Genomic DNA, 82,522 nt, shown 5'->3' with positions numbered 1-82,522 from the left:
GGCGATGCTCGCGATGCTCGCGCCGGGGTCGGCGGCGAGCATCCGCGCCCCCGTGGTCAGGACGGCTTCCAGGTTGCGTGCTGCGTCGGCTCTCATTCCCTAAAAGTACCTCCACTGAGGCTTCTGATTCCTTCACTAGTCACACCTATGCGCTTCTAACGACAAGAAGTGCTACAGTCTAGTGACAGATAAGCGATCGACCGCGGGATCACCGATCTCACGGGACCTGAAGGAGCGGATTGTGATGATCACGTACGACCGGCTGTTCGTGGCGGGTTCCTGGACCGAGCCGAGCGATCCGGAGCTGCTGGAGATCCTGTCGCCCCACGACCGGTCGGTGATCGGGCGGGCGGCGCAGGCGCGGCCGGCGGACGTGGACCGTGCGGTCGCGGCGGCCCGGGCCTCCTTCGACGCGGGTGTCTGGTCGACGGTGGCGCCCGCGGAGCGCGTGGCGGTGCTGCGCCGGTTCAACGCGCTGCGGGAGGAGAACGCGGAGCGGATCGCCGAGCTGATCTCCATGGAGAACGGATCGGCGCTGTGGTTCACCCGCGCGGGCCAGCCGGGCCTGACCCGGCAGGCGAACGCGTACCTGAAGGCGGCCGAGGAGTTCGGCTGGGAGGAGACGCTCACGCCGTCGGACCCGGCCTCCCCCTTCCGCAGCGTGGTGCGCAGGGAAGCGGTGGGCGTGGTGGCGGCGGTGATCCCCTGGAACTCACCGTTCTCCTCGGCCACCTCGAAGATCATCCCGGCGCTGCTTGCGGGCAACTCGGTGGTCCTGAAGGTGTCGCCCGAGAACTCCCTGAGCATGGGCTTCCTGGCCGAGCTGCTGGAACGGGTCGGGCTGCCGGAAGGCGTGGTCAGCGTGCTGCCCGCCGACCGGGAGACCAGCGAGTACCTCGTCTCGCACCCGGACGTCGACAAGATCGCGTTCACCGGCTCGACGCGGGCCGGGCGCCGGATCGCCTCCATCGCCGGTGAGCAGCTCAAGCGCGTCTCCCTGGAACTGGGCGGCAAGTCGGCCGCGGTGATCCTGCCGGACGCCGACATCGACAAGGCGGTCGCGGGCGTGAGGTTCGGCTCGCTGCTCAACAACGGCGAGTCCTGCATCGCGCAGACCCGCATCCTGGCCCCGCGTGAGAAGTACGAGGAGGTCGTGGCCGGCCTCAAGGAGCTGGTGGAGTCCCTCAAGGTGGGCGACCCGAACGACCCGGACACCTTCATCGGCCCGATGATCCGCCCCGACCAGCAGCAGCGGGTGCGCGACTACATCCGGATCGGCATCGAGGAGGGCGCCCGCCTGGTCACCGGCGGCCCGCAGGTCCCCGAGGGCCTGGAGAAGGGCAACTACGTCACCCCGACCCTCTTCGCCGACGTAGACAACTCCATGCGCATCGCGCAGGAGGAGGTCTTCGGCCCGGTCCTGGTCGTCATCGCCTACGACGACGAGGACGAGGCCGTCCGCATCGCCAACGACTCCGAGTACGGCCTGTCCGGCGGGGTGTGGTCCGCCGACGAGGCCCACGCCCTGGCCGTGGCACGGCGGATCCGGACCGGAACCGTCACCGTCAACGGCGCCTCGATCGGCTTCGACGGCCCCTTCGGCGGCTTCAAGGCCAGCGGCATCGGCCGCGAGTACGGCGCCGTCGGCCTCGGCACCTACACCGAGTACAAGACCGTCACCGTCTGACCCGTCCGGGACACCCGCGGCGCCCTCCCGGACACCCTGCGGCGCGCGGCCGGACCGGACGACACCTCCGGCCGCGCGCCCCCCACACCTTCCGGTCCCTCACCCCGTCCCTCACACCTTTCCGCTCCCTCCCCGAAAGATCCTCCGATGTCCAAGGCACAGCAGTCGCCCGCTCCGAGAACCCGCGGTGTCGCCGCGGCCATGAGCGCCCTCATCCTCGCGGTCCTCCTCGCCGCCCTCGACCAGACCATCGTCTCGACCGCACTGCCCCGGATAGCCGAGGACCTGTACGGGTTCGACGACATCGCGTGGGTGAGCGCCGCCTACCTGCTCGCGTCCACCGCGGTCACCCCGCTGTGGGGCAAGCTCGGCGACATGTTCGGGCGCAAGCGCCTGTACCTGGCCTCCACCTCCGTCTTCCTGATCGCCTCCGTGGCCTGCGGTCTGGCGCAGAACCTGCCCGAGCTGATCGCGGCGCGCGCACTGCAGGGCGTGGGCGGCGGCGGCATGATCGTGCTGACCTTCGCGCTCGTCGGCGACATCGTCGCACCCGGCGAACGCGGCCGGTACCAGGGCATGTTCGGCTCCGTCTACGGTGTGGCCAGCATCGTCGGTCCGCTGCTCGGCGGCATCTTCACCGACCAGCTGTCCTGGCGGTGGGCCTTCCTGATCAACCTGCCCATCGGTGTGGTCGCCCTGGTCATCGCGGCCCGCGTGCTGCCCGCCGGCGCCAGGGGGGCCAAGGCCCGTATCGACTACCTCGGTTCGCTGGTCCTGGCCGCCATCGCCACCGGCATCGTCCTCGTCACCTCCTTCGGTGAACGCTGGGGCTGGACCTCCCCGGCCATCCTCGGGCTGATCCTCGCCACGGTCGTCCTGGCCGCGGTCCTGGTCCCCGTCGAGCGGCGTGCCGCCGCCCCGGTCCTGCCGGTGACCATGCTCACCTCCCGTACCGTGGTGTTCTCCTCACTGATCGGTTTCGTGGCCAACGCCGCCATGTTCAGCGTGCTGGTCTACCTGCCTACCTACCTCCAGGTCGTCGACGGTGTCTCGGCCACCCTGTCGGGTGTGCACCTGCTGCCGCTCGTCGTCGGCCTGGTCGTCAGCCAGTCCCTCGCCGGCCGCTGGGCCGCCCACGCCGGGCGTCTGCGCCTGATCCTCGTCTCGGGTCTGCTGGTCAACCTCGCCGGGCTGCTCCTGCTGGGCACCATCGGCGCCGCGACCGGCACCGTCCTGCTCAGCGTCTACTTCCTGATCACCGGTGTCGGCATCGGCATGGTCCCGATGGTCGTCCTGACCACGGTGCAGAACACGGTCCCGGCCGCCGACCTCGGCGCGGCGAGCGCCGTCGTCACCTTCGCCCGGTCCATCGGCGCGGCCTTCGGCGTCGCCGTCTTCGGAACGCTGCTCTCCACCGGCTTCGCCCACGGCACCCGCGCCCTGCCCACCGGCGGCGGCTTCGACCCGTCCCGCCCGGACACCATCGCCCACCTCCCCGCCGGGCTCCGCGACACCGCCCTGGACGCCTTCGCCCACGCGACGAGCACCGGATTCCTGTGGATCGCGCCCACTCTCGCGGTCGGCACCGTCCTCGCGCTCGCGCTCAAGAGGTCCCGGGACACCACGGTCCAGGCGGACACCACGGTCCAAGCGGACACCGGGGGCCAGGCGGCCGGGAGCGCCCCCGCGGAGAGCGCCGACGACCGGGTGGCGGTCTCCTGACCGGGCACACGCCCGCCGACCGGGCACACACGCCACCTGACGACACGGCACAGCAAGCGGGACCGGACCCTCGGGTCCGGTCCCGCTTGCTGTGCGTGGGAGGGATCAGGACGCGGCGCCCTGGGACCGCCTGCCGGTGCGGGCGATCAGCCACATCAGATAGGGGGCTCCCACCGCGGCCGTCAGGACGCCGACGGGAAGCTCCACGGGATGGAAGAGGCGGCGGGCCAGCAGGTCGGCGACCACGACGACGAGCGCGCCCGTCAACGCCGAGGACACCAGCGGGATCTGGGAGGTCCGGGTGAGTCTGCGGGCGATCTGCGGGGCGAGCAGGGCCACGAAGTCGACGGGGCCGGTGGCCCCGGTCGCGACGGAGGTCAGGACCACGCCGAGCGCGGTGAGCCCGAGCCGGACCGCGTTCAGGCGGATGCCGAGCGCGCGGGCGGTGTCGTCGCTCAGCGCCGCGCCACGCTGGGCACGGGCCGCCCACACCACCGCCGGGACGGAGCAGAGCAGGACCAGGGCGAGCGGCGCGGCCTGGTCGTAGCCCCGGCTGTTGAGCGAACCCGTCAGCCAGACCTTCGCCTGCTGGGCCACCACGACATCGCCCTTGGTGAGCACCAGCTGGGTCAGCGAGCCGAGCGCCACCGACACCCCGATGCCGATGAGCACGAAGCGCGAGGCATGCAGCCCGCGCCGCCACGCGAAGACGTACACCAGCAGCGCGGCACCGAGCCCGCCCGCGACGGAGACGTAGGGCAGCGCGTCGTACCGGACGAGGCCGAAGCTCATCGCGGTCACCGTGGCCAGTCCCGCCCCGTGGGTGACGCCGATGACGTCGGGGCTGGCCAGCGGATTGCGCGCGACCGTCTGGATCGTCGCGCCCGCGATGCCGAACGCGGCGCCCGCGAGCAGGCCGACGACCAGGCGCGGCAGCCGCAGCGTGCCGACGACGAGTTCGTCGGGGCTGGGCTGCCCGAGCACCACGCGGATCACCTCGCGCGGCGCGGTGAACGACTCACCCGTGCACAGGTACGCCACCGCCGCGCACGCCAGCAGGACGGCGAGGCCGGCCGCGACGAGCGCCGCCCGGCGGTGCACGAGGACGCTGGCGCGCCGGGCGCGCAGCACGGTGTGTCCGGCCGGGGCGAAGGAGGCCGGTCGGGTGCGGTTCACGCGGCCACCGCCGCACGGCGTCGTACGAGGGCGATGAGGAACGGCACGCCGATCACCGCGGTCATGACGGCCACCGGGACCTCCGAAGGGGGGAAGACGACGCGGCCCAGCACGTCGGAGCAGAGCAGCATCACCGGCCCGAGCAGGGCCGACAGCGGCAGCACCCAGCGGTGCGAGCTGCCGACCAGCGCACGGGCCAGGTGCGGGACGGCGAGGCCGGTGAAGGCGATCGGGCCGACCGCCGCCACCGCGGCGCCGGTCAGCACGGTGGCCGCCAGTGCGCCCAGGGCGCGCACCCGGACCACGTGGTGGCCGAGCGCGCGGGCCGCCTCGTCTCCCAGGGCCAGGGCGTCCAGACCGCGGGCGAGCACGACCACCAGCACCGCACCGGCCAGCAGGAACGGCCAGACATCAAAGACGACCTCGCCGCCGCGCCCGTCGAGTGAACCGACCTGCCAGAAACGGAACTCGTCCATGACATGGGCCCGGGTGGTGGCGACCGCGGAGACCACGGAGGCGAGGAAGGCGTTCATCGCGGCGCCCGCGAGGGCCAGTTTGACGGGGCTCGCCCCGCCCCGGCCGCCGCTGGCGACGGCGTAGACGGCCACGGCCGCCACCACCGCGCCCGCGAACGCGAACCAGACGTAGCCGCCCGTGGTGTGCACGCCGAAGAAGGCGATCGCGCACACCACCCCGGCCGCGGCGCCCTGGCTGACGCCGAGGACGCCGGGTTCGGCGATAGGGTTGCGGGTGACGCCCTGCATCACCGTCCCGGCGAGGGCGAGCGCGACGCCCACCAGGACGCCGAGGACCGTGCGGGGCACCCGCAGCGCCCGGACCACCTGCGCGTCGTCGCCGGTGCCGCCGTGCAGCAGGGCCTGGAACACCGTGGCGGGGGCGATCTGCCGGCTGCCGACCGCGAGGCTCAGCAGGACGGCGCCCAGCAGCATGACCGTCCCGGCCAGCAGCCAGGCCGCTCGGCGGCGGTTGGGGGGCGACATGGGCCGCGCTCACTCTCTCTCGTCAGCGGTCTTTCACCGGCGGTCTCCCGTCGGCGGTCTCATGCCCGGTGGCCCCCGCCGCCGGTGGTGCCGCCGCCGGTGGCCGAGCCGGTGAGCCGGTCCGCGCCTTCGTCCGGCTCAGGCCGTCAGGTACTTCTGGAGGTCGTCCAGGACCGAGTCGGCGGCCGTGACCCCCAGTCCGAGGTACCAGGTCTCGTCCGGTACGTCGTAGGCGTGGCCCGCCTTGACCGCCTTGAGGTTCTTCCACAGCGGGTTGCCCCGGGCCTTGCTGCGGGAGGTGGCGTCCGGGTTGCCGTAGACCCCGCTGAAGATGCAGTCGGCGTCGGCCTTGTCGATGTTCTCGGCGCTGATCTCGGCGGCGAGGTCGGCGATGTCCTGGTTCTTCGGACGCGGAACGCCGACGTCCTTCAGGATCGTGCCGATGAACGAGTCGTTGCCGTACAGCCGGATCACCCCGTTGGGCATGTAACGCACCATGGACACGGTCGGCTTGTCGGCGCCGAGCTTCGCACCCAGGGCCTTGGCCCGCTTCTCGTAGGCGGCCAGCGCGGCCTTGGCCTGGGCGGTGCGGTCCAGGGCCGCGGCGTTCAGGAGGTAGTTCTGCTTCCAGGTGAAGCCGGGCCGGATGGAGAAGACGGTGGGCGCGATCTTCGACAGCTCGTCGTAGGAGTCGGCGGCACGCAGCCGGCTGCCCAGGATGAGGTCCGGCTTGAGGGCCGCGATGGCCTCCAGGTTGAGGCTGTTGATGGTGCCGACGCTCTTCGGCGAGCCCGCTCCCTTCAGGTACGAGGGCAGGTGCGGGGACCCTTCGGTGTACGCCACGCCGACCGGCTCGACGCCGAGGGAGACGACGTTGTCCAGCTCGCCGACGTCCAGGACGACCACCCGCTCGGGGCGCTTGGCGAGTTCGGTGGTGCCCATGGCGTGCTTGATGGTGCGCGGCCACTGACCGGGCTTGGCGTCCGTGCCCAGCGCGGCGGTCTGCTCGGCCGCGCTGCCGAAGTCCTTGCCGCCCTTGGCCACCGACTTCGATCCGCCGCCCCCGGTGCTCGAGGAGCTGGAGGAGGAGTTCTCGCCGCCGGCGGAGCCGCTGCCGCACGCGGAGACCGACAGTGCGGCGACGACAGCGAGGGCGACGGCGACGGGGGCGCGGCGGCGAAGGGACATGTGCACTCCGATGAGGACGGGTGAGCAATAAGTAAGGATAGGCTCACCTTACAGGACCTTCCGGGTCCGTCATGAGGAGCCTGTGCCCTCTCCTTCGCACTCCTGCCCTTCCCGCTGCCGTGATACGCCGTGCTTCCTCCAACTTCCCTCGCACCGGCCCAAGTTCAGGGTCGGCCGGCCCGGCCCGGCGGGCCCGGTGACATCGCGTCCGGGCCCACCGGGGCGTCCGGGACCCAGAGCTGCGGACAAAAGGAGCGCCCGGCTCGCGACGCCCGGCACGCACGCTCGCGGGCGTTGCCGAAAGGCTCTGACAGCTCCGCCACGAGGACCTTCCGGCGCCTTGCGATCGCACCACCGGACACCGCGAGCTGACCGGACTCCCCTTTTGCGCACAGCTCTCAGGCCTTGGCCGGTTCCGGCTGGGGCTGGGCCTGGGTCTGGGCCTTGACGGCCGGGGCCTGCTCGGCGGCGTCGTTGGCCGTGTAGAAGACCGACGTGCCCTGCTTGCTGCGGTGGGCGTGGTTCTTGGCCACCAGCCCTTCCAGCGTGGTGCGCACGACGGTGGTCTTGATGCCACGGTCGGGATGGGCCTGACCGAGGGCGGTGGCGACCTCCGCCGCCGAGCGCGGCTCCTTCTGCTCGCCGAGGTGACGGCGGACCAGTTCGACCAGCGTGGGCTGGCCGGCGGCGGACTTGGCACCGGCCGACTTGGCGGCCGTGGACTTCGCGGCCGCCGGCTTGCCGGCGGTGGTGGCCTTGGCCGCGGCCGGCTTCGCCGCGGCGGACTTCTCGGCCGTCGCGGACTTGGTGACCGCCGTGGACTTCTCGGCCGTCGCGGACTTGGTGACCGCCGTGGACTTGGCGGCTGTCGCGGGCTTCTCGGCCGCCGTGGACCTGGCGGTCGCCGTGGCCTTCTCGGCCGTCGCCGGCTTCTTGCTCTCGGTGGCGGTGCCGGCGGCGGCCTTCTTGCCCGCCGCGGCCTTGCCCGCCGCCGGCTTGGCGGCGGCGGACTTGGCCGAGCCCTTGGCCGTACCCGTCTTGGCGGTGCCGGTCTTGGCGGCGCTCGTCCTGGCCGCGCTGGACTTGGCCGTAGTGGCCTTGGCGGTGGCCGTCTTGGCCGTAGTGGCCTTGGCGGTGGCCGTCTTGGCGGTGGCGGCCTTCGGGGTGGCCGTCTTGGCGGCGGCGCCCGCCTTGGCCGTGGCCGGCTTGGCCGCGGCGGACTTGGCGGTGCTCTTGCGGCGGGGCGCGGGCACCGTGCCGGTGCTCGTGCCCGCGCTCGCCCCGGTGTTCGCGGCAGGCGCCACGGCGGGCGCCTGCTGGGCCGCGGACGTGCCGTTCTGGGCGAGCGCCTGCCGCATGTTGACCAGCACGTCGTGGTCGCGCCGCAGGATCGACAACTGCTCCTGCAGCGAGGCGATCTCGCCGCTGACGCGCTCCTGCTCCTTGAGGTTTCGCTCCAGGTCACCGGTCACCTGGGCGGTGTACTGCGATGCCAGATCGCGTGAAGCGGTGGGTTCAGGCATGGTGTCGGCCTCTTCTCGTGTTGCCCCGGTCGGCTGGGACGCCACTTGGCGTCGAATTGTGGATTATGGGCCATGTGGCTGGTGGCAGCGTAGTGGATGGTGCGAGGAGCGGGCTTTCACAGTTGACGGGTCGCCCTCCGCGGAAGGTGTCTCGACCGTTCCCCAGGACGTGGTCGACATGCCTTCCGGCGGCCCGGGGTCAGGACGGACCGGCGGTGTCCTGCCGGTGTTCCACCGCACCGCGCGGCGCCGGGACGGACGCCTTCGCGGTGTCCTGACGTGTGGGTTCCGCGGGCTCCTCCGGCTGCCGCGCGCGGATCAGGCGCAGCGCCAGCGGCTCGGTCCAACGGGCGGTCAGCGGGCCCATGATGACGAGGATCAGCACATACGCGGTGGCCAGCGGGCCGAGCGAGTCCTCGGTCCCCGCGGTGACGGCGAGCCCGGCGATGACGATGGAGAACTCACCGCGCGCGACCAGCGTGCCGCCCGCCCGCCAGCGGCCCTTCACCGAGACACCCGCCCGCCCGGCCGCCCAGTAACCGGTGGCGATCTTCGTCAGGGTGGTCACGGCCGCCAGCGCGAGGGCGGGCAGGAGGACCGGCGGGATGTCCGCCGGGTCGGTGTGCAGGCCGAAGAAGACGAAGAACACCGCGGCGAACAGGTCGCGCAGGGGTGCGAGCAGATGGTGTGCGCCCTCGGCGACCTCACCCGACAGGGCGATGCCGACCAGGAACGCCCCCACGGCGGCGGAGACCTGGAGCTGCTGGGCGACACCGGCGACCAGCAGGGTCAGGCCCAGCACGACCAGCAGGAGCTTCTCCGGGTCGTCACTGGAGACGAACCGGGAGATGTGCCGGCCGAAGCGCACCGCGAGCAGCAGCACCAGTCCGGCGACACCGAGGGCGATGGCCAGGGTGACACTGCCCGCCGCCAGACCGCTGCCCGCGAGCAGCGCCGTCACGATCGGCAGGTAGACGGCCATGGACAGGTCCTCGAGGACGAGGATGCTCAGCACCACGGGGGTCTCGCGGTTGCCGAGCCGGCCCAGGTCGCCCAGCACCTTGGCGATGACGCCGGAGGAACTGACCCAGGTGACACCGGCGAGCACCACGGCCGCCACGGGCCCCCAGCCCAGCAGCAGCGCCATGAGGGCACCGGGCAGCGCGTTGAGCGTGGCGTCGACGAGACCGGCCGGGTACTGGGTCTTCAGGTTGGAGACCAGGTCGCTGGCCGTGTACTCCAGGCCGAGCATGAGCAGCAGCAGGATGACGCCGATCTCGGCGCCGATCGCGACGAACTCCTCACTGGCCCCCAGCGGCAGCAGCCCGCCCTCCCCGAAGGCCAGCCCGGCCAGCAGGTACAGCGGGATGGGTGAGAAGCGCAGCCGCCCGGCGAACCGGCCGAGCAGTCCGAGTCCGAGGAGGATCGCGCCGAACTCGATGAGGAAGACAGCGGTCGAGTGCATGTGCTCACTCCCGCCCGAGTATTCCGGCGGCGGCGTCCACGCCTTCCAGGGTGCCGATGACGATCAGCACGTCACCGCCGGCGAGCCGGAAGTCGGGGCCGGGGGAGGGCACCGCCTCGGCCCGGCGCAGCACGGCCACGATGGACACCCCGGTCCGGGTGCGCATCTGCGTGTCGCCGAGCACCCTGCCGTTCCAGTACGAGGTGGCGGACAGGGTGATCCGCTCGGCCACCAGTCCCAGTTCGGTGGTCGACAGCAGGTTCGGACTGTGGTGCGCCGGCATCAGCGCGTCGATGAGGCTCTCCGACTCACCCGGTGTCAGCCGCACCGACAGCGCGCACGCGTCGGCGTCGTCCTCCCGGTACGCGCTGAGCGTCCGGGTGCCGTCCCGGTGGGCCACCACCGACAGGCGGCGTCGCTCGCGGGTCGTCAGGTCGTAGCGCATGCCGATGCCCGGCAGCGGTGTGTTGCTCATGCGTGCAGCTCCCACGCTTGTCTCCCTCACTGGTCCCATGCGGCTTGACCATTTCTTTGCCAACCGCCCGGGACACCCTAACGACCGCCTCCGCCGCGCGGCGAGGGCGGTCGCCGCGCGGCGGAGGGACGGACGGGGTGGGCGGGGGAGGGAAGTGTGGGAGCGGGGGCGAGGACGTGCCCCGGCCGGACTCTCAGGCGTTCGGGTCTAACGGGATGCCGGCGGGCATGGAGTGGGCGAGCGCGTACGCGAAGTCGCCGTCCCTGATCTTGATGGTGGCCGCGCCGAAGTCCGCGCCCATCAGCTTGTCGCGGAAGCCCGCGGGGTAGCCGTTCCACCCGACCAGCCGCGGGTAGAACCAGCCGCCCGTGACGTTCTCGGGGGGTTCGTCGTTGCTCCCGGCGAACCGGAAGCAGTGCGTGGAGATGCCGTCCTTGTGGTAGACGATCTTGGGGTGGGTGCCGTCGAACCGCACCGACGAGGCGGACGCCACCTGGTATCCGGAGTGCTGGGACACGGAGACGTACTTGACCTGGTTGCCGTTGATCCAGACCACGACGTGCTCCCAGTCGTGCGTGTGCCCGATCGCGGCAGGGCCGAGGGTGGCCTGGTCCTTCTCGAAGTAACTGGCGTACATGACCGCGCACCAGCCCTGGTCGCACTTCTCCCGCGAGTAGGTGTTGGCGTTGGCCAGCTGGACGTAGTCGTGGCAGTGGCCGTTGACGTCACCGCCCAGCCGCAGCCCCGGGTTGAGGGTGCCGTCGGCACCGATGGCGGCCGTGGCGTAGCAGCCGTCGCCGTCGTAGTCGTAGGCGGGCGAGAAGGTCTGTTCGAGGCCGTCGGCGTTCTGCGGCAGCAGCGTGAGGACGGCGGCGTCGGCGTGGGCGGGGAACACCAGGGAGACCAGGGTCAGCACACCGAGCAGGGAAAAAAGCGGGACGCACCGTCGGCGCATGGGGGGAGTCCTCCCAACTGGCTTGTGGGGCAGGTGAGTTGGTGCACCATCAAGCTGGCACAGGGCGGTGGGCGGTGCAAGGGTGCCCGGAAGTTCCGACCCGCCCGGCGGGACGCGGGCGCTTAAGGTTTCTCCTGAAGCATGTTTGTATGGCACATGTTTGTGTCAGGTGTCCGCGTACTCTCAGCAGAAGGAACATGCACATGACTTCGTCTCCCCCCGCCTTCCCGGCCGGCCGTACGGCCGGATGCCCCTTCGACCCGCCCGCGCTCTACACGGAACTGCGGCAGCGGGAGGCTCCCGCGCGGGTGCGCATCTGGGACGGGAGCACCCCGTGGCTGGTCACCCGCCACGACGACCAGCGCGCGGTGTTAGCCGATCCCCGTTTCAGTGCCGACCCCTCCCGGCCCGGCTTCCCCTCGCCGAGCGCGGGTTTCAAGGCCCAGGGGGCCGCGGAGATCCAGGCGTTCGTCACCCAGGACGACCCCGAGCACGCGCGTCAGCGACGGATGCTGGCCGGGCACTTCACCGTCCGGCGGGTGGCCGCGCTGGCCCCCCGGATCCAGGAGATCATCGACGGTCTGCTGGACCGCATGGAGGCCGCCGGCCCTCCGGCCGACCTGGTCGAGGACTTCGCGCTGCCGATGCCCTCCCTGGTCATCGGGGAACTGCTCGGGGTGCCCCGCGAGGACCAGCCGCTGTTCCAGGACGCGGCCCGCGCGATGATCGCCCGGGACAGCACCGTCGACGAGTTCACCGCCGCCCGCTCCCGACTCGCGTCGTACCTGCGCGAGTTGATCGCCTCCAAGGAACGGGCGCCCGGCGACGACCTGCTGAGTTCCCTGGTGGTGGAACGGGTGCGCGGCGGCGAACTCGACTCCGCCCTCCTCGTGGAGATCGCCGTGTCCCTGCTCGTCGCCGGGCACGAGACGACCGCCAACATGACGGCGCTCGGCACCCTCGTGCTCCTCGCCGACCCCGCCCGGCTCGCCGTCGTCCGCGACAGCCGCGACCCCGCCCGGGTGGCGTCCGCCGTCGAGGAGCTGCTGAGGTACCTCACCATCACGCACAGCGGACTGGCCCGTGTCGCCACCGAGGACGTGGAGGTCGGCGGCCGGCTGGTCCGTGCCGGTGAGGGAGTCATCCTGGCCAACGCCGCCGGCAACCGTGACGCGGCCGTCTTCACCGACCCCGACCGCTTCGACCCCGCCCGCGCCGACGTCCGCAGACACCTCGCCTTCGGACACGGCGTCCACCAGTGCCTCGGGCAGAACCTGGCCCGCACCGAACTGCAACTCGCCTACCCCGCACTGCTGCGCCGCTTCCCGGACCTGCGCGTCGCGGTCCCCCACGACGCCGTCGCGTTCAAACACGACATGCTCATCTACGGCGTCCACGAACTGCCGGTCACCTGGTGACGAGGCCCCCGCACGGAAAGGAACACATGCACCACCCCCGCACCCCCCACCAGGACCACTCCGCTCCCACCGGTCCGCCCGTCCCCTTCGACCCCGAGCTGGCGGCCTTCCTGGACGGCCCCGCCGTTCCCCCCGGCGCCGAGCCGTCCTCGCCCGCCGACGTCCCCCGCTGGCGGGCCCTGCTCGCCGCCACCTCCCCCGACCCCACGGACGAGGAACTGAGCGACGGCGGCGCCTTCGACGTGCACGAGCGGAGCGTGCCGGGCCCGGCGGCAGCCCCCGGCGTCCCGCTGCTCATCGCCCGCCCCGCCGCCCTGCGCGAGGGCGCCCCCGTCGTCTACCACCTGCACGGCGGCGGCATGATCGGCGGGACGCACCGCACCGGACTCGCGGGCGTGCTGCGCGAATGGGCGGCGCCGCTGGGCGCGGTGGTGGTCTCCGCCGGGTACCGTCTCGCGCCCGAGCACCCCTACCCCGCCGGCGTGGAGGACTGCTACGCGGGCCTGGAATGGGTGGCCGGGCACATCGACGGGTTCGGCGGCGACCCGCGGCGGATCGTGGTGGCCGGAGGCAGCGCGGGCGGCGGACTCGCCACCGCCGTCGCCCTCATGGCCCGTGACCGCGGCGGTCCCGCCCTCGCCGGTGTCCTCGCCATGTGCCCCATGCTCGACGACCGCAACGACACGCACTCCGCCCGCCAGATGACCGGCCGCGGCGTGTGGGACCGGCACGCCAACGACGTCGGCTGGACCTGTCTGCTGGGCGAGAGGCGGGGCACCCCCGGCGTCCCGCCCTACGCGGCGCCCGCCCGCGCCACCGATTTCGCAGGGCTGCCGCCCTTCTACATCGACGCGGGCGCGGCCGAGACCTACCGCGACGAGGACGTGGCCCTGGCGGCGTCCCTCTGGCAGGCCGGCGGCGACGCCGAACTGCACGTCTGGTCGGGCGGCTTCCACGGCTTCGACCAGATCGCCCCGGACACCGCCGTCTCCCGGGACGCCCGCGCGGCACGCGTGCGCTGGCTGCGCCGCGTCCTGGCACGCTGACCCGCCCCGGCAGCGTGCGCGGGGGGCGCGTGCCGGGGTCCCGTGGCCGGGCTCCGTGCGCGGGCCGCGCGCTCACGCTCCGTGCCGGGTCAGGCCTTCAGCGCGTAGAAGTGCATCGGGGAGTTCGCACGGAAACCGATGCGCGGGTAGACGGGCGCGCCGGCGGCCGTCGCGTGCAGGGTGGCGCGGGTCAGGCCGGTGGCCCGCGCCCCCTCGTGCAGCGCCTTGCGGGTCACCGCCTCGCCGTAACCGCGGCGCTGCCAGTGGGGGTCCGTGGCGACCAGCGCCACGAACAGCCGGCCGTCGGCCTCCAGCGCCGCCGCGCACGCCACCGGCACTCCGTCGCGCAGCGCCAGGTACGCGTACGCGTCGTCCTTCCACAGCGTGGAGCCGAGGAGCCCGTCGCGGCCGTCCTCCAGCGGGAAGCCGTAGGCACGCGAGTTGAGGTCCGCGTACGCCCGGAGCTGGTCGTCCGTGGTCACCCGTGCGAAGGTCAGGTCGGGGTGGACCGGATCGGGCAGCGGGAGGACGTCCCCGGCCATCCCGGTACCGGGGAAGGCGGGTGCGAGCCCCGCCCGCCCGGCCGCCGCCGGCAGCGCCTGACGGGCCCCCTCGTCGAGCAGGTCCTCGAAGACCCACAGGAAGCCCGGGTGCTCCTTGCCCCGCATGACGTCCGCCGCCCGGCCCAGCCGCTCGGCCAGGAGGTCCGCGTCCGCGCCGACGTCCGTCAGCGTGACGCAGTTCCAGAAGGCGAACCGGCAGTCCGCCCAGCGCACGGCGACACCGGGTAAGTCGCGTACGTCCGCCCCGGGATCGCGGTCGAGCACCATCATGCGCCACACGGCCGCGAGCTGCTCCATGGATTCGACCGACTCGGCGAGATCCGCCACTGTCCCACTCCCTTGCCTCGACGTGCGGGAATCGTCCGAGTACAACACGGCCACCGCCCGCGCCGCGGTTCACCACGACGCCCCCTTCGGTCCACCGGCAGGCCCCGATGTCAGTGGTGGCTGCGACCCTGTCGCGTATGGACGAGCAGGACTTCATGCGGGGCCGGGTCTACGGCGCCGACCACGAGGACGCGGCGCCCCGGCCCGGGCGCCGCTACGCGCAACTGGTGGCCGGGCCGCTGGACGGCCTGCTGCTGGACGTCACCGACCGGCCCGCGCACACCCGCGCGGACAGTGTCGTCCTGCCGACGGAGATAGGCAGGTACGGCCCCGGCGGCCGGACGGTGTACGCGCCCCGCCCCGCCGACCCCGGCCGCTTCGACTGGCGCGGTGACCTGCCCTGATCGGGCGCGGGCCGGCCGCCGGCGCACCCGACCGTCGCGGGCACGGAATGTCGGGTCCGCCACCGGGCCCGCCGCCTAGCGTGGTGGGCACAGGAAAGGAAGGAAGGGGACCGGGAGTGCTGGAGCGGCTCAACCAGGCCATGGAACACATCGAGGACCACCTGTCGGAGGCCGTCGACGTGGCCGCGCTGGCGCGGATCGCGACCACGTCGGAGTATCACCTGCGCCGGATGTTCTCCTCGCTCGCGGGCATACCGCTGTCGGAGTACGTACGGCGCAGACGGCTCACCGTCGCGGGCGCCGAGGTGCTCGCCGGACGCGACTCGCTGCTGGACATCGCGGTGCGCCACGGCTACGGCTCGGGAGAGGCGTTCGCCCGGGCGTTCCGCGCCATGCACGGCGTCGGGCCCGGCGAGGCCCGCCGTACGGGTGCCGCACTCGTCTCCCAGCCCCGGCTGTCCTTCCGTCTCACCGTCGAAGGAAGCAGCAGCATGCGATATCGCGTAGTGGACCGGCCGGACTTCGCCGTCGTCGGGTACAAGGCCCGGCTGCCCCTGGTGCACCAGGGGCCGAACCAGCCGATGATCGACTTCATCCGCGGACTGGGCCGGCCGGCCCTGGAGCGGCTGGAGAAGCTGTCGGACCAGGAACCGCACGGGGTGGTCGCCGTCTGCGACGGCCTCGACCCCTCGCGCGCCGAGGGCACCGAGTTCGACTACTACCAGGGGGCGATCACCTCCGCCGCCGTCCCCGAGGGCATGACGTCCCTGGCGGTCCCGGCCGGTACCTGGGCGGTGTTCACCACCTCCGGCCCGGCACCCGAGGCCATCCAGACGCTGTGGCGGGACGTGTTCACCCAGTGGTTCCCCTCCAACCCGTACCGCGGCCGCCCCGGCCCCGAGATCCTGCGCAGCCGCCCGCAGGAGGGCGGGAGCGGGGCGGACGCCGAACTGTGGCTGCCCGTGGAGCGGGAGGAGAGCTGAGCGGAGGCGGCGGCCGGGCGGGGGCGCGTCCGTCGCGGTGAGGCCCGTGCGGCCCAGAGCTGCGGACAAAAGGGGGCACGCCGCCCGCCGGGCCCGCTTCTGTCCGCGGTTCTCAGGGCAGCGGGGTGCCGCGGGCGGCCACCCACAGCTCGTACCACTCCTCGTGGGAGAGGCGCGTCTCGCCGCTCACCGCGTCGGCGCAGGCGCGGATGCGCTCCGGGCGGGTGGTGCCGACGACCGGGGCGATGCCCGCCGGGTGGCGCTGCAGCCACCACAGCAGGACGGTCTGCGGTGTCGTCCCCTTGCTCCTGGCCAGGTCGGCGACGAGCCGGCCGGCCGGGGTGTCGTCGCCCTCGGTGAACCGGCCCCGGGCCAGCGCGCCCCACGCCTGGAGCCGGATGCCGGCCGCCGCGCAGTGCTCGAGCGTCCCCGGCGGCCAGCCGGTCCCGGCCGCGGCCGGGGTGTTGAAGAGCACCCCGGCCTCCACCCAGTCCCGGTGGGCGAGGCTCATCTCCAGCTGGTCGACGACCAGCGGCACCTCCAGCCGGGCCTGGAGGGAGGCGATCTGCGGCCCGCTCATGTTGGACACGCCGAACTGCCGTACCAGGCCCTGGGAGTGCAGGGAGGTGAGGGCCCCGGCGATCTCGTCGGGGTCCGCGAGCGGGTCGGGCCGGTGCAGCAGCAGCACGTCCACCGTGTCCGTACGCAGCCGTGCCAGGCTCTCCTCCACCCGGCGCACGATGCTCGCGGCGCGCAGGTCGTAGTGGCCCACCCGGCCGCCCTCGGGCAGCCGGATACCGCACTTCGTCTGCACGGTGATCCGCTCGCGCAGCCCCGGCGCGCGGGCGAGCACCTCGCCGAAGACGGCCTCCGACTTGCCGAACCGGTAGATGTCGGCGTGGTCGAACGCCGTGATGCCCGCGGCCAGGGCCGCTTCGACGGCCGCCTCGGCCCGCCCCACGTCCTCGGCGGTGTACGGCAGGGTGTCCCAGCCGCCGCCCAGGCCCATGCAGCCGTACAGCAGCCGGTGCGCGCGGATGTCGGGGGGTGCGGTCATGGCGGTCTCCGTAGGGTGAGAGGAGGGGGAGGGGAGAGGGGGTGGGGGGTGGAGGGGGTGCGGCGGTCGCTGGGCCGGTCAGGCGCGCAGGGCGTCGGCGAGCATCTCGGCGGCGGCGAGCACCGGCAGCTGCGTGTTCGCCGCGGGCACCGTCGGCAGCACGGAGGCGTCGGCGATCCGCAGGTCCGCCACGCCCCGCACCCGGCCCTCGCCGTCGACCACGGCGAGCGGGTCGTCCTGCGGTCCCATGGCACAGGTCCCCACCGGATGCCAGTAGGTGCCCACCCGGTCGCGCAGGTCCGCGTCGGACAGTTCACGCACCGGCACGCCGCCGTCGGGGGGCCCGGCCAGGGAACCGAGGGCGGCGGCCAGTTCCGCCGCCTTCTCCAGCCCCGAGCGGAGCACGGCGAGGTCGTGGCCGTCCGGGTCGGTCAGGAACGCCGGGTCGATCTCGGGCGGTTCGGCGGGGTCGGCCGAACGCAGCCGGACCCGGCCGCGGGAGACCGGCTTCATGAGGAAGGCGGACACCCCGGCCTCGTACTCGCCCGGCGGCAGCTTCCCGAACAGCGGCGGCCCCGCCGTGGGGAGCAGGTGCAGGTCCCACGCCCCGTCGGGGCAGCGTTCGCTCGCCGCCCTGACCAGCATCCGGCTCACGTAGAGTTCCCCGGCGGCCTCCTTGGCGGCCAGCGCCGCGTTCAGCGCGGCCGTCGGGGACAGCGGCTGGAACACGCCGGGCTGGTCGGACAGGTTCGCGCCGACCCCGGGCAGGTCCGCCTCGCAGCGGATGCCGTTCTCCGCCAGGTGCGCGGCCGGGCCGAGGCCGCTGCGCAGCAGCACGGCGGGTGAGCCGAAGGTGCCGGCCGTGAGGACGTACGTACCGGCCGTCAGCGTCGTGGGCCCGCCGTCCGTGTGCACCCGCACGCCGTGCACGCGCCCGCCGCGCACGGTCAGCCGGTCCACCAGGGCGCCGCTGAGCACCGTCAGGTTGGTCCGGGCCCGCGTCGCCGGGTCAAGGTAGGCGAAGGCCGCGTTGCGGCGCAGGCCGTCCACGGCGTTCAGCAGGGGCCGGCCCCGGCCGGGGCCGCCCTCGGCCGAGCCCATGTCGACCTCGGCGTGACCGAGCCGGCGGGCCGCGTCGAGCGCCCCCTCGCTCCACGGGGACAGTTCGTGGTCCGGGACCGCGCGCAGCCCCATCCGCTCCACCGCCCTGCGCCGGTACGGGTCCATCGCCGGGGCCGACCAGCGCTCGCCGCCCGCGCGGACCCACTCGGCGTGGTCGGCCGGTGAACCCCAGGTGTTCCAGCAGCCGTTGATGCACGAGGAGCCGCCCAGTACGCGGGCGCGGATGCGGTAGAACGCGGTGTGCCGTTCCCACACGTCGTCGCGGGGCAGGGCGCGCGCGTTGCGCACCTTCTCCGGCCAGTCCCGCTCCCGGGGACCGTAGTCCGGGCCCGCCTCCACGAGACAGACCGAGCGGCCGGGGTCCTCGCTGAGCCGGGCCGCCAGCACGCAGCCCGCGACACCGCCGCCGAGGATGACGACGTCGTGGCCGGAGGGGATCGATGAGCTTGCCATGGCTGCTCCCATGAGGTGTCGTCGCCGGGTGAACGGCGGGGTGAAGGGCTGGAGGGAGGGCGGGGTGAGCGGCGGGCGGGACGGGCCGGCGGGTCGGCGGTCGGGCGGGACGGGCCGGTCGGAGGACCGGCCGGCCCGTCCCGCCCGCCGGGCCGCCACGGACGCGCCGTGGCCGCACGGACCACGGGCACGTCAGGGCCGCACGGGCCACGGGCGCGCTGCTGCTGCGCGGCGGCCCGGGGCGCGTGCTGCTGCGCAGTGGCCCGGGGCGCGCTGCGGCCGTGTGGTGACCGCAGGCGCCCTGCGGCCGGACGGGGACCGGGTGCTACGACCGCACAGGGGCCGTGCCCGCGTCCGCGTCCGTGCCCGTGCCCGTGTCTTTCGGCTGGGTGTCCCCGTCCGCGCCGCTGCCGGTGAACGCGGGCGCCAGCAGCCGGGCCCCCTCCGCCACGCCCCGCAGGGTGATCTTCTCCGTGGCCGGGAGGGCGGGCAGCACCTCACTGGTGAGGCAGGCGTTCGCCGGGCGGGAGGCGTAGCGCGTACGGGCCCGGGGCACCGGGACGACCAGACCGGCCGGTGCTCCCAGGGCCCCGGCGATCACCGTCGCCCACTGAGCGCGGGTGACCCGGTCCGGGCCGCCCAGGTGCAGCACCGCGGGCAGCGGGTCCGCGGTGCGCAGCAGGGCCGCCGTCACCTCGGCCACGTCGGGCAGGACCACCGGTGTCGTCCAGTGGTCGTCGGGGGCCTCCACGCGCTCGCCGCGCAGCAGCCGGTGGGCGCAGACGGCGAAGAAGTTGAGCCACTTGCCCGCGTCTGCGCCCTCGTGACCGTAGACCAGGCTGACGCGCAGCGCGACGGCGCCCGGGGACGCGGACAGCAGTGCCTGTTCGGTCGCGAGCTTGGCCCGGCCGTAGGCGTTGGCCGGGCTCACGGGCGTGCTCTCGGTGTTGTGCGCCGAGGTGCCGTCGAAGACGTTGTCGGTGGAGATCAGCACGATCCGCGCGTCCCGGGCCAGGGCGGCGAAGTTCTCCGCCACGGCGACGTGCGCCGCCCGCGCCTGCTCGGGGTGTTCCTCGCACCAGGTGGCGTCGGAGGGGCCGTGCACCAGGACCACGCGGTCGGGGCGGACCCGGGCCAGGAGCCGTTCGCAGGACCGCCGGTCGGTGGCGTCCAGCGCCTCCCAGCGCGCCCCGTACGACTCCGGGGCCGGGACGGGACGGCGACGCGAGGCGAGCGTCACCGCCTCCCCGGACGGGACCAGCCGACGGGCGAGGGCGGAGCCGATCAGCCCGCTGCCCACCACGAGCGTGCGCGCCGCGCCCGCGGCACCCGGCGCGCGGACGCCCGCGGTGCCCGGGCCGGGGATGCCCGCGGTGCCCGGGCCGGTGATGCCCGCGGTGCCCCGCGCCAGGCGGTCGTCGGACGCGCCCCCCGCGAGGCCGTTCACGGTGCCCCCTGCGAGGTGGGGACCGGTGTGCGCTCGGTCAGCAGGCGGCCCGCGCCGATCAGCCCGTGGTCGTCGTCGGCCACTCCCAGGGAGACCATCGCGTCGACCTGGCCCGCGTCCAGGCCGAAGCAGCCGAGCCGGGTCAACTCGCCCACCAGGAGCCGCCGGTAGGGCTCGCCGACGGCCAGCGCGAAGCCGCCCATCAGGATGTAGCGGCACACCCCGACCGACGTGAACACCGCCGAGACCGCCTGGGCGAGGTGGGTGAGGGTGCCGCGCAGCACCTCGGTGGCGAAGGCGTCGCCCTCGCGGACCGCGCGGGCCGTCGCCCGGTTGTCGATGTCCTCGGCCCGGCCGCCGCACAGCGCGGCGAGCCGCGAGCGGCCGAAACCGGCCGGATCGGCGGCGGCGGCCCGCCGCGTGGCGGCCAGCACGCCCCGGCCCGAGGCGATCGCGCCGAGGTGGCCGCGCCCCCCGCAGTCGCACGGCGGCGCGTCCGCGGAGACGTCGCACACCCAGTGGCCCAGCTCCCCGCCGTGGCCGTCGGCGTCGACGAGGACCTCACCGCCGCGGAACACCTTGTTGCCGATGCCCGAACTGACGGTCAGCAGGCAGAAGTCGCTCGGTTCGGTGGCCGCGTACCGCCAGGCCGCCGCCGTCAGGTCGTTGACGACGACCGCCGGTGCCCCGGTCCGTTCGGTGAGCAGGTCGCCCAGGGGCAGCGGGTCGCCGCGCCTGCCCCACACCGTCGGGGCGGCCACGACGAGGCCGCCCGCCGTGATGGGACCGGCGAAGGCCACCCCGAGCGCCCGGGGGACGCGCCCGCCGGTGTGTGCGCCGACCTCCCGCACGATCTGGTCCACCACCCGCCGCTGGAGCACCGGCACGGGCGCGCCGGGGTCGCGGTGCATGCCCTCGACGGGCATCCGGCGCACCCGGGACAGCGCGCCCGTCGCCGGGTCGTAGGCGCCGATCCGCAGCGTCGTGCCGCCCACGTCGAGCACGGTGAAGGTGCCCTCGTCACGCGTCATGGACACCGTCCGCCCCTTCCCCGTGCGCCGCCCCGCCGGGCCCGGCGCCCCGTTCCTCGCGCACCGCCACCTCGAAGACGAGCAGCCGCAGGTCCTCGTGGGCGGAGTCGTTGCGCAGGCCGTGCTCGCCGTACGGCTCGTTGACGACCACGTCGCCGGGGCCCACCCGGAACTCCCTGCCGTCCCGGTACATCAGCCCGCCGCCGTCGAGCACCACGTACGTCTCCCGGTCGGCGCCGTGCCGGTGCCGGCCGATCGAGGTGCCCGGCGGCAGCACCGCGAGGTCGACGAACTCCGCGCCGGGCGAGCCGGGCCGGCGCGCGAAGAGGCGGTGGGCGAGGATCGTGCCGACGCCGTCGTGGTCACGCTCCTTGCCCCTCAGCAGCTCCCGCAGATTGACCAGGTCCTCGTCAGGCATCACGCCGCTCCGCTCCCGCGCCCCCGCGCCCGGTGTCCGGCGTGCCCGCGTCCTCGGCCAGCGCACCGAGCGCGGCCACCAGCACGTCCCCGGGCACGTCCTCCAGTTCCTCCACGAACGCGGCCTTGCCGATCCCGGTCGGCACCACCAGCTGCAGCTTGCGGCCCCGCCGCTGCCAGGACGCCCGCAGCGCCTGCGTCATCAGCTCCGGCGTGCACGTCTCCGGGTCGAACACCGGCAGCCCGATCGCGCGCAGCAGCCGGACGATCCGCTCGCAGGTCTCCTCGTCCGCGAGGCCCAGCAGCCTCGCCACGTGCGCCGACAGCGCCATGTCGACGGCGACGGCCTCACCGTGGCGGAGCCGGTGCTCGCCCGCCGTCTCCACGACGGGGCTGAAGGTGTGGCCGAAGTCGACGAGCCGGGCGAGGTCGTGCTCGCGCAGGTTCGGGCACAGCTCCTCCATCATCAGCCGCATCGACGTGCGCAGGACGTACTCCTCCAGCTCGCCGTGCGGACGGTCCGCGCCGCTTTCGCCGGCCGGCCCGCGGAACACGTCCGGGTGCCGCTCCAGCGTCCGGAACAGGTCCTCGTCGAGGATCACGGCCATCTTCACGATCTCCGCGAGGCCGCAGCGGATCTCCCGGGACGGCAGCGTCGCAAGGAAGGCGGGGTCGTTCAGGGAGGCGTGCGCCGGGTGGTAGGCGCCGAACATGTTCTTCGTGTGCAGCGCGTTGACACCGGTCTTCACGCCCACGCCCACGTCGACCTGGCCGACGAGGGTGGTGTTGACCTTGATGTAGCGGATCCCGCGCGCGTAGATGGACGCGGCGAAACCGACGACGTCCGCGACGATGCCGCCGCCGACCGCGAGCATCACCCCGTGCCGGTCCAGGCCGTCCGCCTTGGCGACGGCACACACGTGCTCCACCGAGGCGAGCGTCTTGCGGTGCTCGCCGGTGGGCAGGACGTGCAGGCTCCACTGGCCCGGCCGCACATGGCGGTCCAGGTAGGCGCGTATCCGGGCGCCGTAGAGCCGCTCGACGGCCGGGCTGACGTAGGCCACCACACGGCGGCCGTCGACGGCGTCGGCGAGCAGGGTGTTGTCCGCATCGAGCACTCCACCGGAGAGGTCGACCCGGTAACGGGTGCCGTCCGGTGCCCTCAGATCGAAGCCGCCGGCGTCCTCGCGGACCCCCGCGAGCGGCTGGCCGACCCGGTCAAGAACCTGGCCTGACATCTGTCTCCTCAGTCTTCCTCGGTCTTCTCACACGTATTACTGGGTTCACAGGTCTCGCGGGATTCCGCGCCACGCTGACCGAGGGCCGCGAACACCCGGGTCAGGGCCGGTACGAGGGGCCGGCCGGGAAGCTCCTCCAGCGGGACCGGGCGGCCCCGGCCGTCGCTGACGGGCAGCCGCCAGTTGGGGTGCACCGACGACGTGCCGGGGATGTTCTGCGGGCGCAGGTCACCGGTGGCGTCCGGCAGCCACACGCCGAGCAGCCGGGCCGGGGTGCGGCACAGGAACCGGTGGAGCGCGACGACGTCGCCCTCCGGGTCCGGCAGCAGCCCGAGCCGCTCCAGCTCCGCCAGCCAGCCGTCGCGCTCGGCGGCGGCCTCGGCCTTCTCCTCGGCCTCCGGGCGGGTCAGCAGGCCCAGCCGGGAGCGGAGTTCGACGTGCTCGCCGCTCAGCCAGGCAGCCGTGGTGGGCAGGTCGTGCGTGGTGAGCGTGGCCAGGCAGTCGGCGCGCCACCGCTCGGGCGGCAGCGGTCCGTGCCGGCCCTCGGAACCCCCGAGGTACTCGAACCGCTGCACGGACGTGCCGAGGACGCCGCGCGCGTGCAGGAACTCCCGTACGCCGGCCTCCACGGTGCCCAGGTCCTCGCCGATCACCGAGGCCCCGGCCCGGTGCGCCTCCAGCATGACCGTGCCCAGCATCGCCTCCGCGTCGTAGCGGACGTACGTGCCCTGCGACGGCGGGCGGCCCTCGGGCACCCACCACAGCCGGAACAGGCCCATCACATGGTCGATGCGCAGCGCGCCCGCGTGCCGCAGGCCCGCGCGCAGCAGCCGCGCGGCCGGCAGCCAGCCGGTCGCCGCGAGCCCGTCGGGGCGCCACGGCGGCTGCCCCCAGTCCTGGCCGTGCGGGTTGAAGTCGTCCGGCGGCGCGCCGACGCTCATCCCGGCGGCCAGGCAGTCGGCCAGCGCCCAGGTGTCGGCGCCCTGCGGGGCCACCCCGACCGCGAGGTCGTGGATGAGCCCGATGCCCATGCCCGCGCCGGTCGCCGCGCTCTGCGCGGCGGCGAGCTGCTCGTCCGTGATCCACGCCAGCCAGCGGTGGAAGTCCACCTCGGCGGCCAGTTCCTCGCGGGCGCGGGCCACGGCGGGCGAGCGCGGGTGACGCAGCTCGGCCGGCCAGGACCGCCAGGCACCGCCGTGCACCTGGGCCAGCGCGCACCAGGTGGCGAAGTCCGTCAGGTCACTGCCCTCGCGCGCGGTGAAGGCGGCGAACGCGGCGGCCCGGCCGGGCGTCAGCGGCACCTCGTGCACCGCGCGCAGCGCCTCGTGCTTGAGCGACCGCACGCTCTCCCGGTCGATGAGCGCGTCACCGCGCAGCACGGCCTCGTTCAGCGCCCGCGCCCCCTGGGCGCACCGCTCGGCGCGGTGGCGGGCCTCGCCGGTGAGGTACGCGTACTCCGGCACCGCCTCCACCCGTACGTGCATCGGGTCGGGGAAGCGGCGGGTGCCGGGACGGTAGGGCGACGGGTCGGGCAGCGGTCCGGGCTCGACGGCGTGCAGCGGGCCGAGCTGGACGAAGTCCGCGCCCAGGGACCGGCCCGACCAGGACGCCAGTTCCGCGAGGTCACCGAGGTCGCCCATGCCCCAGGAGCGGCGCGAGAGCACCGAGTACAACTGGACGAGGAACCCCCAGTGGCGGCCCTCGGGCACGGGCAGCCGTTCCGGTACGACCAGCAGCGGCGCCGACGCCTCGCGTCCGCGTGCGCTCACCCGCAGGGTGTGCCGGCCGATCGGCAGCGGGCCGGACAGGGCGGCCCGGCCGCCGCCGTCCTCCAGCTCCACCTCGGCCACCGCCCCGTCGGGCAGCGCGGGCCGGGCCGCGTCCGGGCCGCGCAGCACGACGCAGTCGGGCAGCAGCCGGGCCGCGGCACGGGAGCGGTGGGCGGCCAGCGCGGCACCGGCCGCCGAGTCCGTCGAGGCGTCCACCCCGCAGGCGGCGAGCACGGCCACCAGCGTGTCCGGCGAGACGGCGACCTGCAGGCCCCGGTCGGTGGTGTACGCGGTGGAGATCCCGTGGGCACGGGCCAGTTCGCGCAGGGCCTCACTCATGCGCCACGCTCCGGCACCGGGCGCGGGCGCGACCGCGGCGCCTCGCCGGCCCCGCCGGTCGCACCGACGTCACCGGTCGACCCGACGTCACGGGAGTCACGGAGGTCACCGTTCGACCCGATGTCATGGGAGTCACGGAAGTCACCGGACGACCCGACGTCACTGGAGCCACGGAGGCCACCGGTCGGCCCCGTGTCACGGGTCTCACGAACGTCAGCGGTTTCACCGACGTCACCGGCCTCCTCCGCCGTGCCGAAGAGGCGTTCCAGGACGACGGCGACGCCGTCCTCGTCGTTGGCCGGGGCGATCTCGTCGGCCATCGCCCGCAGGGCCGGGTGGGCGTTGCCCACGGCCACCCCGTGCCCGGCCCAGGCCAGCAGGGGGATGTCGTTGGGCATGTCCCCGAAGGCGACCGTCTCGGCGGCGGTGAGCCCCAGCAGCTCCGCCGCCCGCGCCACCCCGGCGCCCTTGGTGGTGCCCGGCGGCAGCACCTCCACCATGCCGCGCACCGAGTGCACCACGGTGACCTCGTCCCCGCACAACCGCCGGGCCTCGGACTCCAGTTCGTCCTCCGGGACGCCCGGATGGTGCAGGACCAGCTTGTCGATCGGATCGGTCCACAGCAGCCCGCGGTCGGTGGTCACGTCCCAGCCGTGCCGCACCCGTTCCCCGAACCGCGGGGTCACCTTGAACCGGCTCTCCGGCGGGGCCGTCACCACGCCCAGCTCCAGCGTCCCGAGCGCGGCCTCCACCCGCTCGACCACACTGCGTGCCAGGTCCAGGTCGAGCGAGGCCGAGGTCAGCAGCCGGTCGGCACCGGCGTCGTAGAGCTGCGCGCCCTGCCCGCACACGGCGAGGCCGCGGTAGCCGAGCGCCGCCAGGTACTGCTTGCAGGCCGTGGCGGGCCTGCCGGTGACCACCAGGTGCCGCGCCCCCGTCTCCCGCACGCGCGCCAGGGCGCGCAGCGTCCGCGCGGACACCGTGAGGTCGTCGCGCAGCAGCGTGCCGTCGAGGTCGGTGGCCACGAGCCGGAACGCCGGCCGGGCCGTGCCGGCCGGCCCGCCGACGGGCGCGGTCACCCGGACGGCCGCCTCGGAGCCCTCGGAGGCCGTGGCGCCTTCGGAACCCTCGGAGGCCGTGCCTTCGGAGTCCTCAAAGACCGTGGACCCCTCGGAACTCTCGGAGTTCACCTCGGCGGTGTCCTCCGGTCCGCCGGCCGTGGCGGCCACCTCGATGCTGTCCCAGGTGACCCGGCCCGAGGCGAGGGTGAGCATGACGAGCAGGTGCCGGCCGACGGGCGGCCCGTCCAGGGTGCCCCGGAAGACACCGTCGCCGGCCGGGGCCAGCGGGGCCAGGACGACGCCGCTGCCCGCGGGCACCGCCTCGTCGGAGGCGGCGGCCTCGGCGCGGGACTCCAGATCCGAGGCCCGCGCCGTGCCGGTGACCGCCACGTCGACGTGGCGCGCGCCCGGGTGCGTGTACGTGACGTGCCAGCGGCCCGCAGCGTCCTGCCGTGTCCGGCACCGTCCGCGCAGCCGCGCCGCCCAGTCCGCACGGCCCGCCGCCCGCGCCACCCGCGCGCACCGGACGAAGTCCGCCCGCGCGTACGCGGCGGCGAACAGCCGCTCGCAGGCCGTCTCGTCGAGCGGCGCGCACCGCCCGTACGCGTCCACGTCGCCGAGCGCCGCCGCCGACCGGGCCACCAGTGCCCGGTGCTCCGTCCAGGCGGTGGCGGGCAGCGCGTCGAACCAGCCGTACCGTACGGCGTCCTGGACCGGGTACGGCCTGCGGCGGCCGCCCAGCAGGTCGGCGAAGGCCGCCAGCCGCAGGTCGGCGCTGTGCCGCCAGGTGAAGGACCGCGCGGTGGCGCGGGCCCGCTGGGACAGGCGGGCGTACGCGTCGCGGTCCGTGCGCCACAGCGCGGCGGCCTCGCGTATGCGCGCGGTGAGCGCGCCGGCCAGCGCCGGGTCGTCGTCGCGGAAGGAGCCCGGCAGCGCGAACCCCGTCGACGCCGGGTCCCCGGGCGGCAGGGCGTGCCCGAAGTGGGCGGTGACGGTCTGCGCGGTGGCCAGCGGCACCGCCCCGCACGCCATGGCCTCGGCCTGGGCGATGAGGAACCCGTCGAGTTCGTACTTGGAGGGGAACACGCAGAAGTCCGCGCAGGCGGCCTGCTCGAACAGGGTGTCCTCGCCGGCCAGCCGCCAGTCCAGGTGGACCCGGTCCGGATACCGGTCGGCGACGGCCTGGAAGCGGGCGTTGGCCGGACCGGGCGCCGCCGCCCCGCCCCCGCCGGTGGCGAACCGCAGCACGAAGCTCACCTCCGGATCGGCCGCCAGGACCTCCTCGACCGCGCGCATCAGCTCCAGCTGGCCCTTGTGGTGCACCGCGTACCGGGCGGCGTGGTAGAAGACCGGGCGCGCCGGGTCGAGGCCCAGCGAGCGCAGGACGGCCGCCCGGTCGACGGCGCCCGGGTCGCGGGCCAGCCAGCTGTCGGATATTCCGCAGCCCCCCATGAGCAGCTTGTCCGCCCGCTCGCGCACCATCCGCGCCAGCGGCAGCGTCGCGAACAGGCTCCCGAAGGGCGTGTCGCGGAAGGTGGCGCAGTGGTCGCGCTGGCCCGGCGAGACGAAGTCGACCAGATCGGCGTGGGCCATGATCAGCGGCAGGAAGGAGACGTGGTCGGGGCCGTACTCGACGTGCATCCGGGTCCCGGCCAGGGCCCGCGCCATCGTCGCCTGCGCACTGTCCTCGGCGGGCGGCCGCGCGTCCGGCGCGTCCAGGTCCGCGGCCACGCCGAACAGCGCGAGCAGCCGCTCCACCTGCGGCCGGTACACCTTCTGCGTCACCGGCGCGTTCGCCGCGACCGTGCTCACCGTGCGCAGCAGCGGGTCCTCGGCGAACAGCGGCGGCAGCAGGTAGTGGTAGTACGGCTCGAAACCGTGCACCACCGCCGGGCCGCCGCCGAGGTGGCGGCGGATGAAGTGGGCCCCGGCCACCTGGAAGACCAGCGACTTGAAGTGGGCCAGGTCCCGGCCCTCGGTGCCCGGCGGCGGGTACAGCCGGTCCGGCAGCAGGTCCAGGAAGGCGTCGGAGAGGAAGTAGACGTCCACGCCCTCCAGCCGCAGCCGGTGCGCCCGCGTGGTCAGCTCCAGGGTGATCTCCGGCGGGTGGTCCGGCCACACCTTGGGGTCCAGGACGAGCGGCACCCGGTGCTCGTGGACGTAGTCGAGTTCCTCGATCGCGTGGTCGCGGCGCAGCGCGCCGAGCAGCCCGTGGGCGGGTGTGACCAGCGAGACCCGGTGGCCGCGCGCCGCGTACTCGCGCGAGAGGTTCCACACCAGCGGCGACAGCCCGCCCCGCATGAGCCGGTTGTCGAACCCGCCGCACTCGAAGGCGAAGTGGATGATGTGCATCGCGTTCGCGGGCGCGTCGTGCGTCCGTGTCCCGTCCGTACGCCGCTCCCCGGGTGTCCGTGTCCCGGCCGGAGGCTGTGTGTCGGGTGTCCGTGTTTCGTGCATGCGCGTCCGCCTCATCCCAGTGCCGCGGCGGCGCGCGCGGCGGCGGCGCGCAGCCCGGGCAGGTCGATGAACTCGGTGTGGGTGCCGAGGCTGCCGCACACGAACGCGCCGGCCACCGAGCCCGCCAGCACGCACTCCTCCAGGTCACGCCCCTCGAAGAGGGTGTGCAGGAACGCCGTGACGAACGCGTCGCCCGCGCCGTTGGTGTCCACCACCGGCCGCTCCGGACGCACCGCGGGGAAGTGCCGCACCCGGTCCTCGCCGCGCACCAGCAGGTGGCAGCCGTCGGCGCCGTCCGTGGCGACGACGAACCGCGCCCGGCCCTCCTCGACGACCGACCGCAGCACCGCCTCCAGCCGGTCGTGGATCGCCGCCGCGCTCAGGAACACGTAGTCGGAGGCGAGGGCGTACGTACGGTGGTGCGGGTTGCGCCCGTCCCAGTCGTGCAGGTCCGTCGAACTGGTCACGCCCAGGCGGTGGATGTCCTCGTACATGTCCTGGTTGTGGCCGATGATCGACAGGTGGACGTGCGCGGAGCGCTCCAGGAACGGCAGGTAGAAGTCGCGCGGCAGCCTCAGCCCGGCGGGGTGCCGCCCGTCGTAGAAGGAGAACCGCCGCCCCTGCGGGTCGACGAGGTTGGCCGCGCGCGGGGTGCCGTGCGGGGAGACGACGTGAGCGAAGTCCAGGCCGTGGCGCGCGTAGTGGCCGAGCACCATGCGGCCCTGCGGATCGTCGCCGAGGAAGTCGATGAACTTGGTCCGCAGACCCAGCGTGTGCCAGCCCAGCGCCACCCCGTTGCCGGTGTGCCCCACGTAGTCCCGCAGCGGCTCCACGAACACCGAGTCGCCCGGCGGCACCCGCAGTTCGTCGACCCGCACGATGGTGTCCACGCCCACGCCGCCGACCACCAGCACGTCGTAGTCGCTCGTCCGCCGCTCGCCCGCGGCCCGTCCCGAGACGGTCATGCCCTCACTCCTTCGGTGACTTGCTGGACCTGGCCGTCCTCCAGGACGACCGCCCCGTCGATGTCCGCGCCCGGCGCCACCACGGCACCGGGCAGCACCACACTGCGCCGCACCCGCGCCCCCGCGCCGATCCGCACGCCCGGGAACAGCACGCTGTCCTCGACCAGACCCGCGTTGACCAGGTCGGCCGGGACCAGGCAGGAACGGACACCGGCGGCCTCGGCCACCCAGTGCCGGGCGGTGCCCGGGCGGACGGTCAGCGGCATCTCGGTCACCGGCAGCGGCGCGCGCGGCCCCGTGGCCAGCGCCAGGTGCGCCCGGTGGTAGCGCTCCACGGTGCCGATGTCCTCCCAGTGGCCGCGCACCTCGTGCCCGCGGATGTGCTCCCCGGCCGCGAGCATCGCGGGGATCACGTCCCGGCTGATGTCGTGCTGCCAGCCGGTGCCGTCCAGCGCGGTCAGGTAGCGGCGCAGCACGGCCGCGTCGAACACGCAGAACGCCGCGAACACCAGGTCGGAGGTGGGGTTCTCCGGCTTTTCCACGAACTCGGTGAGCCGGCCGCGGCCGTCGAAGCCGACCATGCCGAACAGGTGCACCCAGCGCGGGTCGATGCGCTGGTAGGCGACGGTCAGCGCGGCCCCGGACGCCCGGTGCGCCGCGACCAGCGGACCGTAGTCGTAGCGGTAGACGTGGTCGGCGTGCAGCACCAGGACGTGCTCGGTGCCCTCGGTGAAGACGTACTCCGCCTTGCGGATCAGCGCGTCCGCGGTGCCGCGCTCCAACGGCCAGGTCCGCGCGGGAAGTTCACGGGGAAGGCCGCCACCGGCGGGGACGGCCCGGTAGGCGCTGTCGTACGGCCCGAAGTGCACCCGGAAGCCCGGCCGGGCGTTCCACACCCGGTGCAGGTCGTCCATCAGCAGCCGCTCCTCGTACTGCGACAGCAGCAGCACCTCCGGCAGTCCCGAGGCGCGGGCGTTGGCCAGGCTGAAGTCGATGAGCCGGCAGGCGCCACCGAAGGGGACCAGCGGCTTGAGCCGGCCGGTGCCCAGCGGACCCATGCGCCGACCCTCGCCGCCGGCCAGCAGCACCGCGCGCACGCCGCGCAGACCGGTTCCGCGCGGCTCGTGCGCCCGAGGATCAGACATGACGCACCTCGTCCCAGGTGACGCGGCCGGAGGAGAGGGTGAGCAGGAGCTGGGCGCCGTCGGCCGGTACCTCGCCCGTGAAGACGCCCGGTGCGGTGCGCTCCAGGGTGGTCACCTCGGGCAGGGCCCGGTCCGAGTCCCGCCGCGCGCCGACCACTTCCACCCGTTCGGCGTGCGGCAGCCGGTACTCCAGACGGGTGCCGCTCACCCGCCGGCGCTCGCGCAGCGCGGTCACCTCCGCGGGCGGCACGGCGCCGGGGACGCGGGCGAGGACCCGCTCGCAGGCGGCGAAGTCGGCCCGCAGCCAGGCGGCGCGGAAGATCCGCCGGGCGGCGTCCGTGTCGAGCGGGGCGTGGCGCGCGTAGGCGTCGAGGTCGCCGTGGTCCACCGCGGCGTCGGCGGCGGCCTGCCGGTCGTACCCCAGGTCGTCGGGGAGCAGGTCGAACCAGCCGTGCCGCAGCGCGAGTTCGGGGGACAGGACCGGCGGCCGGCCCTCCCACAGATCCGTGAACGCCGCCAGGTGCAGGTCGGCGCAGTGGTCCCAGGTGAAGACCCGGGCGACCGCCGAGGCCCGCCGCGACAGCTCCCGGTAGCGGTCCGGCTCCTCGGACCACAGCGCCGCCGCCCGGCGGATGCGGTCGGCGAGCGCGGCGACCAGCAGTTCGTCGTCCTCCGCGAAGGAGCGGTTGACCGCGAAGCCCGTGGTGGTGTCCGGCCCGTCGGCGTGCCGGAAGTGCTCCATGCCGCGCTGGTCGGTGGCGATGGGCACCGCTCCGGCGGCCATCGCCTCGCCCTGCGCGATGAGGAAGGTGTCCATCTCGAACTTGGACGGGAAGAGCGCGAAGTCCGAGGCGGCGGCGTACGCGAACACCCGCTCCTCGGGCACCCGCTCCCACTCCAGGTGCAGCCGGCCCGCGTGCCGGGCGGCGACCTCGTGGAAGTACGGGTCGTCGATGCCGGCGCCGGAGATGCAGCGGATGACGAAGTTGGCCGCCAGGCCCTCGCCGAGCACCCGGTCCACGGCCCGCACCAGCTCCACCTGGCCCTTGTGGTGGACGGCGTAGCGGGCGTTGTGGAAGAACGTGGGCAGCTCCGCGTCCAGGCCCAGGCCGCCGAGCACCTCGGTCCGGTCGACTCCCTCGGGGTCCCAGGCCAGCCACTGGTCGGAGATCGCGCAGCCGCCGACGAACATCTTGTGCGCGTTGCGCCGCACCACGTCGGCGATCGGCAGCCGCCGGAACAGCGCCTCGAAGGGGGTGTCCCGGAAGGAGGCGTAGAAGTCGAGCTGGCCGGGGGAGAGGAAGTCGATCAGGTCGGCGTGCTCGGCGGTCAGCTCGTAGAGCGCCACGTGGTCCGGCGGGTAGGTGTAGTGCAGGTGGGTGCGCTGCTGGTACTGGACGACGGCCGCGGGCACGTCCGGCTCGGGGTCCGGACCGGGCAGCTTCACGTCCACGCCGAGCAGCTCGAACAGGCGCTCCACCTCGGGCGCGTACACCTTCTTCGCGATCGGCATGTTGCTCTGCACGTTGCTGACGACCAGCTTGGTGGGGTCCGCGCGCAGCGCGGCGGGCAGCAGGTGGTGGTAGTACGGCTCGTGCGCGTGCACGATCGCCCGCTCCTGGCCGAACCAGGCGCGCAGGAACCGCACGCAGTCCACCTGGAAGACCAGCGGCTTGAAGAAGACCAGGTCCCGTCCCTTGGCGGAGTAGGGCGGGTAGAAGGTGTCCGGCAGCCGGTCCAGGTACTCGTTGGACAGGAAGTACAGGTCCACGCCGTCGAGCCGGATGCGGTGGGCGGTGGTGCGCAGCGGCAGCCGCACCTCGGAGGGAAAGCCACGCCACACGCGGGTGTCCAGGGCCACCGGCAGTGTGTAGGCGTCGTCGTAGGGCAGGTCCTCCACGTCGTAGCGGCCGCGCAGGTCCTCGAGGCGGCCGTGCGCCGGGGTGACGATGGAGACCCGGTGGCCGCGGGCGGCGAAGGTCCTGGAGAGGTTCCACAGGTAGACGGAGGTGCCGCCCTGCAGGAAGGTGTGGTCGAAGCCGCAGCACTCGAAGTACGTCTCGATGACGTGCATCCGGGGCGCGGGGGAGGTGCGGGGCGGCCGGGGCGCGTTCACGGCGGTCATGTCCTCGCGGGGGTCGTCGGGGCGGGGGTCCTCGGGGCGGTGTCCGGCGCCGGCGCGAGCGCGTGGCGCAGGTCGATCGCTGCGTGGTAGGGGCGGGCGTGGTCGTGGTTGTAGCCCAGCTCGTGCAGCAGGCGGCGCAGGTAGAGCAGGCGCCGCAGCGGGCTGTCGGGGGCGGGGCCGAGCAGCAGGCGCAGCACGTGCGCGCGCCAGGTGTCGGCGGTGCGGAACACGGCGTCCACCACGGCCCGCCCGCCGGGCGGCAGGCCGTCGGCACCGTCCGGGGACGCCTCGCCGGAGACCTCCAGGGAGGCGTACATGGTCAGGGTGGAGTCGATGCCGAGCCGGCGGGCGCTCTCGAAGGCGGCCTCGTCGGCCGCGAAGTACTCCAGGGCGCGCTGGACGGCGACGAGGTCCTGGAGCGGCGACTGGGCGGCGTAGGCCGGGTCGTCGGGCGACACGGCGGGCGTGGACAGGTCGATGACGCTCATCCGCCAGGGGGCGCCGTCGGTGTCCTGCTCACCGCACAGCAGGTGCGACAGGTGCAGGTCGCCGTGGCACGGTCCGGCGCCCGGCGCCGTGTCCGCCCCGGCGAACTCCTCGCCCAGCAGGGCCACTTCGCGCTCCAGGGCGGCGAAGGCGGCACGGCGGGCGGCGGTCGGCAGGGGCGGTCCGTCCCCCGAGGCTCCGGCCGGAGGTTGTGCCGCGCCCGCCAGGCCGGCCAGCCGGCGCGCGGCACGCTCCAGCGCCTCGCCCACCGGATAGCCGGCCGAGGGCGCGCCCAGGAGCGCCGACAGGTCCCGGTGGAAGGCGCGCAGGAAACTCCCGGCGGCGCGCAGGTTCTCCTCCAGGGGGCGCAGATGGGCCCGGACGAGCCCTTCCGGTGCCGCCTCCCGCCCGGTCAGCCGCGGCCACAGGGAGCGCAGGTTCTCCCGCAGCGGTACGTCGATGCCCCGGCCCGGCGCGTGGCGGTACAGGACGCCCAGCGGGTGCCGGGTGCCGCGCACCGGGTCGGTGTACGTGTAGTCACCGGCCCACTCGGGGGTGTGCCCGGTGCCGCTCATCAGCCGCAGCAGCCCGGGTTCGCGGACGGTCTCGTCCAGCCGCCGGTAGGTCTTGTGGATGTGGGCGAGGCCGCCGATCTCCACCAGCGACAGGGCGTTGGAGGACCAGCCCTGGTCGAACGGCAGCCGCCGCACCTCGCCGGCCGGGAGGCCGGGCGCCCGCCGGAACTCCAGGACACCGCCGCGGGCGGTGCGCAGCGGTGTCCCGGCCAGCACCCTGCGCACGGCCGCGAGCCCGGCGGTGGCGTCCCCGCCCCCGTCCCCGTCCCCGCCGTCCGGCCCGCCGGTCCGTACCGGGACGAAGAACCGCTGCCCGGACGCGGGGCCGCCCACGGCGGCCACCACGAGCAGCAGGTCGTGCGGGCCCAGCACCGCGTGGTCGAGCCGCTCGAAGCGGTCGGCGGCGCGGGCGTCGTGGGACATCCACGGGGCGTCGCGCAGCAGCTCCCCGAGCCGCGCGTCACCCGGCACGGTCACGCTCGGCTCACTCGGCCCACTCGCCCGGCTCGGCTCATTCGACTCGCTCAACTCGCTCAACTCCCGGTCATCTCGTAGGCGTTGACGCCGCGCCGCCAGACGGTCAGGGCGACGGCCAGGGCTCCCGCCGTCACCACCGGCAGCCACACCACCAGTCCCGTGGCGCCGGTCAGCAGGTAGACGCACGGCACGTAGGAGGTGAAGGCGAAGGGCAGCACCCAGGTCAGCAGGGCGCGCAGCGAGGAGTGGTAGATGTCCAGCGGGTAGGCGGCGAACTCGGACACCTGGCTCGCCGCGTACATCGACGGCAGACTGGTCACGGTCCAGAAGGACAGCGAGGCGAAGAGCAGCTTCACGGCGGTGTGGATGAGCGCCCCGCACAGCACGAGCAGCGGTGCCACGGCCCACTGCAACGGCGTCAGGTGCAGGTCCAGTTCGCTGCCGGTCCAGCCCACCAGGGCGGCGCCGACGATCAGTTCGCCCAGGCCGTCGGGGTGGAAGAAGCGCTCCGACAGCAGCGAGAAGAGCGGGTTCACCGGGCGGATCAGATAGCGGTAGAACTCGCCGCGCTGCACGAGCTTGCGGCCCAGTTCCCACAGCTGGTCGGTGAAGAGGTGGTCCAGGCCGCGCGGCAGCAGGGAGAAGCCGAGCAGGAACAGCACCTCGTGGTAGGTCCAGCCGCCCACCGCCGGGACCTGGCGGAAGACCAGGCCCACCACCGCCGTCTGGAGTCCGACCCGCACCAGGAACGCACCCGCCCCCAGGGCGAAGTCCATCCGGTACGCGGTCAGCCGGTGCAGCCCGACACCGCCGAGGAAGAACGCCAGGCGCACGTGGCGCCACACCGTCCGGGTCATCCGCCGAGCACCTCCAGCCGGCTCAGCGAGGCCCGCCACAGCACGGTGGTGAGCACCGTCAGGGCGGCCACCCAGCCCAGTTGCCGGGCGAGCACGTCCGCCGCGCCCGTCCAGCCGTCGTAGCGGCCGAGCAGCAGGGTCAGCGGGGCGTCGACCATGCCGCGGAAGGGCAGCGCGGAGGCGAGCGCCGCGAGCGGGCCCGGCATGAGCGCGATCGGCACCAGCTGACCGGCGAAGAAGGCCACCACGCTCTGCTTCACCATCCGCACCCCCCAGGTGTTGGTGGTGAGGAAGCCGGTCATCCCGGTCAGCAGGTTCACGAAGAAGGCGAGGAGGACGGAGAGCGCGGCCGAGACCAGGAACAGCGGCACGTCCGCCGGCCGGGGCACGGTCAGCGGCACCAGCAGGGCGAACAGGACGAGCACCGGCACCCCGACCAGCACGGCGTTGGCCGCGACCACCGGCAGGCAGGCGAAGAACCGCACCACCGGGTAGCTGACCGGCCGCACCAGCATGACGGCGACGTCACCGCGGTACACCTCGGCGGCGACCTCGTCGTCCACCCGGTTGGCGTGCAGCACCTGGAGGACCTGGGCCATCAGCAGGTAGGTGGTGATGCCCTCGGCGGTGAAGCCGCCCGGACCGCCGCCGGGCGGGGCGTCCGCGTACACGGCCCGCCACAGGAAGACGGTGACGGCGGCGCCGGCCGCGGCGGTGACCCCGGTCATGACGAACGTCGAGCGGTACTGGAGCAGGGACTGCAGGCCGCCGGTGGCGAAGGACAGGTAGGGGCGGACGCGCCCCAGCGGGCCGGGGCCGCGGACCCTCCCCGGGCCGGGCGCGCGGCCGGACGCCGGGGTGTGTCCGGACGCGGGGGCGTGGCCGGGTCCGTGGCCGGACGCGGGTGCGGATGCCGAGCCGGTCATGCCCGACCACCGTCCTCCCCGGCGCCCGCGCCCAGGACGGAGCCCGCGCCCGGGGCACCGTCCGTGCCCGGGACCGGGTCCGTGCCCGGGACGCCGGCCGGGACCGCCTCCCGCCGTCCGCCGCCGTAGATCTCGCGGAGCACGTCCTCCAGGTCCGGTTCGGGCGCGTAGCAGTCCGCCAGGTCGAAGCGGTCCAGGAGGAAGCCCAGCACCTGCCGTGAGGTGAAGCGCTCCACCGGGTACTCCACGCGGATCCGGCCGTCCTCACCGGGCGAGGCCGTCACCCCCGGCAGCCCCCGCTCGATGTCCGCGCAGGCCGCCGCGGGGGCGGGGCCGCCGCGGTGGTCGAAGACGACCGAGCGCCGGTCGGCGCCGCGCAGCAGGTCCCGGATGCTGCCCTGGTGCACCACCCGCCCGCGGTCCACGACCAGCGCGCTGTCGCAGATCGCGGCGATGTCGGTGATGTCGTGGCTGGTGAGCACGACCGTGGTGCCCAGCTCCCGGTGGACGTGGTTGACCAGGTGGCGCACCGCGTCCTTGAGGACCATGTCCAGGCCGATGGTCGGCTCGTCCCAGAAGACCACCGCCGGGTCGTGCAGCAGGCTCGCCGCGATCTCGGCGCGCATCCGCTGCCCCAGGCTGAGCTGGCGCACGGGCGTGGTGCCGAGGGCGTCGATGTCCAGGAGTTCCCGGTACAGGGCGAGGTTGCGCCGGTAGACCGCGTCGGGGATGTCGTAGATCCTGCGCAGGATGCGGAAGGAGTCCGGCACGGACAGGTCCCACCACAGCTGGCTGCGCTGGCCGAAGACGACGCCGATGCCGCGGGCGTTGAGCTGCCGGTGCCGGTAGGGCTCGATGCCGCCGACCAGGCAGCGCCCGCTGGTGGGTGTCATGATGCCGGTGAGCATCTTGATCGTGGTGGACTTGCCGGCCCCGTTGGCGCCGATGTACGCCGTCTTCGAGCCGGCCGGGACGGTGAAGGACACGTCGTCGACCGCGCGCACGACGCGGTGCCTGCGGGTCAGCAGCGTCGACAGACTGCCGGCCAGTCCGGACCTGCGTTCGGGGATCCGGAACTCCTTGACGAGGTTCTCCGCGACGATCACGACAGCACCCGCTCCATGGCCTGTTCGAGCAGGCGCACGCCCTCGTCGAGCAGCGGCTCGTCCAGGGTGAACGGCGGTGCCAGCCGCAGGATGTGCCCGCCGAGGGCGACCCGCAGGCCGAGGTCGAGCGCGGTGGCGTACACCGCGCGGGCCAGGTCGGGCGCGGGGGTCCGGCTCGCCCGGTCGGTGACGAACTCCAGTCCGTACAGCAGCCCGATGCCGCGCACGTCACCGAGGTTGTCGAACCGCGCGTGCAGCGCCGCCAGCCGCTCGCGCAGCAGTTCCCCGAGGACCCGTACCCGCTCGATCAGCCGGTCGCGTTCGACGACCTCCAGGGTGGCACGGGCGGCGGCGATGCCCAGCGGGTTGCCCGCGTACGTCGAGGCGTACGCCCCCGCCCCGGCCGCCGCCGGATGGCGCAGCAGCTCCGAGCGCCCGGCCAGCACGGCGAACGGGAACCCGCTGGCCATCCCCTTGGACAGGGTCACCAGGTCGGGTTCGACGCCGAACTGCTCGCTGGCCAGGAACGTTCCGGTGCGGCCGCCGCCGGTCAGCACCTCGTCGGCGACGAGCAGCACCCCGTGGGAGCGGCACGCCTCCGCGATCTGCTCCCAGTAGCCCGGCGGCGGCACGACCACGCCCGCGGCGCCCAGCACCGGCTCGAAGACGAGCGCGGAGACGTTCGGCTTCTCGGCGATGTGCCGGCGCACCAGCGAGGCGCACCGCACCCCGCACGAGGGATAGGTGAGTTCCAGCGGGCAGCGGTAGCAGTAGGCCGAGTAGCCGAGCACGGAGTTGCCGGCGAACGCCTGGTGGCCCACGTCCCAGTGGACGAGCATCCGGGCGCCCATGGTCTTGCCGTGGAAGCCGCCGCGCAGCGCGCCGATCCGGTTGCGGCCGGGCGGCGCGGTCGCCTGCACCACGCGCAGCGCGGCCTCGACGACCTCGGCGCCGGTGGAGAACAGCGCGTAGGTGTTGAGCTGTTCGGGCAGCAGCCGGGACAGCAGGTCCAGGAGCGCGGCCCGCTCGGGTGTGGCCGAGTCGTGCACGTTCCACAGCCGGCCCGCCTGCTCGGTGAGCGCCCGGACGACCTCGGGGTGTCCGTGGCCCAGTGACTGGGTCAGGGTGCCCGCCGCGAAGTCCAGGTACTGGTTGCCGTCGAGATCGGTGAGGACGGGGCCGCGCCCCTCGGCGAACACCCGGCGCCCCACGGCCGCCTCCTCCGAGGCGCCCGGTGCCAGATGCCCGGCCTCCCGCTCCAGCCGTTCCCGCTGGTGCCGACCTGTCACGTACTGCCCCCAACTCATGTGTGCGAACTGCGCGCTGCGCCGCGCCGTTGGGCGATGCCGGTGGCGAGTCAAACACCAAAGACACACCGTCTGCAAGGACTTGCTGAAAATTTCAGAAGCGCCTTGCGCTGCTCGGCACACCTCTGCTTGAGTCAGGAACAGCTCAGCCGGTGACACCGCGACCCGCGTTCGAGGAGAGATCCGTGAGACCACAGACCCAGCCCCTTGCGCGACACCGGTGGCCGGTGTGAAAGCCCTGGTCCTGGCGGGCGGCACAGGCAGCAGACTGCGGCCCTTCACCCACACACGCGCCAAGCAGCTCCTGCCCATCGCCAACAAACCCGTCCTCGCCTACGCCCTGCAGGCCATCGCCGAGGCGGGCATCGAGGAGGTGGGTGTCGTGGTCGGCGGCCACGCCGACGACATCCGCCAGGTGCTCGGTGACGGGACGGCGTTCGGCGTGCGGGTGACCTACCTGCACCAGCCGGCCCCGCTCGGCCTCGCGCACGCGGTGCTGCTCGCCCGGGACTTCCTCGGCGCCGACGACTTCCTGCTCTACCTCGGGGACAACTACCTGGAGGACGGGGTCAGCGGCTTCGTGCGCCGCGCCGCGGCCGGCCGCGACGCCGCGCGGCTGCTGCTCACCCCGGTGCCCGACCCGAGCGCCTTCGGCGTCGCCGAGGTCGGCGCCGACGGGCTGGTCCGGCGCCTGGAGGAGAAACCCGAGCACCCGGCCAGCGACCTCGCGCTCATCGGCGTCTACGCCTTCTCCCCGGCCGTGCACGAGGCGGTGCGCGCCATCCGGCCCTCGGGCCGCGGCGAGCTGGAGATCACCCACGCGGTGCAGTGGATGATCGACCGGGGCCTGGCCGTGCGCGCCGAGACGACGACCCGGCCCTGGCGCGACACCGGCAGCGTCGACGACATGCTGGAGGCCAACCGGCACGTCCTGGACCGGATCGAGGGCCGCGTCGACGGCAAGGTCGACCCGCACAGTGTGCTGGTGGGCCGGGTCCGTGTCGAGGAGGGGGCCGTCGTCAGGGGGTCGCGTATCGTCGGCCCCGTGGTGATCGGGGCGGGAGCCGTCGTCAGCAACTCCAGCGTCGGCCCCTACACCGCCATCGCCGAGGACTGCCGGATCGAGGACAGCGCGATCGGCTACTCCGTGCTCCTGCGGGGCGCGTGTGTGGAGGGCGCCGCCCGGATCGAGCAGTCACTCATCGGCCGCGAGGCGACCGTGGCCGCGGCGCCCCGGCTCCCGCAGGCCCACCGTCTCGTCATCGGCGACCACAGCAAGGTGCAGTTGTACTCATGACATCCCGCGTTCTCGTCACCGGCGGAGCCGGCTTCATCGGCTCCGCCTACGTCCGCACGCTGCTCGGCCCGGCCGGCCCGCCCGGCGTCGAGGTGAGCGTGCTCGACAAACTCACCTACGCCGGCAGCCTCACCCGCCTCGACGCGGTCCGCGGGGACAGCCGGCTCACCTTCGTCGAGGGCGACGTGTGCGACCCGGCGACCGTGCGGAAGCTGGCCGCCGGGCACGACGACATCGTGCACTTCGCGGCCGAGTCCCACGTGGACCGCTCGATCGAGGACGGCTCCGGGTTCACCCGCACCAACGTCGTCGGCACCCAGACGCTCCTCGACGCCGCCCTGCGGCACGGCGTGCGCACCTTCGTGCAGATCTCCACCGACGAGGTCTACGGCTCGCTGCCCGAGGGCGCCGCCCTGGAGGACGACCCGCTGCGGCCCAGCTCGCCCTACGCGGCCTCCAAGGCCGCGGCCGACCTCATCGCGCTCGCCCACCACCACACCCACGGCCTCGACGTCCGGGTGACCCGCTGCACCAACAACTTCGGTCCCTACCAGCACCCCGAGAAGGTCGTCCCGCGCTTCGTGACCGCGCTGCTGACCGGCGGGAACCTGCCGGTGTACGGCGACGGCGCGCAGGTGCGCGACTGGCTGCACGTGGACGACCACGTGCGCGCGGTGGAACTGGTGCGCACGGGCGGCCGGCCCGGCCGCGTCTACAACATCGGCGGCGGCACGGCGCTGACCAACCTCGATCTCGCGCACCGCCTGCTCGAACGGTGCGGCGCGGGCCCCGACCGCATCACGCACGTCACCGACCGGCCGGGGCACGACCGCCGGTACGCCGTCGACCACGGCCGGATCACCGCGGAACTCGGCTACCGGCCCAGCGTCGGCTTCGACGCCGCGCTGACCGGGACGGTGGACTGGTACCGCGCCCACCGCTCGTGGTGGGAGCCGTTGCTGACCTCGTCCTGAGCAGGACCGGGGGAGATCGGGGGGAGGGGACCGGGGGGACAGGGGGAGGCGGAAGCCGAAGGGGGAGAGGTGGGGGGACTGGGGCACTCCGGCCGGCCGGCCGGGCGCGTGGGGGTGACCCGGCGGCTGACCGGCGGACCAACCCCCCGACCGGGGGCCGGAGTTCGACGAACGTAGCATCGTTGAAATTTTTGCGAAAGGTCTTGCGGCGTTCTACGGGCGTCGATCGCCTGATGAACGGTCTTTTCCGCGGGAGGGGTTGACCCACGGTAATGCGGCGCCGTACGTTCTCGGCCGCAATCTCTTGCAGCAAGAAACATCGGCGGCAAGAGTCACACGGCCTTCTCCGGCACGGCGCGTTGCCACTCGAGGCTGCTGCTCCGGTATCACCCCACCCCACGAACTGGAGAAACCATGGCCAGAAAGACCGTGGCCGCTGCACTCGCCGCTCTGGCGGGAGCCGCTGTGGCCGTCACGGCGCCCACGCCCGCCCAGGCCGCGGCGCCGGGCGGCAAGGACGTCACCGCGGTGATGTTCGAGTGGAACTTCGCCTCCGTCGCCAAGGCCTGCACGGACGAGCTGGGCCCCGACGGGTACGGATACGTTCAGGTCTCCCCGCCGAACGAGCACATCCAGGGAAGTTCCTGGTGGACGGCGTACCAGCCGGTCAGCTACAAGATCGGCACCAAGCTGGGCGACCGCGCCGCGTTCAAGAGCATGGTCGACACCTGCCACGCCGCCGGCGTGAAGGTGGTCGCGGACACCGTGATCAACCACATGGCCAACGCCTCCGGCACCGGCACCGCGGGCTCGCCCTTCAGCAAGTACGACTACCCGGGCACGTACTCCGCCGCCGACATGGACGACTGCACCTCGCCGGTCACCAACTACGCCGACCGCTGGAACGTCCAGCACTGCGAGATGGGCGGCCTGCCCGACCTCGACACCGGCGAGGAGTACGTCCGCAAGACCATCGCCGGGTACCTGAACGACCTGCTCTCCCTCGGCGTCGACGGCTTCCGCATCGACGCGGCCAAGCACATCCCCGAGGACGACCTCGCCAACATCAAGTCCCGGCTGACCTCCCCCGGCGTCTACTGGAAGCAGGAGACGATCGGCGCGGCCGGCGAGGCGGTGCAGCCGCCCGAGTACTACGGCACCGGCGACGTCCAGGAGTTCAACTACGCCTACGACCTCAAGCGGGTCTTCAACAACGAGAAGCTCTCGGAGCTGAAGAACTTCGGCGAGGACTGGGGCCTGGTCCGCTCCGACAAGGCCTCCGTGTTCATCACCAACCACGACACGGAGCGCAACGGCGGCACCCTCACCTACAAGGACGGCGCCAACTACACCCTCGCGCACGTCTTCATGCTGGCCTGGCCCTACGGGTCGCCCGACGTGCACTCCGGTTACGAGTTCAGCGACAAGGACGCCGGCGGCCCGAACAACGGGCAGGTCGACGCCTGTTACACCGACGGCTGGAAGTGCGAGCACGCCTGGCGCGAGATCGCGAGCATGGTCAGGTTCCGCAACACGGCCGCCGGGACCGCGGTGACCAACTGGTGGGACAACGGCGGCAACCAGATCGCCTTCGGCCGCGGTGACAAGGCGTACGTCGCCATCAACCACGAGGGCTCCGCGCTGACCCGCACCTTCCAGACCTCCCTGCCGGCCGGCGACTACTGCGACGTGCAGAGCGGCAAGGGCGTCACCGTGAACTCCTCCGGACAGTTCACCGCCACGCTCGGCGCCAACTCCGCGCTCGCCCTGCACGTCGGCGCGAAGACCTGCGGCGGCTCCGGCAACGGCGGCGGCAGCACCGCCACCGGGGCATCCTTCCAGGTCAACGCCACCACCCAGTGGGGCCAGAACATCTACGTCACCGGAGACAACGCCGCCCTCGGCAACTGGAACACCGCGAACGCCCTGAAGCTGGACCCCGCGAGCTACCCCGTGTGGAAGCTGGACGTCCCCCTGCCCGCGGGCACGGCCTTCCAGTACAAGTACCTCCGCAAGGACGCGAGCGGCAACGTCACCTGGGAGAGCGGCGCCAACCGCACCGCCACCGTCGGCACCGGCGGCCTGCTCACCCTGAACGACACCTGGCGCGGCTGACCGCCGTACAGCAGGAGGCCGCCCGCCCGGGCGGCCGGCCGCCGCACGGCACGAGCCGCCACCAGGTCCCGGCACGGGCCGGTGCCCCCGAGCGAGGGGACACCGGCCCGTGTGCCCGTACCGAGAAGACGAGGAGAGACCTCACGTGGCCGGCACCGTCCGCCGTAACACCACCGCCCTGGCCCTCGCCCTGGCCGCCGCACTGCTGCCGCCCCTGGCGCCGCCGGCCTCGGCCGCGAGCCCGCCCGCACCCGCGGCGGCACTCCCGCCCCCGCCCTCGGACACCCGGCTCGCCGCGCAGTCCGCCCGCCCCGCCGACAGCAGGGAGCAGTTCTACCTCCTGCTGCCCGACCGGTTCGCCGACGGCTCCCCGGCCAACGACCGCGGCGGCCTGACCGGCGGCCGCCTCACCACCGGGTACGACCCCACCGACAAGGACTTCTTCCAGGGCGGCGACCTGCGCGGCGTCATCGACCGCCTCGACTACATCAAGGGCCTGGGCACCACCGCCATCTGGCTGGCCCCGGTCTTCCGCAACAAGCCCGTCACCGTGCGCGACGGCCACGCCACCGCGAACTACCACGGCTACGCCATCACCGACTTCACCCGCGTCGACCCCCACTTCGGCACCGAGGCCGACCTCACCGAACTCATCGACAAGGCCCACCGCAAGGGCATGAAGGTCTTCTTCGACGTCATCACCAACCACACCGCCGACACCATCGACTACGCCGAACAGGCCTACGGCTACCGCAGCAAGGGTGCCTACCCCTACCTCGACACCAGCGGCCGCCCCTTCGACGACACCGAGGGGATACACCCGACGGACGCGGCCGGTGCCCCCTACACCCCCCGACCCTCCACCGACCCCGCGGACCGCAAGGTCCCCGCCTGGCTCGACGACCCGGCGATGTACCACAACCGGGGCAACTCCACCTTCGCCGGGGAGAGCGCCCTCTACGGCGACTTCCAGGGCATGGACGACCTGTGGACCGAACGTCCCGAGGTCGTCCGCGGCATGGAGAAGATCTACGAGAAGTGGGTCAGGGACTACCAGGTGGACGGCTTCCGCGTCGACACCGCCAAGAACGTCGGCATGGACTTCTGGACCCAGTGGGCCGGCGCGCTCGACCGCTACGCGGCACAGCACGGACGCCCGCACTTCTTCCTCTTCGGCGAGGCCTTCTCCGCCGACCCCGCCATCACCGCTCCCTACGTCACCCAGGGCCGGCTCGACTCCACCCTCGACTTCCCCTTCCAGGCCGCCGCCCGCAACTTCGCCTCCCGCGGCGGCCCCGCCGACGACCTCGCCCACGTCTTCGCCCAGGACTACCGCTACGGCACCGACAAGACCAACGCCTACAGCGAGGTCACCTTCCTCGGCAGCCACGACATGGGCCGCATCGGCACCTTCCTCGCCCAGGACAACCCCGGCGCCGGCGACGCGGAGCTGCTGCGCCGCGACCGCCTCGCCCACGAGCTGATGTTCCTCTCCCGCGGCAACCCGGTGATCTACTCCGGTGACGAACAGGGCTTCACCGGGGCGGGCGGAGACGTCGACGCCCGCCAGACGATGTTCGCCTCCCGCGTCCCCGACTACCTCGACGACGACGAGATCGGCACCGACCGCACCGCCGCCTCGGACTCCTACGACACCGCCCACCCCCTCTACCGGGCCATCGCGGACCTCTCCCGGCTCACCCGGCGCCACCCCGCGCTGCGCGACGGCGTCCAGACCGAGCGCTACGCCCAGGGCTCCGTGTACGCGTTCACCCGCACCGGCCTCCAGGAGCAGCGCCCCTACCTCGTCGCGTTCAACAACGCGGACCGGGCGAAGACCGTCACCGTCCCGACCGGCACCGCGGACACGGAGTTCCGGGCGCTGTACGGCACCACCGGCACCGTGCGCGGCGGCGCCGACGGCAAGGTCACCGTGACCGTACCGGCCTGGTCCTCGGTCGTGTTCCGGGCGGCGAAGCGGCTGCCCGCACCCGCGGCCCGCCCCGCCCTCACGCTGCACGCCCCGGCCGCCGGGGCGAACGGCACCGTGGAGATCGGCGCGGACACCGGCGGCGGGGAACTCGACCGCGTCGTCTTCGCCGCGCAGACCGGCAGCGGCGCATGGCGGACGCTCGGCACCGCCGACCACGCCCCCTACACCATCACCCAGCACCTGCCCGCCGACGTGGCCGCCGGAACGCCCCTGCGGTACAAGGCGGTCGTCGTCGACCGCGCCGGACGCACCGCGAGCGCCCTGGCGTCCACCACCGCGGGCGCCGCCCCGGCGGCCGCGACACCGACGGCGGCCCGCCACCGCGCCGTCGTCCACTACCACCGCGCCGACGGCGACTACACCGGTCTCACCCTGCGCACCGCCGACGGCCGCACCGCGCAGTTCACCGGCCGCGGCGCCTACGGTGCCTTCGCCTGGTTCGAACCGGCCGCCGGCACCACCGAGGTCCGCTTCACCGTCGAGCGCGACGGCAGCGCCGACGGACCCGCCCGCACGCTGGACTTCGCCGCCGCGGCCGAGGTGTGGACCGCCCAGGGCAGCGACACGGTGGACGCGGCCCGGCCCGCCGGCGCCTACCCGCCGCAGGACCCGGCCAAGGCGGTCATCCACTACCACCGCGCGGACGGCGACTACACCGGCTGGGGCCTGCACGCCTGGACGGGCGCCGCCCACCCGCCGGAGTGGAACGACCCCATCCGGCCGGTCGGCCAGGACTCCTTCGGCCTCGTCTTCGAGGTCCCGCTGACCGCGCACGCGGACTCTCTCAGCTACATCCTGCACAAGAAGGAGGAGAAGGACGTCCCCGTCGACGAGGCCCTCGACTTCTCCCTGTACGGGCACGAGGTGTGGCGGGTGGCGGGCGACCCGGCCTACCTGGCCCCGTCGCTCGCCGGCGCCTACGGCCTGGACCTGAACGCCTCCGCCGCGACCTGGCTCGACGACACGACCGTCGTCTGGCAGGGCACCGGCACGGGCGTCGCCAGTCAGCAGCTCGTCTACGCCCCGCACGGCGGCATCACCGTCCAGGACGGCGCACTGTCCGACGAGGGGTACTGGCTGCGCCTGGTCCCCACCACCCTGACCGCGGCCCAACGGGCCGCCCACCCGCGGTACGCGGACCAGCAGGCCTTCACCGTCGACCCGCGCGACCGCGGCCGGATCGCCGACGCACGGGCCGCCGCCCAGGTCATCGCGACCCAGCGCGCCGACGACGGCGCCCTGCTCGCCGCCACCACGGTCGGGCGCCCCTGACCGCTCACCCCTGGCGCCCCGACCGCTCACCTCTCGGCGTTCACGCCACGGTGGCGGGACGTCAGGGGCACGCGCCGCCCCCTCCCCCGCCCGGCCCGCCCGCCTGAGCCGCCCGGCGGGGAAGGGCACGGGGTCCCGGGTCCAGTCCGGTGCGCCGCCACAGCCGTCCGCTCTCGTACCAGTGGTCGACGCCGAACTGCGAGAGGCGGCGCGCCCAGATCCGGTCGCGCCGCGTGTCCAGCAGCCGGGCCGCCTCGGCGTAGCCGACGTCGCGTACGGGCAGCGGCAGCCCGTACGCCCCGGCGACCCAGGTCGCCAGCTCCCGCACCGTCACCGGCACGGGATGGTTCGCGTGGAAGACCTCGCCGCCCGGGCGCGGGCGCCAGGCCGTGGTGGCCAGCGCGGCGAGGGGCCGGGCGAGGCAGTCCGCGGTGCTGACCGACACCCGGGCGCGTCCGCCGTCGATCCAGGCGGGCAGCCGGGTGAGCAGCTCGGCCAGGGCCGGGGCCACCCAGGCGTCGCCGGGGCCGACGACGAGGTGCGGGCGCAGGACGACTCCGTCCGCGGCCAGCACCTCCCGCTCGGCCTGGAGCCGGGTCCGCCCGGTCACCGAGGCGGGCGAAAGCTCCGGCCCGTCCTCTCCCGCGCCCCGGTGGACGCCGTCGCGGTAGACGGCCGACGTACTGAGCTGGACGAACCGGCGGACCCCGGCGCGGCGGGCCTCGGCGAGCAGCGCCCGGGTGCCGTGCACGTTGACCTCGGCGCACCGCCGCCAGTCGCCGCCGATCCGGGAGGCGAGGTGGAGGACGGTGTGCACGCCCTCGCACAGACCGCGCAGGCTCCCCGGCTCGGCGAGGTCACCCGTGACGACTTCGAGAGACCGGCGGGTGACGGCGGCTTCGAGGCCGCCGCTCGTGGAGGCTCCCCGGCCGGCGTCCGTCGGGTCGCCGGCCAGGGCCGTGCGGTGGGTCAGGACCCGCAGCGGCGTGCCGCCGGGCCGGGCGAGCAGCGCCGCCACGACCCGGCTGCCGACGAAGCCGGTGGCGCCGGTGACCAGGACCCGCGCCGGGGCGCCGGACGGACCGCCGTGGTCCTCCCGGCGCCCCGGTCCCGGCACCTCAGTCCTCCAGCAGGTGCGCCAGGTCACCCAGCGCGGCACGGATCTGGTCCGCGGTGATGTCGCCCAGGCGCAGCACCCTGAACGGCACGGTGGCCGCGGTCACGATGGTGGAGGAGGCCGTGGTGCCCTGGTGGCCGCCCTTGACGACCATGTCGACGGACTGGCCGATCTGCTCGACGGCCAGGTCCAGGTCGACCAGGACGCCGTCGGCCTGGCCGGACAGGTTGGCCGAGGTCATCGCCACCGGCCGGCCGGTGGTCTCGATCAGCCGCTGGACGGTCGGGTTGGACAGGCAGCCGATGGCCACGGTCGGCCCCCCGCACACCAGGTGGTCGGGGATGCGGGTGTTGCGCGGCAGCACGATGTTGAACGGGCCGGGCCAGAACGCGTCGGTCAGCCGCCGGACGGCCTCGCGCAGCGCCTCGGGCACCTGCGTGTACTCCTGCCACTCCTGCGGGTGGCGCACGAACAGGGTCAGCGGGGAGGTCGGCGGGCGGCGCTTGATGGCGAAGGCGCGCTCGACGGCCGCGCTGTTCCACGGGTCCATGGTCAGCGCCAGGTTGGTGTCGGACGGCGCGACCACCACACCGCCGTTGCGGACCAGCTCGCCCGCGATCTGCAGGTTGCGTTCGGTCGGGGCGACCACGTTGGCTTCGGCCGGGATCGTCGTCATGGTGTCGTTCTCCTGTGTTCCGATGGTGTGTTGTGCTTCTGAAGGTGTGTGTCGCGCGTCCACGGGCGTGTGCCGCGCATCCGCGGATGCGCTACGGGGTTCCGCGGGTTGCGGGTCGTGGTGGTGAAGGCGCTGGTGCGCGTGCAGTTCTGACTGAGCGTCAGGTAAGTAGAGCGCTGTTGGGCACTGATGTCAGGCGTTCACTTGGTGAGGCGCGTGCCCGCGTCCACCACCTCGAACCGGCGGGGCACTTCCACCGCCCGCAGCCGCCCCCGGCACCAGCGGCGCAGGGCCGCCGGGTCGACGTCCGCCGCCCCGGGCCGGGGCAGGATGCGGGCGGCCAGCACCGCCGGGTCGTCCTCGGCCGGGGCCACCCGGGCCGCGCTGACGTCCGGATGCTCGCCCAGCACCCGCTCGACGAGCCCCAGGTAGACCTTCTCGCCGGCCACCGCGGCCACCCGGCGGGACCGGCCGACCAGCCGGATCCCCCCGTCCGCGAGCCGCTCGCCCAGATCGCCGGTGGGCACCTCGGTACCGGCCGCGTACGGCACGAACAGCCCGTCCCGGTAGGTCCCGAGCTGTGCGGTCGGGGTGTGCACGACCAGTTCCCCCATGCCGTCGCGGGCCTGCGGCGAGGACCGCAGCTCCAGGCGTACGCCCGGCAGCGGCGCACCGATGCCCTCCGGGTCGCCGCCCGCGCCCAGGGCGTTGGTGGCGACCCGGGGACCCGCCTCGGTCAGCCCGTAGGTCGTGAAGATCTCGGCACCGCCGCGGCGGCGCAGCTCACCGAGCGCCGTGCCGCCCAGCCGGTCGCCGCCGACGGTCACCTGCCGCAGCGACCCGGGCAGCGGCCCGCCGCCGTCCAGGACCCGCATCAGCAGATGGGGGGTGAGCGCGGTGTGCGTCGTCCCGGTCTCCCGCGCCGTCTCGAACCAGTTCGCCGTGGCGAACGGCGGCTCGATCAGCGTGAGTCCCATGCCCCGGGCGAGCACGCCGAGCACCCCGCACACGAAGGCCGACGAGAAGAACATCGACTGGGACAGGAGGTAACGGGCCTCCGGTCCAGGTGAGCCGACGCTCTCCCAGTGCATCGCGGCGTTGCGCAGCAGCGCCGCCCTGCGGTGCACGACGGCCTTCGGCAGCCCCGTACTGCCCGAGGTGGCCAGGACCAGCGCGGGTTCCCCGCCGGGCAGGGCGCCCGCCGGGTCCGGGTGCACCGCACGGTCCGCGGCGGCCGGGCCGCCCCCGTCCAGACGGGCCAGGACGGAACCGGCACAGGACCGCGCGGTGACCGCGTCCGTCCCCCACACCCGGGCGACGGCCGGGGTCAGCCGCCCGGCGCGCGCCCCGGTGGCCCGCGCCAGGATGCGGTAGCCCTCCGGCGCCAGAGTGTCCGACAGCAGTACGGGCACCAGACCGAGTTCCCACGCGGCGGCGACGTCCAGCAGCGTGCCGAGCCTGCTGCCGGTGGCCACGATCACCCGCTCGCCCGGAGCCGCGCCCAGCCCGGCCCACTCCCCGGCCCGCGCCTCCACCAGGGCGCACAGGTCGGCGGAGGTCAGCACCCGGGTGCCGGACATGGTGCGTTCGGTGACGGAGGCCAGCGGATGGATCCAGCCCGCGGCCGTCCGGCCGGCCGCGGCGGCCCCGCTCGTCAGGAGCGCGCTCACCGGGCACCCGCCAGAACGCGCCCGGCCCTCCGGCCGAGCAGCGGGGCCACCCGGCCGACGGCCGCCAGGTCCTCGGCGCCGAGCCCGTCCTGGGCCGCGCGCTCGACGAACAGCCGGCGCGGGTCGAGCCGTACCGCATCACCGGGACCCCGCGTCCCGGCAGACCGCTGCGCGCCGCCGTCACCGTCACCGCCGCACGCGGCCGCGCCGCGCCGCACCGCCGTGAGGACCGCGAGGCCCTCGCCCGACGGCAGCCACGTGACGTGTCCCGCGTACGCGCTGTCCACGGCGCCCGACGCCAGCCGCAGCGCGGCCAGCAGCAGCGCCCCGTCCAGCGTCGCCCGCCGCCCGGCCAGCACCACCGAAGGGCCCTGCGCGGGCAGGCACCGGGCGACGCTCTGCGCCACGATGTTGTAACCGGAGACGGAGAACGCGGCGGGCGAGCGCCGCCCGGCCGCCAGCGCACCGGTGAACTGCCGTACGGAGGCCTGGTTGCCGCGCCGGGAGGAGATGAACACCCCGCGCGAGAAGGCGTCCCCGCCGGGCGGATGCGCCTCGGCCAGTACGGTGGCGGCCAGTTCGCCCAGCCGCGAGGCCGGATCGCGCCGGCCGCGCAGGTCGCCCGGGGCCACCTCGCGGATCTCCGCGCCCGCCGGGAGCAGGTCCGCGAGCCGCGCCGCGTGCCCCGCGGTGGCGAGGACGACGGCGGACGTCAGCTCGTACGTCCCCTCCAGTGCCGTGAACGTCAGTGCGGTCATGTCACATCACCTCCTGAGTGCTGACGGTGGCCGAGTACCAGGTGCGGCCGCCGACCGAGAGCCGGGTCTCCACGACGGACAGCCGTCCCGAGCGCACCACACGGGCGAGGAGCAGCGCGGCCGTGCCGTCCCCGCCGGGGAACGGGCCGTCCGTGCCGTCCCCGCCGGCCGTGGTGTGGTGCTCCGTGTGCGTGCGCAGGCCGGCGACCTTCGCGGGCACGTTGCGCCGCACCCCGCGCACCCGCGCCGCGGTCCGGCAGGCGATCTGGTGCAGCGCCTCCGCCGCGATCAGCTGCCGTGCCGCGCCCGGCACCCCGGCCGGTACGCGCAGGGCGGCGCGGCCGGTGGAACCGGTCACGGTCAGCGGACCGCACAGGTCGAGGAACCACCCCGTGCCCGGCTCACCCATGACCGTCGTCACCCGGCCAGGTGCCCATCACGTTGTACCCGGCGTCGACGTACACGGTCTCGCCGGTGACGCCCGAGGACAGGTCGCTGAGCAGGTAGAGCGCGGTGCCCGCCACGTCGTCGGAGGTGATGGCCCGCCCCAGCGGGCTGCGCCGGGCGCGCTGGGCCATCGAGGTGGTGAAGTTGGGCAGTCCGAAGGTGGCCAGGGTGCGCATCGGCCCGGCCGACAGGACGTTCACCCGGGTCCCGGACGGGCCGAGTTCGGCCGCCAGGTAGCGGGCGGACGACTCCAGCGCCGCCTTGGCGACCCCGAGCACGTTGTAGCCGTGGCACACCCGCTCGGCGCCCAGGTAGGACAGGGTGAGCACCGACGCGCCGGGTGTCAGGTGGGGACGCAGGGCGCCGGTGAGGCCGATGAGCGAGTAGACGGAGGACTCCATGGCGTGCGCGAAGCCCTGCCGGCTGGTGCCGGCCAGACCGCCGGCCAGTTCGTCCTTGTCGGCGTGGGCGACCGCGTGCACGACGAAGTCGATGCCGCCGTGCCGGGCCGCGAACTCGGCGCACACCCGCTCCATGTCGCCGTCCGCCAGCGCGTCGCACTGCGCGAGGTAGGCGTCCTCGCCGGGCAGCCGGGTCACCGCCCGCTCCAGCCACTTGCCCGCGCCGGGACTGCGGTAGGTGAACCCCAGCTCGGCGCCCTCGTCGGCCAGGCGCCGGGCGATGGCCCAGGCGATGGAGCGCTGGTTGACGACGCCGAGGACCAGTCCCCGGCGCCCGGCCATGAGCCCGCGGCCGGGCCGCTCGGCGACGGCGGTCGCGGGACCGCCCTGTATGTCAAGGTCGTTCATGTTCTCCCTCACTGGGTGTCGCCGGGCGCGCGGCGGCGCGCTCACAGCTGGGCTCCGCCGGCGACCGGGACGACGGCGCCGACCATCGTCGGTTTGCGGCTCACCATCGCGGCGACGACCTCGGCGACGTCGCGCGGGTTGGTGAACCGGCGCAGCGGAATCTCCTGCAGGTACTTGCGGCGGTCCTTGCCGTCGAGCATGACCCTCGTCAGGTCGGTCTCGACGAAGCCGGGCTCGACCACGTTGGCCAGCACGTCGAAGCGCGCGCCCTCCAGGGCGACGTTGGCGGCGTAGCGGGTGAGCGCCGCCTTGCTGACGCCGTACATCGTGTTGCCCACCCGGGCGTTGCGCCGGGCCTGCGAGGAGACGAACACGATGTCGCCCCGGCGGCGCCGCACCAGGTGGGGCAGGACCGCGTGGGTGAAGGTGACGGCGCTGCCCAGGTTGGTCTCCAGCAGGGCCGCGAGGTCGTGCCAGGTGACCTGGCCGGCCAGCTTGTCCACCGTGAGCCCCTGGTTGTTGACCAGGGCCTGGAGCCGGCCGTCGGCGCTGACGACCTCGATGAACGCGTCGACCTCGGCGCGGTCGCGGCCGTCGACGCGGGAGCCGCGGGCCCGGCCGCCGGTGGCCTCGGCCACCTCGTCGGCGGCCACCTTGGAGTTGAGGTACGTGAACTCCACGTCGAACCCGTCCTCGACGAGCCGGCGGACCACGGCCCGGCCGATGCCGCGGGCCCCGCCGGTGACCACGGCCACCGGCCGCACCCCGTCCGGCCCACCGGCCCGTGCCCGCTCCGCCCGCACCCGGTGCGGCGCTGACCGGTCTGACTGCGTCCGGTCCGTCTGCGTCGGGTCCGTCTGCGTCGGGTCCGTCTGCGTCCGGTCTGTCTGCGTCCGGTCATGTGCCATCGGCTGCGAACACTCCCCTCGCGGCGACCGTGCCGCCTTCCGCGGCGACCGTGCCGCCTTCCGCGGCGACCGTGCCGCCTTCCGTTTCCCGCTGTGCCGGTTCCGGTTCCAGCACGGCCTCGCACCGCACCCCGCCGTCCGCGCGGCGCTCGGCGGTGAAGGTGACCCACCCCGGCGGCACCAGGGGACGGGCGAACCGCACGTCCCTGAGCGTCCGGGCGGGCACGTCACCGCGCTGCGCGCCGCGGTCGAGTTCCCGGGCGAGCTGGGCCATCAGATGGACGACCGCCGAGCCCGGCAGCATCGGGTCGCCGGGAAAGTGCTCGGCGAACACCGGCCACCGCGGGTCCAGTTCGAGCCGCGCCGACACCTTGTCCGCCCCGTGGTCCCGTACCGCCTCCCAGGTCAGCGGGATGCCGAGCAGACGTGCCACGTCCGTGAGCCGCTGTCCCTCGCTCATGCCGCCCGCACCTCCTCGCGCCGCCGGGCCAGGAACTCCAGCTGACCGGTGACGAACCCGGCGAAGGACGCCGCGTCCACGGCGGGCCGCGCCGACTCCGGCACCCTGGCGTCCAGTTGCCGGTGGTCGAAGACGAACCCGCACTCCATGAAGGCCAGGTTGTCGGCGTTGACCGAGGCGAAAGCACGGTCGAGGGCGGTACGGGCCGGGCCCAGCGCGAGCACCTCGGCACCCAGCGCCTCGTTCACGGCGGCGACCGCCGCGGCGTTGGTGAGCCGCTGGTCACCCAGGTGGTAGTACGCCCCGAGGCCGTCACCGCCGCGGCCGTCGCCGCCCCTGGCCTGCTCGGCGAGCGCCGCGCAGCTCGCCGCGATCTGGTCCACGTGGGCCAGCGGCGGAGCGACGTCACCGGACACGTCCAGGGTGAGCGGTACGCCCCTCAGCCGCGCCTTGGCGACCATCTCGACCAGCGTGAAGTAGCCGGCCCTGTTGGCCTGCACCACCGGGTGCCGGGCCGGTCCCAGCACCGACCCGATGCGCAGCGAGGTGACCCGGTGCCCGTGCCGGTGCCGGAGGTTGTCCAGCATGTGCTCGGTGAGCACCTTGGAGACGACGTACGGGTTGACCGCGTCGACGTCCCACACGGGCTCCTCCAGCACGACCGACGGCCGGCCGTCACCGCCTTCGCCGCCGGGACCGGTGCGACCGGTGGGGCCGCCGGGGCCGGTGACCCCGACGGTCGACACCTGGAAGAACCGCTCCTCGGGCCGGCAGGCCGCCAGCAGCCGCAGCGGCACGGCCGTGTTGGCCGCCACCGTGGAACGCAGCTTCGCCGGGTCGTACGACAGGGTCGCGCCGATGTTCCACACCTGGGCGACCGTGCCGTACCCGAGCCGGGCGAGCGCGTCCGCGCCGAAACCGTCCAGGGGGTGGGTGTCCAGCCGGTCCAGCAGCGTGCCGTCGCCGCCGGTGACGGCCAGGACCGCCGCGATCCGTGCGCGCAGCCCGGCCGGGTCGGCCTGCCTGCCGGTCAGCACCAGGGTGCGGTCGAAGGCGGGCAGCAGAGCCGCCACCAGTTCGGCGCCGACGAGTCCGCTGCCGCCCGTGACGACCAGGTTCCGGCTCATCGCGCCGTCCCCGCCAGGACGACGCAGGAGTTGGCCCCGCCGAAGCCGTAGGTGACGCTCAGGCCCAGCGGTGCCCCGCCGAGCGGGGCCGGCCGCCCGGCGGCGACCGGGATGCCGGCCCACCGCTCGTGCGGCCTGCGCAGTCCCGCCGTCGGCGGTGCCGTGCGGTCGCGCAGCGCGTAGGCGGTGACCAGCGCCTCGACCGTGCCGGTGGCGCCCAGCGAGTGGCCGAGCGCGCCCTTGGTCCCGGAGAGCACGGCCTGGCCGTCCGGGAAGACCTGGCGGTAGACCGCGGCCTCCATCTCGTCGTTGACGGGCGTGCCCGAGCCGTGGCCGTTGAGGTGGGCCACGTCCCGGGGGCCGGCCCCGGCCATGGCCAGGGCCGCGCGCAGCATCCGGGCCGCGTTCTCGCCGGACATGTCCGGCGAGGTCAGGGAGTCGATGTCGGTGCCCGCCGCCCAGCCGGCCAGATGGGCGAGCGGCTCGCCGCGGACGTCCTGCGGCGCGGTGAGCACCAGGCAGCAGGCGCCCTCGGCCAGGGTCGTGCCGTCGGACGCCGCGTCGTAGGGGCGGCAGCGGTCGGGGGACATGGTCTTCAGCCGGGAGTGGCCCGTGAACTTGCCGGGCTCCAGCGAGTCCACCCCCACCGCGAGCACCACCCGGGCCACGCCCGAGGCGATCAGATCGGCGCCGTAGGCCACCGCGTCCGTGCCCGACGAACAGGCCGAGGAGAGGGTGACGAGCGGGCCGGTCAGGCCGAGCGGCTGCGCCACCCGGTCCCAGAAGTGGTCGAGTTCGACGTCCTGACCGCGCTGCTCGAAGATGTCGCCGAGGCTGATCCCGAGGACCACCCAGGCGTCGGCGACGTCCTCGGCGGCCAGGCCCGCGCCGGCCGAGGCCTGCTCGACGGCCTGGCCGATCGCCCGGGCGGCGAGGGCCGCCAGACGGTCGCCGCCGTGCGTCCCGTCGTACCCGGGGACCTGCCCGGTGGTCGTGGAACGGTGTCCGTCGGCGGGGAAGAGGGTGAGCGGGCCGAGCCCGCTGCGGCCCTGGAGCAGGGCCTGCCAGGTGGTGTCGGCCGAGTCGCCGAGGCAGGTGACGGCACCCGCCGCGGCGACCGCGACACCGTACGTGCCGGCGGTCATGCCGCCTGTCCGAGCGCGAGCCGGTCGGCGATGGCCTGCGGGACCGGGAGGAGCGCGTACGGTTCCTTCCGCACGAAGACGAGGTTCAGTTCGGCGCGGGCGAGGACCTTGCCCCGCGACTCCGCGCGGAAGTTGAGCCTGAGCGAACGTCCCAGGTTCTCGGCCCGGGTGATCGACGTGGACACGGTGTCGCCGCGCAGCGCCGAATTGCTGTACGAGGCCCGCACCCGGGCCACCCGGATCTCGACACCCTCGCCGAAGAAGCCCGGCGGCGAGCTGTAGCGGCCCAGGAACTCCTTGAGTGCGTTGCTGTACCACTTCAGGTAGTTCGAGAAGTGGACCACTTCGAACTCGTCCACCTCGGCGTCGTGGACCGGGTGTTCCAACTTGATGATCACTGTGCTGTTCCCCCCTCTGTGCGGCCGCGTGCGTCAGGCGGCGAGCTTGGACTCGACGAGCTGGACTATGCGCCGGACGGAGGAGAAGTTCTCGGGCACGAACTCGCCGTCGCTGATCGACACGTCGTACTCGTCCTCCAGGTGCGCCATCAGCTCCGCGAAGCCGAGCGAGTCGACGCCGACCTCGGTGCCGAGGAGCGCGTCGTCCCCGATCTCGTCCGGGTTCAGGTCGATGAACAGGGCGTCCACGATGAAGTGCTTCAGGTGGGCGGCGACGGCGTCGGCGGAGAATTCGACAGCGGTGGACATGTGGGTCTCCTCGGTGTTCTGGATTTCTCGAAAGGCTGGTGCTGGTGGTGGTGCGGTGCCCGGAGGCGGCCCGGCGTGGAAGGAAGGGGCCGCCTCCGGAGACGGGAGGGGCGGGAGGTTCCGGCGTCAGGCCGCGACGGCGGCCTCGAACGCGGCGACCGCCGCCTTGGCGATCTTCACGTCGTCGGACCAGTGACCGCCGCTGACGCCGACGCCGCCGACGATCTCACCGTCCACGGTGATGGGCAGGCCGCCGCCGAAGACGATCAGCCGGCGGATACCGGTGGGGGCGCCCGCCGCGAGCGGCGCGTCGTCCTTGATGAAGTCGTGCCACTGGTCGGTCGGCAGACCGAACCCGGCGGCCGTGTACGCCTTGTCCTGGGCGATCTCGACGGTCAGCAGACCGGCGCCGTCCATCCGCCCGAAGGCGTTGAGGTGACCGGACTCGTCCACGACGGCGACGCTGGAGGGGATGCCGAGACCGGTGGCTGCCTCCTTGGCGGCGTCGACGATCTTCTGGGCGAGTTCGTTGCTGAGCGCGGCACGGCGGCGCACCTGGGTCTGGGACATGCTGGAGCTCCTTGAAGTGACGTGTGTTTCAGGTGAGTTGGTCGAAGGTGTGGGGTGGAGAGGTCCGCGGCCGGTCAGGCCGCGACCGGCTCGCCGTCCGGCTGCCGGGACGGCGCGGGCAGGGCCGCGACGACCGCGGTGGCGAGCGCCAGGTAGGCGACGGTCACGCCGAGCAGGACGGAGGAGAAGGCGAACCGGTCCAGCACCAGTCCCGCGAGCAGGATCAGGACGGTGTTCAGGGCCGCGAACCGTGCCTCGTTGGTGCGCAGCGCCCCGGCCCTGACCGTGGCCGGCAGGCCGTCCAGCGCGTCGCCGATCGCGCCGACCACCACCGGCCGCACCGCGCCGACCCCGGCGCCCAGGGCGATGGTGGCGAGGGTCGCGCCGACCGCGTTGACCTGCCACAGCAGGATGAGCAGCCCGGCCCCGGCCAGCGCGGCACAGGCCAGCGCGGTGCCCCGGGCTCCGAACCGGTCGACGGCCCGGCGGGCGTTGCGGGCGCTGAAGTAGCCGCTGAGTGTGTACGCGCCCAGCACCAGCCCGAACACCGGCAGCGAGACGTGCAGCCGTACGTACAGCAGGTAGGGCAGGAAGCCGATGAACAGGGCGAGGACGAAGCCGCGGACGACCGCGTAGTACGTGCTCCAGCGCAGCACCGCGCCCGAGGCCGGCACCGGCCCGCCTTCCGTGTCCGGCCCGTCGGCCGCCGGGGAGGCGGCGGGCACGGACGGCGGGGGTGCCGAGGGTGCCGTGGACCGCGACGCGGCGTGCGCCGGGGACTGTGCCGGGGCGGTGTCCCCCGGGGTGCGCGTGCCGAGTTCCCTGCCGACCGTCGTCACCATGAGCGCGGCGAGCGCCGACATGAGGGCCGACAGGATGAACGGGGCGATCGAGGAGACCTGGTAGAGCAGTGCGCCGAGCACACCGGCCACCAGCGCGGCCGTGAAGGTCAGCGAACCGCTGCGGCTCTCCCAGCTGCGCGCGTCGGAGCCGTCCTTGCGGCACACCTCGGCCAGGAGCGCGGAGTCGGTGCCGCCGGCGAGCGAGAAGCCGAGTGCGGCGACGACCTGGGCGACGACCGCCACGGGCAGCCCGCCGGGCGCGGCGAGCAGCAGCAGGCCGGCCGCCTTGAGGCATTCGCCGGTGGCCACGGCACCGGTCAGGCCGAGCCTGCGAGCCAGCGGGCCGGTGACCACGCCGGCGACGGCCAGCGTGACGCCGTAGACGGCGAGGGCCACCTCGACGACGGGCAGCGACAGCCCCCGGTCGTAGAAGAAGACGAAGAGGATCGTCAGGTGGAAGTAGCTACGGGACAGGACCCGGTAGGCCGTGAATCTCTGCTGTGGGCTGAGCATGGTGTCCGGCCCTGCGCTTTCTCCGTCGTGGGACGGTCGTGGGGTGGGGCCCCCGGGACGGGGGGCCGGTTCAGACGGGCAGGGCCGTCGGCAGCCAGGCGGGCCGCCCGGCCTCGTACGCCGCGATCCTGTCGGCGTGCCGGAGGGTGGCGTCGATCTCGTCGAGCCCTTCCAGCAGCCGCATCCGGTGGTACGGGTTCAGCTCGAAGGGGACGGTCAGGTCGCCGGCCCGCACCTGGAGCGCCTCCAGGTCGACGCTGACCGGCTCGTCCGGGCGTTCCTCGGCGCGGCGCCACAGCTCCTCGACGACCGACTGCTCCACCTCGATGGTGAGCAGGCCGTTCTTGAGGGAGTTGCCGCGGAAGATGTCGGCGAAGCGGGGCGAGATCACGACCCTGAACCCGTGGTCCAGGAGCGCCCACACCGCGTGCTCGCGGGAGGAACCGGTGCCGAACTCCGGCCCGGCGACCAGGATCGACGCGCCCTGGTGGGCCTCGCGGTTGAGCACGAAGCCGGGGTCGGTGCGCCAGACGGCGAACAGGCCGTCCGCGTATCCGGTGCGGGTGAGGCGCTTGAGGAAGCGGACCGGGATGAGCTGGTCGGTGTCCACGTTGCTGCGGCGCAGCGGGAGGACGCGGCCGGTGTGGGTGCGGAACGCTTGCATCGTCAGACCTCGGTGGTGGCGGGGGCGGGCAGGGCGGCGGGGGAGCGGAGGGCTCCGGCGACGGCGGTGGCGGCGGCGACCGCCGGGGAGACCAGGTGGGTGCGCGACCCGCGGCCCTGGCGGCCCTCGAAGTTGCGGTTGGAGGTGGACGCGGCCCGCTGGCCGGGGTTGAGGAAGTCGGGGTTCATGGCCATGCACATCGAGCAGCCGGCGTTGCGCCACTCGGCGCCCGCGTCGGTGAACACCCGGTCCAGGCCCTCGGCCTCGGCGGCCTGGCGGACCTGCTCGGAGCCGGGCACCACCAGCATCCGCACCCCGTCGGCCACCTTGCGGCCGCTCAGGACGGCCGCGGCGGCGCGCAGGTCCTCGATGCGGCCGTTGGTGCAGGAACCGAGGAAGACGGTGTCGACGGCGATCCCGGACAGCGGCGTGCCAGGGGCCAGCTCCATGTACTCCAGGGCCTTCTCGCAGGCGGCGCGCTGGACCGGGTCGGCGAAGGACTCCGGCGCCGGGACGGTGCCGGACAGCGGGGCGACCTGACTGGGGTTCGTGCCCCAGCTGACGTACGGGGAGAGGCCGTCGAGGTCGATGTCCACGACCCGGTCGAAGACGGCGTCGTCGTCGGTGCGCAGCGTGCGCCAGTACGCGACGGCCTCGTCCCACTGCTCGCCGCGCGGGGCGTGCGCGCGGTCCTTGACGTAGGCGAACGTGGTCTCGTCGGGGGCGATCATGCCGGCCCGTGCGCCCGCCTCGATCGACATGTTGCAGATCGTCATGCGGGCTTCCATGGACAGCGATCGCAGCACCTCGCCGCGGTACTCGATCACGTGGCCCTGGCCGCCGCCGGTGCCGATCCGGCCGATCACCGCGAGGATGATGTCCTTCGCCGTGACCCCGGGCCGCGGCCGGCCGGTCAGGTTGACGGCCATGGTCCGGAACGGCGGCAGCCGCAGCGTCTGGGTCGCCATGACGTGCTCGACCTCGCTGGTGCCGATGCCGAACGCGAGCGCGCCGAAGGCGCCGTGCGTGGAGGTGTGCGAGTCACCGCAGACCACGGTCATGCCGGGCTGGGTGAGGCCGGCCTCGGGGGCGATGACGTGCACGATGCCCTGACCGGGGTGGCCGAGCGGGTAGAGCGTCACCCCGAACTTCTCGCAGTTCTCCCTGATCGCGTCGACCTGGGCCCGCGAGACGGGGTCGGCGATGGGCAGGAGGATGTTCTCCGTCGGCGTGTTGTGGTCCTCCGTGGCCATGGTCAGCTCGGGCCGCGCGACCTTGCGGCCCCGGGTCGCGAGGCCGTCGAAGGCCTGCGGACTGGTGACCTCGTGGAGCAGGTGGAGGTCGATATAGAGAATGTCCGGTTCATCGGGCGCCCGATGCACCAGGTGCGCGTTCCACACCTTTTCCGCAAGCGTCTGTCCGGCCACGCCGTCTCCTTGCTCAATGAAATACCGCTCGAATGCCCAACGAGATCCCGTACGGGATTGCGCACCGAAAAGAATGCGACTCGCAGGCCGGTGCGGGTGGGGGATCCGCGAAGGTCCGCGGTCCGGGCTCCGTTCGACCCGGCGTGCTGGACACTAACATACCTTCCAGAAGGAATGTTAGTGGCGAGGTCGGATCGATCGCCGTCGCAACGGCCTGACCTGCATACTTTGCGTGGAACTTGCTCGGACTCCTCGCGCCGGCTCCTGCGCAGTGAGACGCGGTGGACCTGCATGTCTCACTATCTGGACCGATGGTCATCGGGTACCAACGGGGAGAATTGCTTGCCATTGACGGCATCCGGCCGATAACTTTCGGCCGGTGCGCGGCTCGTCGTATTCCGGCCGCCGCCGTCTCCACCGTCTTCCGGAACGCATCCGCGGCGGTTTTCCGCGCCCTTCGGCGCACCATTCCACAGGGGGGAACCACACCCATGTCCCAGACAGCGATGACACCCCGTTCACCGGCGGCACCGCCCGGCGCGCGGCAAAGCAGGACCGGCCAGGACACCGCACGGCTGCACGCCAAGGTCGCCCGGCGGCTGGTGCCCCTGCTGGGCCTGCTCTACCTCGTGAGCTACCTGGACCGCAGCAACATCGCCTTCGCCGGCCCCAACGGCATGAACGAGGACCTCGGCCTCACCGCCTCCGCCTACGGCCTCGCCTCCGGCATCTTCTTCCTCGGCTACGTCGCCCTGGAGATCCCCAGCAACATGGCGCTGCACCGCTTCGGCGCCCGCCGCTGGCTCGTCCGGATCCTGCTCACCTGGGGACTGGTCGCCGCCGCGACCACCTGGGTCGTCAACGGCACCGAGCTGGACATCGCCCGGCTGCTGCTCGGTGTCGCCGAGGCCGGCTGCCTGCCCGGCATCGTCCTCTACCTGACGTACTGGTTCCCGGCGAAGGCCCGCACCCGCCTGAACGCGCTCTTCTTCCTCTCCCTCCCGCTCGCCACCGTGCTCGGCGCCCCGCTGTCCAGCCTGGTCATCGAGCACGCCGACGGACTCTTCGGACTCGCGGGCTGGCGTGCCATGTTCCTCGTCGAGGGCGTGCCCGCACTCCTCCTCGCGGTCCTGGTGTGGAAGGTGCTCCCGGACGGCCCGCGCGACGCCAAGTGGCTCACCCCGCGCGAACGCGACACGCTCCTCGCGGAGCTGGAACCGGAGCAAGGGCCCTCGGACCGGCCGCAGGACCGGCCGGCGGGGCGGCGCGGGGGCACCGCGGTCCGTGAGTGGCTGGGCCCGCGCGCACTCGCGCTCGGTGTCGCCTACTTCGGCCTCATCTACGGCCTGTACGCCCTCGGCTTCTTCCTGCCCACCATCATCGCCGGGTTCGCCGGCGCGTCGGGGCGGCCGTTCGGACTCCTGGAACGGGGCCTGATCAACGCGGTGCCGTACGCCGTCGCCGCCGTCGCCATGCTCCTGTGGTCCCACCGGGGCCGCCGTGACCGCGGGCCCGGCGTGCGGGTCGCGGCGCCGACCGTGCTGGGCGCGCTCGCCGTCCCGGTCGCCCTGGAGATGCACGGTCCGCTCGCGACCATGGCGGTGGTCACGGTCACCGCCGTCGGCACGCTCTGCGCGATACCGGCCTTCTGGTCGCTGCCCACCGAGATGCTCAGCCGCCGGGCCGCCCCCGCGGGCATCGCCCTGGTCAACTCCCTCGGCAGCCTCAGCGGTTTCGCCGCGCCCTACTTCACCGGCTGGCTCAAGGACGGCACCGGGTCCACCAGGCCCGGACTGTGGCTGGCGGGTGCGCTGATGCTGCTCTCGGCCGTGATCGTCCTGGCCCTCGGGCGCGCCCGGGACACCGGCCCCGCGGCCCACGCCCCGGACGTCCGGTGAACGCGCCCCTCGCACCCGGAACCAGGAGACCACCCGCCATGCGCATCGTCATCGCAGGACCGCCCGGCGCGGGCAAAGGGACCCAGGCCGCCCGCCTGACACGGGCGCTGTCGGTGCCCCACGTCTCCACGGGCGCCCTGTTCCGCAGCCACATCGAACGCGGCACACCCCTCGGCCGGCAGGCACGCGAGCACATCGAGGCGGGGCGGCTCGTCCCCGACGACCTCACCCTCACGATGACCGCGCAGCGCCTGGCCCGGCCGGACGCCGCCCACGGCTTCCTGCTGGACGGCTTCCCGCGCACCGTCCGTCAGGCGACCGCCCTGGACGACCTGCTCGCACACCGACGGGCCCGGCTGGACGCGGTGTTGTTCCTCGACCTGGCCGAGGACGAGATCGTCCGGCGCATCGCGGGGCGCCGCGTGTGCCGGGCCGACAGCGGACACGTCCACCACGTGGCGCACTCGCCGGGTGCGGCCCGGGGCGTCTGCGACACCTGCGGGGGCCGGCTCCACCAGCGTGCGGACGACCGTGAGGAGACGGTACGCACCCGTCTCGCGGTGCACCACCGCGAGACGGCACCGCTGCTCGGCCACTACCGCGAGCGCGGCCTGGCGGTGACCGTGTCCGCCACGGGCGCGGTCGACGAGGTGACCCGCCACGCCCTGGCGGCCCTCACCTCACCTGGCGCGCGGAGGGGCTCTGACCAGGACGGCTCCGGGCGGTACGGCTCCGACCAGGGCCGTACGGAGCACGGCCCCACCGAGCGGGACGGCCGCGAGCTGGTCGCACCGGGCGGGGCGGCCGCGACCGGTCTGCCCCGCCCCCGGTCCTGACCGGCTGACGGCACGACCCACGGGTCGTACCGGCCGGACCGGCCCGTACGACCCACCCGGGCGCGGCGCTCCCTCGTCGGGCGCCGCGCCCACCCCCACCCCGGAGGCATCCGCACCTCGCGCCGCGCGTGGGCCCGACCGCACTCGCATCCGGGCCCGCCCCCGCCCCGCCCCGGGGAGCCCGCACCCTCGGAGGCATCCGCACCCCGCGCCGCGCGGGTCCTGCCCGCACCCGCCCCGCGGCCGCACACCTTCCCGCGCCCACAGGCATATGTGTGCGCACGCACCCCTCACCTCGTCCCCGTCCCGCACCCGCAGGAGGAGCAGCAGTGATCGTCGGTATCGGCAACGACGTGGCGGACATCGAGCGCTTCCGGGCGGCCCTGGCGCGCACCCCGTGCCTCGCCTCCCGCCTCTTCACCGCCCGTGAACGCACCGGCCCGGACGGCCGCCCGCGCGACGCGGCCTCCCTGTCCGCCCGGTTCGCCGTGAAGGAGGCCGTGCTGAAGGTGCTGGGCGCGCCGGCCGGTCTTGCCTGGGACGGGATAGAGACGGTCACCCTGCCCTCCGGCCGGCCCGTGCTGCGGGTCTCCGGCGCCCCGGCCGAACGCGCCGCCGCCCTGGGCATCCGGGACTGGCACGTGTCGATCAGCCATGACGGGAATCTCGCGGCGGCTCTCGTGGTGGCCGAAGGAGGCGGTGGACGGCGCAGGTGCACGCGGGTGTGCGGACGGCGGGGCGGCCCTTGAAGCCGCCGGGAAGGCGGGGGGGCGGGGCAGCGGCGCCCGGGAAGCCCGGGGCCGGCCGACGCAGCGGCCCCCGTCCGGGTGGAGGTGTGAGGCCCGCGTCGTTCCGGACCGGCCTGGCCGCGTCCCACCGGGGAGCGGCCGGCGCGGCCCACGAGTGGCGGACCGCGTCACCACCGCGGCGGAGACGGGGGATCAGGCGCGCAGCGCCTCCTCCAGGATGCGCCAGACCGTGTTCATCCAGAGCAGCAGTTCCCGTTCCTGCGGGGCCAGTGCCGGTGACTGGGTGCCGAAGACGACGACCAGCAGGAGTTCGGCGATGTCCTGCGCCGCGTACCGGGGGGTCACCGCGCCCTGGTCCTGGGCCTCGCGGACCAGGCCGGCCAGGTGGCTGCGGATGTCCTGCACGAAGTGCGGCTTGACCGGCTCGGCGCCCTCCGGTGCGTCGGCGACCAGCCGCAGCGCCGCCTTCAGGCGTACCTGCTCGTGCAGGGCGCGGGTCAGGCCCAGGGTGAGCGAGCGCAGGGCGGCCAGCGGATCGCGGTCGGGGCCGGTGCTGGTGCGCAGGACCACGTCCCAGGCGTCCGCGCCGCACTCCACGAGCGCGTTCGCCAGCTCGGTCTTGGACGCGAAGTGCCCGTAGACGGCACCCTTGGTCATGCCGGTCCGGGCCGCGACCGCGTTGAGCGTGGTGACCGCGTAACCGTTGCGGGAGAACTCCTCCGCCGCGGTGTCGAGCACGAACTCACGTGTCCGCCTGGATCGTTCGCGCTGCATACCGCCACCACCCCTTCGTGGACCCCCGCTTCCGAAACCCGGATCCGTTGACCGGATACTGAACATACCATCCAGGAGGAATGTTTTGGGCGGACGTCATGTGTGGATCCGGCGTTCCTCCAGTGAGTGTCGTGAAGTCGCCCCTCGGCCCGGGGAACGGCGAGGGGGCGGACCGTCGGTCCGCCCCCCACTGAGATCGTCAACCACCTGCCCAAACAGGCCAGTTGAGCTGCCGCGCGTGCCGGTTCAGTACCGGGTCCGCGCCCACCACGACCGCCTGCCCCACCGCCCGTAACATGGCCAGATCGCTGGAGTGGTCCCCGTAGGCGATGCAGTCGCCCGCCGCGATCCCCGACTCCGCGAGCAGCGCGCTGACGGCGTCCGCCTTGGTGTCTCCGATCATCGGACGGCCGGCCTCACCCGTGAACACCCCGCCCTCGCTGAGCTGTTCGGTGCAGCACACCAGGTCCGCGCCCACGTCCTGGGCCAGCGGCAGCAGCAGGGAGCGGCAGGAGCCGGACACCAGGACCACGCCGTCACCGGCCGCGCGGTGCCGGGCCAGCGCCTCGGCGGTCGTGCGCACCAGGGCATCCGGCCGCCGCCGGTACGCCGCGTACCACCGCCGCCCGGCCGCTTCGAGCGCGGCGACCGGCACACCTGCGTACCGGCGGTAGTAGGCGCGGTTCGCCTCCTCCCGTCGCGGCCCGGCGCTGCCGCACCCGGCCGCGACGGGAACAGGACCTGGAGCAGCGGCAGGACCCCAAGCAGCACCCGGAGCAGTGACAGGACCCGAAGCAGGGCCGGGAGCAGTGCCAGGCGCCAGACCAGTGACCGGCGCGGTGGCAGGCGTCGGGACAGGACCCGGGACCGTGGCAGGCGCCGGAGCTTCCCGAGCGGGGACAAGTGCCGCAGGGGCAGCGGGCGCCGGTGCGGCTGCGGCCTCGCCCTCCTCCCGCCGCCAGAACTCCCAGAAGTCCAGCAGGCTCTTGGCCGCGATGAGCGTCTCGTCCACGTCGAAGAAGGCGATACGGCCGCTGCGGGGCGGCCACGGGCGGACATCGCGCGGGCCGGTTCCGCGGCCGGCACCGTCCCCGTCGGCCGACACGTTGGTCACGTCGGCGGCGGCACCGTCGGCCGTCGCGTCCGCCACCACGAAGCGTCCCGCGTCCAGCACGCCGCCCACGCCGCCCACGCGGTCCACCGTGAGCACCGGGTGCGCCGTGTGCACGGCGTTCACCCGGCCTCCCCGTGGGCCCAGGGCGAGGCGAACACGGCCTGCCCGTAAGCCGACGCCGCCTGTTCGAAGGCGAGCGTGGCGTGACCGGCGCCGACGACCACGTCGTGCCAGCGGCGCTGCAACGGATCGTCCTCCGCCGCCGCCCCCAGGCCCGACGCCCGCATCAGCCGGTCGACCGCGCTCGCGCACAGTTCCGCCGCCAGGGCGGTGTCCCGCCGGCACTCCCCGACCGTGACACCGCTCTCTCCGGTCCGGTCGGCCCGCTCCGCCACCCGTTCCAGGAGCAGTTGGGCCGCCGCGATCTCCCCCGACGAGCGGGCCAGGACCGCCCGCACCCCCTCCTTCTCCCGTACGGGCACCCCTGCGCCGTCCCGCGCGCCCGCCGTCCGCTCCAGCCACGCCTGCTGGGCACCGCGGGCGGCACCGAGCAGCGGTGCGGCGAAGACGAGGCCCGCGATCATCGGGTACGGAACCGTGTGGCACCGCGCGCCGCCGGGCAGCGGGGCGAGCAGCGCGGCCAGGGGCGCGGTGTGCCCGGCCGGCACGAACACCCCCTCCGCCTCGACCGTGTTGCTGCCGGTGCCGCGCATCCCCATGGTCCGCCAGGTGTCGACGACCCGGACCCGCCCCCGCGGCACCGCGAAGACACGGTGTTCCCGGTCCCCGTCCGGGCCCTCGGCCCAGCCGCCCATCAGCACCCAGGCGGCGTGGTCGACCCCGCTGACCGACGGCCACGCCCCGGTCAGCCGCCAGCCCAGCCCGTCCCGTACGGCCTCGCCGCGCGCCGGTACCACCGCCGCGGCGATCCGCACGTCGGGCCCGTCCGCCCACAGCTCCCGCTGTCCCTCCTCGGGCAGGTAGGCGGCCAGGCGGGCGTTCGAGGCGTACAGCGCCGCGCACCAGGCCGTCGAAGCACAGCTCTCCGCCACCACCCGCACCGATGTGAGCAGTGCGGTGAAGGTCCCGGCGGCTCCCTCCCAGCGCCGGGGCACGAAGTGACGGGCGAAACCTGCCTCGACGAGCGAGTCGGCGATGTCCGCCGTAAGTCTTCGCCGCGTCCGTGTCCACTCCAGGTCGCGTTCGGCCGTCTTGGCGGCCGGCGCGACCCGTTCCCGTATCTCCTCCCACTCCACCGTGCTCAGCACGCCGCACCCCGCAGCGGGCGCACGGCCACCGCCCGCAGCACACCGGAGGCGAGCGTCTGACCGCCCTGCACCGCGCTGGTGTGCACGGCCAGCCGGCCCGCGCCCGCGCCGCCCCACGGCCGGGCGGTGACGGTGACCGGCCGGTCGTACTCGCCGAACGCCTCGTAGGAGGCGGCGATCGACGCGAGCCGCCACAGCCGGGGTGCCGGGTCGTGGCCCGCGGTCTGCGCGGCGACGACCCGCGCGGCCTGCCGGAAGGACTCCAGGAGCACGACGCCCGGGATGTGGTCGCCCTCGTGGTCGAAGAGCACCGGGTGCGAGCGGTCCATCCGCAGCCACCACCGTCCGGGCTGGCCGTCCGGGTCGGACGCGAGCAGCACGTCACGGTCGTGTGCGTGCCCGACGGCCATCGGCGGGAGCGGTACGAGGCCACCGGAGGGCACCGAAGGGTCCCCGGGTGCGGGGCAGTTGCGCCGGCGCAGCACCTGGTAGCTGCGCGGGGCCAGGACCTCCCAGCTCAGCCGTGCGCGGCCGTGGGCCCGTCCGCCGGCGTACAGGACGGCCTCCAGCTCGACGCCGAAGCGGCGGGCGTGGCCGGGGGCCCGCAGGAAACTGACGTCGAGCGTCACCGGCAGCGGGGCCGGCCCGGTGTCCGGGAGCCCCGCGAAGGAGGGCTCGACACAGAGGTCGCGCAGGACGAACGGGTGGTCCATCGGGACGTCGTAGAAGCGGTGCGAGACGTAGATGAGGGTCTGGCGCACCGTCTCGATCAGGAAGAACGGGTCGCTCTCGCCGTCCTGGGAGCGCCGGTAGAGCCGGTGGTCGGCCGGCCAGCGGGCGCCGACCGCGAACCGGTCGTCGTCCAGGCGGACCGCGTCGGTCAGCAGGACCTCGGCGGACGAGGTCTTGTGCACCAGCGTGCGCGGGACGGGGCGGCTGTGGTCGAGGAGCCCTTCCAGGCCCGGTTCACCCCGGTCGGTGCCGGAGCCGGCCTCGGTTGCCGTGTCCGGAAAAAGTGGTGTTGTGGCGACGTTCACGTACGAACTCCATCCCCCTGAGAAGGCCGTGAGGTCGTGCCGGGCGGGCGGTCACGCCGGGTGCCCGGACGATCATGCTGAGCAGCAGGTCGAAAATATACCTTCCGGAAGGTATATTGCAATGGCCTTCAGAAGAGGCACCCTGAACCCCCCACGGCACGGGTGACAGCACCCCCGTCACAGATGAAAGATGGACCACGTGACCACATCCCCTCCCCCCTCCTTCCCGGTGCCGAAGTTCACCGCCGCGCAGGGCCCGGACCCGCGGCAGGAGCGGGCGATCCGGACCAAGGCCCTGGTGCTCACCGCCGCGGCGGAACTCTTCTCCGAGAAGGGCTTCAAACAGACCTCGGTCAAGGACGTCGCCGACCGGATGGGCATGACGAAGGGGGCCGTGTACTTCCATTACCCGACCAAGGAAGCGCTCGCCCTCGCGGTGGTCGAGGAACTGTACGAACGCTGGCCGGCCCTGCTCGCCGAGGTCCAGGAACAGACGTCCTCCCCGCTGCGGGCCGCCGAGGAGATCTTCAACCGGGCCGCGGTCCTCTTCCGCGACGACCCGCTCGTCCAGGGCGGCGCGCGGCTCCAGATCGAGCGCCCCCTCATCGACGCCGAACTCCCCGTGCCCTACGTCGGCTGGACCGTGATGATCACCGGCCTGCTGGTGGCCGCCCGCGACGCCGGTGAACTCCGCGAGGGCGTCGACCCCGAGGCGGCGGCCCGCACGCTGACCGCCGCGTTCTTCGGCACCCAGCACATCTCGGACGTCCAGCAGCGCTGGGCGGACGTGGTGGAACGCTGGGAGGAGGTCCGCGACCTCACCTTCTACGCGATCCGCGCCACCCCGTCCGCGTGACACCGTCCGCGTGACGACTCCCGCATGTCACCCCGGACGCGGGATGCCGGACCTCGGATGCCCGATGCCGGATGCCGGACGGCGGACGCCGTGGGGGTCGTCCGGGTTGTCTCCGCGGGTACTCAAGCTCCGCTGAGTACCCGCGCCCATGTGCCGGGCGGGGACCTCGACGAGGCTGTACCGGAGACCTCCGGTTCTCTTCGGTCCTGAAGGAGACATCAGATATGCGGAACGTCCGACGGGGAGCGGCGCTCGCCGCGGTCGGCGCCATGGCCTTCGCCACGCTCACGGCGTGCTCGATGGAGGAGGCGGTGTGCGGCGGCGGCGAATACCCGGTCCAGGCGGTGGGCAGCACAGGCAGCGCGTGTACCCCGAAGGGCAAGGAGCCGCCGGCGGGCTACGTCCGTTACCCCGCGGGCAAGGAGCCCAAGACGGTCGGCGACAAGTGGGAGGAGTACTGGAACACCCACGTGATCGACAAGAACGGCAACGTCAGGAAGGCCGAGGACGGCGAGTAGCGCCGCCGGCGGACGTGTGCCGGCGGTGCGCTCACGGATGCGGCCGCCGGGCAGGGGCGAACACCCGGCGGGCGCGGCCGCCGGGGCGGGCGCCCGGACGCGGGCGGGCGGCCTCCATGGGTATGCGGGCGTTCCTGGTGGAGGCGCGGGCGGCCCTGCGTCGACGCGTGCGGGCGACCCGGAGGCGCGCGGGCGGCGCTCATGGAGGCGTGCGGGTGGCCCTGCACCGAACGCGTGCGGGCGGCGTTCGCGGACGTGCCCGGGCCGGCGGGCCGGTGCCGCCGGCCGTGGTCGGGGGTCCTCGGCGGGGGGCGTGTGCCTTCGGCGGCGGGCGTACGCCGCACCGGCCGGAGGGTTCTCCGGGCCGGCCGGCGGGCGTACGCCGCGCGTCCGCGGGATCAGGCCCAGCAGCCGTTCACGGTCGCGGCCAGGCCGTCCATCGCGTCCTTGATGTCGCTCGGGGCGGCCGTCGCGCCGTTCTCGACGAAGGAGAAGACCCTCCACTCGCCGCTCTCGGTCCGGGTCAGCCCGCTCAGGGCGATCGCGCCGGTCAGGGTGCCCGTCTTCGCCTGCACCTTGCCGACGGCGCACTGCGAGTGCGGGTCGTCGAAGCGGCCCCATTCGGGGCCGAGGGTGCTGCCGGCCTCACCGGCGACGGGCAGGCCCTCCAGGATCGAGCCCAGCGTGTGCGCGTAGCGGTCCTCGGTGAGCAGTTCGAGGAGCTGCGCGAGCGTGGCGGCGGGGATGCGGTCGGCCCGTGACAGGCCGCTGCCGTCGTGGATCTCGAAGTTCTCCAGGGACACGCCGTAGTGCCTGCTCAGCACATGGCGTACGACCTCGGTGCCGCCCTCGAAGGTGGCGGGCCGTCCCACTCCGAGCGCGGTCATCCGCAGCAGGGTCTCGGCGATGTTGTTGTCGCTGGTCTTGAGCATCTTCTCGACCACGTCCGCCAGCGGGCCCGAGGTGTGGCGGGCGACCGGAACGTCGGTGCGGCGGGCCGTGGCGCGGGTGACGTCACCGTCCACGGTGACGCCCTGCGCGGCGACCAGTTTCGCGAAGGCCTGCCCGGCGTCGACGGACGTGTCCTGGACACCGTGGCCGTCGACGACGAGGGCGCGGACCGGGGCGACGGTGTCCGGGTAGTACCCGTCGTTCCAGCCGGCGGCCAGGGTCGGTTCGGGGAACAGGCTGTCGTCCACGGCGACCTTCACCGAGGACAGGCCCGCCTTCTTCAGCCCGGCCACCGCCGTCCGCGCCAGCTCGGCGAGGTCGTCGCCGCTGAGGGTGCGGTCACCGCCTCCGACCAGCTTCAGGGTGCCGTCGCCGTAGACGACCTTCGTGGTGAACCGGTGCTGCGGGCCCAGCACGGTCAGCGCCGCGGTCGCCGTGGCGAGCTTGGCGTTGGAGGCGGGCATCAGCGCGGTGGAGGCGTGGTGGTCCCACAGGGTCGAGTCGGAGTCGGCGTCGAGGACCACGCCGCTGACGTCGGAGCCCAGACGCTGGTCGAGCACGCGGGCGTCGAGGTTCGCGGCCATCTGCTGGTCACCGGTGCCGGTGCGGGTGTTGGTGTCCGTGCCGGTGGCGGGGGTGCCTTCGGCGTGGTCCGGCGCGCTGTGCCCGGCGGCGGCCGCGGGGTCGTTGCCCGCCGCGAAGGCCGAGGTGCCGGCGAGGGCGGCCGAGGCGACGGGCACCGCCATCGCGAGCACCACGGCCCGCCGGACACCCGTGCCGCCCTGCTTCGTCTTCCGGTGCCGACGACGGCCACCCGGGGCGTACGTGGTCATATGTGTTTCCGCTGCCGTATCACTCATGCATATCCAGATTTCGAGTACGGACGTCAGGTAGGACGATCGGCGCGCACCCTACCACCCGTCAGATATGACATGTCCGAGGAAAATGGCAGGTCGTGGGGGTGCAGTGAAGGGTCTGGCGGCAGGTTGAACCAGGTGTGAAGAAACCATGGCAGGAGCCCGGGGAAAGACCTGGGGGAGCCCGCCCGGAGGGGCCGGGGCAGGCGCGTCGCGGGGCAACTCGGCCGGGTCCGGGAAGGCAGACCGGCGGATCCCGGAGGGGCAGACCGACAGGTGTTCCCGGGTGACGCAGAAGGTGTTTGGGGGCTGTCTGCGAGGTATTTCGGGGCAGACTGGAAAGTGTTTCCGTGCGGGGTTGGCAGGTATGCGTTCGATCGATACGGGCAGGCTCCTCGGGTGTGCGTAGACTGACCCAGGTTTCTCGTACGGGGACGGTGCGTGTCCGCGCCCTCCGCCCGGCACGTACGGCCGCGCACACCCCCCGAAGGACACGGAAAGTGGAGGCTGGCGCCGATGAGGTCCGCGCGCCGGGGATCCGTGTGGCCCGCCGCGTGCACCTGGCCCGCCGTGGCCGCACTGGCCGTCGCGGGATGCTGGCTCTACGGCCGGCACAGTGAGCCGCCGGCCCGGGCCGACCGGGTGGCCGTCGGCCGCGTGTGCCGTTCCTCCCTCCCGCCCGGCATGGAACTGTCCTGCGGCACCTACGGCTTCGGCGACGTGCGCTACGTCTGCCCCGCCGGGAGCCGGGACGGCGAGCGGTGCGTGCGGACGTCGAGGGTGACGGTGCGCAACTCGGGCCGTTCCCTGGTCTACGTCACCTGCATAGCGGGCCGTGGGCAGGGCGCGCGCGAGCAGGGTCCGCAGCAGGCGGTCCGACCGGGCCATGAGGTGACCCTGCGCCCCGGCGGGGGACGGATGTTGTTCGACATCACGCTGAAGGGCACGGACAGCGGGCCGAACAGCCTGGAAGTGGTCGGCTTGCGATGACGGACGCCGGCGGTGACCGGACCGCGGCCGACGCGGCCGACGCGGCCGTGAGGCGGGCGTACAGGTACCGACCCCCGCTGACCTGGTGATACGCGGCATACCACCTCAAAGGGTCGAACAGTAGAGCGACTTGGCCGATTCCTCGTAAGCTGCGGCGGTGCCTCTCGGCTCGAACTGCCGCGCGGTTCGCCCCGGGAGGCGCGGCTCCGTCCGCGACCGCGGCCGGGGGACCGCCAAGGCGTGCTCACGCGCGCCGGGAAGACACGAGGTGGAACATGCCGGGACCGTGGACCATGCCGGGACCAAGGACGTGGGGGGTGGCCGCCGCCTCGGCGGTGCTGCTGCTCTGCACCGCGCAGGCCTCGCCCGCGGGGGCCGCCACGACCGCGCTGCCGCTCTGCCCGACGGTCTTCGGGCACGGCGGTTACCCCACGGGCGCCGACCCCTGGGACCGTGACCAGGTGCGGCAGCCGAACAACCCCAAGGGGCTCGCGCAGCAGAAGAGCTGGGGAGCGGGCGGGGTGGAGGCCGACCTCCAGCTCACCCGGGACGGCACCAAGGGGGTCATGTGGCACAACACCACGACCAACGGGCTCACCGGCACCCGCAAGCCCATCACCGAACTGTGGTGGGCGACCGGGACCGACCAGCTCAAGGGCCGGACGATCACCCGCGGCCCCTACACCGGCGAGACCGTCTACACCTTCCGTGAATGGCTCGACAGCGCCAAGTCCAAGAACCTGACGCCCCTGGTGGAACTCAAGGGTGAGGCCAAGCAGTCGCTGCTCAACAGCGACTCGGCCATCCGTGAGCGGGCGTGGGCGGAGGTGATAGCGCCCATATCGGAGCGTATTGCCTCGCAGAAGATCATGATCTACACGCACGACACCGCGCTCCAGCCCGAACTGGACAAGCGCATCAAGGCGGCCGGTCTGTCGGCCGCGCTCACGGGCCACCCCAGCTGGATCGACGGGATCGGCTGGGAGGAGCCGCCGCCCGCGGCCTCCGGCAACTACGCCTCCTGGCAGGCGGCCTGGACCCGGCTGGGCTCGACCACGACCTCGGTGCCCGTCGCCACCTCGTGGACGAAGGACCTCACGACGTGGCTGCAGGGCAAGTGCGTCTGACACTCCTGCGGCCCGTGCGTCGTTCCGCGTCGGCGTACTCGGCGTACTCGGCGTACTCGGCGTACTCGGCGTACTCGGCGTACTCGGCGTACTCGGCGTACTCGGCGCGCGCGACGGGCGCGTCACCGGTGTCGGTTACGCCTTCCGCGCGTCGCCGGCCCGGAGCCGGTGGAGGGACCGAAGGGACTCTGTCCGGGAGTTGAGTGCGGGAGAGCGGGTCGAGGGCTGAGCCGGCCCGCGTACGCGGGCCGGCTCGGTCGTGCGAGGACCGGCACGGCCGGGTGCGGGCCGTGCGGTGACGTGCGCCCGCACGGACCGAGGCGGCCCGTGCGGTGATGTGCGGGTGGCGCGCGGTCAGATGCGGGTCGCCAGCGGCACGGTGACCTGCTTCAGCCAGGTACCGGAGGCGAAGTCACGCGCCTTGACCACCACTCGGTCACGGTACACCTCGACCTGGAGGCGCCCTGGTTGAACGCGCCGTCCACGGCGTTCTCGCCACCCTGGCCGTTGTCGGTGAAACCGGTCTGCACGGCACCGGTGTTGATGACCGCGAAGCCGTCGAGGTTGGCCGTCCCCGGCACCACACGGCGCACGTACCAGTCGGACAGACCGAGGTCCCAGTGCGTGTGTCCGCTGAAGAGGAACACGTCACGGTGGCGGCCGAGGAGGCCGAGCAGCCGGTCGGCCTGGAGGTAGTCGTTCATGTAGAGCTTGTTGCGGGTTCCGGAGACGGTGTCCGGCAGCGGGTGGTGCGTGATCACCATGACGGGCCTGCGCCGGCGTGCCCAGTACGCCAGTCGCTCCTCCAGCCACCGGAACTGCGCCTCGCTCAGCCACACTTCGTCCCACAGCTTCGGGTCGTGGTAGTGCATGTAGCGCTCGGTGCCGATCGTGAGCACCGGTATGCCGCCGAACGCCGTCTCCGCGTAGACCCTGCCGCGCCCGGCGAAGCGGTGGAAACTGCGGAACAGCGAGTCCTCGGTGGTGCCGTTGGGCCAGGTGGCCTGGGCCAGCGTGCCGGGGTCGGCCCACTTCGGCACGTAGAACTCGTGGTTGCCGATGGCCCAGGCGATCTCGCGCGGATGCGGGTTGCCCGCGAACATCTTGCGCACCTCGGCGTACTCCGCGTCGTAGCCGCGCGGGGTGATGTCACCGGCCACGGCCAGTCCCGCGCTGTGCGGGTTGGTGACGCGCATGTCCCTCAGAGCGACGGCGAGGTCGCCGAGGTCGCCCTGGATGTCGCTGATGACGTTGAAAGAGGTCAGCGGGGCGCCGCCGCGCCGCGGGGCCGCTTCGGCGGGGACCTCGGCGAGCGCGCCGAGCGCGACGGCACCGGCCGTCGCGGCGATGAGGGATCTGCGTTCCATGAAGGATCCTTTCTGGGCCAGACCCGTTACTCATATGCGATCAATGAGTCCACGGGATGAACGCCGGGCGACAGCGGTCCCGTACGGCGGTCCGCCCGCTCGTGCCGGTCCAGGGGGAGGCGCCCGGCGCTCCGGTTCCGTCGGTGAGGGGCATCACGCGTCGGAGCAACGGCTCGTTAACTTCATAGCGTTGACAACAACTTGTTTGCGTCGCACGATGATCGCATGCCGACGACGCCCCAGCAGCCTGCCGACGCCTTCACGCCCCCGAGCGCCGAGGAGGCGCGGGCGCAGCGCGTGTACGCCTCCCTGTTCCGCATCGCGGAACGTCACGCCGCCACGGACGAGCAGCGCCGCCGTCAGGTCCACCCCGCCATGCCCGGCCCGCACGAGGCGATCAGGATCGTGTCGTTCCTGCTCAGCGGTGCGGCTCTGCCGCAGGACGGTGAGCCGGAGGTCGACCGCGCGGACATCACCGCCGCGCTGAGTCTCGTTCCGCTCGCCCGCGCCGAGATGGACGAACTCGAGGCAGGGCTGCTCGGGATGGCGCGGGGACGCGGTATGACCTGGCCGGAGATCGCCTTCGGCCTCGGCCTGGCCACCCCCCAGGCGGCCAGGCAGCGCTACGAGCGACTGGTCAGCCGGACCGAGACGGAGGCGGAACCCGACCCCGGCCGGGGCGCGGAAAGGGGCGCGTAACCCGAGCCAGGCAGGGGCGCAGAGAAGGGCGCGTGGCCCGTCGGACACCCGGGCCGCGCCGTACACCCGGGCCGCTCCGGGCACCCCGGGTAGTCGCAGCGGCCCGGATCCTGGCTCAGGTCACCGGCCCTCCCCGGGCGCCTCGGTCGCCGTGGCGACCACTGCGCGGAAGGGGTAGGCGACCAGGAGGGCCACCACGACCAGCAGTCCGCTCGCCCAGAGCGGTCCGAGGTCCCCGGCCGGGGTGCCGAGGGCGGTCGCGGCGATGAGCGGTCCGGCGGTGGCGCCGACGTTGAGGGCCGCCGTCGCGTAGGCGCCGGACATCGTGGGCGCCCGCGACCCCTCGTAGAGGGCCCGCGTGATCAGCGTCCCGCCCAGCGCGAACGACAGCGCGCCCAGCAGGAGCACGAGGGCGAGCAGAGCGGCCGGCTCGGCCGCCGACACGGCGAGGACGGGCCAGCCGACGGCCAGTGCCGGACCGCCGATCGCGACGACCCGGCCGGGCCGCCGGTCGGCCAGTCGTCCGGCGACGGTGACTCCCACGAAGGAACCCGCGCCGAAGAGCACCAGTACGAGCGGCACCCACAGTTCCCCCAGCCCGGCCACCCCGGTCACCACGGGGGCCAGGAACGTGAAACTCGCGAAGGTCGCGGCGTTCACCAGCGCACCGATCAGCAGCACCAGCACCAGGCGTGGCCTGCGCAACTGCGCCAGTTCCGCGCGCAGTCGCGGCCCGCCTCCCGCCGTGTCCGCCCGCGCGGACCCCGCCGGCAGGGTCTTGAGGAGGCCGGCGGCCGCGGGCAGGCACAGGGCGGCGACCGCCCAGAAGGTGGCGCGCCAGCCGAACAGCGTGCCCAGCACCGAGCCCCCAGGGACCCCGGCGACCGTGGCCACCGTCGTGCCGGACAGCAGCACGGCCAGCGCCCGTCCCTTCCGGTCGGGCCCGGCCAGCGTGCCCGCCGTCGTCACGGCCACGGCGAGGAAGCCGGCGTTCGCCAGCGCCGCGACGAGCCGGGTGGCGCACAGGACGGGAAAACTCGTCGTGGTGGCGCCCACGACGTGAGCCGCCGAGAACAACAGGACGAACACGAGCAGGACGGTCCGCCCCGAGCGGTTCCGGGCGAGGGCGGCCATGAGCGGGGCGCCGACGGCCATGCCGATCGCGAAGGCCGAGGTGAGCGCGCCTGCCGTGCCCACCGTGACGTGGAGGTCGGAGGCGATGTCCGGCAGGAGCCCGGCGAGCATGAATTCGGAGGTGCCCATGGCGAAGACCGCCAGGGCGAGCAGGTAGAGAGCGAGAGGCATCGAGTGACCCCGAGGTGAGGTGAGGAGAGGAACGAGAGGACGTCGTCTCGTCACCGCGGTCGGCCCCCGCAGGGCACACTTCACCGGCGAACCGGCGAACCGGCAGGGCAGTGCTACTGCCGGCCCGGTGGTCGGGCCCGGTGGTCCGGCCCGGAGGCCGGCCCGGGGGCCGGTGCTCCGGCGTTCCGGTGGTTCAGGGGTGCAGGGGGCTGACGGCGTGACCGAAAGCCCCCACCTCGGCTGACTCGGGGCTCGACATGGTCCGCACGGTAGCGGATCGGTCCCCGCCGCCGCACGCCGGTTTCGCGCTCCGTGCCCCGCGGGCCCGCCCCTTTGTGATCCACATCACCGGCGAAGTCGGCGCTTCACGTCGTTCCACCCGCAACCTCGGCACCCGCCGCACGTCTGAAGCCCATGGAGGCCCGGACCTTCCCGGCCCGCCCGCCCTGTTCCCCGAGTGAAGGATCGTCATGTCCGCATCTCATGCCGCACCGCGCGGGCCCGTGTACGCGCCCGCACCCGCGAGAACGGCCGGTGCCACGGGAGGCGCGGGAACCGGAAGCGCAGGACGCGGGGGAGTCGTGGGAGCCGCGAGGGCGCTGTTCCCGTACGCGGGCGCACTCCCGCGCGCTTGGGGGCGGTTGTTCCGGCACGCACCCGAGCGGCCCGCGCCCACCACCGTTCCCGCCGCCGTTCCCGCCGGCACGCCCGCCGTCGTATCCACCGCCATGGGCACCGGCGCCCTCACTGTCCTGCCCCCCGGCGCCGACCGCACCCCGCCGCCTGGCACCGGCCACACCCCGCCCGGGCCCACCGACCGCCCCCGGCGGCGGGAATCCGGCCAAGGCGTCGACCTCCACCGGCTGTACCACCACCGCAGGCTCGCGCTGGTGCGCCTGGCCGTCCTGCTGGTCGACGACCTGCCCACGGCCGAGGACGTGGTGCAGGACGCGTTCACGGCGCTGCTGCGCCGTCACGGGCACCGTCTGGAGCGACTGGACGACCCGGAGGCGTACCTGCGCACGAGCGTGGTCAACGCCGCCCGCTCGGTGCTCCGGCGGCGCAGGACCGTCCGCCGGGCCGTACTCGAACGGGAGCGCCCCGCCCCGCCACCCGAGGAGCACGTCCTGCTCCGCGAGGAACACCGGGAGGTGCTGAGCGCGCTGGGCCGGCTCACCCGGCGTCAGCGCGAGGTCCTGGTGCTGCGCTACTGGTCCCATCTCACCGAGGCGCAGATCGCCGAGACCCTGGGCCTGTCCCGGGGAGCGGTCAAGTCCACCGCCAGCCGCGCGCTGGACGCGCTCAGCAGAAATCTGGAGGGCCCCCGATGACCGCCACCCGGCACGCGTACGACCCTGTCGAGGAGCGTCTGCGGGCCGCCCTGGACGCCCGCGCCCGGCTCGTCGGGCCGGGACAGCTGCGGCCCGCGGCGCCGCCTGCCGCCCGGGGCGCCGTCGCGTGGTCGCGGGTGCGCCGTGGGGCGCCGGCCCTGGTCGCGCTCGTGGCGGTCGTGGCGGGCGTCGTCCTGTGGCTGGGCCAGCGCCACCAGGACGCTCCCGCCGCGCCCGCCACGACCCCGTCCGTCACCGGTCCGCCGGCTCCGTCCCCGGCCCCGGCCACCGCCACAGCCCCGGCGCCGGCACCCGACGCGGCATCCGCCGTGCCCAGGTCCCCGGGCGCGGCGGCCCAGAGCCCCCGCTGACCCGGCCCCACAACTGGCCCCATCAACCGCCCCCGGGCCAACCGACTCACCGGACCAACTCATCCGGACCACACCCCACCAGCCCGAACCACCCCACACCCACTCGACCGCGGCCTCACAAACCACCCCCGCCGCCGCCCCCCACCCCCAGCCGACCCCGGAAAAAGGAACCAGGAAACCGATGAAGACCCCCGCCTGGCTGACGGCGCCCTTCCGCGCCCTCGCCCTGTCCGCCCTCCCCGCCTTCGCCCTCTCCGCCACCCTCACCGCTCCCGCGACCGCTGTCCCCGCGACCGCCGCTGCCGGAACCACCGCCGCCGACCCCGTCGGCGCGCCCGCCGTCCTCGAGGCCCGCTACGACCTGGGCGACCAGGCCTTCCAGCCTCCTGCCTCGCTCGGCTACGTCGGGCGAAGCGAACTCGCCGCCGACGTCTACTATCCGGCGCGCCTGGGCACCGGCCAACACCCCTTGGTGCTCCTCCAGCACGGCTCGTGGGAGACCTGCGCCGACGCGGGCGCGGAGGCGGAGAGCGCCGCCGCGCAGGCGGCCCGCGACCGGGCGGAGAAGGCGGGCGACGAGGCCGAGGCCGCCCGCCAGCAGGCCATCGTCGAACAGGCGGCGGCACGGCTGTGGGCGTGGCCGTGCGCGCCGGGCATCGCGCCGATCCGCAGCAGCAGCGGGTACGACTATCTGGCGCGGGCCCTGGCCGGACGCGGCTTCGTGGTCGTGTCGGTCGGAGCCAACGGCATCAACGCGACCGCCGCCGGACAGGCCGACACGGTCTACCGGGCCCGCGCCGCGCTGATCGACCGGCATCTGAGGATGTGGCAGCGGCTGGCCCGCACGGGCGACGGCCCGTTGCGCGGCGCGCTCACCGACGCCCGTACCGGAGCCCCGGTGGCGGCCGGCTTCCGCGGCCGGGTCGACCTGGGCAACGTCGGTCTCCTCGGCCACTCGATGGGCGGCGGCGGAGTCATGCAGGAGATCGCCGACTCCTCCCGCGCCCTCTGGCCGGCCGGCGTCGACGTCAAGGCGGCCTTCGCGCTCGCCCCCACCGCCACCTGGGACGGCGAGCCGGTCACCCGTACGCCGTTCGCCGTCATGTGGGGCACCTGCGACCAGGTCAACACGGGATCGTTCTTCGAGCAGAACGCCGCCGCCAACCGGGCGCCGATCTACAAGTACACACTCACCGGCGGCGACCACGACTTCTACAACCGGCAGTGGTCCCCGAGCAGCGGCCAGGTGGCGGCCCGCGACGACGCCCTGCCGGGGAGCCGGCCGGGCACCTGCCGGTCCCAGTACCCGGGCCAGGACCACCCGCAGCAGGACCAGACGCCGCTGACGGAGCGTACGCAGCGGCTGATCACCACGCACCGGGTGACGGCCTTCTTCGAACGCTTCCTGCTGGGCCGCACCGACATGCAGCCCTACCTCACCGGCGACCGGCCGTTCCCCGGGGAGCCGGCGCACGTCGTCACGCCGGCCTACGACGCCGGAGACTGACCACCCCGGCCCGCGCCCGCCTCACCGTCGTCGCTCCCGACGCCTTCGTCGCCCTCACCACCTTCCTCACCCTCGTCCGGCACCCAGCGCAGTACGTCGCCCGGCTGGCAGCCGAGGGTGCGGCAGATCGCGTCGAGCGTCGTGAACCGTACGGCCTTCGCGCGGCCGTTCTTCAGGACGGCGATGTTGGCGGGCGTGATGCCGACCGCGGCGGCGAACTCGCCGACCGACAGGTGGCGGCGGGCGAGCTGCACGTCCAGGTCGACGATGATCGCCATCAGATCACCCCGGCGATCTCGCTCTGCAGGTCCGTCGCCTTGCGCAGCAGACCGCGCAGGACGACGACGAGCATCACGAACGCCGCTCCCGCACCCGCGCCGGTGACTGCCGAGAACAGCGCGCTGACGACCTCCATGCCGTCGTCGGGGGAGGGGATGCCGGCCACGGCGAGATGCCCGGCGACCCCGGTCGCCAGCAGCGTCGCCACGGCCGCGGCGCCGATGATGGTGTCCACCCAGCGGAAGGCGCGCGGCGTGAAGATCGCCCCGTGCTCGACCATGGCGAGCAGTTGCCACAGGGCCACGAGGCCGACCTGGACGCACGCCACGCAGACGATCGCCACCGTCGCGTAGGGCGTGGCGAACGGGGCGTACGGGGGGAAGCGGTCCACTTCACCGGCCGCCGTCGCCGGGATGACCACGATCTGACCGAAGAGGCCGACGAGGACCGCCGCGACGACGCCGGCCCGGAGCACGAGGATGCAGAGACGAGGCATGCATCGATTGTCGATCGATTTCTATCGAAAATCAATCGCGAACTCCCGTCGAGCCACCCAGAGTTGCGCAGGGTTGTGTCCGAATCCTTCGTTCCGTGTACGGAGTTGTCCGATCCGGGCCTGCTCGACCGGCGTTGTGGAACGGTCACTACGATCGGGGACAAGACAACAGTTCGGCCGGTGCGCGATGCTGGGCGCCGGCCGGGGTCGCCGATGCCAGGGTCCGCTCCCCGGGCTGCGGTGATCTTCCTATCCAGGAGGACCTCCCGCATGTTCCGACGCATTGGGAACATGGTCGTCCGACATCCTGTCTGGACGATCGTGGCGTGGCTGATAGCGGCGGTCGCCATCGTCGCCACCGCCCCGAGCCTGCCCTCGAACAGTGACGAGAGCAGTTTTCTGCCCAAGAGTTACGAGTCCATCAAAGCGGCGGACCTGCAGGAGAGGGCGTTCCCCAGCGCCTTCACCCCGTCCGCCATCGCCCTGTACCGGCGTGCCGACGGCGGCACGCTGACCGCCGACGACAAGCAGGACATCGCCCGGATCACCTCCGAACTGGGCAAGAAGCACATCGACCAGGTGCAGAAGGTCGTCCCCGGCCCGCCGTCCAAGGACGGCAAGTACGCCATGACCCTGGTCCAGATGGACAGCAAGAAGGCCGGTCAGCCCGAACAGACCGACGCCGCCAAGGTGTTGCGGGCGGACGTCAGGCAACTGGCCAAGGGCACGCACCTGGAGGCCAAACTGGGCGGTTCGGCCGCTCAGGCGCTCGACCAGGAGGATTCGTCCAAGCGCGGTCAGGCGCTGATCGGTATCGGCACCTTCGCGATCATCCTGGTGACGCTGCTGATCATCTTCCGGGCGCCGATCCTGGCCGTACTGCCCCTCATCCTGATCGGCCTGGTGTCCGCCATCGCCAACGGTCTGATCGCCTACGCCACCAAACTGTTCGGTCTGCAGGCCAACAGCTCGATCTCCTCGATCCTGATCGTCGTGCTGTTCGGCGTGGGCACGGACTACTTCCTCTTCCTGATGTTCCGCTACCGGGAACGCCTGCGCGCCGGTGACGAACCCAAGCAGGCCATGATCAACGCGGTGGACCGGGTCGGCGAGGCCATCGCCTCGGCCGCCGGGGCGGTCATCATCGCCTTCCTCGCGCTGGTGCTGTCCACCCTCGGCTTCCTCAAGCAGATGGGCCCGGCGCTGGCCATCGCGGTCGCCGTCACCCTGGTCGCCGGCCTCACCCTGATACCGGCGGTGGTCTCGCTCATCGGACCGAAGGTCTTCTGGCCGTCCAAGTCGTGGCAGCGCGAGCCGGACAACGCCCGTTTCGCGGCGCTCGGCCGCGGTGTGCGGCGCCGGCCGGCCGTGGCCGCCGCCGTGTCCGGCCTCGTCCTGGTCGCGCTCTCGCTCGGCTCGCTCGGCTTCAAGGCCACGTTCGACCTGGCGTCGGGTTCCATGCCCAAGACCAAGGAGTCGATGGTCGTCCAGGACGAGATGCAGAAGGCGTACTCGGCGGGCGCCGCAGCGCCCACCGACGTCTACCTCTCCAGCACCGCCGGCAAGCCCTTGGACAAGGCCGCCTTCGGGGCGTACACGAAGAAGCTCGGCGCCGTGGACGGCGTCGCCGACGCCCACCTGGCCCAGGTCAGCAGGGACGGCACCACCGCGGACTTCACCGTCACCCTCAAGTACGAGGCGTCGACGGAGAAGGCGATCGACGCCGTGGGCGAGGTGCGCGACGTCGCGCACTCCGACGCCCCGGACGGCACCGAGGCGGTCGTCGGCGGCATGTCCTCGATCTTCAAGGACATCAACACCGCGGTGAACCACGACTACCGTACGGTCTTCCCCGTCGCCGCCCTCCTGATCATGGTCATCCTCGGGCTGCTGCTGCGCAGCCTGGTCGCCCCCTGGTATCTGATGGCCTCCGTGGGTCTCGGCTTCGGCGCCACCCTCGGCGCCACCGTCTGGATCTTCCAGGACGGCCAGGGACACCCGGGACTGATGTTCATGCTCCCGGTGATCATGTATCTCTTCGTGGTCGCCATCGGCACCGACTACAACATCCTCATGATCGCCCGGCTCCGCGAGGAGGCCCGCGAGGGCCGCGAACCGCGCGAGGCGGCGGGCATGGCGGTCCGGCACGCCGGGCCCACCGTGGCGGCGGCCGGCTTCATCCTGGCGGCGACCTTCGCCACCATGATGCTCGCCGGCAACTCACTGCTCACGGAGATGGGATTCGCGGTCTCCTTCGGCATCGTGGTCGCCGCCTTCGTCATGGCGATGTTCTTCACCCCGAGCCTCACGGCACTGATCGGCCACGCGGCGTGGTGGCCGGGCCACGGGGACCGCGCGGTGCAGAAGCCGTCCGGCGCGGCCGCCGGCTCAGGACCGCTGGGCGCGAC

68 protein-coding genes and 3 pseudogenes (1 of these 71 running past the window's edge) are annotated in these 82,522 nt (G+C 73.7%); 22 read left to right on the top strand and 49 right to left on the bottom strand.

Annotation, left to right across the window (positions count from 1 at the left end; translation table 11 throughout):
• Window positions 1-244: 244 nt before the first annotated feature.
• Both ABZ719_RS01535 and ABZ719_RS01530 read left to right on the top strand, forming a co-directional pair.
• Window positions 245-1,687: an aldehyde dehydrogenase gene (locus tag ABZ719_RS01535; RefSeq protein WP_366723229.1), complete on the top strand. Its 1,443-nt coding sequence runs from the start codon at window positions 245-247 to the stop codon at window positions 1,685-1,687.
• A gap of 147 nt (window positions 1,688-1,834) precedes the next feature.
• Complete coding sequence (locus tag ABZ719_RS01530) at window positions 1,835-3,409, top strand: MDR family MFS transporter (RefSeq protein WP_366723228.1); 1,575 nt, start codon at window positions 1,835-1,837, stop codon at window positions 3,407-3,409.
• 105 nt (window positions 3,410-3,514) lie between these two features.
• On the opposite strand, the gene ABZ719_RS01525 is transcribed toward ABZ719_RS01530, so the two are convergent.
• From ABZ719_RS01525 to ABZ719_RS01495, 7 genes are all read right to left on the bottom strand, one after another.
• The gene (locus ABZ719_RS01525; protein ID WP_366723227.1) at window positions 3,515-4,585 is read right to left on the bottom strand and encodes an iron chelate uptake ABC transporter family permease subunit; all 1,071 of its coding nucleotides are present in this window, start codon (window positions 4,583-4,585) and stop codon (window positions 3,515-3,517) included.
• Window positions 4,582-5,586 carry an iron ABC transporter permease gene (locus ABZ719_RS01520; RefSeq protein ID WP_366723226.1) on the bottom strand — a complete coding sequence of 335 codons (1,005 nt, stop codon included), beginning with the start codon at window positions 5,584-5,586 and terminating at the stop codon, window positions 4,582-4,584. Before ABZ719_RS01520 ends, ABZ719_RS01525 begins: the two co-directional genes overlap by 4 nt.
• 138 nt (window positions 5,587-5,724) lie before the next feature.
• Window positions 5,725-6,774, bottom strand: coding sequence for an iron-siderophore ABC transporter substrate-binding protein (locus ABZ719_RS01515; RefSeq protein WP_366723225.1), 1,050 nt, complete (start codon window positions 6,772-6,774; stop codon window positions 5,725-5,727).
• A gap of 398 nt (window positions 6,775-7,172) precedes the next feature.
• Window positions 7,173-8,297, bottom strand: coding sequence for a hypothetical protein (locus ABZ719_RS01510; protein WP_366723224.1), 1,125 nt, complete (start codon window positions 8,295-8,297; stop codon window positions 7,173-7,175).
• A gap of 199 nt (window positions 8,298-8,496) precedes the next feature.
• Complete coding sequence (locus ABZ719_RS01505; protein ID WP_366723223.1) at window positions 8,497-9,762, bottom strand: cation:proton antiporter; 1,266 nt, start codon at window positions 9,760-9,762, stop codon at window positions 8,497-8,499.
• A 4-nt stretch (window positions 9,763-9,766) separates the two neighbouring features.
• Window positions 9,767-10,237: a TrkA C-terminal domain-containing protein gene (locus tag ABZ719_RS01500; RefSeq protein ID WP_366723222.1), complete on the bottom strand. Its 471-nt coding sequence runs from the start codon at window positions 10,235-10,237 to the stop codon at window positions 9,767-9,769.
• 193 nt (window positions 10,238-10,430) lie between these two features.
• On the bottom strand, window positions 10,431-11,192 hold the full coding sequence (locus ABZ719_RS01495; protein WP_366723221.1) for an NPP1 family protein: 762 nt from the start codon (window positions 11,190-11,192) through the stop codon (window positions 10,431-10,433).
• A 197-nt stretch (window positions 11,193-11,389) separates the two neighbouring features.
• Here ABZ719_RS01495 and ABZ719_RS01490 point away from each other — a divergent pair, with 197 nt between their 5' ends.
• Window positions 11,390-12,610: a cytochrome P450 gene (locus ABZ719_RS01490; protein WP_366723220.1), complete on the top strand. Its 1,221-nt coding sequence runs from the start codon at window positions 11,390-11,392 to the stop codon at window positions 12,608-12,610.
• A gap of 26 nt (window positions 12,611-12,636) precedes the next feature.
• A complete protein-coding gene (locus ABZ719_RS01485) occupies window positions 12,637-13,656 on the top strand; it encodes an alpha/beta hydrolase (protein WP_366723219.1) in 1,020 nt (339 codons plus the stop codon).
• Window positions 13,657-13,745: 89 nt separating this feature from the next.
• On the opposite strand, the gene ABZ719_RS01480 is transcribed toward ABZ719_RS01485, so the two are convergent.
• On the bottom strand, window positions 13,746-14,546 hold the full coding sequence (locus tag ABZ719_RS01480) for a GNAT family N-acetyltransferase (protein WP_366723218.1): 801 nt from the start codon (window positions 14,544-14,546) through the stop codon (window positions 13,746-13,748).
• Window positions 14,547-14,683: 137 nt separating this feature from the next.
• Between ABZ719_RS01480 and ABZ719_RS01475 the strand changes: the two genes are divergently transcribed.
• Both ABZ719_RS01475 and ABZ719_RS01470 read left to right on the top strand, forming a co-directional pair.
• Window positions 14,684-14,950 (top strand): hypothetical protein, encoded by a 267-nt coding sequence (locus ABZ719_RS01475; protein WP_366723217.1) that lies wholly within the window; start codon window positions 14,684-14,686, stop codon window positions 14,948-14,950.
• Between the two features lie 116 nt (window positions 14,951-15,066).
• The gene (locus ABZ719_RS01470; RefSeq protein WP_366723216.1) at window positions 15,067-15,933 is read left to right on the top strand and encodes an AraC family transcriptional regulator; all 867 of its coding nucleotides are present in this window, start codon (window positions 15,067-15,069) and stop codon (window positions 15,931-15,933) included.
• 112 nt (window positions 15,934-16,045) lie between these two features.
• On the opposite strand, the gene ABZ719_RS01465 is transcribed toward ABZ719_RS01470, so the two are convergent.
• From ABZ719_RS01465 to ABZ719_RS01390, 16 genes are all read right to left on the bottom strand, one after another.
• On the bottom strand, window positions 16,046-16,990 hold the full coding sequence (locus tag ABZ719_RS01465; RefSeq protein WP_366723215.1) for an aldo/keto reductase: 945 nt from the start codon (window positions 16,988-16,990) through the stop codon (window positions 16,046-16,048).
• Between the two features lie 78 nt (window positions 16,991-17,068).
• Window positions 17,069-18,565, bottom strand: coding sequence for a GMC oxidoreductase (locus ABZ719_RS01460; RefSeq protein ID WP_366723214.1), 1,497 nt, complete (start codon window positions 18,563-18,565; stop codon window positions 17,069-17,071).
• A gap of 325 nt (window positions 18,566-18,890) precedes the next feature.
• On the bottom strand, window positions 18,891-20,012 hold the full coding sequence (locus ABZ719_RS01455) for a sugar nucleotide-binding protein (RefSeq protein WP_366723213.1): 1,122 nt from the start codon (window positions 20,010-20,012) through the stop codon (window positions 18,891-18,893).
• Window positions 20,009-21,043, bottom strand: a complete 1,035-nt coding sequence (locus ABZ719_RS01450; protein WP_366723240.1) for an ROK family protein — start codon at window positions 21,041-21,043, stop codon at window positions 20,009-20,011. The genes ABZ719_RS01455 and ABZ719_RS01450 overlap by 4 nt, the downstream gene beginning before the upstream one ends.
• Window positions 21,033-21,461 (bottom strand): cupin domain-containing protein, encoded by a 429-nt coding sequence (locus tag ABZ719_RS01445; protein WP_366723212.1) that lies wholly within the window; start codon window positions 21,459-21,461, stop codon window positions 21,033-21,035. The genes ABZ719_RS01450 and ABZ719_RS01445 overlap by 11 nt, the downstream gene beginning before the upstream one ends.
• A complete protein-coding gene (locus ABZ719_RS01440) occupies window positions 21,454-22,698 on the bottom strand; it encodes a sedoheptulose 7-phosphate cyclase (RefSeq protein WP_366723211.1) in 1,245 nt (414 codons plus the stop codon). The genes ABZ719_RS01445 and ABZ719_RS01440 overlap by 8 nt, the downstream gene beginning before the upstream one ends.
• 8 nt (window positions 22,699-22,706) lie before the next feature.
• Window positions 22,707-24,806: a 4-alpha-glucanotransferase gene (gene malQ / locus ABZ719_RS01435; RefSeq protein ID WP_366723210.1), complete on the bottom strand. Its 2,100-nt coding sequence runs from the start codon at window positions 24,804-24,806 to the stop codon at window positions 22,707-22,709.
• The gene (locus ABZ719_RS01430; RefSeq protein ID WP_366723209.1) at window positions 24,803-28,324 is read right to left on the bottom strand and encodes a Cof-type HAD-IIB family hydrolase; all 3,522 of its coding nucleotides are present in this window, start codon (window positions 28,322-28,324) and stop codon (window positions 24,803-24,805) included. The genes malQ and ABZ719_RS01430 overlap by 4 nt, the downstream gene beginning before the upstream one ends.
• 11 nt (window positions 28,325-28,335) lie before the next feature.
• Window positions 28,336-29,289 (bottom strand): carbohydrate kinase family protein, encoded by a 954-nt coding sequence (locus tag ABZ719_RS01425; RefSeq protein WP_366723208.1) that lies wholly within the window; start codon window positions 29,287-29,289, stop codon window positions 28,336-28,338.
• Window positions 29,286-30,434, bottom strand: coding sequence for a sugar phosphate nucleotidyltransferase (locus ABZ719_RS01420; RefSeq protein WP_366723207.1), 1,149 nt, complete (start codon window positions 30,432-30,434; stop codon window positions 29,286-29,288). Before ABZ719_RS01420 ends, ABZ719_RS01425 begins: the two co-directional genes overlap by 4 nt.
• A complete protein-coding gene (locus ABZ719_RS01415) occupies window positions 30,427-32,559 on the bottom strand; it encodes a glycosyltransferase (protein ID WP_366723206.1) in 2,133 nt (710 codons plus the stop codon). The genes ABZ719_RS01420 and ABZ719_RS01415 overlap by 8 nt, the downstream gene beginning before the upstream one ends.
• Complete coding sequence (locus tag ABZ719_RS01410; protein WP_366723205.1) at window positions 32,556-34,097, bottom strand: hypothetical protein; 1,542 nt, start codon at window positions 34,095-34,097, stop codon at window positions 32,556-32,558. The genes ABZ719_RS01415 and ABZ719_RS01410 overlap by 4 nt, the downstream gene beginning before the upstream one ends.
• Window positions 34,098-34,153: 56 nt before the next feature.
• Window positions 34,154-34,954 carry an ABC-2 family transporter protein gene (locus ABZ719_RS01405; RefSeq protein ID WP_366723204.1) on the bottom strand — a complete coding sequence of 267 codons (801 nt, stop codon included), beginning with the start codon at window positions 34,952-34,954 and terminating at the stop codon, window positions 34,154-34,156.
• Window positions 34,951-35,880: an ABC-2 family transporter protein gene (locus tag ABZ719_RS01400; protein WP_366723203.1), complete on the bottom strand. Its 930-nt coding sequence runs from the start codon at window positions 35,878-35,880 to the stop codon at window positions 34,951-34,953. The genes ABZ719_RS01405 and ABZ719_RS01400 overlap by 4 nt, the downstream gene beginning before the upstream one ends.
• Entirely contained in the window at window positions 35,877-36,986 is a 1,110-nt protein-coding gene (locus tag ABZ719_RS01395; RefSeq protein WP_366723202.1) for an ATP-binding cassette domain-containing protein, read from the bottom strand. The genes ABZ719_RS01400 and ABZ719_RS01395 overlap by 4 nt, the downstream gene beginning before the upstream one ends.
• The gene (locus ABZ719_RS01390; RefSeq protein ID WP_366723201.1) at window positions 36,983-38,293 is read right to left on the bottom strand and encodes an aminotransferase class III-fold pyridoxal phosphate-dependent enzyme; all 1,311 of its coding nucleotides are present in this window, start codon (window positions 38,291-38,293) and stop codon (window positions 36,983-36,985) included. Before ABZ719_RS01390 ends, ABZ719_RS01395 begins: the two co-directional genes overlap by 4 nt.
• 229 nt (window positions 38,294-38,522) lie before the next feature.
• Between ABZ719_RS01390 and ABZ719_RS01385 the strand changes: the two genes are divergently transcribed.
• The 4 genes and pseudogenes from ABZ719_RS01385 to ABZ719_RS01370 all read left to right on the top strand — a co-directional run.
• Window positions 38,523-39,590, top strand: a complete 1,068-nt coding sequence (locus ABZ719_RS01385; protein ID WP_366723200.1) for a glucose-1-phosphate thymidylyltransferase — start codon at window positions 38,523-38,525, stop codon at window positions 39,588-39,590.
• Complete coding sequence (gene rfbB / locus ABZ719_RS01380; RefSeq protein WP_366723199.1) at window positions 39,587-40,564, top strand: dTDP-glucose 4,6-dehydratase; 978 nt, start codon at window positions 39,587-39,589, stop codon at window positions 40,562-40,564. The genes ABZ719_RS01385 and rfbB overlap by 4 nt, the downstream gene beginning before the upstream one ends.
• Window positions 40,565-40,978: 414 nt before the next feature.
• On the top strand, window positions 40,979-42,679 hold the full coding sequence (locus tag ABZ719_RS01375; protein ID WP_366723198.1) for a carbohydrate-binding module family 20 domain-containing protein: 1,701 nt from the start codon (window positions 40,979-40,981) through the stop codon (window positions 42,677-42,679).
• A gap of 178 nt (window positions 42,680-42,857) precedes the next feature.
• Window positions 42,858-45,932, top strand: a pseudogene (locus ABZ719_RS01370) (alpha-amylase family glycosyl hydrolase); the annotation flags it as partial.
• Window positions 45,933-46,005: 73 nt separating this feature from the next.
• Here ABZ719_RS01370 and ABZ719_RS01365 read toward each other — a convergent pair.
• The 16 genes from ABZ719_RS01365 to leuC all read right to left on the bottom strand — a co-directional run bounded on the left by ABZ719_RS01365 (window position 46,006) and on the right by leuC (window position 59,784).
• Entirely contained in the window at window positions 46,006-47,061 is a 1,056-nt protein-coding gene (locus tag ABZ719_RS01365; RefSeq protein ID WP_366723197.1) for an NAD-dependent epimerase/dehydratase family protein, read from the bottom strand.
• 1 nt (window position 47,062) lies between these two features.
• Window positions 47,063-47,737, bottom strand: a complete 675-nt coding sequence (locus ABZ719_RS01360; protein ID WP_366723196.1) for an L-threonylcarbamoyladenylate synthase — start codon at window positions 47,735-47,737, stop codon at window positions 47,063-47,065.
• A 200-nt stretch (window positions 47,738-47,937) separates the two neighbouring features.
• Window positions 47,938-49,407, bottom strand: a complete 1,470-nt coding sequence (locus ABZ719_RS01355; RefSeq protein ID WP_366723195.1) for a class I adenylate-forming enzyme family protein — start codon at window positions 49,405-49,407, stop codon at window positions 47,938-47,940.
• The gene (locus ABZ719_RS01350; protein WP_366723194.1) at window positions 49,404-50,165 is read right to left on the bottom strand and encodes a hypothetical protein; all 762 of its coding nucleotides are present in this window, start codon (window positions 50,163-50,165) and stop codon (window positions 49,404-49,406) included. The genes ABZ719_RS01355 and ABZ719_RS01350 overlap by 4 nt, the downstream gene beginning before the upstream one ends.
• A 1-nt stretch (window position 50,166) precedes the next feature.
• On the bottom strand, window positions 50,167-50,574 hold the full coding sequence (locus ABZ719_RS01345; protein WP_366723193.1) for a hypothetical protein: 408 nt from the start codon (window positions 50,572-50,574) through the stop codon (window positions 50,167-50,169).
• On the bottom strand, window positions 50,567-51,421 hold the full coding sequence (locus ABZ719_RS01340) for an SDR family oxidoreductase (RefSeq protein WP_366723192.1): 855 nt from the start codon (window positions 51,419-51,421) through the stop codon (window positions 50,567-50,569). Before ABZ719_RS01340 ends, ABZ719_RS01345 begins: the two co-directional genes overlap by 8 nt.
• Before the next feature lie 41 nt (window positions 51,422-51,462).
• On the bottom strand, window positions 51,463-52,176 hold the full coding sequence (locus ABZ719_RS01335; RefSeq protein WP_366723191.1) for an SDR family NAD(P)-dependent oxidoreductase: 714 nt from the start codon (window positions 52,174-52,176) through the stop codon (window positions 51,463-51,465).
• A gap of 142 nt (window positions 52,177-52,318) precedes the next feature.
• The gene (locus tag ABZ719_RS01330; RefSeq protein WP_366723190.1) at window positions 52,319-52,789 is read right to left on the bottom strand and encodes a hypothetical protein; all 471 of its coding nucleotides are present in this window, start codon (window positions 52,787-52,789) and stop codon (window positions 52,319-52,321) included.
• On the bottom strand, window positions 52,786-53,916 hold the full coding sequence (locus ABZ719_RS01325) for an NAD(P)-dependent oxidoreductase (RefSeq protein ID WP_366723188.1): 1,131 nt from the start codon (window positions 53,914-53,916) through the stop codon (window positions 52,786-52,788). The genes ABZ719_RS01330 and ABZ719_RS01325 overlap by 4 nt, the downstream gene beginning before the upstream one ends.
• The gene (locus tag ABZ719_RS01320; protein WP_366723187.1) at window positions 53,913-55,061 is read right to left on the bottom strand and encodes a beta-ketoacyl synthase N-terminal-like domain-containing protein; all 1,149 of its coding nucleotides are present in this window, start codon (window positions 55,059-55,061) and stop codon (window positions 53,913-53,915) included. Before ABZ719_RS01320 ends, ABZ719_RS01325 begins: the two co-directional genes overlap by 4 nt.
• A complete protein-coding gene (locus tag ABZ719_RS01315) occupies window positions 55,058-55,459 on the bottom strand; it encodes a thioesterase family protein (protein WP_366723186.1) in 402 nt (133 codons plus the stop codon). The genes ABZ719_RS01320 and ABZ719_RS01315 overlap by 4 nt, the downstream gene beginning before the upstream one ends.
• Window positions 55,460-55,492: 33 nt before the next feature.
• Window positions 55,493-55,768, bottom strand: a complete 276-nt coding sequence (locus ABZ719_RS01310; RefSeq protein ID WP_366723185.1) for an acyl carrier protein — start codon at window positions 55,766-55,768, stop codon at window positions 55,493-55,495.
• A gap of 126 nt (window positions 55,769-55,894) precedes the next feature.
• A complete protein-coding gene (locus ABZ719_RS01305; RefSeq protein WP_366723184.1) occupies window positions 55,895-56,338 on the bottom strand; it encodes a heme-binding protein in 444 nt (147 codons plus the stop codon).
• A gap of 74 nt (window positions 56,339-56,412) precedes the next feature.
• Window positions 56,413-57,693: a hypothetical protein gene (locus ABZ719_RS01300; RefSeq protein ID WP_366723183.1), complete on the bottom strand. Its 1,281-nt coding sequence runs from the start codon at window positions 57,691-57,693 to the stop codon at window positions 56,413-56,415.
• 70 nt (window positions 57,694-57,763) lie between these two features.
• Window positions 57,764-58,357 carry a 3-isopropylmalate dehydratase small subunit gene (gene leuD / locus ABZ719_RS01295; protein ID WP_366723182.1) on the bottom strand — a complete coding sequence of 198 codons (594 nt, stop codon included), beginning with the start codon at window positions 58,355-58,357 and terminating at the stop codon, window positions 57,764-57,766.
• Window positions 58,358-58,359: 2 nt separating this feature from the next.
• Window positions 58,360-59,784, bottom strand: coding sequence for a 3-isopropylmalate dehydratase large subunit (leuC, locus tag ABZ719_RS01290; RefSeq protein ID WP_366723181.1), 1,425 nt, complete (start codon window positions 59,782-59,784; stop codon window positions 58,360-58,362).
• A 491-nt stretch (window positions 59,785-60,275) separates the two neighbouring features.
• On the opposite strand from leuC, the gene ABZ719_RS01285 reads away from it, so the two are divergent.
• From ABZ719_RS01285 to ABZ719_RS01275, 3 genes and pseudogenes are all read left to right on the top strand, one after another.
• Entirely contained in the window at window positions 60,276-61,682 is a 1,407-nt protein-coding gene (locus ABZ719_RS01285) for an MFS transporter (RefSeq protein ID WP_366723180.1), read from the top strand.
• 38 nt (window positions 61,683-61,720) lie between these two features.
• Window positions 61,721-62,359, top strand: a pseudogene (locus ABZ719_RS01280) (adenylate kinase); the annotation flags it as partial.
• Window positions 62,360-62,847: 488 nt separating this feature from the next.
• Window positions 62,848-63,267, top strand: a complete 420-nt coding sequence (locus tag ABZ719_RS01275; RefSeq protein WP_366723179.1) for a holo-ACP synthase — start codon at window positions 62,848-62,850, stop codon at window positions 63,265-63,267.
• 192 nt (window positions 63,268-63,459) lie between these two features.
• On the opposite strand, the gene ABZ719_RS01270 is transcribed toward ABZ719_RS01275, so the two are convergent.
• From ABZ719_RS01270 to ABZ719_RS01255, 4 genes are all read right to left on the bottom strand, one after another.
• A complete protein-coding gene (locus ABZ719_RS01270) occupies window positions 63,460-64,041 on the bottom strand; it encodes a TetR family transcriptional regulator (protein WP_366723178.1) in 582 nt (193 codons plus the stop codon).
• A gap of 199 nt (window positions 64,042-64,240) precedes the next feature.
• Window positions 64,241-65,278 (bottom strand): HAD-IB family hydrolase, encoded by a 1,038-nt coding sequence (locus ABZ719_RS01265; RefSeq protein WP_366723177.1) that lies wholly within the window; start codon window positions 65,276-65,278, stop codon window positions 64,241-64,243.
• Window positions 65,275-66,423, bottom strand: a complete 1,149-nt coding sequence (locus ABZ719_RS01260) for an acyl-CoA dehydrogenase family protein (protein ID WP_366723176.1) — start codon at window positions 66,421-66,423, stop codon at window positions 65,275-65,277. The genes ABZ719_RS01265 and ABZ719_RS01260 overlap by 4 nt, the downstream gene beginning before the upstream one ends.
• Window positions 66,417-67,460, bottom strand: coding sequence for a ScbA/BarX family gamma-butyrolactone biosynthesis protein (locus tag ABZ719_RS01255; protein ID WP_366723175.1), 1,044 nt, complete (start codon window positions 67,458-67,460; stop codon window positions 66,417-66,419). Before ABZ719_RS01255 ends, ABZ719_RS01260 begins: the two co-directional genes overlap by 7 nt.
• A gap of 199 nt (window positions 67,461-67,659) precedes the next feature.
• Here ABZ719_RS01255 and ABZ719_RS01250 point away from each other — a divergent pair, with 199 nt between their 5' ends.
• Window positions 67,660-68,316, top strand: coding sequence for a ScbR family autoregulator-binding transcription factor (locus tag ABZ719_RS01250; protein WP_366723174.1), 657 nt, complete (start codon window positions 67,660-67,662; stop codon window positions 68,314-68,316).
• 224 nt (window positions 68,317-68,540) lie between these two features.
• A complete protein-coding gene (locus ABZ719_RS01245) occupies window positions 68,541-68,834 on the top strand; it encodes a hypothetical protein (protein WP_366723173.1) in 294 nt (97 codons plus the stop codon).
• A 398-nt stretch (window positions 68,835-69,232) separates the two neighbouring features.
• Here ABZ719_RS01245 and dacB read toward each other — a convergent pair whose 3' ends face one another.
• Window positions 69,233-70,645, bottom strand: a complete 1,413-nt coding sequence (dacB, locus tag ABZ719_RS01240) for a D-alanyl-D-alanine carboxypeptidase/D-alanyl-D-alanine-endopeptidase (protein ID WP_366723172.1) — start codon at window positions 70,643-70,645, stop codon at window positions 69,233-69,235.
• A 513-nt stretch (window positions 70,646-71,158) separates the two neighbouring features.
• On the opposite strand from dacB, the gene ABZ719_RS01235 reads away from it, so the two are divergent.
• Window positions 71,159-71,632, top strand: coding sequence for a hypothetical protein (locus ABZ719_RS01235; RefSeq protein WP_366723171.1), 474 nt, complete (start codon window positions 71,159-71,161; stop codon window positions 71,630-71,632).
• Between the two features lie 317 nt (window positions 71,633-71,949).
• Window positions 71,950-72,759: a hypothetical protein gene (locus ABZ719_RS01230; RefSeq protein ID WP_366723170.1), complete on the top strand. Its 810-nt coding sequence runs from the start codon at window positions 71,950-71,952 to the stop codon at window positions 72,757-72,759.
• A gap of 354 nt (window positions 72,760-73,113) precedes the next feature.
• On the opposite strand, the pseudogene ABZ719_RS01225 reads toward ABZ719_RS01230, so the two are convergent.
• Window positions 73,114-74,126 (bottom strand): annotated as a pseudogene (locus tag ABZ719_RS01225) (DUF4073 domain-containing protein).
• A 225-nt stretch (window positions 74,127-74,351) separates the two neighbouring features.
• Here ABZ719_RS01225 and ABZ719_RS01220 point away from each other — a divergent pair.
• Window positions 74,352-74,825, top strand: coding sequence for a DNA-binding protein (locus ABZ719_RS01220; protein WP_366723169.1), 474 nt, complete (start codon window positions 74,352-74,354; stop codon window positions 74,823-74,825).
• Window positions 74,826-74,945: 120 nt separating this feature from the next.
• Here the strand turns inward: ABZ719_RS01220 and ABZ719_RS01215 are convergent, their stop codons facing one another.
• Window positions 74,946-76,130, bottom strand: a complete 1,185-nt coding sequence (locus ABZ719_RS01215) for a Cmx/CmrA family chloramphenicol efflux MFS transporter (protein WP_366723168.1) — start codon at window positions 76,128-76,130, stop codon at window positions 74,946-74,948.
• A 581-nt stretch (window positions 76,131-76,711) separates the two neighbouring features.
• Between ABZ719_RS01215 and ABZ719_RS01210 the strand changes: the two genes are divergently transcribed.
• The 3 genes from ABZ719_RS01210 (at window position 76,712) to ABZ719_RS01200 (ending at window position 79,339) form a co-directional block, all read left to right on the top strand.
• Window positions 76,712-77,461: a sigma-70 family RNA polymerase sigma factor gene (locus ABZ719_RS01210; protein WP_366723167.1), complete on the top strand. Its 750-nt coding sequence runs from the start codon at window positions 76,712-76,714 to the stop codon at window positions 77,459-77,461.
• Window positions 77,458-77,832, top strand: a complete 375-nt coding sequence (locus ABZ719_RS01205; protein ID WP_366723166.1) for a hypothetical protein — start codon at window positions 77,458-77,460, stop codon at window positions 77,830-77,832. Before ABZ719_RS01210 ends, ABZ719_RS01205 begins: the two co-directional genes overlap by 4 nt.
• A gap of 181 nt (window positions 77,833-78,013) precedes the next feature.
• On the top strand, window positions 78,014-79,339 hold the full coding sequence (locus ABZ719_RS01200; protein ID WP_366723165.1) for an alpha/beta hydrolase: 1,326 nt from the start codon (window positions 78,014-78,016) through the stop codon (window positions 79,337-79,339).
• On the opposite strand, the gene ABZ719_RS01195 is transcribed toward ABZ719_RS01200, so the two are convergent.
• Together ABZ719_RS01195 and ABZ719_RS01190 are read right to left on the bottom strand one after the other, a co-directional pair.
• Complete coding sequence (locus ABZ719_RS01195; RefSeq protein WP_366723164.1) at window positions 79,321-79,617, bottom strand: helix-turn-helix transcriptional regulator; 297 nt, start codon at window positions 79,615-79,617, stop codon at window positions 79,321-79,323. The two genes, ABZ719_RS01200 and ABZ719_RS01195, sit on opposite strands and share 19 nt — an antisense overlap.
• Window positions 79,617-80,114: a DUF2975 domain-containing protein gene (locus tag ABZ719_RS01190; protein WP_366723163.1), complete on the bottom strand. Its 498-nt coding sequence runs from the start codon at window positions 80,112-80,114 to the stop codon at window positions 79,617-79,619. The genes ABZ719_RS01195 and ABZ719_RS01190 overlap by 1 nt, the downstream gene beginning before the upstream one ends.
• 270 nt (window positions 80,115-80,384) lie before the next feature.
• Here ABZ719_RS01190 and ABZ719_RS01185 point away from each other — a divergent pair, with 270 nt between their 5' ends.
• Window positions 80,385-82,522 carry the 5' portion of an MMPL family transporter gene (locus tag ABZ719_RS01185; RefSeq protein WP_366723162.1) on the top strand. The gene runs 76 nt beyond the window's last position, so 2,138 of the gene's 2,214 nt are visible here — the first part of the coding sequence; it begins with the start codon at window positions 80,385-80,387; its stop codon lies off the right edge, out of view.

Origin of the sequence: Streptomyces sp. NPDC006743, from assembly GCF_040703815.1 — a bacterium.
Lineage (GTDB): Bacteria > Actinomycetota > Actinomycetes > Streptomycetales > Streptomycetaceae > Streptomyces.
The sequence above is the reverse complement of the archived record's forward strand: the minus strand, read 5'-3'. Positions and strand labels throughout refer to the sequence as shown.

What these genes read in the sequence shown, in the direction of transcription:
- ABZ719_RS01535 (WP_366723229.1), top strand. Translation starts at nt 245, where the DNA reads ATGATCACGTACGACCGGCTGTTCGTGGCGGGTTCCTGGACCGAGCCG.
- ABZ719_RS01530 (WP_366723228.1), top strand. Translation starts at nt 1,835, where the DNA reads ATGTCCAAGGCACAGCAGTCGCCCGCTCCGAGAACCCGCGGTGTCGCC.
- ABZ719_RS01520 (WP_366723226.1), bottom strand. Translation starts at nt 5,586, where the DNA reads ATGTCGCCCCCCAACCGCCGCCGAGCGGCCTGGCTGCTGGCCGGGACG.
- ABZ719_RS01515 (WP_366723225.1), bottom strand. Translation starts at nt 6,774, where the DNA reads ATGTCCCTTCGCCGCCGCGCCCCCGTCGCCGTCGCCCTCGCTGTCGTC.
- ABZ719_RS01510 (WP_366723224.1), bottom strand. Translation starts at nt 8,297, where the DNA reads ATGCCTGAACCCACCGCTTCACGCGATCTGGCATCGCAGTACACCGCC.
- ABZ719_RS01505 (WP_366723223.1), bottom strand. Translation starts at nt 9,762, where the DNA reads ATGCACTCGACCGCTGTCTTCCTCATCGAGTTCGGCGCGATCCTCCTC.
- ABZ719_RS01500 (WP_366723222.1), bottom strand. Translation starts at nt 10,237, where the DNA reads ATGAGCAACACACCGCTGCCGGGCATCGGCATGCGCTACGACCTGACG.
- ABZ719_RS01495 (WP_366723221.1), bottom strand. Translation starts at nt 11,192, where the DNA reads ATGCGCCGACGGTGCGTCCCGCTTTTTTCCCTGCTCGGTGTGCTGACC.
- ABZ719_RS01490 (WP_366723220.1), top strand. Translation starts at nt 11,390, where the DNA reads ATGCACATGACTTCGTCTCCCCCCGCCTTCCCGGCCGGCCGTACGGCC.
- ABZ719_RS01485 (WP_366723219.1), top strand. Translation starts at nt 12,637, where the DNA reads ATGCACCACCCCCGCACCCCCCACCAGGACCACTCCGCTCCCACCGGT.
- ABZ719_RS01475 (WP_366723217.1), top strand. Translation starts at nt 14,684, where the DNA reads ATGGACGAGCAGGACTTCATGCGGGGCCGGGTCTACGGCGCCGACCAC.
- ABZ719_RS01465 (WP_366723215.1), bottom strand. Translation starts at nt 16,990, where the DNA reads ATGACCGCACCCCCCGACATCCGCGCGCACCGGCTGCTGTACGGCTGC.
- ABZ719_RS01460 (WP_366723214.1), bottom strand. Translation starts at nt 18,565, where the DNA reads ATGGCAAGCTCATCGATCCCCTCCGGCCACGACGTCGTCATCCTCGGC.
- ABZ719_RS01450 (WP_366723240.1), bottom strand. Translation starts at nt 21,043, where the DNA reads ATGACGCGTGACGAGGGCACCTTCACCGTGCTCGACGTGGGCGGCACG.
- ABZ719_RS01445 (WP_366723212.1), bottom strand. Translation starts at nt 21,461, where the DNA reads ATGCCTGACGAGGACCTGGTCAATCTGCGGGAGCTGCTGAGGGGCAAG.
- ABZ719_RS01440 (WP_366723211.1), bottom strand. Translation starts at nt 22,698, where the DNA reads ATGTCAGGCCAGGTTCTTGACCGGGTCGGCCAGCCGCTCGCGGGGGTC.
- malQ (WP_366723210.1), bottom strand. Translation starts at nt 24,806, where the DNA reads ATGAGTGAGGCCCTGCGCGAACTGGCCCGTGCCCACGGGATCTCCACC.
- ABZ719_RS01430 (WP_366723209.1), bottom strand. Translation starts at nt 28,324, where the DNA reads ATGCACGAAACACGGACACCCGACACACAGCCTCCGGCCGGGACACGG.
- ABZ719_RS01425 (WP_366723208.1), bottom strand. Translation starts at nt 29,289, where the DNA reads ATGACCGTCTCGGGACGGGCCGCGGGCGAGCGGCGGACGAGCGACTAC.
- ABZ719_RS01420 (WP_366723207.1), bottom strand. Translation starts at nt 30,434, where the DNA reads ATGTCTGATCCTCGGGCGCACGAGCCGCGCGGAACCGGTCTGCGCGGC.
- ABZ719_RS01415 (WP_366723206.1), bottom strand. Translation starts at nt 32,559, where the DNA reads ATGACCGCCGTGAACGCGCCCCGGCCGCCCCGCACCTCCCCCGCGCCC.
- ABZ719_RS01405 (WP_366723204.1), bottom strand. Translation starts at nt 34,954, where the DNA reads ATGACCCGGACGGTGTGGCGCCACGTGCGCCTGGCGTTCTTCCTCGGC.
- ABZ719_RS01400 (WP_366723203.1), bottom strand. Translation starts at nt 35,880, where the DNA reads ATGACCGGCTCGGCATCCGCACCCGCGTCCGGCCACGGACCCGGCCAC.
- ABZ719_RS01390 (WP_366723201.1), bottom strand. Translation starts at nt 38,293, where the DNA reads ATGAGTTGGGGGCAGTACGTGACAGGTCGGCACCAGCGGGAACGGCTG.
- rfbB (WP_366723199.1), top strand. Translation starts at nt 39,587, where the DNA reads ATGACATCCCGCGTTCTCGTCACCGGCGGAGCCGGCTTCATCGGCTCC.
- ABZ719_RS01375 (WP_366723198.1), top strand. Translation starts at nt 40,979, where the DNA reads ATGGCCAGAAAGACCGTGGCCGCTGCACTCGCCGCTCTGGCGGGAGCC.
- ABZ719_RS01360 (WP_366723196.1), bottom strand. Translation starts at nt 47,737, where the DNA reads ATGACGACGATCCCGGCCGAAGCCAACGTGGTCGCCCCGACCGAACGC.
- ABZ719_RS01350 (WP_366723194.1), bottom strand. Translation starts at nt 50,165, where the DNA reads ATGACCGCACTGACGTTCACGGCACTGGAGGGGACGTACGAGCTGACG.
- ABZ719_RS01345 (WP_366723193.1), bottom strand. Translation starts at nt 50,574, where the DNA reads ATGGGTGAGCCGGGCACGGGGTGGTTCCTCGACCTGTGCGGTCCGCTG.
- ABZ719_RS01340 (WP_366723192.1), bottom strand. Translation starts at nt 51,421, where the DNA reads ATGAACGACCTTGACATACAGGGCGGTCCCGCGACCGCCGTCGCCGAG.
- ABZ719_RS01330 (WP_366723190.1), bottom strand. Translation starts at nt 52,789, where the DNA reads ATGAGCGAGGGACAGCGGCTCACGGACGTGGCACGTCTGCTCGGCATC.
- ABZ719_RS01325 (WP_366723188.1), bottom strand. Translation starts at nt 53,916, where the DNA reads ATGAGCCGGAACCTGGTCGTCACGGGCGGCAGCGGACTCGTCGGCGCC.
- ABZ719_RS01320 (WP_366723187.1), bottom strand. Translation starts at nt 55,061, where the DNA reads ATGACCGCCGGCACGTACGGTGTCGCGGTCGCCGCGGCGGGTGCCGTC.
- ABZ719_RS01310 (WP_366723185.1), bottom strand. Translation starts at nt 55,768, where the DNA reads ATGTCCACCGCTGTCGAATTCTCCGCCGACGCCGTCGCCGCCCACCTG.
- ABZ719_RS01305 (WP_366723184.1), bottom strand. Translation starts at nt 56,338, where the DNA reads ATGTCCCAGACCCAGGTGCGCCGCCGTGCCGCGCTCAGCAACGAACTC.
- ABZ719_RS01300 (WP_366723183.1), bottom strand. Translation starts at nt 57,693, where the DNA reads ATGCTCAGCCCACAGCAGAGATTCACGGCCTACCGGGTCCTGTCCCGT.
- leuD (WP_366723182.1), bottom strand. Translation starts at nt 58,357, where the DNA reads ATGCAAGCGTTCCGCACCCACACCGGCCGCGTCCTCCCGCTGCGCCGC.
- ABZ719_RS01285 (WP_366723180.1), top strand. Translation starts at nt 60,276, where the DNA reads ATGTCCCAGACAGCGATGACACCCCGTTCACCGGCGGCACCGCCCGGC.
- ABZ719_RS01270 (WP_366723178.1), bottom strand. Translation starts at nt 64,041, where the DNA reads ATGCAGCGCGAACGATCCAGGCGGACACGTGAGTTCGTGCTCGACACC.
- ABZ719_RS01245 (WP_366723173.1), top strand. Translation starts at nt 68,541, where the DNA reads ATGCGGAACGTCCGACGGGGAGCGGCGCTCGCCGCGGTCGGCGCCATG.
- dacB (WP_366723172.1), bottom strand. Translation starts at nt 70,645, where the DNA reads ATGAGTGATACGGCAGCGGAAACACATATGACCACGTACGCCCCGGGT.
- ABZ719_RS01235 (WP_366723171.1), top strand. Translation starts at nt 71,159, where the DNA reads ATGAGGTCCGCGCGCCGGGGATCCGTGTGGCCCGCCGCGTGCACCTGG.
- ABZ719_RS01220 (WP_366723169.1), top strand. Translation starts at nt 74,352, where the DNA reads ATGCCGACGACGCCCCAGCAGCCTGCCGACGCCTTCACGCCCCCGAGC.
- ABZ719_RS01215 (WP_366723168.1), bottom strand. Translation starts at nt 76,130, where the DNA reads ATGCCTCTCGCTCTCTACCTGCTCGCCCTGGCGGTCTTCGCCATGGGC.
- ABZ719_RS01205 (WP_366723166.1), top strand. Translation starts at nt 77,458, where the DNA reads ATGACCGCCACCCGGCACGCGTACGACCCTGTCGAGGAGCGTCTGCGG.
- ABZ719_RS01200 (WP_366723165.1), top strand. Translation starts at nt 78,014, where the DNA reads ATGAAGACCCCCGCCTGGCTGACGGCGCCCTTCCGCGCCCTCGCCCTG.
- ABZ719_RS01195 (WP_366723164.1), bottom strand. Translation starts at nt 79,617, where the DNA reads ATGGCGATCATCGTCGACCTGGACGTGCAGCTCGCCCGCCGCCACCTG.
- ABZ719_RS01190 (WP_366723163.1), bottom strand. Translation starts at nt 80,114, where the DNA reads ATGCCTCGTCTCTGCATCCTCGTGCTCCGGGCCGGCGTCGTCGCGGCG.